Origin of the sequence: Pelorhabdus rhamnosifermentans (assembly GCF_018835585.1) — a bacterium.
GTDB classification, from domain to species: Bacteria; Bacillota; Negativicutes; order UMGS1260; family UMGS1260; genus Pelorhabdus; species Pelorhabdus rhamnosifermentans.
On sequence record NZ_JAHGVE010000019.1, the window covers coordinates 1 to 91,809 of the forward strand.

Below are 91,809 nucleotides of genomic sequence, written 5' to 3' on the forward strand. Positions count from 1 at the left end.
AAAAAGAACCGGGTACGCTTTTTTCGTACTCGGTTCTTTTGGGGATTCATACTCTATGCATTATCTTAATGACATTGCTCACACGAGGTCTTTTTTTGTTCCCAATTATTCCAACCTGAATATCATCGAATGTGATAAGTGGTAAGTAAGATGATTGACAGATATTATATAAATTGTTATATTCATCTTGTAATATTTTGTTGAATAAGGTCGAATAAAGGAGAAATGTAAAATGAAAGCAACTGGAATTGTTAGAAAAGTGGACGAGCTCGGCAGAGTGGTAATACCTAAGGAATTGCGCCGTACTTTGGAAATTAACGAGAGAGCTCCCTTAGAAGTATTCGTCGAAAATGATCATATCATTCTCCGTAAATATGAACCTGGCTGCACGTTTTGCGGAAGTACTGATGAGTTAACTAACTTCAGGGGAAAAAATGTTTGTAAAGAATGTCGTACAGCCATGAGTCAAAAAGTAGTCTGAAATAATGTTTTATAGGTTATGTTAGCCGCTCCTCCTTGGAGTGAACGTTTTTTGTTCACCTATCGTGACTTAGGCCAGGATAGGTGATTTTCAGCATATCATATATCGGAGGGAAATTATGCGCGTTAGCTGTGCCTGTGGGAACACAGAATTATTTTCAAATAAAATGGTGCATTTTGAAGTTGATTTAATTAGGATTTCTACAGACAGCAAAACATTGGTAATATCTGTGGTATGCAAGTTATGCGGCAATGAATCGGAAAGAATACTAATGGGAAATTGATGCGTAATACTTTATCGGACTGAAGTTACAAAAAAATACTTGAATGCATGAGTAAAGCCTTCACTTTAGTTAATGAGTGAAGGCTTATTTGTTAGTTTTGCCTATTATTTTAATCCGAAGTAAAGGAAGCACGGCTGTAAGAATTGGCGAGACACTACTTTTTACGTAATAGTAATGTTGCCTGGGTGTGTCGAAGGTCATGAAACAACTTATATAGTCTTCAGCTGTAAGAGGTATTGTAAAATGCCCAAGCTATTGACAGCGCTGCTGGAAAAGGACGCACAGCCATTAACCGGGCAGCTTTTTTCTTTTGGAACAATAGTTACGATAAATGAATAATATGTTAATAGATTATAATGAGGGAGCTGTTTGGATGGATCGTTACGGCAAATTGGATGAATTCGGTTATTATGTATTGCCAAGCAATATAAGCGGGAGTGTAAACATATCCCTTGAATCAGCGGTCACGGATTTAGCTTCTACTAAAATACACTCCGATAGAGATCATGCCGTATTATTAACTGCGACTGTTGGCTACCAGGCTGTAACCGATGGCACAGGATTAAGCAGGGTTAATGTATTATTTAAAATCTTGCGTGGCAGTACTGTGGTTTTCAGTGCTAATGATACTGCGGAAAGTACTTCCGATCAGAAGAAAGTTACTAGCTTTACTCATGTCGATACCGGCTTTACGGCATCAAGACATTACAAATATGTTCTTACTGCTGAGTTGCCGGATACTGGCAGTGCAGCGACTATTATTGGCCCGGTTACTTTGACCGCAACAGAAATTGAAATGTAGTGATAAGGCTAGCAAAGCTGCTAAGATGAGCTTTGCTGTAATATTGCTACGTTCGTTAATGGTAGTGAATAATACTATTTATATATTATGTGGTAAGGGAGAATGGCCTTCATATTTACGTTTTCAAGGCTTTGCAGTTTTTTTCTTGCAAGGCTTTTTTTTCTAATCCTTTCTTGCTGACCCTCTCATCTATTACATTCGATTGGTTCATCTATCATATTTTTGTGACATGTTGGTAATAGTCCGAGGCGCGTGAAGCTTGCTACTAAGTTGGCATGATACATGTTGTCTACTTCAGGTTGAAAGCGGATTTCTGGCGATATGCCACGGACGTACACGTTTACAATAAGGTTACATAAAATATAGTAGAGGAGGGATTGTTATGCAATGTCGTTGCCAAAATTGTGAACGATGGCGTCAGTTTCATGGCGGATTTGGTCACGGCGGATTTGGTCACGGTTTTGGCCATGGTTTTGGCCATGGTTTTGGCCACGGATTCGGTCACGGTTTTGGTGGTTTCGGCCCTGGCTTAGGATTAGGATTTTTAATAGGATTGGGCTATCCTGGTTACTATTACGATTATGATGATGATGACTACTAATTACTAAACAGATTGTTTGAATTACGACGAGGGCCTATCTCTTAGTCGATATGGCTGGAGATGGGCCTTTTTTGTTGGTGGGATTGGCGTCCGTTCTTCGGCAGATGATGCTGGAGAATGGGCCTTACTCATGTAGGGATTTTGTTGAGTTGTAATATCTTTGTAACATTTACATGTTACACTACAATACAAGAGTAAGTATTGGAGGAAAGCCTAGTGAAAAACATAATGAAGAAAATTATGATATACGCATTGATAGGTATAATGCAGGTTAGCGTTGGAACAGCTGTATTAGCTTCGCCACGGGATGCCGGTCAGGAGGACCAGGCGCCGCCACAAGATCAAGGTCAGCAGAATGATCAGGATAAACATGACCGAGATAGACATAGTCAGGAAAAGCACGATCAAGAAAGACACGATCAAGAAAAACATGATCAGGATAGGTATAATCAAGATAGACATGATCGGGAGCGCCAAGAAAATGAACGGCATGAACGGGAAATGCGGCGCCATGATCATGAAAGTGAACGGGAATGGCATGATCGTCAAGAAAGAGAAAATCAACGTCATGACAATACAATGCGAGAAATCGCAGCGGGTGTAATTGGCTACATACTTGGTTCGGCGAATAAATAAAGGTGAAATGCTTGGTTGATTGAAGAATATATATGACAAAGGAGGAGTGTCTTATGAAAAATATAATAAAGAAAATCATGATTTATTTAATGGTAGTTATGATGCAATTAGGTCTTGGTTCAATTGTAATCGAAGCCTCGTCGTTACACAATGAAGGCCTACAGCAGATTGTACAATTAGATGATGGGGACGATGCTGGTCAAGAACAACCCGGTTATCATAAACATAATCCACAGCCACAGCAACCACCACAGATGCGACCACAACCACGGCCAGATCAACAACCTCAGCCACAGCCAGAGCAGCCACAGCCACAACCCGAACCCAAATTCGAATAGTTTAGACTGAAGCTACTAGAAAATAGGATACTTTAATATTTAAAACCTTAATCGGTTTATTCCGGTTGGGTTTTTTTGTCCTTTCAAGCAGTTAGTGTTAATGGTGAGATCATGCTAGCTAATTCATTCCAACAAATAGTATGTACCAGTTTCCAAAAACTCTAACTAACTCTATTATTTTCACATACATATTAACGGGGTGGTTTTATGTCCGTTATAAACTTAGACTGGAATGTGGTAATAGAAATATTAATTGGAGTTTGAGATTGGCATTAAAAGCATTTAGAAAAATCATAATACGCTTTAGTTTTAAAAAATGAGCGAACCGATTTTCATGTTTGCGCTTTAAGGCGTTTCTATTTGATGATTTGATAAATTTGGTATCACGGAGTTATGGGTCTAAATAAACACGAGCTTAAAAAAGCTATGTTTAAAGTAACTGTTGAAAATTGATATTTCTTAGTTGGTAGAGTACAATAAGATTTACGAAGGATTACGGAACTTGTATGCAAAGTTAGGACGCTTAGTACTAAAAATGCACACATAAAAGGAGGAAAATTAGAATGTTTTTTGAAATTTTTCTTATTGGGATATTGGCAGGAATATCTCCGGGTCCTGATTTTTTTATTGTTATGAAAAATAGTCTGGAATATGGAAAGAAAATTGGGATTGCGTCTGCTATAGGTATAGGGACTGCAATGCTTATTCATGCTTCTTATACAATATTTGGACTTGCATTGGTTTTACAAAAATATATATATTTATTTAAAGCTATACAAATCTTGGGTGCTTGTTATTTGGGATACTTAGGAGTACAGGCAATTATAGGTACTTTTTCAAGCAAAAAAATGGACTTCGAATATTCAAAGAATATCCATACAACTAAAACCTCTCTACAAGGCTTTAAAAATGGATTTTTATGTAATATCTTAAATCCAAAGGCTTTTCTATTTTTTTTAAGTATATTCGCACAATTTATTACTCCAGACACTCCGAGTTGGGTAGAATGGATATATGGTTTGGAAGTTGTAGTAGCCGTTGGAGGTTGGTTTGTTATTCTGTCGATAATGATTTCATCCAACTTTTTTCGGCAAATCTATCAAAGCTGCCGCAAGTGGCTTGATCGATTTTTTGGAGGACTTCTACTATATTTTGCATACAAAATTACTAAATCGGTTTTTGACTAATTTGTATTTAGATTTTTATACTAAGAGAGATCCAGCAATATTTAGTTATGAGATTTGCTGATGCGGTGGTTGAGGACAGGATGGGCATTTTAGGAATTTATAAATAGGAATGGTTATATTAAACTCGGAAAACACTATGATAAGACCTAAAAGGAGGTGTTATTATGGCTGACAATCATTCAAAAGAAAATCCCATTGAAAGACATGATACGGCGGCTTGGCGCGGGCATATCGAAAGTACAAAACCTGAGTCAAAAGTTCCCGTTCCCAGCGAAGAGGCCGTAATGGAAGCTAAGGAATGGGTAGATACCAATTCTTTATCATAACCGCTTAAAATTTAAAGAGGGGCATCTCAGAACGTTTTGAGATGCCCCTCTAAATTTATTCAAACTGCATTTCTGCGAAACGCTTTAAGGCATAGTATTTTTCGTGAGCATGTTTTTCGGCAATTGTGAACATTTCCTCCGCGACTTCAGGGAAAATCGTCTTGAGTGAGGAGTAGCGAATTTCGCCCTTGAGAAAATCTTGGAAGGAGCCTGTTGGTTCTTTGGAATCCAGGATAAACGGATTTTTACCCTGTTCTTTAAGACGTGGGTCGTAGCGCCAGAGATGCCAGTATCCCGCATCGACTGCTTTTTTCATCTCATGCATGCTTGTGCCCATACCCGATTTAATCCCATGATTAACGCAAGAAGCATAGGCAATAATCAGGGAAGGTCCTTTGTAGCTTTCCGCTTCTGCAATTGCTTTGATCGTTTGATTCATATTGGCCCCCATCGCGATTTGGGCGACATAAACATAACCATAAGTTGTCGCGATGAGGCCAAGATCTTTTTTGCGAATTTTCTTCCCCGCAGCCGTGAATTTAGCAACGGCTGCAGTCTGGGTCGCTTTTGAAGCTTGGCCACCCGTGTTAGAGTAAACCTCTGTGTCCATAATGAAGATGTTTACATCTTCTCCACTGGCAATGACATGGTCCAGCCCATTATAACCGATATCATATGCAAAGCCGTCTCCGCCGAAAATCCAAACGGAGGGCTTAACTAGGTAATCTTTCCGTGCTATAATCTCGTGAATAATGGGATCAGCTGAGTTGACTTCCTTTTTCAGCTCTGTGAGCACCCGGGCCGAAGCCTGCTTTGAGCCTTCACCATCATTCATATTGTTGAGCCATTCCTGGAAAGCTTGTTTCACATTCTCATTGCTCGTATTTTTCAATCCTTGTTGCATCAGATTGGCAATTTTGGACCGGATTTGTTTAGATCCGATATACATGCCATAGCCAAATTCGGAGTTATCTTCGAAGAGGGGGTTCATCCAGGCCGGACCTTTTCCATCGGCATTCGCGGTATAAGGGATTGACGGGGAGCTGCCACCCCAGATGGAAGAACAACCGGTAGCGTTGGCGATCAACATACGGTCACCAAATAATTGTGTAAGAAGTTTAGCATAGGGAGTTTCTCCACAACCTGGGCAAGCTCCATTGAATTCAAGAAGTGGTCGGGAAAACTGGCTGCCAATGAGTGTTTTTACATCTATTAAATTCCGCTTTTCTGTAACATTCATCGCAAATTCCCAGTTTTCTGATTCCATCTCAATTTCATGATCTGCTGGCTTCATGACAAGAGCCTTACCTGGTGCCGGACAAATATCCGCACAGTTGCCACAGCCAGTACAATCAAGTGGAGAAGTTTGAATCCGGTAATGATAACCTTCAAGCTTTTTTCCATTCGGTTTCCTCGTCTTAAAGGTGTCGGGAGCTTTCCCAAGTTCATCATCGTTTAAAAGGAAGGGACGGATGGTCGCATGTGGGCAGACATAGGAGCATTGATTACATTGAATACATTTATCAATTTGCCATTCCGGAATATAGACTGCAATTCCCCGTTTTTCGTACTTTGTCGTGCCGAGCGGATGTGTTCCGTCCTCCATTCCTACAAAGGCACTAGTCGGCAAATCATCGCCATCGTGGCGAGCCATGGGACGTTGAATCCTTTTAATAAAGTCGGGCTCATCTTTCACTGGTATTGTTTCGTCTTCGCTGTAGGCCCAAGACGCAGTAACCTTTACTTGCTGCAATAACTTAATTCCTTGATCCACCGCTTTTTGATTCATTTCAACAATGTTAGAACCTTTCTTGCCGTATGTTTTTTGAATCGAATCCTTTAAATACTGGATGGCTTCCTCAACAGGTATGACTTTTGCCAGTTTAAAGAAAGCCGCTTGCATAACCATGTTAACGCGGCCACCGAGCCCGATCTCTTCGGCAATGGATATTGCATCGATGATATAAAAATTGATGTTGTTTTTAGCAATATAGCGTTTTAACGAGGCTGGAAGGTGGTCTTGTACTTCTTCGAGCTGCCAGGGACAGTTCAGGACAAACGTGCCATTCTTTTTTAGGCCTTTTAGAAGGTCATAATTATAAAGAAACGACCGATTGTGGCAAGCGATGTAGTCGGCATCAGACACAAAATAAGAGGATTTGATCGGTTTTTTACCAAAGCGTAAATGGGAAATTGTCGTACCGCCGGATTTCTTACTGTCATATTCAAAATACCCTTGAACATAGAGGTCAGTATTGTCACCGATAATTTTAATCGCACTTTTATTTGCGCCGACCGTTCCATCAGAACCGAGTCCCCAGAACTTACAACTAATCGTACCCTCAGGGGTAGTGTCTATTGTTTCTTTTATTGGTAAAGAAGTGTGGCTGACATCGTCGACAATCCCAATCGTGAATTGATCCCTGGGTTGATCCTGTTTCAGATTTTCATAAACTGCAAGGATTTGAGAAGGAGTAGTGTCTTTAGAGCCCAGACCATATCGTCCCCCAACGATAAACGGTTTTATAGTCTCATGATTAAAGATTTGCAGGATATCAAGGTAGAGCGGTTCACCCGTGGAGCCAGGTTCCTTTGTTCGGTCGAGGACAGCAATTTTTTTCACAGATTTAGGTAAAACCGCAAAAAAGTGTTTCTTGGAAAACGGACGATATAGGTGGACCTTAAGTAGTCCGATTTTTTCTCCTTTGGTCTGCAGATAATCAATTGTTTCTTCTACTGTATTACAGACCGAACCCATGGCTACGATGATATTTTCAGCTCCAGGGTCCCCGTAGTACTCAAATAGATGGTATTCTCGTCCACTAATCTTTTTAAATTCTTTAAGATAATTTTCTACAATATTAGGGATTGCCTCAACAAAAGGATTAGAAGCCTCACGTCCTTGAAAATAAACATCAGGATTCTGGGCACTTCCTCTTAAAACCGGATGTTCTGGATTTAGAGCCCGGTTTCGAAATTCTTGAATCGCATTATAATCAACAAGTTTGGCGATTTCATCATAGGGCGTTACTTCGATCTTCTGAACTTCGTGAGACGTCCTAAATCCGTCAAAGAAATGCAAGAACGGTACCCTGGATTTGATTGCGGAAAGATGCGTGATAAAACCGAGATCCATGGCTTCTTGGACATTATTTGAGCAGAACAAAGCAAAGCCTGTTTGACGACAGGCATTGATATCCTGATGATCTCCAAAAATCGAAAGTGCATGCGTTGCTAAGGCACGTGCGCTGACATGAAAGACGGCTGGTACCAAATTACCTGCCATTTTATACATCTCAGGAATCATCAGGAGCAGCCCTTGAGAAGCCGTATACGTTGTCGTGAGAGCTCCTGCCTGAAGTGAACCGTGTACCGCACCCGCAGCACCGGCTTCTGACTGCATTTCGACTACGCTAACACATTGGCCAAACAAGTTCTTCTTGCCATGAGCCGCCCATTCATCAACCCCCTCAGCCATTGGAGACGAAGGGGTAATCGGAAAAACGGTTGCAACCTCAGTCAGGGCGTAAGATGCCTCAGCCGCTGCCTGATTACCATCCATTGTTTTCATTATTTTTGGCACTAGATAACCACCTTTGCGTAAAAAATAGTTCTTGGCTTAGTATTCGAATTTTGCGGAACCTCATACATGAATTTGTCTTAGTTTCTTCGACTACTTGATAAATTATTTCCATGACGAATATTGTGACCTTACACGTTTTTTGTGTGATTAGTAAAAAATGACTCGTCAGTCACAATTTTGTCACATTTCCATGGTATTGTTTACATGAGGATATAAAAAAGTGAAATAAAACCGAATAAAAATATGGCAAAGGTGGAATGTCGTGTGAACAATATAATGAAAAAAATCATGATCTATTCCTTGGTAGGTATTATGCAAGTCGGTTTAGGAACAGCGGTTATTGAGGCATCACCTAGAGATCATGATGAACATTTTGAGGGTAATCGGGATCATCATTGGCAAGAGGAGCATGAGCGTCACGAACGTGAACGTCATGAAAGACACGAACGTGAACGTCATGAGAGATTCGAACGTGAACGCCATCATCGTGAGGAAGTAGAAAATCGTCGGCATGAAGAGGAAATGCATCGTCATTGGGGTGAGGGTTATTACGCGTGGATGGAACGTCAGCGCATCGAAAATGAACGCCACGATGAAGCAATGAGACGAATTGCACACGATATTTTGGATGTAGTTTTAGATCACTAAGAAAGCTTAGAAGCGTTACTGCTTTTCCCAGATAGTTAGAGGCGGACACAAAATAATGTGAATGCCTTTAATTACCTGGGAATTATTATATTATCAGTTTATTTAATGCTTCGCTCTTGACAAGCCCAAAAGAGAGAGTATCATTAATAATTGTCACAGATAGTATTTTTCTGTATTTATGTTAGGGCTTGTTTATTGTGATTGATATAGGGGCGGTGAAGCAGTAGTTGCGAAAATCAAATAAATTAGTGGGACTATCTATTGGCGTGATTTTGATTGTGGGAATGGCATTTATGCCATTGGCAAGGGTGTTGTTCCACAGTGAAATGACGACAAGCACAATTACTGCTGAGGCACCTCATTTGTCTTGGCATGACGGTATTTATGTTGGTTCGGCTGTTAACAAGCGCGGTGAGACGAATATACTGGAAGTTAAAATTGAAAATGGACGCTTTCAGCATATCAAAGCATTGAACGCAGAAGATACATCCATTGTTTTTACTAAGGTTTTTCGACAAATATCAAAGGAAATTATCGCTAAAAATTCACTTGATGTAGATACAGTGAGTGGTGCGACAATAAGCAGCCAGGGGATTTTAGCAGCTGTCAAAAATGCAGTGGAACAGGCGGAAAAACAGTCGGGATCTTAATAAATAATGAACCTGAGAAAACGTAGCTAGCAATTCGTTTTTTCAGGTTTATTATTTATTTGTATTTGTGTCATTTTACTATAGGATCTAGGCAATATCCCGTAAGGCACAAGGAAAATATAGAATTTCGTCGAATGAAAGCAAGCAAATAGATAATTGAAATATGAAGCGAAATGGAAGAGAACAAAAGGCATTTGACTACATGGGGGACTGCTAGCGTAAAATAATAGATATCAATTATACCGACTACCCACTAGAAGGGGATGAGTATGACTACTGAGCATATACAAGAAGATACTGCAGAAAAAGCGGATAATATTGATGGATCTTATGTAGTTACAAACGATGAATCTGCTGTATATATAACTGTTCATCCTCCGAAAGGTGAAGGCAGTTCTGTCAAAGAAAATGATATTATTGAGGCTCTGAAAAATTGTGGCGTTACAAATGTTGCTCGCCATATAATAATAGGTGAAATTAAAGAGCCATCAGGACAGCCAATTAAAGTTGCGGATTTTTCTAAAGCGCCAGAACCGAAAATTCAGGTTAGTGTGACCCGGGATCGTATGGAGGCTTCACTGCAGGTGGATTTACCACATGGGTGCCGTTCTATTAGTGTGGAAGAAATCATGGAGAAAATAAAAGCTAGCGGCGTTGTGTTTGGTATTAATGGGGAGGCTGCAGAAGAAGCGCATAAACATCATGGCTATCGTATAGCATGTGCTAAAGGCCAGCCGCAAATTAATGGTAAAGATGCTGCAATCAAATACTGTATAAACACTGAAAATAATGGTCGTCCTGCTGAACTTGAGAACGGCAGAGTGGATTATAAGGATTTGAATTTGTTTATTACAGTTCATGAAGGACAACTGTTGGCTGAAAAAATTCCGCCAACTGCCGGGATTAATGGAACGGATGTTTTAGGGCAACCGGTACTTGCTAAACCTGGAAAAGATAAGCTGATGCCGGCGGGCAAGAATGTGCAAGTAGTAGAGAATACCATAATTTCTAATATAACTGGCCAACTGTTAATTGCTAATAATAAAATTAATGTAATGCCTTCTATTGAGATAAATGGAGATGTAGATTTATCTACTGGGAATATAGAATTTGAGGGTAGTGTAACTGTGCGTGGGTCTGTCCAAGAAGGATTTTCTGTAAAAGCAGAAGGGAATGTGGAAGTGTGCGGAATCGTTAGTGGCTGTATTATTGAAGGAAAAAGTGTATTAATCAGGACTGGTATACAGGGTATGAATAAGGGATATGTTAAAGCCCAGGAAAACGTAGTCGCTAAATTCATTGAAAATGCCACTGTGATTGCGGGGGAAGACATTTTAGTTAATGATTCAGTTTTGAATTCACGCATTAGTGCGGCTAAACGGGTGATTGTTGAAGGGAAAAGAGGCTTAATTATCGGCGGGAAAATAATGGCTGGAGAGGAAATACGAGCTAAAATAATTGGGACACAGGCTAGTCGTACTGAATTAGAAGTGGGTGTAAATCCTATGCTAAGGGAAGAGTACCAAAATATCAGGCGGAATTTTAAAAAGGTTGAGGTGAGTTTAGATAAGGCTCAAAAGGCCTTAACTATTTTAAAGTCCATGGATCAAAGTTCGATGTCTCAGAATAAAAAAGAGATGTTATTAAGACTTACTAAGACACGGTTTCAGCTTATAGGTCAGAGTGAAAATATGCGTAAACGTATTGCTGAAATTGAACGAACTTTCGAAGAAATGAAATTCGGACGCATTAAAGTATCAGATGTCATGTTCGCGGGAGTTAATGTGGTGGTGGGGACACAGGTTAAATATATACGTAAGGCCTTAAAATCCGCATCATTATATGCGGAAGACGACGAAGTTAAAGTTGGTGCATATAATGATTAGTTTACGAAGTGTCATAGCATATGGCTCAATGCTTGATTTGGGCCGCACCAGGACATAAAGAAGCATTCTCGTAAGATGCATTCTTAATTCAATGATGTTGATGCTCAGCTATTTTGTTCAGTTGTAAAATGAACTTGAAGGAACGAAGTGTAATTTCTAAAGCTTTTATAAATTTCTAACCTGTGTTATAATAAATGGAAAATATTTACATAGGCAGGTGTGAGATATGGATGGATATTACAACGTGAGACAGGCAGCAGAGGCTATGAACGTAAGCATTAAAACCGTTAGAAACCGCATCAAAGCTGGAGAGTTACCTGCAACATGGGAAGATCGCGGCAAAGGCAGATCGCAGTGGTGGATACCTATAGCAGCTATTCAGGCTGCTGCTACTGCTGTGGACGCTGTGCCGTTCACTCGGCAACCGACATTAACTGCTGAATTAGGTCAACTTGTTCAATCTGCCGTTCAAACTGCCGTGAAAGATGTCGTAAAAGATGAAATTCAACAGTTACGGGCTGAGCTCGACAGCCATTTCCGCCGACAGGATGAAAGAATAAGAGAAGTCCTAGTGAAACCTCAACAAGCGAGAGGATTTTGGCATAAACTATTCAAGTAATTGTTAGGTCGCAAGGCAAAAAAAATACCTATTCGAAGCGAGAAAACTTCGGACAGGTTATTTTTTTATTATTTTCTATGAATATTATACCATAAATTGTAACTTATTTTAAGACTGAACATTGCAAGTCTTTGCTAGTATAATATTTTTATAATTAGTGAAAGAAGTGTGATTTAATGAAAATTGCAGTTATTAATGGCAGTCACCAAGGAAGAAATGGTAATACCAACATAATGGCTTCGGCATTCTTAAAAGGAGCACAGGAAGCAGGGGCGGAAACGGTAGAGGTTATTTTAGCGGAAAAAGAGGTTAAATATTGTACGGCGTGTAAGGCCTGTTGGTTTAAAACGTCCGGACAGTGCGTTATAAGGGATGATATGGCGGAAATTATATCTCTTATCAAAGATGCGGATGTTCGTGTTTTGGCGACGCCGCTTTATTTTGATAATATTTCCAGTATGCTAAAAACCTTTATAGACCGACTCATGGTAACAGCCAGTCCCTATTGGGGGAAAGATCAGCAGGGAGAATGCCGGCATTTAACAACGAAAGCCGCTCCGCAGTTAGTCATGATGGCGAATTGCGGTTATCCGGAGAGATCACACTTTCAGGTAATCTCCCATTGGGTTCAACGTCATGCACGTAATCTTAATGCCCAGGTAATCGGTGAAATCTATGCTTCCCAGGGTGCACTGTTGAGCGTTCGGGAACAGGAGGTAGGAATGGTTGTTGCTAACTATTTAAAGGCATTAGAAACAGCGGGTAGGGAAATTGCCAGCGATAGAAAACTATCGTCAGAAACAAAGGCATTGTTAGAACAAAAATTTATTCCGGATGAAGTGTATATACGGGAAGTCAAAAAGTATGTTGACAGTACTTTGGTAAGCGCACATTCAAAGAATATCAGTTAGCAAACGAAGGGCAATCGTATGGAGTACACTGGTTTGCGGTGGTCTATTTTGGCTAAATGAAAGTCATACTCTTTGATTTCTGATTTAAACCTGAAACTTACTAACAGTTTGCTGAAGATCTTGTGCCAACTTGGCAAGACTCTGACTGGATGACGCGATTTCCTCCATGGAGGCCGATTGTTCTTCTGTAGCAGCAGAAACAGTCTGCGTGTGTCCAACCGCCATTTTACTGTGCCCGTTGATTTCCTTCACTGATGCTACAATCTGCTGACTGCCACTGGCCATCTGCTGAATAGAAGCGGAAATCTCCTTTACTTGTTCGGACACTTGTGTTACCAGTGTTGCTATTTCTCCAAATGCGTGACCAGCCGTAGTAACAACCTCTGTTCCTATTTTAACTTCCTTCGTACCCTCACTCATGGCGACAACGGCTTTATCTGTATCCCCTTGAATCTCGCTGATTAATGCAGCAATTTGCTTAGCAGCATCTTGCGATTGTTCCGCAAGCTTACGGACTTCTTCGGCTACAACGGCAAAGCCTTTTCCTTGTTCACCAGCTCTTGCGGCTTCGATAGCCGCATTTAGTGCCAATAAGTTTGTCTGACCAGCAATACCGGAGATCGTGTCCACAATTTGGCCAATTTCTTTCGATCTCTCGCCCAACTTAGCAACGACTTGAGCGGAATTGTTTACAGTCTGCTCAATATGAGCCATTTGACTGACCGCCTTCTCTACAGAATTATCACCATTGATTGCTTTATTAGCGGCTTGAAATGAATTACTTGCTACCTGATTAGCACTAGCAGCTACTTGCTGGATACTAGCTGACATTTGTTCTACCACAGTAGATGTTTCATCTATTGCTTTTAATTGTTTTTCTGCGCCAATTGCTACCTCGGTAATGGTACCTGCAACTTGGTTAGCAGCTTGAGCGGACTGTTCGGAACTGGCAGTTAGTTCTTCCGAAGAAGCCGCTAACTGTTCCGATGATGTGGCTAGCTGCTTGATCAAACTTCCTAACTCACTAGTCATTACATTAACGGCTTTTCCTAATTGCCCAAGTTCATCTTCCGAATGGATATTTACTATAGTGCAAAGGTTTCCCTTGGCAATTTCTCTTACACTGTTGGAAAGTTCAATGATTGGACTTGATATTTTGCGACTGATGTACCAGGCTACCATTGCTGTCCCGATCAAAACTAATAATACAAGTCCACTTGTGAACAAAATATCCCTAATCATAGCATCATAGTATATCTGCTCCTGATTGACTACTAATTTATCAATGTCATCAACCCAATTCCCGGTGCCGATCACCCAGTTATAAGGTTTAAATAGTAAAGTATACGCTCTTTTTGGTGTCGCTTGTTGTTCGTTTGGCTTTGGAAACCAGTAGTCGGAGTAACCACCGCCATCCTTCATCCCGTTTTTAATAATTTCCTGAATGTAGAGGGTTCCGTTAGCATCTTTATCATTTATGCGGCTTTTTCCTTCTGTGTTTCTTCCTAGCAGAACAATATTAATGCCTTCGGCGGTGTCGGCCCAAAAGTAGCTGTCTTTGTCAAAACGAAGATCTCGCAGCAGATTGGCAGCTTGCGATTTTGCCTGTTCTTCCGTCAATAGAGATTGTTGCTGTTGTTTATAAATAACATTAACCATGTTAACAGCCGTCTCAGTTTCTAAACGAATATTTCGATCAAACTGTTCTTGAAGGACTTGGCGATATTCTTTAACAGCGACGTTTTTGTTATTAATTACGCTCCAAATATTATAACTTCCAAGAACGAGTGCCATAAAAGCGCACATACCAACCATGACAAGAATTAATTTATACTTTATTTGGTTCATTTGTCTTGCCCTCCTTCATATTTTTTCAAGATTCAAAATATTATTGATACACATCTTTATACAAATAGTTATAAAGATGCTCATAAACGTGCTTCTTGTGGTTTTATTCTTCCAGTAACCTATTTTTTTAAAATTCCACAAATACTTCACAATTTCCTCCATATTTTCGAAAATTGTCTAATTATTTGCAATATATGTAATATCGGTGTACTTATGTCCTCTGATAAAACACTAGGACAGTGCGACAGGCTATGGATGAGATATGCACTTTTATAAAAACATACATCGGCAAATAAATCACGCAATGGGGCGCAACGAAGAAGGCATAGGATTGATTTAATCTTAATGTTATGCTAGAATTAATCTACGATTTTAGGTTTGCAAATCATAATTTAATTATATACAAGTTTTCTAGGGTTCCGCAGTTGTAACTGGCAGGTCCGAGAGAAAACACACAGTTGACTGTGTACACGGAGGGATAAAAGCCTGGGAGATATTAATAATATCTCTCAGGCTTTTTTATTCTTTATTCTTGAGGAGGATAAGGGGATGGGTGGTTTCAGTTATAAGGATATTTATATTGAAGATGGAAGAAGGGGACTGGAAGTCGCAAAATAAGGTAGATACCCAAAAATCATTTGGTAATATGGACAGTCCATTGATCGAACTAGAACGCATGATAGAAAATAAAAAAGCAGAATTAATCTTTATTAACTCAAAGGGAGAAGCATTAATAAATAATAAAATTGGTGATATTATTGACTTTATCAAAGGAAAAAGCTTACCTGTAAGGTTGCTTTCTAATGGATATTTACTAGGTCAAGATAAATATATATAAATCGCTAATAAATGTGATGAGGTAGTTGGGGAAATAAAAGTAATAACAGAAGAAGATTTTCAAAAAATCCAAAGACCGATTAAAGGATATACGTTAGAAGAATATATTTCAAACATGGTTTCCTTTAACAAGCAATATAAAGGAACGTTTATATTGCTTGTTACTATCATTAAAGGCTATAACGATGATGACGAAGCAATTCAGAAGATAAAAAATATTATTAAGGAAATATTGCCAAGCAAGATAATTGTGGCAAGAATGGAAGATGAAAGATTTAAGAAAAAACTTGGTATAACTGATGAAAGATTTGAGGAAATTTCAAATAAGCATCCAATCTGAAGTCGCTTTTGGTGAAATAAAAGAAACTTTCCAGGGTCAGTTAATACAGTGGCAATTAAAATATTTTAGCCGAAAGCATGCTATTAGCGTTAGCACATAACGTGAATAAGCTGCATAACAAGATAGAGTACAGTCTGAGTGTTGCGGAAAAAATCTGCAAAAGTATATGGCAATGGAGATGAGATTGATAGCGACTAAACAAGTGATATTTGATCGGCTTAAAACGAAGGTGCTATTAGCGATAGCTTACGATTTTTGAAGGGGAGTAGCAACAATGCTTTGTACGCGAAAGAAAAAGTGGATAACGTACGGACTAAAGGAGGGATAGATGCTTTGTCGCAAAAACTTTTTGGCACAGGTATGGTAGCCCTATCAGCTGCCGGTTTTGCTACTTTGCCTATTTTCATGAAGTTCGCCTTCGATGCTGGCGCCAATTCCTTAACCATTCTGGGGTTTCGTTTTATCTTGGCGTCGTTTATTTTATGGTCAATTATTGTAATAAGCCAGCGCTCTTTTCACCTTCCGACGAAGCAAATTATTCAACTCTGCTTAATGGGCGCCATAGGGTATGGTACGATGTCGTTTTTGTATGCAATAACGGTAGAAATTTTGCCGGCATCATTAGCTGCCATGCTTCTATATGCCTATCCTGCTTTGGTAGCAGTGATGTCTTTTCTGATTGGTGACGAAATGATATCATGGAAAAGGGTTGTTGCCCTCCTTATTTGCTTTAGCGGACTGGCGCTTATATTAGGAATTACCATTTCGGAAGTTAAGATAATGGGTCTTATGACCGGCCTTGGCGCAGCGTTTGTATATTCCTGCTATATTGTCATTGGCAATCGGATACTAAAACACGTGGATTCGCTGGTTGCTACTACTTATGTATGTACTTCGGCGGGAATCATCTTTATCATAATCGGCATTTCCAGTGGCAGCCTGATTATAACACTGCCGTTATTCGGCTGGATGGCACTGTTGGGTATTGCTATTTTGGCAACGATCGTTGGCATACTTGGATTTTTTGTAGGTATTACACGTATCGGAGCAGCTAATGCTTCGATTATAAGTACCCTGGAACCAGTGGTTACCGTGGGGCTTTCTGTATTACTACTAGGTGATACGCTTTCGGCTTTACAGATAATAGGTGGAATCTTAATCATTGCCGGTGTTATTATCATCCAACTTTGGGGACATTCTCCCGATCCAGATCAAGCATAAAGGCTCGCTCAGCCGAGTGATGAGCAACTGCGCGGCGGGGAAAATAAAAAGGCCGCCTCATTCAGTGAAGGCGGCACAGTTTTACAACAAAGCCAGGAATAAGAATTTTCTCTTTTACCTCTGGAAGAATATGCTATAATAAGCGTAACAGGCTGCTCGGGGGACGGTTAGCCCCTTCCTTTCCAGGAAGGGGGTGGTAGGATGACTGTTTATGAAGCATTGACATTTGCTGTCGCATTTGCCACGCTCATGGTATTGGTCATGACCAAAAAGAAATAGCCGCCCCTGCTCAAGTGTGCGGCTATTTCTTAATAACGTAGCATTTGGGCTAACCGTTTTCCGGTTAGACAGCCTGTGGGGCTGGCGTGTTAGCGCACGTCAGTCTTTTCTTATATTATACTCATGGGATGGAAAATATGCAACTAGTCATGGAAAAATCATTTTTTCATAGTCAGTTGCTTGCTTTTATATTATATCCGGCAACTTGTATAAATATAAGATATTTTGTAATCTGCTGCAGTCCTCTTTAGTATACAAATGGATACTATACCACAAAAATGTGCGTACTAGTAAATGATGAAATTATATTTTATTATTATACTATACATTACATTTCGTAGAGGGAGAGGAAGATGTTTATGATTATTGAAAGCAGTGTGGCTGAAAAGGAAACGGTATTAGATGTCGCTAAAAAAATGTGTGTGGCTGCAAGAACGGCACCAAAGACAAGAGGAATTGACCGTATCGTAACAGCAATTTTGACAGAGCAGGATCTAGAAAAATTGGCTAATGGCATGGATAAGTTAGGACAGGAACGGGATGAGCAATTTTGCAAGCGCAACATGCGTGACGCCAACAGCGTGCGAAATTCGAATGCGGTCGTTTTAATTGGTACAAAAACCAAACCGCGTGGACTTTCTTTCTGTAGTTTTTGCGGTTTTGAGAATTGCGGTGAAACGCAAAAAAAAGGCGGGCACTGTGCATTTGATGATATTGATTTGGGAATTGCCGTTGGCAGCGCAGTTTCCATAGCAGCTGATCATCGGATTGATAACCGCGTCATGTTCTCCATCGGAAAAACAGCCATGGAAATGCAATTGTTGGGCGATGATGTAAATAAAATTTTAGGAATTCCTCTGTCGGTATCAGGAAAAAGTATCTATTTTGATTTAGGGGCTTTCCACCCAAGCACAACGTGAATTTAAAGTTCCCATCATTAAAAATAAAGAAAAAGGCCATTACAAAAATGAATGACATGATAGCTAAACAAGTATAAAAGTTAGAGCCAGCGCAATTGCACTGGCTCGTCTTAGCATTATTCCAAAAAACTGGGTAAATGCAAACTTAAGCATTATATTAGAATTTACTATAAATACCTTCTTCTCTTTTCCTTGTTGCGCCAGCACTTATGTAAGACCCTTCCACTACACTTTTATAGCCTTTCTTTGCTACTATATTCCTGATATAATCTGCATGTGGGCATCTAGTAGAATGATGGTTTTCGGTTACCATACAAGATGATAAATGAACGACTACTTCGTCTTTGGTAATGTTACTTTTCTTTGCAAGCTTTTTAGAGAAATGTTCTAATTTAGCGGCAACCCCTTTTCCGCAACATCCACCACAAGTAAATGAAATATATCTTACAGTATTATCATAATCCTTAAAAACGCCATCTTTATTATAGAATGCATTTGTACAAGCAAATCCACTGCACCTTTTATGTGCAATATCACATTGAATAATTACAACATATTTTGTACTCATATTTTTTCCTCCAATACGTAGTTTTTAAAAATTTATTTAAGCATAGCACAAAAGCGGTTCTGAAATAAGAACCGCTTTTAATAATTTCCATAGGGCCAATTATGCAATAGTGAATGCCCTTTTTCATCGAATCAATAAATTACTTTTTCAGTACTCATATTTTCTTTCTTAATATCGGTAGCTTTAAAATATATTTTGGTGTGTTGTAATTATGTTTTATATGTTTTCTATTCCGAAAACAGTACGAAGAACTTCATGGATTTCTTCCTCATTTTGCAGTCGCTTCTTTTGATCAATCTTGGCGTTCTTATAGACTTTAAGCTCATTGTCCACGAGGCCGATTTGGCTGTTTGCTGTAAAAATGGATATTTTGCGAAACTTATTATGCTCAGAATCGGGGTGTTTTTCGCAAAAAAAGGATGGCATCACATAATCCAAGTCAAGTTGCGGCTCTTCCGTAAAACCATAAATCTTTTTCCAGTCTTTACCCGATTCACGCATGCATAGAATCCAACCATAAAAATCGTCTCTAACTAGCTTATACTCGCTTATACCGTCGGACTGTACTTTCTTTTCAATAAAATAAAGTGGTGCACGATAAGATTCGCTACGAACACCAACGTCACAAATGAAAACCCCATCATTTGTTGCCACTTTCAATATACGATGACGACGCATCTGAACGCTATTGTAACCAATAATAAACCGTCCGAGATAATTGGTCACACGAAATCCAAGACTTTTAAGTAAATTGCTGTACAGCCCGTTTAATTCAAAACAATAGCCGCCTCGTTTACCCAAAATCATCTTATTAAATAATGCTTCTGAGTCCAAGGAAACAGGGATACCCTTCAGGACATCTAAATTTTCATAAGGGATATGGGTCAGGTGGGCAATTTGCAAATCTCGTAATGTCTGTTCGTTGAACGCTACCCAACTGCCGTACTGGATTCTTTCTAAATACTGTTCGATTTGTTTCTTTGTATAAATCATTCTTACACCTCTGGTACGTGGTTTATTTAAGAATAGCATAAAAGCGGTTCTGAAATAAGAACCGCTTTTGATAGTTTATATGAGGCCAATTGTTAAATTTTAAATTCTATTTTCAATCATTATTCCAAGCGTGATGCAATTCCTCTAAAACTAATTTTAAATCATGAGTTGGAATGATAGAAAATCCAAGTAAAATTTGCGAGTGTGGACAATCTATTGGATTCATATAGTGTTCTTTAGTAGAATAAACTCGGATACCAATATTTTCAGCACGCTTTATCAGATCATCCTGAGAAAGTGAGTTTTTTAACGTTAAAAGAATATGCTTACCGGCTCCTTCGCCGGATATGAAGGCAGTATTACCAAAAACTTCACGTAAGGCAGTTAGCAAAGCGTTTTGTCTTTTACGATAGAAGATACGCAGACGGTTTATGTGCTTTTCATAGTTGCCGCTTGCAATGAAATCTGCAAGCGCAATCTGATGCAAAGCGGAAACTTGTGAATTATAGCGATGATAGTAGCGACGGTATGTATCCATTAAGGAGTCCGGTAATACGATATATGCTACACGCATGGAAGGTGAAAGTGACTTTGAAAAGGTTCCGGTATAAATAGTTCTGCCATGAATATCTAATGATTGCAAAGAAGGAATTGGATTTGTGTCATAACGTAGTTCACTGTCATAATCATCTTCAATTAAATAGCTATTGGTATTAAATGCCCAATGAATTAGCTTGCGGCGTTTAGCTATGGGGAGAATTACGCCGGTTGGAAATTGATGCGACGGAGTTAAATATAAAAGGTGATCTGTATTTAAAATTTTTATTGGTTCAATAGAAACACCATCTTTTTCTACTGGAATCGGTGTTAATTGATAGTTATGATTCTGAAATACAATACGAACTCCGTCATATCCGGGATCTTCCATTGCGAAGCGCTTACTTGAATGTTCAAACATATTTGCTATGACTTCCATTGAATGTTGATGTCCACAAGTGATAATTACTTGTGATGCATTACAACGAACACCTCTTGAACGTTGTAAATAGGACGAGATATTTTGCCGTAAGGAAGCTTCGCCTTGTCGACTCGGATAGTGGATACAAGAATATGATTCCATTAGATTTAGAGCATAGTTGATACTTTTTCTCCATTGCTTATAAGGAAAAATAGAATTATCAGTGGCTCCATGTGCAAAATCATATCGTATGGAAACGGACTGTGACTGTGCTTTTTCCAAGGAATGGGCGCTGAAATCTACTTGATCAGAAACCGCAAATTCAATGGGGATCTTATTAACAGTAAATCCACTTCCAACCTTAGAGGTTACATATCCTTCTGCGATAAGTTGTTGATAGGCCCTATCAACAGTATTACGTCCAATCGATAATTCCGTAGCTAGCTTTCTCGTTGCAGGAAGTTTGTCTGCGAATTTAAGTGAGCCAGATAATATTTTTTGCCTCAAAATAGTATAAATTTGTTCATAAATGGGAGCTTTTGTATCTTTATCGATATATATGAGCACAAATGAATCTCCTTTTCTTTAAAATTGGCTCCTATAAAATATTATTATTCAAAATTATGGAGAAGCCGATTTTATTGTATCTTTATTTTATATAAGAAATCAATATAAATCTGACGGCTGTTGTCAACGCAAACAATTCACGCTAAATGAGGCATGGCATACTTCTTTACTTGGTTCTTGCTGGAAAATAAATGTGGAACGTGCCACCAGTGTGTAAGCGTCTGTCCTGTTCAGGCCATTAAAGGCAGGAATTCTGTTGAATACGAACTCCGCTCTGCAAGACTGGATGTAACGAAATGCATGAACTATTTTGCGGAACTTGACAGTCTTGGCAAGCTTCAAGTATGTGCTATGTGTGTTTATGCTTGCCCACGTGGAAAAATAAGTTAGTAATTCAATTTTAAGGTATCGGTAACTAACAGGTGCCACACTGAACACAAGCGGTTGTTTCAACCTTCGCCACATAGTCAGCGTGAGCGAGGAGGTCAGGAAGGTGATATTCTTTTCAGGAACTAGAGAGCAACCTCGAGTGCCGTTAAAAGCCGAGATTTTTTCCTACTAATACTACGTGAATATCGGTAAGTGGTGGACGCCTGCTAAGTATGGTCGTGATACGGCAGCTTCTCTGGGGACTGTTACAATCCACACACTCGCCGAGCTGCACACACGGATTAGGTGACTCAAATCTCTTGTTGTTCATCGGAGCGGCATACATCTTAATCCGCTTGTCGGCCTCTTCGAGGTCCCTAACTATTTTATTGGTCCCTGCAATGATTATGACCCTTTTCGGCCCGAACATCATTGCGGCCACTCGATTCCCGTTTCCGTCACGGTTCACAATTTCTCCTGTCAGTGTGATCGCATTTGCGCTTGTTAAAAATACGTCGCATGTAAGTTGCTTATAACGTCTCTCAGTCTTTTCCTCAAGCGATAGTCTTGGCTGATTATGATTAAATATCTCATGCCCACGCTCAGAGACCAACTCCCACAGACCCAATTCTATCGCCGTCTTGGAACCGCCCATTCCAATGGTCGCCCCATCCGGGATAAGCTGCAAAACATAGTCAACCGCTTCTTGCCGATTACCAAAGTAGTGAGCGCTAAAATTGTGCTTATTTAAAGCCTCAACCGCTCTCTGTCCGATAACATCATTGTGCCACATTGCTAAATCATTCATTATCTTAGTCTCCCCCTTAAATTTTTATTCGCGCCGCAATTTCATTTCTATGGGCCCGCTCGGGCAGGTCGTAACACATAATCCGTAGCCATAACATTTATTCTGATAAAACACCACCGTATCTCCGTTGTTTTCCTGGGCACCATTTCCGATGTTTCTTAGAGAAAACCGATAAGACCTTTCAGATGGAGGTCTTATCGGTTTTCTGTTTTTCTTACTGTTAATTAGATGTAGGCAATAGCTTCAATTTCGACAAGCGCATTGTGGTGCAAGGAAGTTGTGGGAACTACTGTTCTCGCCGGTTTGTAATCTCCAAAAAAATTGGAGTATACTTCGTTTATAATTGTCCAATAGATGATATCAGGGGTGAATACGGTGGTCTTAATTATTTTTAGTTTGTCACTACCGTGCTTTTCTAGAATGCTAACGATATTATTTAATACTTGTCGCGTCTGTACTTCGACGGCCTTGTTGGAAGGCAATTTACCATATGATGGGTCAACAGCGATTTGTCCAGATACGTATACAAGGCCGTTATGTACTATGGCTGGGGAATAATGGCCTATGGGCCTTGATGAAACTTACTCATTAGACATCTTCATATCACATTCCTAAACTGCTATATTATTTTAGTTACATGACGTTTTTGTAATGAAAGTCAGAAAGTTATAATTCAATTTGTGTTTTAAAGGCAATGACTGCTTTTCCACCAATTATAACTTGTACTGGCTCATCATTTTCTATTTTTACATTTACATAAACAATTCCATTGCGGCCAATTGCTTCTCCTTGGGCCCCTTTGAAAGAAAATAGAGCTCCGTCATGCTTGACTAATCCATAATTAACTAGATATGCCCCTAAAGGACCATTGGCATTTCCTGTTACGGGGTCTTCAGGAATTCCAATGGCTGGAGCAAACATTCTGCCATAAGTTAATACATCGCTGTTAGGTGCTGCAAAAGTAAAAACATAGTAACCATTACAGCCGATTTTTTTGCTTAATTCAATTAACATACTCATGTTAGGAGATATACTATTGAGCGTGGTGCGGGATTTAATTCCAATCATTACCTTTGAATGCCCTGTCGAAACAATTTGAATAGGACAACGTTCATCTAAGTCCTCTTCTGTTAGACCGAGACCTGATAATAGATTGTGGCAATCTTTATTAGACAGTGGATTGGAAAATTCGATTGTTCCTTGGGTCATCCAAATAGTATAATCTTCATTTTTTATGATATCTATAGGTAAAATACCAATACCTATTTTTTGCATGACTTGGCTAGATTTGAGTTGATTTTCGATAGCTCGTACGTAATGGGCGGCAATTGTGGCATGACCACAGGAAGGTACCTCTGTGGTTGGAGTAAAATATCTAAGTTTTACATCGTGGCTTGAATCATCGGGTGGCAAAATAAAGACGGTCTCAGAATTGTTTAGCTCACGCGCTATGCATTGCATATCATACTCGGATAACCCTTCTGCATTTGTGACTACTCCCGCAGGATTTCCTTTGAATTTATCGGATGTAAATGAATCTACTTGATAAACTCTATATGTGTTCATTACCTCGGCCTCCTAAACTATTTTTAGAATTATTATTATCATAGTAGTCCTAAATAGGATATAAGTAAAATTCAATATTCTAAATGAAAGTATTGAAAATAGTAATAGGAGGGGATAGAGAGCTTTGAATCGAATAACTGAAGCAAGAGTTCAGAGTAAGTTTTGAGGTGTATCATGGATATACGACATTTAATTACATTTCAGACGATTGCGCGATTGGCGAGTTTTACTAAAGCGAGTGAAGAACTAAGTTACTCTCAATCAACATTAACGATACATATTCAAGCAATTGAAAGAGAATTAAACGGTAAAGTATTTGAGAGAATTGGAAAAAATATCATAATAACTGAATTAGGTAAAGAGTTGCTATCTATAGCCGATGTCATATTAACAGCGCATAAAAAAATTGAAATGCTGAAAAAGGCAGAGTTTCTAAATGAAAGCGCAATAAAAATAGGTGCTCAGGAATCAGTGGCAGTCTACCGATTGCAATCAATAATAAATCGCTTTCAGCAAGACAACCCTCAAGTTAAAATAATTCAAGTTTTAGGACAAAAAGCTGAGCTTACCAGCAAGCTATTATCCTCGGAAATTGATGTAATGTGTGTTATGCAGCCGCAGCAAGAAAACGATAATTTGATAGCAATAGAATTGGCCAAAGAAAAGATGGGGATAGTAGGAACTTATTCTCAATTACAAATGTTAGATGATTTGGAGAACCAAAGTACTGTATTTATATATCCCAAAAGTGATTGTAGTTATCGTAAAACATTCGATAACTATTTAGGAAAATATTTGGGTAATAGACGGAATATAATTGAAGCCTTAAGCATAGAAGCCATAAAACAGAGCATAGTAATAAACTCAGGGATAAGTGTCTTGCCTTATAGTACAGTTGAAATCGAAGTTGCGTCGGGGAAAATGAGTTTTTTTGAACTTGATTTATCTAGAGATGATGAGGTTAGCACACAACTTGTTTATCATAAAAATAAGTGGTTTTTTCCACTGCTACGCGAGTTCACCGATTATTTAGTGCATGAGATGAGTATGAGTTAGGAAGACAGTTGGGGGGGCCTATGGTAGCCCCCACTAGATATAAAATGAACGGACTTCAGGTTGGTAACAGCGATGCTCCCTCAACCATGACGCCAAGTTTACCATAACCCATTACTTTGCGGATGGTGACAGCTTCGCTGGTACTACTCCAAAATTGAATAAAAAATGAACCTGAATGAACGAGATATTACCATTCGTTCTTCAGGTTCATTTTTATTTAAGTCGTCATCCGTTCGGCCCACTAAATAATCAAGAAAAACATCAAAATAGTCAGCTAGAGCGATCAAGCCAGCAATATTAGGTTCTCTGTCACCAGATTCGTAAAACCGCCAAGCGCGGGTAGATATGCCAAGTAAGTTGGCTAATTCTTGTTGGGATGTTTTAGTGGTTGTCTTAGTTCTTTTAATCGGTGAGGAAAATTCATTGAAAACACTCCGCATCAGAATTAGCGATGTACATTAGCAATGATCTTTAAAAATTTTCTTGAATTGAACTTTTGCCCATCCTCGCATCTCTGGGTTATTACTTTCTAACAAATGTTTTAAAACATCTGTCATTTCTTTTAAATCTTGGTCGGGTGTCGTTTCGGTTAATTTTTGGAGTTGAACTTCTTTGCCAAACACTAACCAATCTAAAGAAACATTATATACCAGACAGACATTAGCTAAAAATTCAATGCTTGGTTTAGCTCCATGTTCAATGTTATTCACATAACTTCGTGAACTGTCGATAGAATCTCCAAAAGTTGTTTGAGATAAAGTTCCTCTCACATGACGTATTCTTTTACCTATTTCTTCAAAATTGAAGTCCGTAAAGAACACCTCCCTAAACGCAATATAATGCGAAAACAAAAAAATGGCATTTATAAATTTCAATTTAAATACTAAATTAGATCTATGTGACATTTATAAATGACAAATAAACTATTGACTGACACTAATAAATGTCATATAATGAAATTGCACGTAGATAGTATTGTTCAAAAAGTCGTTCTGATACAACGATGTGTAAGGCGAGGTGAAGCGTAATACAAGGGGTAAGTGGTACATGCAGCATGCAGTGGTACATGCAATCCTTACAGATTGCAATGTACCGGGAATGAAGCATCCAAGCCGCCAAGCAAAGTTTTGCTTCATTAGATAAATATTACTTAAAATACACAATTTTATTATAACCTATCGAACTAGAGACGTAAATGTCTAATCATAACAGGAGAAGGGGAGCGGATGTTATGCGGTGAGGAACAAAAGGAGGAGCAATATGAATGACAAGAATCAACCGAAAATGACCAAGGTTCGTTGGGGAATCGCTTTTCTAATGTGGGCTGCCATATCGATCAATTATTTGGATCGTACCTGTATGTCGGCAGCCACACCCAGTATGATGAAAGAACTGGGACTGGGACCTACACAGATGGGAATTATCATGTCTTCTTTTTTCTGGAGTTATGCGGCTTTTCAAATTCCAGCCGGTTGGATTGCCGATAAGATCGGACAGCGTATGACTTTGGCAGGGTCTGTCCTGTGGTGGTCCGTGGCGACGGCTGTTACTGCGGCGGCGAAATCAGTAGGCGGATTAATCGGGGCCCGTATTTTTATGGGCATCGGGGAAGCAGGCGCGTATCCCTGCAATACGGGAATTGCCGCCAAGTGGTTTCCTGATCGCGAACGGGGCCGTGTGACTGCTTTATTTGATAGTGGCACGAAATTTGGTACTGCTTTTACCATGCCCATGGTTGCGTGGATGGTTGCTGTGTATGGGTGGCGTATTCCCTTTGTGGTATGTGGACTTGTGGGCCTTATTTGGGTTGTTGCCTGGTTAGCTTATTATAAGGACCCTGAAAAACATGCGTATGTGAATCAAGCCGAACTTGCTTATATTCGGGATGGACAAGTTAAAAAAGAAGGCATTGATACGATTCAGCCGATGAAATGGTATGAACTGTTAAAGTATCGCAATGTGGCTGCCATGTGTCTGGGATTTTTCTTATTTAATTATGCCATCTATTTTTTCATTACTTGGTTCCCTACTTATTTGGTGAAAGATCGGGGCATGCAGCTGATGACGATGGGATGGTTCGCTATGCTGCCTCCTTTATGCGGTATTTTAGCGCAATGGGCAGGCGGGATTTTTACGGACTATTTGTATGTAAAAACGGGTTCATTGACAATAGCCCGTAAAGTCAATATGGTCGGCGGTATGTTACTTGCAACGGTGATTGCTTTTGCCGGACTCGTAGAATCGGATATCTTAGCGATTGGTTTACTTTGTGTGTCTTATGGCGGATTAGCTTTTGCCGCTAGTGCGATTTGGTCGCTGCCCGGGGATGTGGCACCGCGGAATATGACTTCGGTGTTAGGTGGCATTCAAAATTGCGCTTCCAATTGTGGCGGCATTTTAGGTCCGATTGTTACGGGCTCAGGTTCCTTTATGCCTGCTTTGGTTCTATCCGGGATTTGCTGTCTGCTGGGCGCATTCGTGTACGGGTTCATGCTGAGAAAAATTGAGCCCATTGTAGTGAACGGGTGATTCAGAGTGAAGACACCGCTTTGGATAGGAATTGATATTGGTACTACCGGCGTAAGGGCTGTAGCCTATCAGCCAGACGGACAATCTCTTCAGGTTGCAGCGAAAGAGTACCCTTTGTATACACCTCAGGCTGGTTGGGCGGAACAAGATCCGGATGAAATCGTGAGTGCCATGGAAAGTGCGGTTTTAGAAGTGTCGAAGGGGTTATTGCAACGGGGTCAGAAACCAGACGGGATCGCGATTAGTTCGGTATTTCATAGTTTTTTGGCTTATGATCGGGCGGGGCATCCAGTGACGAAACTTATGACCTGGGCAGATAATCGCAGCCAGGAAATTGTCCGGGAAATAAAAAATAAGCAGTGCGAACTGGGTTCCTTCTATCGCCGGACGGGGTGTCCGTTTCATCCGATGTATCCGCTGACGAAGATTGCCTGGCTGCGAAAGGATCGGCCGGATGTATGGAAGAATGCCGCTTTGTTTGGTTCGATTAAAGACTATGTATTTCGGATTTGGACAGGTAAGTGGGTTGTAGACCGCTCCATTGCCAGTGGCTCGGGATTATACGATATATTTATGCTCTGCTGGAATCCAGAAATTTTACGGTTGTTGCAGATTTCCGAAACTCAATTGCCGGAAGTGGTACCGACGACGTATAGTCGCCCGCTGCAAGCGGATGCGGCGCAAAGGCTGGGATTACAGCCTGGGATTCCCATTGTTATTGGCGCAGGTGACGGGGTTCTGGTCAATGTCGGGATCGGGGCAGTTCGGCCAGGCCAAATGAGTGCTACCATCGGTACGAGCGGGGCTATTCGTATGCTGACGGATAAGCCGAGAACAGATGAGAAGGGACGTACTTGGTGTTATAACTTGACGGATAAAGTTTGGGTGTTAGGCGGAGCGATTAATAATGGTGGGATAGCCCTCCGTTGGATGCGGGATAAATTTAATGAGACGGAACAAAGAATTGCTGAAAAAATCGGTGTAGATGCCTATGAGCTGATGAATATCTATGCGGCAAAAGTACCGCCGGGTTGCAATGGTCTTATTCTGCTGCCTTTTTTTGCGGGAGAACGGGCCCCTTATTGGAATGCAGATGCCCGGGGAGTGCTCTTCGGATTGAACTTAAACCACAATAAAAGTCACTTGATTCGCGCAACGATGGAAGGAGTTTGCTATCGTATGAATAGTGTGCTCTGTGCTTTAAAAGAGGTAACAGGGACGCCTTCTGAGATCCGGATCAGCGGGAGTTTTATTAAGTCCAAATTATGGCCCCAAATTTTAGCGGATGTGTGTAATGAAGCGGTTAGTGTACCTCATATTCAGGAAGGGGCTGCTTTTGGTGCCGCTGTGTTAGGGTTTGTTGCTACAGGGGTGCTAAAGGATATTGCTGTGACTCATCAGTTAGTTACGGTGGAAAAAACCTATCAACCTCGTAGTGAAGCCGTAAAATGCTATGGGAAACTATATGAAATTTATCATCGCTTATATTGGAAGGTACAACAGGAATTTACGGATATTGCTGCTTTTCAGAATCAACAGTCTGTAAAATGATGATATTTTTGCAGGAGGGAAGACGATGGGAAAGGTTTTAATTACAGCTCGTTCTGTTGCTGCTTTTGAAGATGGGCCCGCATTATTGGAGTCGGCAGGACATGAAGTTATCCGGTGTGTGGGTAAAGGCGGCTGGTCGGAGGAAGAAATGATACGGCATATTAAAGGGATGGATGCCGCGATTATTGGGCTTGATCCGATTTCTGCTAAGGTTATTGAGGCGGGTCTTCCGTCCCTTAAGATCGTTGCACGCAATGGGGTGGGAGTGAACAACGTCGATGTCGATGCTGCCCGAAAAGCGGGGGTTGCTGTTACTTTGGCTTTAGGCGGAAACACTATTTCGGTGTGCGAATTGGTGTTTGGATTGATGATCTCTTTGGCACGCAGTATTCCCGCCCAGGCTTTTGCCGTGCGTCAGGGCAGATGGGAACGAATGTTGGGACATGAATTGTATGGAAAAGTGTTAGGTGTAATTGGAACAGGGAATATTGGCGGTGAGGTCATTAAACGGGCTCATTTCTTTGGAATGAAGATTGTGGCTTATGATCCAGTGCCGCGGCAGGAACTGTGTCAGGAGTATGGCGTTACCTATCTGAGACAAGAACAGGTGATTGGGCAGGCTGATTTTCTTACCTTGCACGTGCCTGCTGCAATGAGTACAAACCACATGATGAATAAAGAAGTCTTCGGGGCTATGAAGCCGACAGGTTTTCTGATTAATACAGCACGAGGAATTTTGGTTCAGGAAAATGATCTTTATGAAGCCTTGCAACATGGCATGATTGCAGGTTATGGGACAGATACGTTAACTCAAGAACCACCGCAATCCAATCATCCGCTGTTTTCTTTGGCGAATGTCATTGTGACGCCCCATTGCGGGGCGTATACCACCGAGGCAGCGATAGAGTGCAGTGTCATCGCCGCACAGGAAGTGATCCGGGTATTGTCCGGACAGGCGCCGCTATATGCGGTAAATAAGGCGGGAAAATAATCAAAGGGAGGGATTTTGATGTTAAAGAAAAGCTTTGTATTATCTAAATTAACAGATGTAGGTGTTGTGGCTGTTGTCAGAGCCAACGAAGCTTTACAAGCTAAAAAAATTGCGGAAGCCTGTATGTTAGGCGGTGTTTTTGCCATTGAGATCACCTTTACTGTACCTGGCGCAGCCAAGGTGATGGAGGAATTGCGGAACAGTTACGGACAGGAACAACTTCTGTTAGGAGCCGGTACGGTTCTGGATTCAGAAACGGCGCGTATTGCACTTCTGAACGGGGCTGATTTTGTTGTAACTCCTGCATTCAATAAGGAAGCCGTAAGATTATGCAATCGCTATGGTGTTCCCATTTTACCGGGGGCGATGTCGGTAAAAGAAGCCATCGAAGCTATGGAAGCAGGCGCTGATATCATCAAGGTTTTTCCGGGCGAGTTATTTGGTCCTAAGATCATTAAAGCCTTGAAAGGACCGCTTCCGCAGGGGAATTTTATGCCGACAGGGGGAGTAGATGTTTCCAATGTTCAGGAGTGGATCAAAGCAGGTGCTGTGGCCGTTGGGGTAGGCAGTGCCTTAACGGGTTCCGCTCTTTCCGGCGACTACATGGGAGTCACTACAAGGGCGAGGGAGCTTGTGAAAAATGTGAAACAGGCGCGGATGATGTAATTTAGTTATTAATAAAAATAAGCTGATCAAGATAACTTTGATCGGCTTATTTTTATTAACGATTTCTTTTTATTTACCGATTAATTGAACCAAATCTAGGCGTTACTAAAATTATACGAAATATAGACTGTAGTTTGCTAACGGTATGGTGAAAATCAAATACGCAGGAGAAGGATTACTGTTTCGTTTCACGAATGTTTTCACTGGAGAACTTTTAGTGGGTGGGCTATGTGTCTGTTTGCGGTGGAGGAAACTATGAAACGAAAAGACCGAATTTATGAGGAAATCCAAAAATTGTCCCGACAAATTACTAAAGAATCACTGCTCGGTGATTTGTCTATTGGGTATTCAGCCGAATTGATTAGTGCAAACTTAAATATCGCACGCAACACGGTTAGTCAGGAGTTAAATCTTCTGAATGTGGAAGGTAAGTTGATTAAGATTAAAAGCAGACCGGTTTTGTTTGTTGATAAAAGACAGGTGGAGACGTTGTTAAACCTATCAATCGACAAAGAATATTGGGAAATACGATCGATAGAAGTGCTTAGACAGAGATATTTAAATAACTATGCACCGTTAACGCAGGAAGAACGGCTCGATGATCCGTTTAAAAAATTAATCGGCTATGACCAAAGTTTAAAAGATGCTATCAATAAAGCAAAATCAGCCCTACTGTATCCGCCAAACGGCTTACATGTATTACTTAGCGGGGATTCAGGTGTTGGTAAAACATATTTTGCTGAGTTGATGCACAAATATTATGAATTATATCAATCAAAGGGCGGGATAATTCCGTTCGTATACTTTAACTGTTCCGAATATTACAATAATCCGGAATTGCTGACAGGACAATTATTCGGCTATACTAAGGGAGCTTTTACAGGAGCCGTTGCCGATAGAGAAGGACTGGTTCAGCAGGCGGATGGTGGTTTCTTATTTTTGGATGAGATCCACCGACTGCCAGCAGAAGGGCAAGAGAAGCTTTTTTCATTACTTGATAAAGGAACATTTCGTAAATTGGGTTCGTCCAATCAAGAACAAGCTGTGAATGTAAGGCTAATTGGTGCAACAACGTGCGATATTACCGCTACATTTTTAAAAACATTTCTGAGACGAATACCAGTGGTTATTAAGATCCCTTCCTTGGAGGAGCGGTCTTTTCAGGAACGGCTGGAGATGATATTAAAATTTCTGCAACAAGAAAGTATTAAAACGAAGCTGAATATCCATCTTACCGAGGACTTTGCCTATTATATGATGACGTATCACTTTGACGGTAATATTGGGGCATTAAAAAGTGAAATTCAATATAAATGTGCGCAAGCATTTTTGAATGTTATGACACAAGGATTTTCAGAGATTGTTTTAGATGACACTTTTGTGACAGAAACGGTCCGCTTTCGTGAACCCAAGGTAAAAGAAACGTTAGAGTTTGTATTTAAAAATAATAATTTTATCCTTATTACTGCGCAAAATAGCAATTTTGCGGTAAAAAAAGCCGATTTGAAAGAAATTGAAAAGGATGAGATTAATTTCTACGCATTATTGATGAAGGAATATCATGCTCTGAGGGATAAGAAAGTATCTCATGCTGAAAGTAAGTTACTGCTGGAGAATAAAATTTCGACATTGTTTCAGTATACGTATAATAAACTGGATGCCAGTAATATTCGCAAAGTGGAACAATTTATCGAAGAGCCTATGGTTGGGAAAATCAGCAAATTAATCCGAAAAATTGAGGAGATTGCCGAAAGAACGTTGGATGAAAGCACTAAAAATAATGTTTATTTGCATATGTATACCTTTTTAGCCTATATGAAAAAAGGGACTAACCCGCCTATTTATAATACGCCTCATATTATGGAGTTGTATCAGGAAGAATATGAAAAGGCGAAAGAAATCGGTCGGTATATGTCTGAAGTTTTAAATATACCCTGTCCCAAAAGTGAACTTATTTTTATGACTTTATTTTTAAATGCATTATGCAATAATCGTTCTGCGGCAACAGAAAATATGACTTATGGTATTGTCGTTATCGCTCATGGTGATACTACGGCTACCAGTATGGCGAATTTCGCTAATACTTTGTTTAAAACCAATATTGTACAAGCTATTGATATGCCGCTTGACCGATCTGTCAGCGATACTTTGGAGGAGTTAATTGAACTGGTAAAGCAGAAAAAGTACAAGGAACTTGTTATTCTGGTAGATATGGGTTCCTTGACGATTTTTGGTGAGATTATTGAAAAGCAATTGCGCATGGAGACTGTCGTAGTCAAAAATATTACAACTGGAATTTTATTGGAAGTTACAGGAAAATTCTTGCGGGATTTTACTACCTTTCAAGACATTAAGCGATATATTGCAGCGTTGTCTGACAAGCATGAAATATTCGTGGTGCCGCCTAGAGATTTGCTGAAGAAGAAATCGAAGATCCTCATTACTTCCTGTGTTACCGGAATTGGTACAGCAAATAAAATAAAAATATTAATTGAACAAACTTTTAAGGATTTGCTGCCAGCCGATTTAAGAATTGAATCCAAAGAATATCATCTAATTAACACGCAAGAAAAGTTACTGGATCAAGTTGGGGAAGATGAGGAAATTATTGGTGTCATCGGCACTTTTACAATTAATCTCTTGGATATTCCGTTTATATCTTTGGAAGAACTGTTTTCTGAAAATGGGATTAATCTACTTATCGATATTATTGGAATTCGGGATCAACTAAATAATCTGGAGAATCGAACAGAGAATATCACGAAAAATTTTGTTAGCTCCATTACGTTGCAAAGTATTGTTGATTATTTGACGATATTAAATCCCCAAAAAATACTGCAGGAAATGGAAGATGTATTAAATGAAATTTGTAAGAAAATGAAGCAGGAATTTTCCAAGCAAACCAGATTACGATTTTTGATTCATTGTTGTTGTATGGTTGAGCGAATTATTGTAGCGAAAAGTTCTTTAAAATATCAGCGGATAAAGTCGGATTCAGTCGACAATGATGTATTATCTGTAATAAAAGTGTCATTCGCCACCATTGAAAATCACTATGGAATTAAACTTTCTTATAGTGAGATTGCTTGTATTTATGAACTCTTGTTTAAGAAAACACCCTAGGGTGTTTTTTTGTTACACAATTTGGCACGAAGCTTGCTTATATTAAGGGTATACAGGAAAGAAGGTGTTGTATGAGAAACGAAAAAGCGGAAATTTTATTGTTAACTCATGGCGGATGGGGAGAGAAATTGATTGAAAGTGCCAAAATGATTTTGGGCAATACCGAACGTGTATCAGAGATTCCTTTACTTGCACAGGATACGTTGGACGAATACCGGGGAAAAGTCAGGAGTAAGGTAGCCGCAATGGCTGACCATTCCTTGTTGATCACGGATTTATTCGGCGGTACTACGTCAAATGTTGCAGCGCAGCTTAGTCAGGACTTCAATATCCATGTTGCAGCCGGCTTAAATGCCCCCATGTTGATTGAAGCGATTATGTCTCTGGATAAATTGGATAATCCCGAAACGTTAGCGGAAGTTATTTCTGCCGGACAACTGGGGTGCAAAGATGTTATTGCCACGATTCAGGCAGGGCGAGAGAATACTCAATAGACTAGAGGAGGGAAATATTTTGGCAACGATTGCATTATGTAGAGTGGATAGTCGTTTGATTCATGGACAGGTTGTAACCAAGTGGGTGAGCCAGACCGATGCCAATCATATTGTTGTGATGAGCGATATGTTGGCGAAAGATCCCTTTATGAAAAGTGTTTATATGATGGCCGCTCCGCCAGATATTCAAGTGGATTGTTATGGTATTGATGAGGGGTGTGAAGAGTGGCAGAATAGCGCGTTTGGGAAAGGCCGTGTTTTAGTATTGTTTGGCGATTTACCATCATTGCTCATTGCTTGGGAAAAGGGTTTTGAAATTAAAAAGGTGCAAGTGGGAGGCTTGGGCGGCGGTCCTAAGCGTAAAGTGGTATTTCAGAATATTACGTTAGATGATCCTGACGTTGAAATCTTAAAACAGTTGGCAGCGAAAGAGGTAGAAATCATTTTTCAAACTATACCTGAAGACAAACCACAATCTTTTACTCAAGTTCTTAGCAAATATAAATAAGCGGGGGGACTGACAATGAATTCCTTGGAAGTAGCTATTTGCATGGGGTTGTACTATTGGTTTTCTCGGCTTCGTTTGGGTTATACCTTTTCCAGTATGTTGCTGCAGCCAGTCTGTGTGGCGGTGTTTGTGGGGCTTTTGTTGGGGGATATGTCTAAAGCGATGATCATCGGGGCGGGCGTGCAGTTAGTATATCTGGGTGTCACCTCTACACCGGGGGGAAACGTTCCATCTGATCCGGCGTTAGCTTCATGCATTGCCATTCCAATTGCTCTAAAAACGGGTATGGACGCGAATCTGGCGGTTGCTCTAGCGGTGCCTTTTGGCGTGATTGGCATATTCGTTGATCAATTAAGACGCACCATTAACGCAGCCTGGGTGCATATGGCTGATCGATATGCCGAGAAAGGCAATTTGCGTGGAATTTATCTATGTGCTTTTTTCTATCCTGCCTTGGCCGGGCTTGTTATTCGTTTTCCAATCGTTTTCGCTACAACCTATTACGGTGATACGGTCGTTAATAAATTCCTATCTTTGATGCCTCTGTGGTTAACTCATTCATTTGAACTCATGGGGGGGATTTTGCCCGCATTAGGATTTGCTATTACGATTTTAGTTATTGGCAAGAAACAGTTGATCCCGTTTTTCATACTCGGCTTCTTTGCTGTGAAATTCTTGAATATCGGTGTTATGGCGGCTGCTATTTTTGGAACTTGTCTGGCTTTGTTGTATAGAGGTAATTCATCCAAAGACGGAGGCGCAAAGGCATGATGACTGAACAGAATCCCGTAGCAAAAGTTACGAAAAGAGATGTTACTAAAGTCTGGTTTATCTATTATTTGGGTGCTGAGTTGTCCAATTCTTACGAACGTCTGCAAAGTTTAATATTTTGTGCCAGCATGATTCCCGTTTTGAAAAAATTATATACGACAAAAGAAGCTTTGAGTGAGGCATTGCAGCGACATTTAAACTTTTTTAATACTGAGGGGATTGTCGGCAGCATTATCCACGGTATAACCATTGCCATGGAAGAACAGAAAGCGAAAGAAGAAGACGTTCCGGATGCGGCTATTACAGGTATTAAAACGGGGCTCATGGGACCGCTGGCTGGTATTGGCGATGCTGTTGTCTGGGGTGCTATTATGCCGCTGATTATTGCTGTTTTTCTTCCACTTGCCATGAATGGGAATCCCATGGGGGGGATTATGCCCTTGGTGGCTTATACCGGAGTTACTCTAGCTATTAGCTATATGCTTTGTCATAAAGGCTATACGTTGGGAAAGGAATCCATCATTGGGCTGCTGCAGGATGGGCGAATCAAGGAATTGATTACCGGTGCCAGTGTTTTGGGCTTATTTATGATGGGGGCGTTATCTGCAAGTTATATCAAAATTGCAACTCCATTAAAGATCAGTTTATTGGAGGGGAGTCCAATAGTGATTCAAGAAGTTTTGGATTCGATGGCACCGGGATTACTGCCTCTTCTGGCGGTATTTGGAATCTATGCGTATTTGAAACACAAAGGCCCTCGTTATAACCGGATCTTAGTGACTATTATTTTGATTAGTGTAGTCTGTTCTTTGCTCGGAATCTTATAATGGATTGTTCAAGCATCACATCTGTATAACAGGGAGAGGGAATACCGTGAATATTTATGAGTCTGTCGGGTTGCGTAAAGTCATTAATGCCAGTGGTAAGATGACGATATTAGGAGTGTCCACGTTGGCTGATGAAGTATCAACGGCTATATATCAGGCATCTAAAAATTATGTAGTTATGGAAGAATTGATGGTGCGGGCCGGAGAACTGATATCGAAATACACTGGGGCGGAAGGCAGTTGTGTGACTCTTGGAGCAGCTTCGGCTATCGCGATTGCAACGGCTGCTACTATTACGAAGGGCAAATTGACTCTTGTTGAGAAGATGCCCCATAGTCAAGGATTGAAAAATGAAATCATTTTACAAAAAGGTCATGCAGTGAACTTTGGGGCTTCTGTTATTCAGATGATTCAGCTGGGTGGCGGGCAGGTCGTTGAGGTAGGGCAAGCAAATCAGGTGTCTGTGGATCATATCAAAGAGAATATTAATGAAAATACAGCGGCACTTTTGTATGTAAAATCGCATCACGCCATCCAAAAAGGGATGGTTTCTCTTGGCAATATGATTCGTATTGCGCAAGAAAACAACTTACCGATTATTGTGGATGCTGCCGCAGAAGAAGACTTGAGAAAGTATGTCGCCATGGGAGCCGACATGGTCATCTATAGTGGTGCCAAGTCCATTGAAGGTCCAACTTCTGGTTTTATAACGGGGAAAGAGCGGTGGATTTGTGCATGTTCTCAGCAGTATAAGGGAATTGCCAGAGCTATGAAAGTCGGGAAAGAAAGCATGATCGGTCTGTTAAAAGCATTAGAGCTCTATGAAAAAAAAGATGTGAAAGTATTGGCGGAAAAACAGAAACAGATTGTAAACTATTTGCAAGCTGAAATGAATAAGCTGAACGGATTGAGCGCTGTCGTTGAGCAGGATGAAGCCGGGCGGGAAATTTATCGGTTAAAAGTGAAAGTGGATGAAAAGGTTCTGGGCATCAATGCGCTAGAATTTATCCATGCGTTGGAAAGTGGTAATCCCGCCGTTTATACTAGAAATTATTATGCCAATCTAGGCTATATCCACTTTGATCCCAGACCACTCCAGACCGGAGAGGAGAAAATAATTTTGGATCGCGTTGCGCAGATTAGTCGTTCCCCGAGATAGAGTGGTTTGATTAGAAACTTTTGTGGAAGAAGGAGGACTGTGTTATGTATCTGGATAGATTCAGTTTTTACCAAGATCGGGTTGCTGTAAATTTTCTGGCAAAAGATCCCGAAAATGCCAAGAACGTCGTAGATGCTATGGAAGGAAATGCTGTTATTGGCTTATTATCGAAAAATTTTGCTACAATGACTGAGGCAGTAGAAATGGCCAAAAAATACCTGAAAAAGATTCCCGTTTTGTCCATTGGTTTGGGGGCTGGCGATCCGAAGCAATGGTCTATTGTTGCAGACATAGCGGCCGAACTTGATCCGGGGCATGTAAATCAGGTATATACGGCGGCTGGTTACACGGTGGGATTGCTTAAAGGAAAAGGCTGCGATCATACTTTCGTCAATGCTTTGATCAGTCCCACCGGGACGATTGGCAAGGTCAAGATATCTACTGGTGCCGAAAGCAATAAAATGACAGAGGTTCTGGCCGATATTGATACCGCTGTGATGATGCTCAAGGAAGTAGGCGTTCAATCGATAAAATTTTTTAATATGGCAGGACTAAAACATATTGAAGAATTGAAAGCAGTGGCTGAATCATGCGTGAGAATGGGGATGCCAGTATTGGAGCCAACGGGAGGCATTGGTTTGGAAAACATTCGTGAAATAGTCAAAGTATGCATGGATGCAGGGTGTCCAAAGGTCATTCCGCATGTTTATAGCAGTGCCATTGATAAAAAAACCGGTCTCACAGAGATTCAGATAGTTCGGCAGATATATGAAGAGATTAAGAAAATATAATATCAATTTTTCTATCAAGATATTGAAATAAAATATACCCTATAGGCTGGACATAAAAAGATCCAACCTATAGGGTATATTTGTACAAGACGATGAATGTAGTTGTAGTTATTTTTGTCCGTAGTAGGCGTTTTTACCATGTTTTCTTAAATAATGTTTATCTAATAATGTCTGCTGCATACTGTCGAGTTCGGAATTGTTCAACAGCACTGCATGCCAAGCCATAAATGCCACTTCTTCAAGAACAACTGCATGATGTACAGCATCTGCGGCATTTTTACCCCAGGCGAATGGACCATGCGAATAGACAAGCACACCTGGAATATCCATCATATTTTTACCGACAAATGTTTCTGTGATAACTTTTCCCGTTTCTTTTTCGTATTCTCCGCTAATTTCTTCATCTGTCATCGCTCGTGTACATGGAATCGTACCATAAAAATCATCGGCGTGAGTTGTGCCAAGCGCCGGGATTCCCTTTCTCGCCTGCGCCCACGCTGTGGCATAACGGGAATGAGTGTGTACAATACCACCGATATCCGGGCATGCTTTATAAAGTTCAATATGCGTTGCCGTATCTGAAGAGGGATTCAGCTTTCCCTCGACAATATTTCCATTCAAATCAACAACAACCATCTGATCGGGCTGCATCTCCTGATAATCGACGCCGGAGGGTTTAATGACGATCAAATTACTTTCACGATCAATCGCGGATACATTGCCCCAGGTGAAGGTTACCAGTTTATAAGCAGGAAGCATCATATTGGCCCGATAGACTTCTTCTTTTAATTGTTCTAGCATTTTTTCCTCCCGATTCTATTTTAATTTCCATACAAGATCAGCAATCATTAAATCGTGTTTAAATTGATCTAGATCAATATTTTCTTTAATATGCACGAATTCAATACCCATCATATCTGCCCAGTCGCTGAGCTGTTCGGCTGTTACGGAAAAACTAATGACACTGTGATGGGCACCGCCAGCTGTAATCCATGCTTCAGCGGATGTCTCAAGGTTAGGAAGCGGTTTCCACATGACTCTGGCCACAGGCAGATTCGGCATTGGCATAATCGGTTTTACAGCCAACACATCATTGACAATCAAACGCATTCTTCCGCCCATATCGATCAGGGAGGCTGTAATCGCCTTACCTGATTTACCTTGGAATACAAGTCTTGCCGGCGCAGCTTTACCGCCAATACCCAACGGATGTACTTCGATCCGTGGTTTTTCGGCCGCAACGCTCGGACATACTTCAAGCATGTGTGCACCTAAAATTAGTCCTTCACCATGATCGGCAAAATGATAGGTGTAATCTTCCATAAGTGCCGTACCTTGATCTGCCCCCTGCGCCATTGCTTTCATCACATGCGTCAGTGCAGCTACTTTCCAGTCGCCTTCCGGACCAAAACCATAGCCTTGCGCGGTCAGATGCTGTGTTGCAAGTCCCGGCAATTGTTTCATTCCATACAAATCTTCAAATGTATTGACAAAAGCATCAAAGTTGCCTTCCAAGAGAAATTTTTTCATTCCAATTTCCATTTGAGCTTGATAGCGTACCGATTCAATATCGTTTGTATGCAGGATATATTGACTTTCATATTGTTCCATGAGTGCATCAATTTCTTGTTTCTTGACTGCTTCAATATAAGGAACCAAATCTCCAACAGGGTAAGTATTGACTGACCAGCCTAGTTTGATTTGTGCTTCGACTTTATCCCCTTCTGTGACAGCCACATCACGCATATTGTCGCCAAAACGGGCCACTTTCAGCGATTTACTTGCCAAAACTCCCACAGACGTACGCATCCATGCACCGATCTTTTTCTGTACCGATTCATCCGCCCAGTATCCGGCAACAATTTTACGATTTAAACGCATTCTTGTCCCAATAAATCCATGCTCGCGGTCGCCATGGGCAGACTGATTCAGATTCATGAAATCCATATCAATGGCTTCATTGGGAATCTCTCGATTAAATTGTGTGTGTAAATGTAAATAAGGTTTCTGCAGCTTACTTAATCCTCGAATCCACATTTTTGAGGGAGAAAATGTATGCATCCATGTGATCACTCCGACGCATTTTTTATCATAGTTTGCATCTTCCATAACCTGCTCAATCGTATCGGAAGTCGTCGCAACAACTTTAAAGAAAATTTTTGCTGGAATATGTTTAGATTCATTTAAACTTTCGGCTATGATAGCAGAGTGTTCCGCTACTTTTTTTAATGTTTCTTCACCATAGAGCTGTTGGCTGCCGGTAATAAACCAGAATTGGTAATTTTCTAACTGTTTCATCGTAACTCCCCCTTAAAATATCTCATTACTGAGTGCTTACTGTAATGATCTTCACTCTTGATCTTGTACAACTGCTTTTTTTATTTTCTTTAAATGTTTCATCACATCATTTGTACCACGGCCAAAATAATCATGTAGTGCATGATATTCCGCATAAAGTTGATTATAGACAGCTACATTTTTCGGATTGGGCAGGTAAACTTCCGAGCGCAATTTCCCCATTTTCTTTGTTGCATCAAATACACTATTATAACCACCCGCTTCTTTACCGGCAGCAACAGCACCAAAAATTGCTGCGCCAAGTGCAGGACCTTGAGTAGAACCGGCAATTTTGATGGGCAGATTAATGACATCAGCATAAATATGCATAGCTAAGGAATTCTTTTGAGAAATACCGCCTGATGCATAAAATTCATTGACTGGAACGCCGGATTGACGGAATGTTTCAATAATTTTTCGGGTACCGAATGCCGTTGCTTCAATCAATGCACGATACATTTCTTCCGGCTTTGTCTGTAAGGTCATACCCAACATCATTCCTGTTAAATCTACATCAACAAGCACGGAACGATTACCATTCCACCAGTCCAAGGCCAGCAAACCACTTTCACCTGCAGATAAACGCGCAGCTTTTTCTGTTAAAAACTGATGAATATCGATGGCCTTTTCGCGTGCTTCTTCCCAATAGCTTACAGGAAGGCATTCTTTTACAAACCATTCAAAATGATCACCCACGCAGGACTGTCCGGCTTCATAGCCAAAAAAGCCGGGTAATATCCCATCCTGTACAACACCACACATACCCGGAACCATCTTTTCTTCATTACTTAACAAAACATGGCAGGTAGAAGTGCCCATAATTGCCAGGATTTTTCCGCAGCCATCAATTTTTACTGCAGGAACGGTCACATGCGCATCGACATTACCTACTGCGACAGCTGTTCCTGGTTTTAATCCAGTCAATTTCGCCGCCTTTTCAGTAATCATCCCGGCTTTTTCACCAAGGGCTGTAACGGGACAACTCAATTTGTCGGCAATAACATTTTCCAAGCGAGGATCGAGAGCCTTAAAAAATTCTTTTGGCGGATAACCGTCTTTTTTATGCCACATGGCCTTATAACCTGCCGTACAAGAATTCCTTGTCTGTACCCCTGTCAGCTGCCATATGATCCAATCTGCCGCTTCAACAAAATAATCCATCGCTTCATATATTTCCGGTGCTTCATCAAGAATCTGCCATAATTTTGGTATTTCCCATTCGGAAGAAATCTTACCGCCGTAACGTTTCAGCCATTCTTCTTTACGCTGAAGGGCAATTTCATTCAATTGATTCGCTTTATCCTGTGCTGCATGATGTTTCCATAATTTAACATAGGCATGAGGGTTGGAACGAAATTCGTCAAGAAAACAAAGCGGCGTTCCATCCGCTTTGACTGGGAGAACGGTACATGCTGTAAAATCTGTTCCAATCCCGATGATGTCATTCGGCGAGATTCCTGTCTGGCGAATTAATTCCGGAATCGTATAGGAGAGAGCATCGAGATAATCCTGCGGATGTTGCAGGGCCCAATCCACGCCAAGCTTTGTGCCATCAGGCAATTCTTTATCCATTACAGCATGAGGATAATCAAAAATACAGCTAAGCAATTCTCTGCCACTTTCGACTTCGACTAATACGGCCCGACCTGAAAGTGATCCAAAATCCACACCGATTGTATACTTTGTCATAAAATAACCTCCCTTTTTATGTGAATAATTACAAGCGCCCGTTTAGAAGTCAATAATCATCTATTTGTTCACAATAACACAAAACTATTAATTATTATGTAGTACAACTTTAAAATATTCATCATACAACTTACTTTTCAATATAGCACTGTTTATAGAAAATTACAACTATTATTATCTGGCGATATTGTCATGCAGAATTCTTAAAATGCAACCGTAATATGATCTGGAGTCCATCAATTATTTCATGTTTAAGCATACTAGGAGGGACTATCTTTGGTTTATAAAGTTGCAATAAAAATTTTTATATGATAATGTGAGGAAAAAAAGTGGAGGAACAATACTGGATGAACAAGAAGACTGAGCCGAAGTATTTAAAAGTTGTACATGCCATAAAGAAGCAGATTGCTGATAATGCGCTTTGTATCGGTGATCGTTTGCAATCAGAAAATGAATTGAGCCATTTTTTTGGATTGAGCAGGCAAACAGTGCGGCAAGCGACGAGTATATTAGAGAGTGAAGGAATATTAGAAAGAAGACGCGGCAGCGGCACCTATGTTGCATCGGCAAGAATTGTTCCCCATGCTGCGACGATGAATATCGGCGTGATTACAACGTATCTTGATGATTATATTTTCCCAAGTGTGATTCAAGGAATCGACCGAATATTGACACAAAACGGTTATTCCATGCAGCTATCTATTACGTACAATAAAGTAGAAAACGAAACGAAAATTTTAGAGGCATTGCTTGAAAGGGGGGTAGATGGACTGATTATTGAACCAACGAAAAGCGGTTTGCCAAATTTGAATATGGACTTGTATAAACAAATAAAACGGCAGGGTATTCCCTGTGTCTTTATTCATGCCTGTTATCAGGAAATGTCTTTTCCCTATGTTGCAATGGATGATTTTATGTGTGGTAAGGCTGCAGCAGATTATTTAGTGCAGAAGAATCATTCTCAAATTGCAGCAGTGCTTAAATCAGATGATATGCAGGGACATTTGCGTTATGCAGGTTATGCCAGCGAATTAAAGAAGAACAAGTTGTTGCTGCGCGAAGAACGTATTGTGTGGTTTACGACAGAAGATTTGGATATAGAATTTGCTGAACATTTTGAGCAGCAGGTATTTAAACGTCTGGAAAACTGCACTGCAGTCGTTTGCTATAATGATCAGATAGCACTTAGAGTGATGAAAGTTCTTGTGAAAAACCATAAAAGAATACCGTTAGATGTTTCTGTAATCAGTTTCGATAATTCGAATTTGGCAACCATGGGACCCGTTGGATTGACGACCTTTTCTCATCCAAAAGAAGAATTGGGGAAGGTTGCAGCCGAGAATTTAATGAAATTAATCAAAAGTGAACCTTGTGATATAGCGGTTAAATTTAAGCCGGAACTTGTCGAAAGAGGTTCTGTGTGTAAAATTTAATTTTTAGAGGATAAATTTCGACTGGCATATCAGAAAGATGCAATAATTATCAATTTTCCGAAAAACGGTATTGAAAAATTATATTTTGAATAGTATACTTTAAATATAATTGTATGATAAATAAATTAAAGTTGTATGATCTATTAATGCGTAAAATAATGTACAACTGTATCACCGGAAGAAAAAGGGGGCGATAGTAAAAACGAATGCACAAATACAGGCAATCGAAGGGTAATCAAATTTACTTTTATTTTTCGTTAAAATAATGCAAATATTTTAAATTAAAAATTAAATAATGCTTAGTTTGAAATAACAGAAATGGATCTTTAATAGAAATTATGCCGATCTTCATGGAAAGCAAATGAAATGAAAAAATGGGTAGTGATTAAATTTTGAGGAGGAAAAGTAATGAGAAACCAATGGATCAAAAAGGCAGTAGTGTTATTAACGGTAGCTGCTGTAGGTTTTGGAGTAACTGGGTGTGGAGGACAAGCTTCTGATTCAACACAAGCAACTAAAGCGGTTCCGAATAAAACGATTGCGTTTATTCCGCCAACCATGGTAAGTGCGTTTTATGAACAAACGATCACTGGCGCAAAACAAAAAGCCAAAGAGCTTGGTTATGAAGTGAGCGTTACAGCCCCCCAAAAAGAAGATGATTATGAAGGCTTATTAAAAAATGTGGAAGATGCTATTACCAAAAAGGTTGCGGCCATTGCTATTTGTACGACAGATGATAAAACGATGGCCATTGCTGTGCAAAAAGCAAATGCAGCAAAAATTCCGGTAATTGTTTTCAATTCTCAGGATGAGGTGCAAGGAACAACGGTATATTCTTATGTAGGTTATAATCAGAAAAAGGCAGGAGAAAGCGTTGCTGAGTATCTTGGCACTAAATATAAAGATAGACAATGTAATGTAGCGATTCTTGAAGGCCTTCCAGGCGTATTTACTGCTAATAGAGGTGGTGGATTTGAAGAGGCTGCCAAAAATTACAGTAATATTAAAATTGTTGCAAAACAGGCGGCTAACTGGGAACGTGAAAAAGGCATGAATGCAGCAACAAATATGTATCAGGCTAATAATGTGATTAATGTATTCTATGGCTTAAGTGATGAAATGGCATTAGGAGCAGCACAAGCTGCAAAATCTTTGGGATTGAAAGACATTATTACGATTGGTATTGATGGTAATCCAAATACTTTGAGCGATATCAAAGCGGGTATCTGTACAGCCAGTGTATATACGAATCCTTTCAAAATCGGGGAGGAAACAATCGTAGATTGTGATAAAGCCATCAAAGGTGAAAAGCTGGAAAACATCATGCATGAAATCAAAACACTTATTGTAGATAAGGATAATGTTGACCAATATTTAAAATAAATGAATCAATCTTAGCGGACACGCCTTTTTCATAAGTTAGTTGGAAGGGCGTGTTTTGTGGTAAGGAGGAGAGTCTGTTGCCGGAAGTCGTTTTGCAGATGCAAGATATCAATAAGAGCTTTTCTGGTGTACAGGTGTTAAAAAATGCCGGAATTGAGGTAATAAAAGGGGAAGTGCAGATTTTACTTGGTGAAAATGGCGCTGGTAAGTCCACGTTAATGAAGATTCTTGCGGGTGCCTATTCGAAAGATTCGGGAGAAATTATTTGTAAAGGGAAAAAGGTAGCTATTCATTCACCAAAAGATGCAGAAGATTTAGGTATCGCCATTATTTATCAGGAGTTTAATTTGGTACCGTATCTATCGATTGCTGAAAATATGTTTCTGGGAAAAGAACCGATGACCAAGGTTCCAGGGAAAATAGATTTTGTGCAGATGTATGAAAAATCGCAGCAGATGTTGGATTATTTGGGGGTAGCTATCAGTCCGCGTACGATTATTGCCGATCTGGGCATCGCACAGCAACAGATGGTGGAAATTGCCAAAGCATTGTCTGTGCAGGCTGATATCATTATTATGGATGAACCAACGGCGGCACTTACAGAAAAAGAAATCAGCACGTTGTTTGAAATTATTCATAAGATCAAATCGGAAGGCGTTTCAATCATTTATATTTCACATCGTCTGGAAGAGTTTAGTATCATCGGAGATCGTGTTACGGTCATGCGGGATGGCGAAACAGTCGGCATGCGCAAGATGAGTGAAACAACGATTGATGAGTTGATTAAGCTGATGGTTGGTCGTGAAATTACCAATAAATTTCCCAAGATTGAAGTCGAAGCGGGAGACATTTTAATGGAAGCCAAACATCTAAGGAGAGCGGGTGTTTTTAACGACATCAACTTCCAACTGCGAAAAGGTGAGATTCTTGGCGTAGCGGGTCTTATGGGGGCAGGACGAACTGAAGTTATGAGGGCCATTTTTGGTATGGATCCACTGGATTCTGGTGAAATTTATATTGATGGTAAGAAGGCAGGCATAAAATCACCGGCAGATGCCATTCGAAATCAAATTGGTTTTGTTACGGAAAATAGGCGTGATGAGGGACTCGTTTTGCTTATGGATGTAAAGCAGAATATTACGCTCGGCACGCTTTCAAAATTTTTATCAAAGCCTTTTAAATTGGATTTAAATAAGGAAGTGGCTGAAGCCCTGTCCTTTATTGATAAGTTGAAAATTAAATGTGTTGGCTGTACGCAAAGAACAGGAACTTTATCTGGTGGTAATCAGCAAAAAACCGTTATCGCAAAATGGCTGATTTCAAAATCAAAAATTTTGATTATGGATGAACCGACACGAGGAATTGATGTGGGTGCGAAACTTGAAATTTATCAAATTATGAATGAATTAGTTAAAAATGGCGTGGGAATTATTATGATTTCTTCTGAATTACCTGAGATTCTGGGCATGAGTGATCGGATTCTTGTGATGTATCGTGGTGAGATTACGGGTGAATTGAATAGAAAAGAAGCAAATCAGGAAAAAATTATGCGTTATGCTACGGGAGGGGAACAATAATGCTGGAAAGCAAGTTGAAAAAAACGTGTAATTTGAATATCGGACACGGCCAATCGGAAAACAGGTTGAAGAATACGCTGGGGTTCAGTAAGGGTGAAATGATGGATCGGTTGGGTGTTCTGGCCGCACTGATTATTTTGGTTGTGGTTATGACGATTTTTGCACCGAATTTTGCGACGACAAGTAATATTTTCGGTATTTTGCAGCAAATTGCAGTAATTGGGATCATTTCCGTAGGGATGACATTTGTTATCTTACTTGGTGGTATCGACTTATCTGTTGGTTCTATCGTGGCTTTTACAGGATTAGTTATTGGACTTTGTATGAAGGCTGGTCTTGCAATTCCAGTTGCATTATTGGTTGGCATTGTGATTGGCGCGGTTATTGGCTGGCTCAATGGCTTCCTCATTTCAAAAATTAAGTTGCAGCCATTCGTTGCTACATTAGGTACGATGACGATGGTTAGAGGAATGGCTTATACGATTACTAATGGACAGCCTGTCTATCAGTTACCGACAGCATTTACGGATTTAGCAGGTTTTATCGGTCCTGTTCCTAAACCTGTTATCATTATGGCAATCGTTTTTGCATTTGGGGCTTATACACTGAAATATACAAGATTCGGCAGACATATGTTTGCTATTGGCGGTAATCGAGTTGCAAGTAAATTGTCCGGAATTAACGTCACGAAAAATGAAATTCTGGTCTATATTACATCCGGTATGTGTTGTGCTTTAGCAGCTATTTTATTAACAGCAAGAATGGGTTCGGCAGTTGCTACGGCGGCTGATGGTTATGAACTCGATGCGATAGCGGCGGTAGCTATTGGTGGAACAAGTATGCTGGGAGGAAAAGGTACCATTTTAGGCACGTTAATTGGTGCTTTAATCATTGGTGTCATTGCTAATGGCTTGAATTTACTTGATGTACAGCAGGGACCGCAGCGATTCGTTAAAGGTATTATCATTATTCTCGCTGTTGTTATCGAAGAAATCAGAAAGAAAAAAGAAGCATAAAATTTATAATGGAAGTATTTAACCAGCACAATCTAATGATTTTTTGTTATTTTTATAATCTGCCATTCCCAAGTAGCTAGAAGTAGGCATAAATGATGTAATGCCACTAGTTACCTGGGTTTTTCTATAAATGAAATCAATGAATATTGACTTTTGTTGTCGTGTATTTTTATATTGATAGCTTATTTATCGTGAGTGATATAATTAGTGAGGCAGCAAAAATAGCAGGGCTTAAAAAAAAAACATTGAATAACATATATATAAAGCTAATATTTAGGGTATTAAAATAAAAGGAGGTATGGATAGTGCTTGATAGAGATATAATCAATATACTCTATCAGATTTTTACTGGAGTTATTTTTAGAAGTTTTGGTATACAGTATTCTAACTTTAGTGATGGATGGGATGTATTACTTTTGTTTAAATTGGTGTGTATTTTATTTTAAAGGAGAAAACAAAATTGGATTATTTTGCAAATTTAAAGGTCAGTCAAAAGTTAAGTATACTTATTATTATTGCATTCTTTGCTATGGGAATTATCGGGTATACGGGGTATTATTATCTACAAATGTCTAGTGCTAATTTAACGACGATGTATCAGGAACGTTTGGTTCCTGTTAAGCTAGTGAATGAAACGGCTACGAATGTGCGAGGATTATTGGCGGCAACATTAGAATTGATGGTTTCTACAGATTTAAAGAAGAATCAGACCCTTCAAAAGAATATCGAAGATCGTTCGGCAAAAATTACTACGGCACTTGCCGATATTGAGAAAATGCCGATGAATACCCAGGGGAAGGATCTAGTGACTAAAGTTCAACTAGCCATGGAAAATCATCATAAGGCCATGGCGCAAGTGGTTCAATTGGGCATGAATGGTAAAAATGCCGAAGCTTATGCCTTGTATACGCAATCGGTAGAACCTTTAACAAATAATCTTACTTCTAGTTTACGTAATCTTATGGATTATTACACAACGATATCAGAACAAATGAATAAAGATAACCAAGCGGCACTACAAAGAGCAATGACACTCATGATTGGCATTTTAGTGATATCCCTGGCAATCTTGATTGTGAGTGGGATATATATTACCAAGCTTATTACGAGTCCTTTAAGAAATATGGTTTTCACGTGTGAAGAATTTGCCGCAGGCGATTTTAGGGATAAACCGCGAAAATTTGTGCGCAAAGATGAAATCGGGCAAGTAGCGAATGCATTGATAAATATGCGAGATAGTTTACGCAAATTGATGCGCCGCGTGAATGAATCAGCGGAACATTTGGCTGCTTCTTCGGAAGAACTTACGGCTAGTGCCGATCAGTCGGCCCAGGCTGTCAACCAAGTTGCTGGGTCAATTACGGATGTTGCCACGGGAGCTGAGAAACAACTGAATATATCAAATGAAACAGCTGCCGTTATGCAGCAACTGTTTACGAGCATTAAGCAGGTGGATGTTAGTACCGATCAAGCAGCCAAGCAATCTACGCAAGCCGTTCATAAGGCCAATGAAGGGAATCAATCGGTAAATCAAGCAGTCAATCAGATGGATTCCATAGAAAGGACAGTTACTAGCTCGGCGGCGGTAGTAGCCAAGTTGGGAGAACGTTCTAAGGAAATTGGCCAGATTGTTGATACGATCTCGGGTATTGCCGGGCAAACCAATTTACTGGCGTTAAATGCTGCGATTGAGGCTGCACGGGCAGGAGAACAGGGACGTGGTTTTGCTGTGGTTGCGGAAGAAGTACGTAAGCTTGCAGAACAATCACAAGATGCTGCTAAACAAATCGCCACCATGATTGGTGAAATTCAAGACGACACGGATAGAGCAGTAGCTGCTATGAATAATGGGACTCAAGAAGTTCAGTTAGGAGCGAAAGTAGTCACTGCTTCGGGAGAAGTCTTTCGCGAAATTGCAGCTTTGGTCAGTAAAGTATCGGAGCAAACCAAGGAAATATCTGTTGCTGTAGAAAATGTAACAACAGGCAGTCAGCAAATTGTTCAGTCGGTGAATCAGATTGATGAACTGAGCAAATTAAGCACAGAAAAGGCTCAGACAGTATCAGCTGCAACGGAAGAACAATCTGCATCAATAGAGGAAATTGCTTCTTCCAGTCAAGCGTTGGCCAAGCTTGCAATGAATCTCCGGGAAGCAGTCGGCAAATTCCAAATCTAGAAAAAACACTTAATGATTTATCTGTCATTATACAGAAAAATTAAGAAAATGCTCGGGGCTGGGCGTATGTGTTAGCCAAGAAAGACCGACCAAAGATATCTTTGATCGGTCTTTTTGCTAACGTTTTTATTTGGCAACATGTTTTTTCTTGGAATAATTTGCGATGAGTTGATTTAATTGGGATAAGTCAATGAAGGGTTTTTGAGCAACTTGTTGATTATTTTTTTTTGTCATCTGAATTCCTCCTAAAATAAATGGCAAGGCTCAATTGTCTATATGAACAATGTAGTTTGTCATTTTCTTAATAGCTTAATATCCTTGCAGCTAGATATTAACACTTAATTATTGAAAAGAAAATTAAACAGTTTTGCCTTAATATACGGATGTTTCAACGAATAGTCATTATTTAAAATAGTCAGGATAATAGCCGGATTGGCAAGTGGCTTTTAGACTATGAATTGTCGGATTTTTAAAAAGATAACTAAATTAGCAGGAATTTAGTAAAAAATAATGAATATAGTAATGTGTTAGTTTGGAATACAGGATACCAAGATGTTTGCGAAGGGAGTATTTATCGTGTAAAAAATAAAGGGATTTCACATCGTTGGTATACCGTATACATATGTTGCTTTATGTTTTGACGAAAACAAGTTACAAAAATTCGGGAGGAAAGTTATGTTGAATAAGAGTAATTACCGCTGGTTAATTTTGGGCGTTTGTATGCTCGTTTATTGTACAGCTGAACTTGTACGTTGGAATTACACAGGCATTTCTAAATATTTAGTTGTGGATTGGAATATTGGTAAGCCCGAATTGGGCATTTTAGGTTCAGTATTTTTTTATTCTTATGCTATCGGGCAGATTCCGTGGGGAACTGCGACGGATATTTTTGGCGGCAGGCGAGTGATTCCTATTGGTATTGGAACCGTAGCGCTTTGCATGGTTGGTTTTGCTTATAGTAATAGCTTTTATCAAGCAGTGGCTTGGCGTACTGTGATGGGCTTTATGGCTGCCGCAGCGTTTATTCCAAGTGCATCGTTGTTAAATAAATGGTTTAGCAAGCACGAACGTGGGTTTGTTATGCAAATGTTTTCAGGAGCAGGTGGCGGATTGGGTGAAGCTATGACCTTTTTACTTATGCCGGTTTTTGCTATTCTGCTGGCTCACGGGGGTACGTTTGCTGGATTGGGCGGCTGGCATGGTGCAACACTGGCTATGGCATGTATTGTGTTTATGATTGCGGTGATTGCAATTGTATTTCTTAGGTCTGATCCAAGTGATATCGGTCTGGTTTCGGTGCAAAAGCAAGAAGATGGTGCTCAAGAACAAGGGCAATCTTATTTTTCTGTAGCTAAAGCAGCTGTTACGAGTTTGGAATTCTGGAATTTTGCGATGGTATGGTCAGGATTTACTGTCGGTACGCGATTGGTTCCAGCCTGGCTGGTAATGTATGCAACGGATTTTTATTTGCAGAGTGGTGGGATGAGTAAAGAGGCTGCAATGATCGCCGGGGGAACAACGGCTACGATTTATGTGCTGGGGCGTGCAGTGGGGACGCCTGTTGTGGGGCTGATTTCAGATGTTGCTTTGAAACATGGGATTCATCGGAGTGTTGTTATTTGGATAGCCCAAGTTGCGATGATTTGTATGTATTTTTCTTATACTTTTCCCATTTTTTCACCGCTATTATTAAATATCTTAGCGTTTATTTCGGGCATATTAATTAATTTGTTTCCACTGATGAATGCCGTGGGTGCCGAGTTGTGGTCGATTCGTACTAGTGGCATGTTAATGGGAATGGTCAATACTTTTGGTCAGTTTATGGGTGCTGTTATGCTGACTCTTAGTGGGTTTATGGCTGCGCGATTTTCGATTGTCGGTGGTGCATTTTACACTGAATTTTTGGGGATCTGGTATTTAGGAATTATTTATAGTGTGATAGCCAGTTTGGCTGCTACGTATTTTGTTTATAAGAACTTTTTCAGCAAAAAACGGGTAACGGAAAATTCAATGAACTAAAATTTCTTTGAAGAGGGGTTATTGTTATGGGCCAATGTCAGGAAAATAATTTACAAGGGATTATTGATCTTCATATTCATACGACACCGGATATTCGTATGCGGCGTCTCGATGATATTGAGTTAGCGACGGAAGCCAAACGCGTTGGAGCTCGGGCCATCATGATTAAATCTCATTTAGTGCCAACAATGGATCGTGCTTGGATTGCTGAACGAATTGTTCCGGGAGTTCGAGTTTTTGGCGGTATTACACTAAATCCTCCTATGGGCGGATTAAATGTGGCTGCAGTGGATACGGCAATTGCCATGGGAGCAAAGTGTGTCTGGCTGCCAACCTCTTATTCGGCGCATGAACGCCGGTTGATAGGGGCTTCAGACGGAGTGGAAGTCGTTCGGGATGGGAAAGTTTTATCTGAGGCGATTGAAATTTTCAAGAAAATAGCTGCTGCTAATATTATATTAGGAACAGGACATTTAGCACCTCAGGAGATTTTTAGCGTAGTTGAAGCGGCAAAACAGCAAGGGGTACAAAAGATTGTTGTAAACCATCCTGAGTGGCGCACAGTGAATTTATCGATTGAAGATCAAAAGGCACTTGTTCCTTATGGCGTTTATTTCGAACGTTGTTATGCTCGTTCTATTGGGAGCGGGCGCTATGAATCCAACTTTGAGCGCAATGTAGCTGCTATTCAAGAAGTAGGCTATGATACAACGATTATTTCTACTGACGGTGGACAGATAGAAAATCCGTTATGGAGTGAGGCTCTAAGTTCATATATTCAATATCTGACTGATGCAGGTATTCCGTCAGAAGAGATAGATAAGATGACTAAGATTTATCCGGCACAACTTTTAGGGCTGGACATTTAAATGGATTTTTTTTATTCTGTATATTCAAGAGTGGATGATGGTTTTTAATAAATAAAATGAAGGCTTCCGATGTTCGGGAGCCTTCATTTTATTTATAGTACCTGTCCAATGCAGCAGATGATTTTCCGTCGTAAAGGCAGGATTACGTTCTTTGGAAGAAGAAATAAAAAATATATGCCAGGCTAAGATTTATTGTAAGTGATGCAGTAAGTGAGTATAGAGATTGAGTAGATATAGGAGTGAAATTGATGACGAAAGGAAAGAGAAGAATTCGCTATCTACGTGGTTGGATAATGACTCTTGGTGTTATGGGATTGTTAATAGCAGGTTGCGGGCAAAAAATTGAGCAGGTGCCGCCTGTTGTTGTGAAGACGATGAATGTCAGTCAAAATGCGGGGACACATTTGTCAACTTATGCTGGTGAAGTGCGTGGTCGCTATGAAAATAAGCTGGCTTTTCGTGTGGGTGGAAAGATTACCAATCGTTTCGTCGATGTGGGCACTGTTGTTCATCCCGGCGATGTATTAATGGAACTTGACTTGGAAGATTTAAAATTAGGCACGAATCGCCTAGATGCGCAACTTGCTGCGGCTCGTTCGGACCGTGAATTAGCTGCAATTAATTTAGCGCGCTATCAAGCGCTTCATAATCAAGGGGCAATTAGCCAATCAGAACTTGATCAAATGCAAAATACATATGAGGCAGCGAACCAAAAAGAACGGGATGCCCTGGCATCCTTAAGCCAAGGATCGAACCAACTTGATTACGGGAGTTTGCAAGCGGATCAGGAAGGTGTTATATCGGAAATTTCTGCCGAAGCGGGGCAAGTTGTTGCAGCCGGTCAGTCTGTGATGACACTTGTGCGTACAGGCGAATTGGAAGTAGAGATTTTTGTTCCTGAGCAACGTTTGGGGGAGATTACAAAAAATTCTCCTGTGACGGTAACTTTTTGGGCTTTGCCTGGCGTTCAAGTACCTGGTCAGGTCAGAGAGGTATCGCCTCAGGCGGATAAGACTACACGGACCTATCGTGTGCGGATCGGAATGAATCCGCCGCCATTCGTCAAATTAGGCATGTCGGCAACAATTCAGTTTAACAGATCTGAGGCTGCGCAAATCTCAGTGCCCCTTACAGCCATTTATCAGACAGACGACACGCCTTCTGTCTGGGTTGTAGAAGAGAACGTTGTACACCGTCGCACTGTGCAGCTCGGTAATTATGGTAATAATTCGGTTGTAGTATTGCAAGGTCTTGACGGTAACGAAACGATCGTTACGGCAGGAGTTCAGAAACTCGTCGAGGGACAGCAGGTTCGCCTTTGGGACGGTGGCTCGCAATGAAAAAATTTAATCTCACTGAGTACTGCTTAGGGCATCAGCAAGTCGTGTTCTTTTTTGTTTTGCTGTTTTTCATTGCCGGGACGTTCAGTTATTTTCAACTGGGGCGATCAGAAGACCCTGAATTTACTGTGAGACAAATGATTGTTCAAGTGGCTTGGCCCGGTGCAACCGCCAAGCAAGTGGAAGAACAAGTGACAGATAAAATCGAAAAAAAGTTACAGGAGACGCCGGGTCTTGATTATATTAATAGTTATTCACGACCGGGAGCCGCAGTTATTTTTGTTAATTTAAGCGAAGACATGAGAATACAGGATATCCGTCCTACCTGGCAGCGGGTGCGTAATCTCGTTCAGGATACGTGGAGTACGATGCCAGAGGGTGTGATTGGACCTTCGTTTAATGATACTTATGGTGATACATTTGGCTCGATTTATGCCGTTACAGCCGATGGCTTTAGTTTTGCTGAAATGAAGACTGAAGTGGATCGCATTCGCTTGAAACTGCTTGAAGTGCCTGATGTAGGCAAGGTAGAATTAGAGGGGAATCAGCCCGAAAAAATTTATATAGAATTTGAAAATAACAAGTTAGCCGCTCTTGGGATTGATCCTCAGCAAATTGTGGATACGTTAAGCAAGCAAAATGCTATGAATGCCGCGGGACGTGTCGAAACAACTTCTGATAATGTTTATATGCGTGTGACAGGTATTTTTCAAAATGTAGAAGACATCAAAAATATTGCCATTCGGGCCAATAATCGTCTGTTTCGTTTGGGGGATATAGCTGAAGTAAAGCGGGATTATGCCGATCCACCGGAACCGAAAATGTATTATAACGGGCAACCAGCCATCGGATTGGCTGTGTCTATGCAAGATGGCGGCAATATTTTAAATCTTGGTGATCATTTAAATCAAACAATCGAACGAATAACACAGGAATTGCCTTTGGGTATGGAAATTCATGCAGTATCAGATCAGCCGAAAGTGGTTCGGAGTTCGATTAATGAATTTGTTGAAACGCTGCTGCTTGCTATTATTATTGTTTTGGGTGTCAATTTTCTTAGTTTGGGCAAACGGGCAGGATTTGTTGTAGCGCTTAGTATTCCTCTTGTTATTTGCATTTCTTTTTTAGCTATGAAGCTTTTTAATATTAATCTTCATAAAGTTTCGCTCGGAGCGCTTATTATTGCCCTTGGACTGCTTGTGGATGATGCGATTATTTCGATTGAGATGATGGAATTAAAATTAGAAGAAGGTTGGACGAAGTTTCGAGCAGCGACCTATGCCTATACTGTCACCTCGAAACCGATGCTGACAGGAACATTGATTACAGCAGCGGGATTTTTACCTGTAGCTATTTCAACAGGCAAGGCGGCAGAATACACAGGAACGTTATTTTCTGTTGTTACTATTGCTTTACTTGCCTCTTGGGTAGTCTCTGTAACGGTTATTCCGCTATTTGGTTATCATATATTAAAAATTAAACCACTGACAGAATCAGATTCAAGTAAGAATCTACAAGAAAACTCAGAAGGAAAGTTTAAACAAATATTTCGCAAGGTGTTATATCATTGTCTTCATCACAATAAACTAGTGATTGTTGCAACACTGGCCGCTTTTATTGTGTCACTCGGAATTGGGCGTCTCGTTACTCAGGAGTTCTTTCCTACCTCGCTGCGACCGGAGCTAATTGTCGAGCTGACCTTGCCTGAAGGTTCTTCGTTTCAAGCAACGGATCAAGAGGCAGCTAAGCTTGCCGAGCTATTAAAGCAAGATCCAGCTGTCGTTAATTTTGCTTCTTATGTTGGTAAAGGATCGCCGCGTTTTGTTTTAACAATGGATATGCAGCTTAATGCCGATAATTTTGCTCAGCTCATTGTTTTGACGAAAAATGACCAAGAGCGCGATCGTTTGGCAGAACGGATTAATGGTACAATAAGTTCGGAGTTTCCCGAAGCAAGAATTCGGACGAGTGTGTTGTCAAATGGACCGCCAGCGGCGTATCCTGTCATGTTTCGTGTTTCTGGTGAAAATCCTGAAGTCGTGCGGAGCTTTGCCGAACAAGTACGGGGCATTGTTGCACAGTATCCGGCAGTGACGGAAACAAACCTCGATTGGTATGAAAAGAGTAAAGTGCTTCATCTGGATATTGATCAGGATAAGGCGCGGGCACTGGGGATAGATAGTCAAACGCTTGCTACAAGTTTGCAAACCAATCTTTCTGGACTTCCTGTTACGCAATATCAGGAAAAGGATAATTTAATTAATATAGTTCTTCGGACTGTTGGGCAGGATCGGCAGGATTTGTCGAGACTCAAAGACTTAAATATTCCGACGACGAATGGTCGTTATGTGCCGCTGGAACAGATAGCCAAGTTGAGTTATGAAGGGGAAAATGGTCTGATTTGGCGCCGGGGTCTTGAGCCGACGATTACGGTGCAAGCCGATGTTGCCAAAGGGATTCTTGGCAATGACGTAGTCAAGGATATTGATGTTCAGCTCAAAGATTTGCGGCAAGAACTTCCATTCGGTTATACGATTACACCTGGTGGGAGTGCTGAAGATAGTACGAAATCTATTGGTTCTTTGGCTAAGACTTTACCGATTATGGTTGCTGCGATTGTCATTTTATTGATGTTGCAACTGCAGCATATGGGGAAAATGGCTTTAGTACTGTTGACAGCCCCTCTTGGCATGATTGGTGTGAATTTGTTCCTGTTTATCTTTCATCGTCCCATGGGGTTTGTAGCTGAACTGGGGGTATTGGCTTTAGCCGGAATGATTATGCGTAATTCCGTTATTTTATTGGATCAAATTGATCAGCATCTGGCGCAAGGTGAAAAGCCTTGGGATGCTATTATTGATTCGACGATCTTGCGATTTCGTCCGATTATGTTAACCGCTTTGGCGGCGATTTTAGGTATGGTTCCCTTGGCAGTGAGTCCGTTTTGGGGTCCTATGGCTATTTCTATTATGGGCGGTTTATTTATTGCCACTGTTCTAACGCTTCTGTATTTACCTGCTCTTTATGCAGCTTGTTTTCGGATTCATCCCGACACGGAAAGCCGTATTAAACTCCCGCGTTTCAAGCAAGATGACTAAACAAAGTGCGAATCTTCTAAAATTATTTGACTTCTTTATTTATAAGTGGTATAAATAAGTTTAAAGTTGTTTATTTTATAAAACTTCATAGGATTGAAATAGGTGCCCTTTGCGGCTTAATAGGGAAGTCCGGTGCAATGCCGGCGCGGTCCCGCCACTGTAATGAGGAGTAAACCCAAGATTGACCACTGAAACGAATGTTTTGGGAAGGTTTGGGCGAGCTATGATCCAGAGTCAGGAGAACTGCCTATTTAACAGTCACCGCATTTACCCACGAGCGATGGGGAGGGGATTAGGTCAAAAATTTTGTTTGTCATTTGTTAGTTAGACCTTCTTGCGGTTGTCAAGAAGGTCTTTTTTATTCCTCTTGCTATACTAGGCTAGAAGATGTCTGTATGGAGGTGAAAAAGGATGTTGCAACTAACCAATTTGTCTAATTATTACTCGGATGGAGAATTTGTTCATCATAACGCGGAGTGTTTGCAGGCATTTTTAAATCATTATCATCTGGACGGCTTGGAGATGATATTTGTTGAACCATGGGATGAGCATATTTATAAAAAACAATGGATACAAGGCGTTCATTTGCGATTTTGGCCCTGTTGGCTGGATTTTTGGCGGGGGAATCGCCCGGCTTTGCTGCGGGAATTTGGCAGTGATGATCAAATTAGGGTCTGTTTTGGCGGTGTTACGCGTGACGCATGGCTGGACTTATATCGTCGGAATATTCGGCTGGCTGTTCGCGCGGGTGCAAAGTATCTTGTCTTTCATGTGAGTAATGCCCGTTCGCCGGAACTTTTTAGTTGGAAATTCAGTGCTTCTGATGGTGAGGTTATTGAAGCGGCCATTGAGATTATCAATGAAATTGCAGATGTCATACCTCCTGAAACGACCCTGTTATTTGAAAATCTGTGGTGGCCGGGTTTAACCTTGCGCAATCCCGAGTTGACCGAAAAGTTACTTACGGGGGTCAAACCACGGAATGTGGGGATTATGCTTGATACAGGCCATTTGATGAATACGAATCTTCATTTAGCGACAGAAACGCAAGGTGTTGATTACATTTTGCAGACATTACGTGAACTGGAACCTTATGACCGTTATGTGAAAGGCATTCATTTGCATCGATCTTTATCAAGTGTTTATGTAAGGAAAAGCAGGAATTTTCCGCTGAAAGACAAATATACCCCACAAGATGTCATGAGCCATGTGCTAAAAATTGATGAACATTTGCCCTTTACCACGCCGGAGGTTCGGCGTATCATTGAGTATGTACAGCCAGATTATTTAGTACATGAATTTGTGCAGGCGTCACTGAATGATTGGGTACAAAAAATTGTATGCCAACAACAGGCACTTCGGATGGGGACGGTGTATTCATGAAACGCGTCATGACATGGCAGTTGCTTTTGTTGTTCTGTTTATCTTTGTTCCTTGGCGGGTGCAATGGAAAACAGGCCCAAAAGGATCAGGAAGCGGCAGGTTATAAAATTACGGATAGTCAAGGCTATTCGATGACAATGTCCCAAAAGCCGCAGCGAATAGTTTCCGTTTCGCTTGCTTCTGATGAAATTCTGGTGGATCTAGTTGCTGCCGATCGAATCGAAGCACTCACTTATTTAGCTGATAATAGCGGTATATCGAATGTTACGGAACAGGCCAAACAGATTCCGCGCAGAATCAAAGATAATGCCGAATCAATCATTGCCTTGCAGCCTGATTTGGTATTTATGGCGGACTGGCAATCACCGGATTTGATTCAGACGATTCGAGATGCCGGTATTTCCGTATATGTCTATAAAGCACCTGGCACCATTGCTGAAGTGAAGCAAGTCATTGAAGCTATTTCTCAAGCGGTTGGTGAAGAGACCATGGGAAAGCAGCTAACACTTCAGATGGATGGGGAGCTAGATAAAATCACTCAAAAATTGCAAAATGCTCCAGCCGATAAACATAAAACAGTTTTAATGTACACTTTGATGGGCGGCACGGGCGGCGTGGGCAGTACTTTTGATGATATTTGTCGTTATGCCAGCGTAAAAAATGCCGCATCAAGTGTGGGGCTTGGCCGGAGCGATATCCTTTCTAAGGAACAAATTGTACAAGCCAATCCAGATATGTTTTTTATGCCAACTTGGGATTATACAGGGAAAACAGATATTCAGCAGTTTAAAGAGAATGTGCAGCAAGATCCCGCTTTGCAGACGGTTAAAGCGGTGCGTGAGCATCATCTTTTTACTGTACCTGATCGTCATTTAAACTGTACTTCACAGTATATTGTGGAAGGTGTCAAGGATATTGCCAGTGCGGCTTATCCGGATTGTTTTGAGTAATAGTCAAGAAGGACTGGAAGAAATGAAAAGAAAGTTCAATAAAACCGTGCTTTTTTTAGGGCTGAGTGCCCTTGTGATAGGAATGGTCTTGGTTTCATTAGCGCTAGGACAGGTTTCTGTTCCGCTTTCTGCAACACTAGCTGTTTTAGGACATGAACTGAGTATTCCCGGTTTTCATCAAGCTGGATTTACGCAGGAACAAGTCGCTGTGATTTGGCAGATTCGTCTTCCACGCGTTCTTGTCGGCCTACTGGTTGGGGCAGCACTGGGTGTATCAGGTGCTGTCATGCAAGGGGTGCTGAGTAATCCTCTGGCTGATCCTGGCATCATCGGTGTATCGAGTGGTGCGGCTTTTGGGGCTGTTATTGCTGTGGCATCAGGCATTTCAACGGCAGGTGTTTTTTATACTCCTTTGTTTGCTTTACTTGGTGCTTTGCTTGCTGTGGCGTTAGTGCTCTTTATGGCTATGCATCAAGGAAAAATACCGGTTATGGTCTTACTATTATCGGGTGTTGCCGTCAGTATGCTGCTTGGGGCGCTGACATCAGGTATTTTAACTTTTATGAATGAAGCCCGGTTGCGTGAGTTCTTATTTTGGACGGTTGGCGGCTTAGATTATCGGCGTTGGGAGCATGTTTATTTAGCTGCACCGCCTATTTTGGTTGGGATCACTTTATTATGTCTGTTAGCTAGGCATATTAATATTTTAGTACTGGGAGAAGAAGAAGCTCGCTCAGTAGGTGTTCCTGTCGCTGTTTTTCGGTTTATTTTTCTGTTTATTACGACGGTGACAACGGCAGCCGCCGTTTGTGTCAGCGGGACCATCGGTTTTGTTGGACTCGTAGTGCCTCATATGATGCGCCTCTTAATTGGTCCGGAACATCGGGTGTTATTACCTGCCTGTGCTTTAGCTGGCGGCTTTTTTTTGATTGCCTGTGATACAATTGGGCGTTTAGTTATTGCACCAACTGAAGTTCGCGTAGGGATTATGACGGCTCTACTAGGGGCTCCCTATTTTTTGTATTTATTGCGTAAGGCCTCGAACGGGGGGATCTTATCGTGAACAATAGCACTAGCGTTTTATCTGCACAGAATTTATCGATTTGTTTGGGGAATAAAAAGATTCTTGAGCATGTAAATTTTTCTGCCGGGCAAGGTGAATTTATCGGCATTATCGGGCCGAATGGAGCAGGAAAGAGCACTTTGCTCAAGGGTTTACGACGCTTGTTGCCTTTGGCAACGGGAACCGTTATTGTACTTGATGAGGTTCTTGAGCGTTTGAGTGATAGGAAATTGGCGAAAAGCGTTGCTTATATGCAGCAAGAGATTGATTTAGACTTTCAGTTTACGGCGTTAGAGGTTGTTTTAGCCGGCCGTTATCCCTATTTAAAATGGTGGGAGAATGAAAGTGATGAAGATGTTCAAATTGCTCGAAAATATATGGCTTTTACAGGTGTTGATTATTTAGCAGATAAGGTAGTACAGCACGTATCAGGCGGCGAAAGGCAGCGGATTTTATTAGCCAAGGTGCTTGCACAAGAAACCCCCCTTCTTTTTCTTGATGAGCCGACAGCGAGTTTGGATTTAGTCTATCAAGAGGAAATTTTTCGCTATTGTCAGGTCATGTGTCAAGAAGGGAAGACCGTTCTTATGGTTGCGCATGATCTTAAATTAGCGGCGAAATTTTGTACGCGTTTGATGCTTGTAGCCCAGGGGACGATTCTTGCTGATGATCAGCCGTCTGCTGTTATTACAAAAGAAAATCTCCAGCAGGCTTATGGCTTGCACTCGACTGTTTTTACTAATGAAGTGACAGGAAATTTAGATATTCATACTTATGCGGCTACAGGCGTATCGCGGCGGCAAGAAAAAGTTCATGTCATTGGTGGCGGTGGTTCCGCTGGTAATTTGGTTCGCCTGTTGCATGAAAAATCCTATTCCTTAAGCGGCGGTGTTTTTCAGTATGGTGACACCGATGCTCATGTAGCTCAGGCATTTGGTGTGGACTGTGTACTGGGGCAGCCTTTCTGTGTCAATGATGAAGCCTTTGGCAGGCAAAATCGTGAAAAAATAGCCCAAGCTGATTGGGTCGTTTTAAGCAACTTGTATTATGGCGCGCAAAATCTTGATAATTTGAAAGCGGCATTTAGCGCTAAAAAATTGATTGTTATCGAAGAGTCGCCGCTTGAGCAACGGGACTTTACAGGGGGTGAGGCTACTCGTTTGTATGGTGAGCTGGTGGCTTTGCCGCAAGTTACTGTTATGACATGGAAGCAGTTTATTCGACAACTGGAGAATGATCATAATGAGGAAATCTGAGGAGATACAGATGGCGGGTAACCCTTGGTGGAAAGCCTTTTTTTGTCTATAATGCTGCATGGCGTTTGTTAACAGGTATTATAGAAGCTAAAGAATGTTATGAAAAATTTTTTGACTTGCTTGTTGACACATGTTATATTTAGCATATAGTTTCTAACTTTCACAAAACTTCATATGATCGAAATAGGTGCCCTTTGAGGCTTAATAGGGAAGTCCGGTGTGATACCGGCGCGGTCCCGCCACTGTAATGGGAAGTAAACCCAATTTTTACCACTGAGATATCTTGTCTTGGGAAGGTTTGGGTGAGCAATGATCCAAAGTCAGGAGAACTGCCTATTTAACAATCACCGTATATACCCACGAGCGATGGGGAGGGGATTAGACTGGAATTTTTATTTTATAGATTTTTCTAGTCATCTAAACCTTCTTGAGTCGTTCAGGAAGGTTTTTCTTATTGCCAAACCTTCTCCTTGCCTTTTGACAAGGAGTTATTAGAGTATCGAAAAATTTAAATTCGTGAAAGGTAAGTGAATTCATATGAAAAAAGGGTTTTATTTGTTATGACGGCATTGATGTTTTCTACTCTTTTCGGTTTTTCAATATGACTACGACTTATGCCGATGAACAGCAGCAAGAGCCAGAATCTGAAAAAAAGGCTATTTTAGTCTGTAGTTTTGGAACAACTTTTGCTGATAGTCGTAAAGTGACCATTGAAGCCATTGAAAATCGAGTGCGTGCTGAATATCCGGATTGGGAAGTTCGCCGGGCATTTAGCGCTCATAAGGTGATTAAAGTTTTAAAGGAACGCGATGGAATTGATGTGGATACGCCTGAGCAGGCTATGCAAAAATTGGCTGATGAAGGTTATACCAAAGTGGCAATCATGTCTCTTGATGTTATTCCAGGATTCGAATATGACTATGACACACGTGTTTTCAATATGTGGAAAGACCAAGGCTCTTTTAAAAAGATGAGTTTAGCTTTGCCGCTTTTTTATTACATGGGACAGACAAATAAGCCTGATGACTTTATTCCGGCACTGAATGCCGTAAAGACAGAATTTCCCGGTCAACAGGGCGATGATGAGGCTATATTAATCATGGCGCATGGTACAGCTCACCCGGCAAATGCTTATTATACGGTTATGCAGGATCGCATTAATGAATTAGGCTGGAAAAATACCTGGATCTATACAGTCGAAGGAACACCTAATTTAGAAGAGATTATTGCACAAATGAAAGGGAAAAACATAAAAAAAGTCACTCTGTTTCCACTGATGATGGTTGCAGGGGACCATGCCAACAATGATATGGCTGGTGCCGATAAAGAATCGCATAAGAGCCAGTTACTTGCTGCGGGGTTCGAGGTGGATACGTATATCCACGGAATTGGTGAAAATGTAGCTGTTCAGGATCTTTATATGCAGCGGCTAAAAGATGCCATTGCCAATCATGGACAAGCCCGTAACACATAAAAAAATGGCTGACTAACAGGAAAATCAATATAAAGTGGAGGGGTAAATAAATATGTCAGGAATATTTTACGGAGTAGGAGTGGGACCCGGCGATCCCGAACTATTAACATTAAAAGCGATTCATACGATTCAGCAGGCCGATGTAGTCATTGCGCCGAAAACGGAGAAAAAAGAAAATAGTGTGGCACTTACCATTGCTACACCCTATTTAAAAGCAGGTGCAAAGGTTGTTAAGCTTGTTTTTCCCATGGTTTCTAATACGGAACAACTGACTGATGCATGGTTAGATAATAAAAATATTATTTTGGATTTGCTCCAGCAGGGGAAAAAGGTTGTTTTCTTAACGCTTGGTGATCCCATGTTTTACAGCACTTATATTTATGTTTTTCGTCTGCTTAAAGATGCAGGTTATCCCATAGAGACACTTCCTGGTATTACGGCATTTTGTGCCATTGGCAGCAAACTCGGCTATCCCATTGTAGAGGGAGACGATGTATTGAACGTTATTCCGGCAACAATGGCCGATGAAAAATTGGAGCAGGTCTTTGCCTCTGCTGATAATATTGTATTGATGAAGGTCTATAAAAACTTCCCTCAACTGCTAGAAAAACTTAAACGTCATGGCTTTGCGAAACAGGCGGTCATGATTAGTCGTTGCGGTCTTGATGACGAACAAGTGGTTTATAATTTATCTGATTTGGCACCTGATCATAAGCTCAATTATTTGTCGACAATTATTGCGCGGCGCGGCTAAGTAAAAATCAGAACTGTGTCATCGTTCTATGATGATAGAAGGATGTGAGTATTTTGAGTAAAAATAAACGGCTGCTCATGATGGTTGGCTGGCTTATCGTGGCTTTGTTATGTGCCGGTTGTTTGGCTGGTTCGTCGACTTCTGCGCCAGACACGGCGGGGCAAGCTTATTTGACTGTTAAGGATAGTACGGGCCGAACGGTTACATTGCCGAAGAAGCCGGAACGTCTTGTTGTTTTATCCCCCTCTTTTTTAGATTTGCTTTATGCCGTAGGTGGTCAGGCTGTGGGGCGGCCAAACACGAAAACAGAGGCTATTCCTGAGGCAGCAACTCAGTTGCCTGAAGTGGGTTTTGTCTATAATATCAATTTGGAGAAAGTCGTGTCCCTTCAGCCGGATTTAGTGATTGCCGTACAAGGCATGCATGACAGTTTAGTACCCGCACTAGAGAGCAATCATATTCCTGTGCTTGTTTTAAAGTATAAAACACTGGATGATACCATAGAAACCATTCGTTTGCTAGGAAATATTGCAGGTACTCAAGCCAAGGCGGAAAACATTATTACGGATATGCAGCAAAAAATTCGGGCCATTACGGATAAGATTCCTACAGATAAGCAACGCAAAGTCGCGATTTTATTTGCTACATCGAAAAGTGTGACAGTGCAGTTGGACCGGACCATTGCTGGCAGTATAGCACAAAAGTTGGGGCTAACGAATATTGCGTCAGGGACGGCGCCACTCAATGAAGACAGTGATAACGTACCCTATAGCCTGGAGAAGCTTGTGGAGTCTGATCCTGATGATGTTTTTGTGGTCACTATGGGGAGTGCTGCTGAAATTGAAAAGCGAATGAAAGCCGATGTGGAGAGTAACCCGGCTTGGGCGAGTTTGCGGGCCGTGAAAAATGGCAAGGTCAGTTTTTTGCCTTCTCAACTTTTTTTGTTGAATCCTGGTTTGAAAATGCCTGATGCTGTGGAATATATGGCTAAAATTAGTTATCCTGAGGTGTACGGAAGTGTCAAATAGCAAATCCCGTCTCGGCGTACTGGGTCTTATCGCTATTGCCGCTGTTTGTTCTATATTCTATAGTTTAATGAGCGGTGCTGTTCCTATTTCGTTTCATGATGTTACGCAGACGGTTTTGCAGCAGGGGCCGCCGAATCAAATCATTTGGAATATTCGTTTGCCACGGACACTGGTGGGGGCGCTTGTGGGAGTGAATCTGGCTTTATCAGGTGCTATCTTGCAGTCTATTATGAAAAGTCCTTTGGCTGATCCCCATATTATTGGCGTATCGTCAGGGGCGGGACTGGCGGGCATGCTTGTTTTGATTATTTTCCCCCATTGGGAGTATTTACTGACGCCTATTGCTTTTCTTGGAGCTTTGGCATCAACAAGTGTTATCTATATTTTAGCGTGGAAAGGCGGCATTCGGCCCGTTCGTATTATACTGGCCGGCGTCGCCGTTTCGGCGTTTTTGGGCGCAGGCATTGCGGGACTGTTAGTTTTTTTTAGTGATCGTGTGCATGGAGCGCTCATGTGGATGGTGGGCGGGCTTTCAGCGCGCAGTTGGCCGCATTTGTTTGCCATGTTGCCCTATTCGATTGGCGGAGGTTTGTTGGCCCTATGGAGTGCAAGAAAGCTCAACATTTTGGAGCTTGGCGATGATATAGCAACAGGATTGGGACTTTCGGTGGAACGGACGAGACTCGTTATGACAGCGGTTGCGGCGCTTTTGGCGGCAAGTGCTGTGAGTGTAGCAGGTCTCTTGGGCTTTGTTGGTTTAGTTGTACCTCATGCCGCGCGGTTGATGATTGGCTCTGATTACCGCTACGTGATTCCGGCTTCAGCCTTCTTGGGTATTGCCGTCGTTACTTGTAGTGATACATTTGCGCGGACGCTGTTTGCTCCAATTGAACTGCCTGTAGGCATTATTATGGCTTTTGCCGGGGCACCGTTTTTTCTTTATTTACTGCGAAAGGAGCCATAAGAAATGCTTGAAGCGGCTTGTTTATCTGTAAGCTTTGGCAAAAAGTTACTATTTAAGGACTTATCTCTAAAAATATCTGATGGAAGCATTTTGTCGATTATCGGTCCTAACGGGTCGGGCAAAAGCACACTTCTTAAGGTGTTATCGCGTAATATTCAGCCTGAACTTGGGGCTATTTTGCTTGATGGTAAGAAGCTTCAGTCTTATGGGATCGCACAGCTTGCCAAGTACATGGCCGTTTTGCCGCAATCACCGGCAGCTCCAGGCGATTTAACTGTTTATGACTTAGTTTCCTATGGTCGTTTTCCCCATCAAAGTTGGTGGAAAAATACGCATGATGAAGATAACCATTCTGTGGAGTGGGCGATAAACAAAACGAAATTGCGTCATTTGAGTGAACGATTGGTGAGTACCTTGTCTGGCGGTGAGCGGCAGCGGGTTTGGCTGGCAATGGCTCTGGCGCAAAAGCCCCGTGTCTTATTGCTTGATGAACCTACGACGTATCTGGATATTTCTCATCAGCTCGAAGTACTTGAGCTGATTGCGGAGCTAAATAAATCGGAAGGCATTACGGTGATTATGGTACTTCATGATATGAATCATGCTGCTCGCTATTCTGATAACATTGCGGTGCTCAATAAAGGCGGTTTATATGCTATGGGCGCGCCGCAAGAAGTGATGAATGAGACGATGCTGCGCGAAGTGTTTGGTGTTACAGCCGATATTTATCGCGATCAGGAGCAGCGGCCAGTATGTATCGCCCGTTGTTTGGCGACGCGGGAGGGACAAGAATGATTAAAATTGAAAATATAGTAAAAACGTATGGGACTCGTACAGCGATTAATCAAGTGAATCTATCGATTAAAGCCGGTGAAATGTTTGGGCTTCTGGGGCCAAATGGTGCAGGAAAAACGACGATGATTCGTGTTTTGACAATGCTCACATCCTTTGATTCGGGTACCATTACAGTTCATGGCCTTTCCTTGCCAACAGAGGGACAGAGTATTAAGGAATTGCTGGGAGTTGTGCCTCAGCATTTGAATTTAGATGCTGACTTGACAGCTTGGGAAAACTTGGAGCTTCATGGTCGTTTGCATCACATGCCTGCGCGGGAACGTCATGAGCGCATGGAAAAATTATTAGATTATGTGGAACTTAAGGATCGCAAGGATGATATGGTTCAAACTTTTTCAGGCGGCATGAAAAGGCGTTTGATGATTGCCAGGGCCTTACTGCATCGGCCTAAAATCCTGTTTTTAGATGAGCCGACAGTAGGTCTTGACCCACAGGTGCGACGCCGATTATGGGGTCTTATTTTGCGCTTAAACTATCAGGGACTGACCGTACTTCTTACGACGCATTATATTGAGGAGGCCGAGGCGCTATGTCAGCGTGTGGCCATTATGGAACAAGGGAAGCTTATTACGACGGCTGCACCTGCTGATTTGTGTCAAAAGGTAGGTCAATTTGCTGTAGAATGGACGGCATCGGATGGCATGAAGGTCCAGTTCTTTGATGATCGGTCGAGTGCTGCCGCCTATATTACGCAGCTCAATACGAATGCGACGTTGCGCAAGACGAATTTGGAGGATGTTTTCGTAGAACTGACAGGAAGGAAAGTGAGTGGCTCATGATGCGCGATATCATTACGGTATTTTGGCGTGACTGGTTGGTCTTGAATCGACGCCTTGGGCGCTTCATTCTTTCCAGAATGGTGTCACCCATCTTATATCTGGTCGCTTTTGGCTGGGGACTTGGCAGTCAAATTCAAGTGAGTCAGGGCAGTTATTTAGATTATATCGTGCCAGGCATTGTGGCGCTCAATTCCATGATGATAAGCTTTAATGCTGTTGGGACACCCGTTAATATGGCTCGGCTGTATCATAAGACACTGGAGGAATATCAAATTGCGCCCATCAGTGCGGCCTCTTTTGTATTCGGGAAAGTGTTGTCTGGCATACTAAGGGGGCTTATTTCTTCGCTTGTTATTATTCTACTGGCCTATGTGTTTGGCGCTACACTGACTGTGAGCCTTGGATTTTGGCTGGTACTGATTTTAAATTGTGCTTTATTCGCTGCCTTGGGCTTTGTTGCAGCCATGTTCATGAATTCTCACGAGGAAATGGCTAATTTTAATACATATGTGTTAACACCTATGTCTTTTTTGTGTGCTACGTTTTTTTCGGCGGATCGGCTGCCTCCTGTTATGCATGAGTTGGTGGGGTTATTACCTCTGACTCATGCCAGCCAGGCGCTCCGATTGGCTGGGGCGGGACATGCCCTGCCTTGGTTCTCTGTGGCTGTGTTGGTTTTCTATGTTTCTCTATTTCTCATCGTTAGTATTTGGCAAATGCGGCAGATTCGCAATTAATGTGCTGCTCTTTTTCGATAACCTGAGAATTTTTATTTGCAGGAGGTTTATATGTCTGACGAATTTAAGGATAAGGTTGTCTTGATTACGGGGGGGACATCAGGCATTGGTTTGGCAGCAGCAGAAATTTTTCTGAAAAGGGGTGCCTGTGTTGCGCTTGTAGGCCGCCGTTCGGATAAGGGGATGCAGGCTTTAGCTGACTTAGCGGAATATGGTAACAGGGTCTGGTATGTTGAAGGCAATGTGGCGAAATGCAAAGATTGCCAGTCCGTTATTCAGCAAGCGGTTGAGCATTTTGGGCGACTCGATGTGGTCGTGAATTCAGCCGGAAATTACTTGGAAAAGGCGATTGCCGATGTGACGGAAGAGGACTATGAACGGGTGATGGATACTAATATCAAGGGAACTTATTTTATTGCGAAATTTGCTGTGCCGGAACTGCGTAAAGCGGGAGCAGGAGCTATTATCAATGTATCTTCGGATGCCGGCACAAATGGGAATTTGCTTTGTTCCACTTACTGTGCTTCGAAGGGAGCTGTCAATACCTTTACGAAAGCTTTGGCTCTTGAGTTAGCGCCTTACTCAATTCGTGTCAATGCTGTCTGCCCGGGCGATATTCATACTCCGTTACTTGATGAGCAGCTAAAAGACTCAAGTAATGTTGAAAAAGATTTAAAAGAAATGGCAAGTATTTATCCATTAGGCCGTATTGGAAGGCCAGAGGAAGTGGCGAATGTTATCGCCTTTTTGGCATCAGACAAGGCCTCATTTATTACAGGGGCTTTGTGGGCTATTGATGGCGGTCTGACTGCTTGTTGAAAGGAAAAAGGTTCTTCTGCCTGAAGGCGAATGATTATCATAGCGGATAAAACAGGAGTGACTGATTCATGAGACAATCATGAGTAAGTCACTCCTGTTTTAAGCATTTTCTTTGTTAGTGAAACGCTCTGTTTTTCGAAATTGATAGAGTTCGAGAAGATTCGGTACGACATCTGATTTAAACTTGTAATCGGGTACAAGTTCTTGACATTTTGCTAAAGCCGCTTGAAAATCATAGTAAACTTCCCATTTGGCTTTGACCAACTGTTTGCCTGTTAGGCGTAACAAGTAGGCCGGATGGTACGTGGCAATAGCCGGGATATTATACTTTGTATTGAACCACTTGCCACGATCTTTTGTAATGCGTGCTCCCGGATTGTCTAAATATTTTAAGGCCACACTGCCGAGGGCGATGATAACTTTCGGCGCCACGAGAGCGAGCTCTGCATCGAGCCAGTTATTGGCACAAAAATTGGCTTCCTCAATGGTTGGCGTGCGATTCCCTTTTGGGCGGCATTTGATAATATTTGTTGTAAATACGTGATCACGCGTAATGTTTACGCTCATGAGTGCCTTATCGAGCAATTGTCCGGAAGGTCCAATAAGAGGAACACCGTATTCATCCTCAACGCCGCCAGGTCCTTCGCCGACGATGGTTAGAGGACTATCGGGACTGCCGTTATAAGAAGTGGGTCCATGATTACTATTATTATGTAAAGCACACTGAGTACACTGAAATAAATTGGATTCAAGATCATCCATGTCATGAAACATCTGTGTCACCTCATTGATGTATTTATTTTTTATTGTCGCATGATAGGAAAAATTTGTACAGCCTTCGAGTAAAATTTTATTGATAAAACTTTAGAGTTGAATAGGCCATCTAGCAAATAGGCTAGATGGTTTTTTCATGAACTTTATCCGTCATAGAAGATTGGCCTCTTTCATATATGTTAGTACTTTGAGTTTGCAAAGAGGGGTGCTCTATGAAATTATCGGTACTATTGGGGCTGATCTTAACGATCCTATTGCTTGGAACGCCGCAGCAAGTTCAAGCGGAGTCAGGTGCGCGAATCATTGTCAATTTACCATCTCGAACGGTAGATTATTATGAACAAGATCAATGGGTGCAGTCGTTCCCTGTAGCCATTGGCAGAGCCGCTACACCGACGCCGCTTGGCGACTACACTGTTCAGGAAAAAGAGGAGAATCCCATTTGGTATCCGCCGAATGAGTCTTATTCTGTTCCATCAGGACCAGAGAATCCGCTTGGTTATCGTTGGCTGGGCTTCTCAGGAAATTATGGCATTCATGGTACAAACGAACCTGATTCGATTGGCGAAGCGGTCTCAAATGGCTGTGTGCGTATGCAAGAGGCAGATGTGGAAAGACTATTTGGAGAGGTTGCTGAGGGTACTCCCGTTCAGGTAACATATGAAAGAATACGACTGCTTGTTGATAAAGAGGGTGTTGCTACACTTGGGATTTATCCTGACGTCTATGGCAAGCAGGACATTACGCTGAATGATGTGAGGAGCAAGTTGATTGAAAGGCATCTTTCGGCGTTTTTATCCGATGAGGATCTTACTCAGCTCTTGGGCAAGGCGCAGGGAAAGCAGGTTCCTTTTGCGAAGGTCCATCGTCTGGAAGTGAATCAGCGAATACTGCCTGATTATGCGGTTACTTTAGCGAATCAGTTACTTGTGCCTATAAAAGCATTTCAAGATTATGTGCCAATTGAATGTGAGGCGCTGCCTGCTGTCGCAATCGGTTCAGACTGGTACATTTCTTATGATTGTATTCCACAACTTCTTGGAGGAAAAAGCTTTCTTGATAGTGCCAAGAACTGTGTTCACATTGTATTGCCTGCTATCTATTTTAATGGCGTCTTGCTTAGTCAAAGGGTTACTGTCAATCACGGCGAGGCCGTCATAGCGCTTACGGAAATTGGACGCGCCTTGGGCCTTTCTGTTACGTATCATAACTGGGCGCAGATTGCAAAGGTCGGCTGGTATGGAGTACCTTATGTTCTCATTGATGGTGAACCGTACCTTAAAATCAGTCAGCTTAGGACTTCGCTTAATATTGGCAGTCAATTTGACGAGGCGAAACAGGTCTATAATCTTACTTATCCCGCAGTTCCTATCGATTATTCTTGCGATATTGGTGTTTTAGCAGATTTTACGGATAAATAAGCAGGATTTTTTTAGATGAATATGGAAAGTATATAATTCGAGATAATTGAGATTTTACGTTTTTCGTAGAGGTGAGAATGTGGATTTTGGTTTAGGGAAGATATTACCGGTACGCATTGAAGAAGAAATGAAAAGTTCCTATATTGATTATGCCATGAGTGTTATTGTCATGCGGGCCCTGCCTGATGTGCGGGACGGACTCAAACCGGTTCACAGGCGGATACTTTTTGCCATGCATGAAGCAGGCATGACTCCGAACAAAGCTTATAAAAAATCAGCCCGTATTGTTGGTGAAGTTTTGGGTAAATACCATCCCCATGGTGACACTTCTGTTTATGATGCCACAGTACGATTGGCGCAAGACTTTTCGACACGCTACTTGCTTGTTGACGGCCATGGTAACTTTGGTTCCGTTGACGGTGACTCTGCTGCAGCAATGCGGTATACAGAAGTTCGTATGTCTAGAATTGCCGAAAAAATGCTAGAAGATATTGAGAAAAATACGGTCGACTTTGCGCCGAATTATGATGAATCTTTGAAGGAACCAACTGTTTTGCCATCGAAAATCCCTAATTTATTAGTGAATGGTTCATCAGGGATTGCCGTGGGTATGGCGACGAATATTCCACCTCATAATTTAGGTGAAGTTATTGACGGACTTGTATTAATGATCGATAATCCAGCAGTGGATATTGAAGAATTGATGCGGGCCATTCCTGGACCTGATTTTCCTACGGCAGGACTGATCTTAGGTCGTGAAGGGATTCGCTCGGCTTATACTACAGGTCGTGGTAGCGTCAAGATGCGCGCCAAGGCGCGGGTGGAGAAGATGGCCAATGGCAAGCAACGTATTTTGGTTACGGAGCTGCCTTATCAGGTTAACAAAGCCCGGCTAATTGAAAACATCGCGAACCTTGTTCGTGATAAATCGATTGAAGGCATTACAGACTTGCGTGATGAAAGTGATCGCAGCGGTATGCGCGTTGTCATTGAGTTACGGCGCGATGTGAATTCCGATGTGATTTTAAACCAGCTTTACAAGCATACGCAAATGCAAGAGACGTTTGGTGTGAATATGCTGGCCCTTGTCAATGGACATCCACGCGTACTTAATTTACGGCAAGTGCTTGAGTATTATTTAGAACATCAAAAAGAGGTTATTACACGCAGGACACAGTTTGATTTGGCGAAAGCCAAGGCACGGGCTCACATCTTAGAAGGACTCAAGATTGCCTTGGACCATCTAGATGCGGTGATTAAGACTATTCGTGAGTCTCAGACGGTGGATATTGCTCGTAGCGCTTTGATGAATGGGTTCTCACTGAGCGAGAAACAAGCTCAGGCTATTCTGGAAATGCGCCTGCAGCGTTTAACGGGCTTGGAACGTGAAAAGATTGATCAAGAGTATCAGGATATTTTAGCAACGATTGCTTATTTGGAAAGTGTTCTTGCTGATGATGCCAAGCTATTTCAGATTATTCGGGAAGAATTGCTGAGTGTAAAACAACGTTTTGGTGATGAGCGGCGTACGGTTATTACAAGTGATGTGTCCAAAATGGATCTGGCCGATCTTATTGCAGAAGAAGATATTGTTATCACGCTGACGCATTATGGATACATTAAGCGTTTGCCTGTTGATACCTATCGCAATCAGAAACGTGGCGGTCGTGGTGTTACAGGTATGAATACGAAAGAAGAAGATTTCGTAGAGCATATTTTTGTATCCACAACGCATCATAATTTGCTGTTCTTTTCTTCGCGGGGACGGGTGTATCGGTTAAAGGGATATGAAATACCAGAAGCATCCAGACAGGCGAAGGGGACAGCGATTGTCAACCTGTTGCCAACAGAGCCGAAAGAAAAAATTACGGCTGTTATCCCTGTTCGGGAATTTTCAGCTAATAAATTTTTGTTTATGGCAACAAAAAAGGGCATCGTGAAGAAAACGGAGCTTACTGATTTCGATACGGCGCGTAAAGGCGGTCTCATTGCCATTAATCTTGATGAAGATGACGACCTGATCGAGGTTAAGCTGACAAATGGCGAGCAGAATATTATTATGGGTACCAAACATGGACAGGCTATTCATTTTTCTGAAAAAGATGTTCGCATGATGGGCCGGGCGGCACGCGGTGTGAAAGGTGTAGCGCTCACGCATCAGGATGAAGTTATTGGTATGGATTCGGCTCATAAAAATGGTGAGGTTCTTACCGTGACTGCTGAAGGTTATGGCAAACGGACGCCTATTGAAGACTACCGTTTGCAGACGCGGGGCGGTAAAGGAATTATCAATATAAAAGCGACAGATAAAACGGGTGAAGTCGTTGGCATTAAAGTGGTTCGTCCTGGACAGGAATTAATGCTCATTACGATTGACGGTGTTGTTATCCGAACGGATATTGATGAGATTTCTTTAATTAGTCGGAACACGCAGGGTGTTAAGCTTATGAAAACAGCCGAACATGATAAGGTTGTTGCGTTAGCTGCTGTAGAAAAGAAAGTAGATAGTGAGTAATTCGTACATTTAAATATTATAAAAGCAGGTTTTTGTTGAGCTTTCAACAAAAACCTGCTTTTTTTCTTGGCAATTCCTTATTTTTCACTCTTAGCAGTTATCTTGGTTAAATCCTGTTTTAATAAAGTTAATAAGACGGCTGTAACGACAGTACCGATAGCAATAGCTACGATATAAAGACCGACATTGCCGACGGCATTGGGGATGGGGAGAACAAAGATACCGCCATGAGGAGCACGTAAAGTACAGCCGAATATCATAGAGAGCGCCCCGGTTACAGCTGAACCAGCCATCAGCGAGGGAATGACGCGGAAAGGATCGGACGCAGCAAAGGGAATGGCTCCTTCTGTAATAAAAGAGATGCCGAGGACAGCAGCGGCTTTTCCTGCGTCTCTTTCATCAGGTGTAAATTTATTTTTTGCTAAAAAGGTTGCTAGGGCAATTCCAAGGGGGGGAGTCATTCCTGCTGCCATAACAGCAGCCATAGGTTCAAAAATGTTGCTTGCCAATAGCCCGACACTAAAGGTATATGCAGCTTTATTTACGGGACCGCCCATATCAAATGCCATCATTCCGCCGAGCAGTAAACCGAGTGCTACGGCATTCGTGGAAGACATGCCTTTTAAGGCTTCTGTCATGATATCCATAATCGCTTTCACGGGAGTTCCTACGATATAAATCATGAGTAGTCCTACTGCTGCGCTGGAAAAGAGTGGAATAATGAGAACGGGTTTTAAGCCTTCCAGTGTTTTTGGTAATTTGATATTATCTTTTAGCCATTTGGCAATATAACCGGCTAGAAATCCGGAAATAATACCACCTAAGAAGCTAGCGCCAATTTTAGTGGCGAGCATACCGCCAATTAAGCCAGGTGTCAGGCCGGGGCGATCGGCAATTGAAAAGGCGATAAATCCGGATAGAATGGGAACCATGAGGGCAAAGGCTGTACCACCGCCAATATCCATAAGAGCAGCAGCCAAGGTGCCTTGCTCTTTAAATGCTTCAATGCCAAATACGAAAGAGAGGGCAACAAGTAAACCACCTGCGACCACAAGGGGAAGCATATAAGATACACCTGTCATGAGATGTTTGTAAGGGCCTGTGCGTTCGGCGGATTTTTCCTGTTTCCTTTCACTTATCTGTGACAGGTAATCAGCAGGTTCTTTCATGGCAAGTGCCTTTTGAATGACTTCCTGGCCGTCTTTAATGGCTGCACCCACTGAGGTTTTCAAGCATTTTTTACCGGCAAAAGGCGTATCGTCAATACTTGTATCCGCTGCGATGATGACGGCATCTGCTTGCGCAATATCTTCGGCTGTGAGGGCATTTTCCACTCCCACAGAGCCTCTTGTTTCAACCTTCATGGCATGACCGAGTTCCTTTGCAGCTTTGGCTAGCGCTTCCGCTGCCATGTAGGTATGGGCAATTCCTGTTGGGCAAGAGGTGATTGCTACGAGTTTACTCATTTTGTTATTCCTCCTTTTATTTTGAGATATAAGGGGTCTTTTTTTTATGAAGAATTTTATTCCCTCGCTTGCAGGGCTGCTTGTATTTCTTCAGCACCATTGGCATTGCGCAGAGCTGCCAGGAAATCTTCATGCATGAGCATGCGGGCTAATCGTGACAGGGCCTGAAGATGAACATCTTCGCCATTTAACGGGGCGGCAATCAAAAAGAATAAATCGGCCTTTGTGCCATCTAAGGACTGAACGTCAAGTGCTTGGGTTACACGTGCAAAAGCCAATGCTGGTTTTAATACAGCGGCAGATTTGGCATGCGGAATGGCTACGCCAAATCCAACACCCGTTGTGCCGAGGGTTTCTCGTTTTGCCACATCACTCAAATAACCGGCTCGATCAAGAACGGCACCTGTTTTCTCAAAAGCTTGGGCTAAAACATCCCACACTTCTTCTTTTGTAGAAACGGTAATATCAAGCAAAATTCTGTCGGCTGTCAATAATTCCGTAATTTTCATGCTCTTTCCTCCCAGTTTTCAATCTGCACTAAGGGCAGAAGTTTTTCGATTTCTTGAAGCGATCCTGGTTGTGTTCCGGGCTTGGCAACGGTGGCAGCAGCTGCTGCCGTTGCCAGACGGGCTTTATCAGCTAAAGATAATTCTCTTGTATCTGCTACTGCTAACCCCGCGACCATGGCATCACCAGCTCCTACGGTTGAACCAATCTTGATCGCGGGGGCTTTGACCCTTAATCTTTCATCTCCTGCGGCAATTAACGCTCCTTGCTCCCCCAGGGATACGACAACAAGTTGAATACCTGATAAAAGCAATTGATTAATGGCTTGACTGAGTTCACGAGAATTCGTGAGGGAGCGGCCCATTATTTCGCTTAGTTCTGTAATATTTGGTTTTACGGCGTAAGGTGCAGCTTCTAAGGCGGTAGTCAGGGCCGGTCCGCTTGTGTCCAAAAAGACTTTACAGTGTTGCTCTTTTAGCAGAGTAATGAGCTGATAATAGCTGTCAGGGGGGGCATCAGGGGGGAGGCTTCCTGATAATATAAAAGAATCAGCTGTTTGAGCGAGTTTGCTAATTGTTTGTTTTAAGCGCAGCCAGTCATCAGCGGAAAAGGTTAGTCCAGGAAAATTTACTTCCGTAACAAGACCAGTTGTTTGATCAACTAATTTTGTATTTACCCGTGTACAGCCGGGGATTAAAACGAAATGGTTTTCAATATCCATTTTAGTAAAGGAGGAATTGAATTTGTCGGCATTGTCTTGACCTAAGAAGCCGGTTACGATGGCGGCTTCGCCGAGCGTCTTGATGACATGAGCTACATTGATGCCTTTACCAGCAGGATCTAGCCGTTCTTGAATGACGCGATTAACTTTGCCTAGGTCAAAGCTTGAAAACTGAAGGGTGCGATCAAGAGCGGGATTGAGGGTTACTGTAATAATTTTATTTTTCCTTGTTTGAACCATGGTTTGCTCCTTTCTGTAGAGGGATGGTTTCGGCTTGTTTTATTTTTACAATTGTTTTATATTGTTTGACGGTTTTTGTTTCTAAACCACAATCTGTTAATAACAGACTGATTTCTGAAAGGTCGCAAATGTGACAGAGACTTTTTTGTCCAAATTTCGTATGGTCAACAACTAAGATAACTTCTTGGCCTGAAAGCAGCATGTGGCGCTTTGTTTCGGCTTCCATCATATTGGGTGTTGTTACTCCTTGTTCAAGATCGATATTGTTTGCTGCCAAAAAAACTTTGTCAAAATGCAAATTTTTCAATGTTTGATTTGTCAGGTAACCAACAAGGGAACGCGTGGGTTTTCGAAGTGAGCCACCAAGCAGTATAACTTCGGTAATAGTATCATCAACAAATATCTGAGCAATATCCATACTATTTGTTGCGATAGTTACTTTTTTTCCTCTTAGCTGTCGGGCAATTTCCAATGTTGTTGTACCCGAGTCAAGCAGGATTGTTTCCCCTTGTTCAATGAGTGAGACCGCGGCTGTGGCGATTTGTTGTTTTTCAGCTAAGCAACACGTCGCTTTTTCCTGAAAACTTGGCTCATATTCACTATGGCCTAAAATAGCCCCACCGTGGGTTCGGTGCAGGCATCCGGCATCCTCCAGTTCTTGGAGATCACGTCGAATCGTTGATTCAGAAACGCCAAAGCGTTCCGTCAGTATGCCTACTTTTACAGGTTGGCCTGCTTTTATTAATTCTAAAATGCTTGCTTGGCGTTCTTCTGCAAACATGGGAACCCTCCTGCTGATTGTTTTTGAACGGATAAATGATCGAATGTGATTGAATATGATAGTTTATGATTATTATAATAGTATTCCAAATAAACTGTCAACATTTTTATTTAATAAAAAAACCGGAAGCGTCTAGTGGACACTTGCCTATTTTGGTGATTAGTATATTTTTGTCATAATTGTTTCGTCAAATCTTAAACTTTTAAACCGAACTTTAGACATTATATAATAAACATAAAGGGGTGATAGGCATTACACTTAATGAATTGTGCACGCAATTATTTATCTTCATTGCTAGTACGAACGAATTTATCAAAATTACGGCTTTAGCAGAACAATTTCGGACTACATCGCGGGTTATTCGCTACAATTTAGATAAGATCGATGAATTTTTGAGCTTTAATCATTTTCCAAAGCTTATTCGTAAACAGCATGTCGGTGTTCACTATGATGGAACGAAGGAAATCATTGATAGGGCTATGAAAAAACTTCAGCAACCCGAAATCTATCATTATCGCCTAGGTCCGGAAGAACGGGTAGATGTTTTGTTAGCTGTGTTACTTCAGCAGCAAGACTATATCACTATTGATTTTCTTGCGGATAAGTTGTTTGTGAGTCGCGGAACTGTTATTAAAGATTTAGGCCGCGTTCGCGCTTTCCTTATAGAAAATAAATTGTTTTTGCAATCTTCTACAAATCATGGCATTAAAGTAGTGGGTGAAGAGAAATATTTGCGCAGAGTTTCTATTGCCTTATTCATGAAAACCCTCGCGGTGAATGGCTCACTGCAAAACAATTCGTCAGATTCGTCGCAAGTGCACGCTGTTGTAAAATCAGAAATTATTCGTTTATTTCAAGATATTGACATACCCTTTATTGAGAAGTGTATTATCGACGGTGAAAAACAGTTAGAAACGACTTTTTCCGATGAAGCGTTCCAGGGTCTTGTGATTCATATTGCCATTGCGATTAAGCGCATCAGACTGGGCCGGGATATTATTATGTCGAATAAAGATTTAACGAGTTATGAGATTACCAAGGAATTTGCAACGGCTTCTTTTATTGCACGGCAGTTAGAAGAGCATTTTCATATTGAAGTGCCCTATGGGGAAATCGGTTATATTACCGTTCATCTGTTAGGAAGTAATGTCTATGCAGTTCATCATGAAAATAGTGAAAATTGGGCCATCCTTCAAGTACTGACGGGCAAGATATTGCGTGCTGTCAGTGAAAGGTTGCATGAGGATTGCTTGATACAGGATAAATCTTTATTTAATGGATTAATCGATCATTTAAGGCCGGCAATTTATCGGCTTAAAAATGATTTAAAAGTAAAAAATCCGATATTAAATGAGATAATGAATAATTATCATGCCTTATTTGAGATTGTGAAAGATAGCATGGTACCTGTCGAAAGTTATGTGGGGAAAGGTTTTAATGACGAGGAAATTGGCTATTTTACTCTGCATTTTGGTGCGGCGTTGCTTAGATTGAACGAGCAAAGTATGAGCGAGAAAAAAGTCCTCGTTGTTTGTAGTACTGGGCTTGGCACGGCACAATTACTTGCTTCTAGACTGCAACAAAAATTTAATGTCGAAATTGTCGATATTATTGCCTATCATCAAGTGCAGTCTGTTTTGCAGAATCATGACGTAGATTTGATTGTGACGACATTGTCCATGCCGTTTGAGTCCTTGCCTTTTGTTCAGGTGAGTCCGCTTCTTGGCGAAGCGGATATGGAAAAGTTGAAAAAGTACTTAACGCAGTACAACTTTCAACCCAAAGATATTTTTTCACAAGTTGTGCACCTTATTGAGCAAAATTGCCAAATAAATCATTATGATGAACTTGTCCAAGGTTTGACTAAAATTTTTAGAATGGAAAAGTTCAATATACAGAAGGAGGTTGTTCCGCCCTTGCTTAAGGATTTATTAATTGAAAGCACGATTCGTTTAAATGTCGAGGTAAAAGATTGGGAAGAGGCTATTCGTATAGGGGGAGAACTGCTTGAAGGTGGCGGATTTGTTGAGCATCGTTATATTGACGCCATGATCCGTACAGTAAAAGAAATGGGGCCCTATATTGTTATTGTGAAGGGGATCGCCATGCCTCATGCGCGACCTGAAGATGGGGCTAAAAAGATTGGTATGGCCCTTTTGACGTTAAAAAAACCGGTGGAATTTGGTAACAAAGAAAATGATCCAGTGAATGTCGTGATATTTTTATGTGCTATTGATAATGTGACTCACTTAAAGGCCCTTGCTGAACTGATGCAGTTATTGGATGATGAGGCGTTTAAGCAGCTTGCAGATCGAGCTGTAAATAAACAGGAAATTCTAAGGTATATCCAAAAAATGTAATGGGGGTAGTTATGTTGCATATTGTTACAGTATGTGGAAATGGGATTGGCAGTAGTATCATGCTTAAAATGAAAATCGAGGAACTTTGTGAAGAAAATGGCATTCGGGCCAATGTTGAGTCGACAGATTTTAACTCAGCCCAAGGAATGAAGTGTGATCTGATTGTTACGGTAAAAGAACTGGCTGCTCAATTTGAAGGGCGCAATGTTGCTGTTGTGAGAAGTTATATTAATAAGAAAAAAATTGCCGAGGATGTACTGGAGCTTATTCAGCAAAAGTATCAAGAAGAAAGCAAATAATAAAAGGGGGTATGAAGCTATGTCCATCTTTACCGTTATTCTGGAATTTTTAAGAGATGTATTAAAGCAACCTGCACTACTTATGGGAATTATGGCTTTTGTCGGTTTAATCGCTCTTAAAAGACCAGCTTATAAGGTTATGACCGGTACATTAAAACCAATCCTGGGTTATTTGATGTTAGGTGCGGGTGCCGATTTTATCGTTGCTAATCTTGATCCCTTGGGAAAGATGATTCAAAAGGGGTTTCATATTACCGGTGTCGTTCCTAATAATGAAGCCATTGTATCGGTAGCACAAAAGGTACTCGGTGTTGAGACGATGTCGATTTTGTTGGCCGGACTGGTGATTAATCTCCTGATTGCCCGCTTTACGAAGTATAAATATGTTTTTTTAACGGGCCATCACAGCTTTTTTATGGCTTGTTTACTTTCGGCTGTATTAGGTGCTTCAGGCATGAAAGGTGTAGAAATGATTTTGATTGGCGGCTTTATACTCGGGGCTTGGAGTGCGATTTCACCTGCTATTGGACAGAAATATACCTTGAAAGTTACGGATGGCGATGATATTGCTCTCGGACATTTTGGTAGTTTGGGTTATTATTTAGCCGCGTGGGTCGGGCATTTTGCTGGGAAACCGGAAGAAAGCACGGAAAAAATCGAAATTCCTGAGAAATGGGGTTTCTTACGTGATACCACGATTTCTACGGCTTTAACAATGATGATCTTTTATTTAATTGCGGCGTTTGCTGCGGGGCCTGCTTTTGTCGCTACCCTTTCAGGGGAAATGTCGCCTTTCTTGTTTGCCGTTATGGCGGCTCTTAAATTTGCCGTAGGTGTTACGGTTGTCTATGCTGGCGTTCGCATGATTTTAGGGGATTTGATTCCGGCATTTCAAGGCATTGCAACGAAAATCATACCAAATGCAGTTCCGGCTGTGGATTGCGCCGTCTTCTTTACCTATGCGCCGACAGCTGTTGTTGTTGGATTTATTAGCTCCTTTATTGGCGGCGTTATTGGTATGTTGATTTTAGGGGCCACAGGAGGTATCTTGATTATTCCTGGTCTTGTTCCTCACTTTTTCTGTGGTGCTACAGCCGGTATCTTTGGTAATGCTACAGGGGGAAAACGCGGTGCAGCTTTAGGGGCTTTTGTGAATGGTCTGGCCATTACTTTTCTGCCAGCCTGGTTATTGCCTGTACTGGGGCAATTGGGATTCCAAAATACTACCTTTGGTGATGCAGATTTTGGGGTACTGGGTATTTTACTCGGTCAAATTTCGAATGCCATTGGTATAGCAGGGATTTATGCTATTGTGGCTATTTTACTTGTCATATTGTTTGTTCCAAACTTTATTAAAACGAAATCAAATGCCTTAAATCATATTCAAGGTTAAGGTGCTTTACCAGAACAAGCAAAAAATGCAGCATAAATATTTTAGGGGGACGGACCAATGATGGGAATGAAAAATCTCAAAATTAAAATTTTTGCTGATGGAGCAAATCTTGAAGCCATGCTGGAAATTTATAGGAAAGATTATATTAAGGGTTTTACAACGAATCCTTCTTTAATGAAAAAAGCAGGCGTCAATAATTATGAAGTTTTTGCTAAAAGGGTCTTAGAATATATACGGGATGTTCCTGTATCCTTTGAGGTTTTTGCTGACGAGTTTGATTTGATGGAACGAGAAGCAAAAAAAATTGGCAGTTGGGGGAAAAATGTATATATTAAAATTCCTATTACCAACTCGCGCGGCGAATCGGCTATTCCTCTGATTAAAAAGTTATCGGCCCAAGGGTTTCAGTTAAATGTTACGGCCATTTTAACGGTGAAGCAGGTACAGGAAACCGTGGCGGCCTTTGCATTACATAGCCGCAATATTGTTTCTGTATTTGCAGGACGTATTGCTGATACAGGACGAGATCCCATTCCCTGTATGAAACAGGCTGCTGTTCTTTGTCATGCTAAGGCGGGGGTGGAATTGCTGTGGGCTAGCAGCCGGGAATTGTTAAACATTTTTCAGGCTGAAGAGTGTGGCTGCGATATTATTACGGTTGTCAATGATATTTTAAAGAAGTTACCTAAAGTGGGATTAGATTTGGAAGAACTCTCGCTTAATACGGTACAAATGTTTCACGAAGATGCTAAAATGCTTAAATATTCTATTCTGTAATGAGAATGTTTGTTCGTTTTTGATAGGGTAGTAGGTATTAGTGTGTCTGACAAAAAGATTAGGGGGCTGTGTTTTTTACACAGCCCCCTAATCTTTTTGTTGCTACGATTTATTCATAGATTTTCTTTACTTCAATTTTGTAAAATTTGAGTTTGCGATAGAGTGTACTTCGATCCATGTCTAACTGCTGAGCGGCATGTGTGATATTAGAATGGCACTCTATCAGTGCAGCCCTGATTCTCTGTTCTTCTGACAGGTCCGGGCTAGCGACGGCGACTGGCGGTTGTTCAGAGAGGTCTTCTTTGTCATCCCAGTATTTTTCGATTGTTTCAGCAGAAATCACCTTTTCTTGGGCGATGACAACGAGTCGTTCGATAAAAAACATGAGTTCTCTGACATTTCCTGGCCAAGAATATTGACTTAAGTATTTATAGGCCATTAAGGAAATTTCTCGCTCTTTATGATGTTTTTGTGTGTAATGGCTTAAAAAATGATGAGCAAGAAAGTCAATATCACCTGTTCTATTACGCAAGGGCGATATTTTTATTGTTAATACTTTTAGTCTGTAGAATAAATCTTGACGAAATTGTTCTTGCTTTACTAATTTTATTAAATTTTTATTGGTAGCTGCAATGATTCGTACGTCAATGGGGATATATTTATCATCGCCGAGACGCATGACTTGTTTTTCTTGTAGTACGCGGAGTAGACGGTTTTGACCATACTTGTCCATTTCTGAAATTTCATCAAGAAAAATTGTGCCTCTGTGAGCCATCTCAAATAGGCCGGGTTTGCCCTTTTTTCTCGCTCCTGTAAAGGCACCATCGACATAGCCAAATAATTCGCTTTCAAGCAAATTGGCTGGCAGTGCGGCGCAATTTACCGCTACAAAAGGGCCGCTTTTTCTAAGGCTGGCATTATGAATGCTTTGAGCAAATAGTTCCTTGCCTGTTCCGGATTCACCTGATATTAATACATTCGCATCTACTGCCGCGATTTCTTGAGCGGCGCGTTTTGTTTCAATAATTTGGTCCGAAATGCCGAGGATGTCTGAGAAATGATACTTTGCCATAAACTTTCTTGCTAATACTTCATTACGAATTTTTATTTCCATTTCTTGAATGCGTGTAATGTCTTGAAACGTAATTATAGCACCAATAATGGTTTCGTCCACAATAATGGGGGCAATATTTAGAGTGAGCCAGTGCCTGCCGTGCTGTATGACTTGACCAATCAATTCCTGTCCGTCTAATAAGCAATTATCGATGTTCACACCAGGCAAGATAGAATTTATTTTTTGTCCAAGATTTTTGGGGGCGGAACAATTTAACAAGCGTTCGGCAGCAGGATTTAATATTCTGATTATTTTTTGGCGATTGACACTAATAATGCCTTCTAAAGAATAGTCAATGAGGGCTTTGATTTCCTGGGTTTGCTGTTTTTCAATCTTCCGGGCTAAAGCAATTTTTCTGGCTTCTATAAAAGCGCTCCGTATGGAGAAGTCGCCAGAGTGGATCAAAAGCGTTTTAAAGCCTTTGGCTTTAGCTAAAGTAGCTGTTTTGATGCCTCCTACTACGACATCCGTGTCTGAGGGGGTTATGGTGGCTAGCTTCATTGGAATATCTTCTGTTTTTTCAAGGGAATGAATGGTTAATTCGATTCCCAAAATGTTCGATAGTATTTCAATATCGTAAATCATGTTACTAAAAGCCTGCATAGTCACTTTTGGATGAGGCAGTTTAGTAATTTTTTTTGCTTCATAAAAGACTTGCGCCAAGTCTTGTCCGGTAATCGTGATTTCAACAACAGGGATATTTACGTGTGATTCAATAATTAATTGAGCCGTTCCCCCTCTGGAAACAATAACATCAACATCGGTATTTTGCAGACTTCGGGCGAGGCGAATGGCTCGTTTGAGTCTGGCTAAATAAAAATCTACTTTATTTTCTAAACCGAGTTCATGGACAATTTTTTTCCCTTTTAGAAATAAATCTTTATCAGGTGAGATAAAAGCAATTTTAGACAAATTTGTTCACCTCGAACTTATTTTACTGACGAGATTGATTTACTTGTTTTTCATTATAGCAAAAATATGTAGATATATGTAGAAATTGCACTTTTCAACATTTCATATAAACCTCATTTGTAACAAAAAATCCAACAAATGTAGTATTTGTGATAAAAGATTTAAGAGAGTAATAACAAAAAAAGTAGCAAATTCAGTATTTTCTTAATTGGCACGTAAATTGCATTTAATAATAGGCGGAATAGTAAAAATAATTTTTAGGAAAGAAAAGCGAGGGGAAAAAATGTTTAAAAAATATCGACGAGTCATTCTTGTAATGTTATTTTTTGCTGCTTTTATCAATTATATTGATCGGGCTGCTTTATCTATTGCAGCACCCTATATCTCGAATGAGTTTCATTTAACTCCAGCCGATATGGGGTTCATCTTCAGTAGCTTCTTTGTTGGCTATGCTTTATTTAACTTTGTTGGTGGTTATCTGGCAGATATCTTTGGTCCTCGTAAGACATTTGGTATTGCCATGTCTTTTTGGTCTTTTTTTGGTGGTCTTACTGCTTTTTCGTTTAATTTTTCTTCGTTATATATTGTTCGTGTTTTATTTGGTTTAGGTGAAGGACCCATTGGGTCGGCAAATAATAAAACAATTAACAATTGGTTTCCTGCTTCAGAACGTGCGCGTGCTGTTGGAATTTCTACGGGTGGCATGTCATTAGGTGCTGCTTTGACAGGCCCTATTGTCGGTTTTATGGCTCTCCATTGGGGATGGAAGACTCCTTTTGTTGTCATTATGCTATTAGGGTTTGTTTGGACATTTTTTTGGCTAAAGTATGTATCTGATCGTCCACGTGATAATTCACATGTGTCTACTGCGGAACTACAGGAAATTGAGCAGGGCCAAGTGATAACATCGGAAGTTTCAACAAAAGCCTCATTAGGTTATTTCCTAAAACAGCCGACCATTTTAGCTACGGCGGCAGCTTTTTTCGCCAGCAATTATATTCTTTATTTTTTCCTGACTTGGTTTCCTAGTTATTTAGTTATGGCTCATGGACTGAGTATTAAAGATATGGCGCTTGTTTCTGCTATTCCTTGGCTTATTGGATTTATTGGGCAAGTGGGCGGTGGTTTTATATCGGATTTAGTTTACAAAAAGACAGGCAATCTCATGTTTTCCAGAAAAGTTGTTATTGTCGTATGCTTGCTTGGTTCAGCGCTCGGTGTAAGTCTGGGCGGTTTGGCTACTTCCACTGTCAGCGCCGTCCTGCTCATGTCGCTTACAATATTCTGTCAATACCTCACTACCTCGAACTATTGGGCTATTATTCAGGATACGGTACGTGGTGAAAATGTTGGCGGTGTGGGTGGCTTTGTTCATTTTCTGTCAAATTTGGCGGGCATTGTGGGTCCGGCGCTTACAGGTATACTTGTTCAATCAAGTGGCAGTTTTACCAGTGCCTTTTTGCTTGCAGGCGCATTAGCTGTTGTTGCAGCTCTGGCTGTGGCTTTTGCAGTCAAGCCGATTACTGATTAGATTTTATATATCTGGTAAACTTGATCAAAGTGCAACAGTTAGCTGAATTACACTATAATTGTTGCACTTTGTTGTTGTAATGTTTGTTTGTGGGTGTGTTAAACGTCTCGTATATTCAAGGTTTTACAATTGGCATAATTTTTGCAATAGTTTTGTATCGATAGTTGCGGATTTGCAACCTCTAATTTCATGAAGTTTTGTCAGACGAAAGTAAAAAAATGGAGGAAATAATTTTATGGAGATAAATCAACAAAATTCACGAAAAACCAATGTACGTTATTTTATATTAGCCATGATATTTATTGTGACTACTTTTAATTATGTTGACCGTGCCACATTATCTATAGCTGCGCCAATTATGAAAAATGAACTAGGTTTTGATGCGATAACGATGGGGCTAGCTTTTTCTGCTTTTGGCTGGGCATATACGGGTATGCAAATTCCAGGCGGTTGGATTTTAGATCGATATGGTGCGCGTGTCGTGTATGGGGTAGGGCTTTTGTTTTGGTCTATTTTTACCTTCTTTCAAGGATTTATCGGATATTTTTCATCTGCATTTATCATTTTATTTGCTTTGAGATTTTTAATGGGAGTAGCAGAATCGCCAGCCTTTCCAGCCAATAGCAGACTTACAGTCATGTGGTTTCCAACTCGTGAACGTGGTATGGCAACGGCTGTTTTTCAAACGGCACAATATTTTGCATTGGCAGTTTTTACACCCCTCATGACTTGGGTGATCCATACTTGGAGCTGGCATTATATTTTCTTTGGTGCTGGTGCAGTCGGCGTTATTTTAGCTTTGATCTGGCTGAAATTTATTCAAGATCCCAAGCATCATAAGGGAGTCAATCAGGCTGAACTTGATTATATTCAGGCTGGAGGCGGGTTGTCTAATATCGGTGATACGAAAACTAAAGTAAAATGGTGTCATATACGGACACTTATTACGAATCGCATGATACTTGGTGTATATATTGGACAATTTTGTCTGACTACAATTACTTGGTTTTTCTTGACCTGGTTTCCAACTTATCTTGTTGTAGCAAAAGGTATGACAATTTTGAAGGCGGGATTTGTTGCCTCGGTTCCTGCAATTGCTGGTTGTGCTGGAGGTATGCTAGGAGGAGTTTGGTCAGATTGGCTGATACGTCGGGGGAATAGTCTAACTGTTGCTCGTAAAACGCCAATTATTACGGGATTGTTATTTACGAGCAGCATTGTTATGGCAAATTATGTTTCTTCTGAAATATTTGTCATTGCGGTTATGTCGTTAGCATTTTTTTCAAAAGGGATAGGCAATTTAGGCTGGTGTGTTATTGGTGATACGTCGCCTAAAGAGATTATGGGAATAAGCGGTGGAATTTTTAATTTATGCGGGAATGTGGCGAGTATTATAACGCCACTTGCTATTGGTTATATTCTGGCGCGAACGGGATCGTTTGATGGGGCATTACTTTATGTAGGTATCATCGGATTTTTAGGAGCTATGTCTTATTTATTTATTGTCGGTGACATTAAAAGGGTGGAATTGACGGTCGAAACAGATAAATTGGATAGTTGAATAAACTGCTTGATAAGGTGTTACACAATAAATAGGTTAAGAGGGATAGAAAAATGGAAATAAAAAAAGGTGGAGTTGTATCAAAATTATTAGAAGATGTATATATTCCTAAGATGTTTCGGGCAAAACAGACATTTCTGCGACCGGTTATTACACCGCAAGAAATACCTGAAGTTGTTTTTAGAGAGTTATCTAAAGAAAAAATTTCTAATCAAATTAAGAGCGGCATGCATATCGCAATTACTGCAGGAAGCAGGGGCGTTGCAAATGTAGATATTATTACCAGGTCAATTGTAGATTTTGTCAAATCAAAGAATGCAAAGCCTTTTATTGTTCCAGCTATGGGCAGTCATGGTGGAGCAACGGCAGAAGGACAGACTGAAGTTTTAGCTGGATATAATATTACGGAAGAAACCATGGGATGCCCAATTAGGTCTTGCATGGATACCGTCATGTTAGGATATTCGGAATGCGGGAAGCCTGTTTATTTAGATAAACTAGCTTATGAATCAGATGGGATTATTGTATCTTGTCGTATAAAACCGCATAACGCATTTAGAGGTAAATATGAGAGCGGATCTTGTAAAATGATGGTCGTTGGATTGGGCAAACAAAGAGGCGCGGAAAGTGTGCACAGCGATGGTATGGGAAAAATTGCGGAGAATTTACCTGCGAATGCAAAAGTAATTCTTGAAAAAGCGCCTATTATATTATCCATTCCATGTCTGGAAAATGCCTATGATGAAACCTGTCGAATTGAAGCTATTCATAAAGATGACATTATGACTCGGGAACCGGAATTATTGAAACAAGCGTTCAAAAATATGCCCCAATTAATTGTTAGAGAAGGGGACGTACTCGTTGTAGATGAAATCGGCAAAAACTATAGTGGAAGTGGCGTAGACCCTAACATTACAGGTACATTTTCTACAGATTATGCCAAGGGTGGTGTAAGGGTTCAAAGAACATGTATGTTAGATGTTTCAGACTGTTCACATGGAAATGGTTTAGGGACTGGTTTATGTAATGCCATTACCAAACGATTATTTGATAAGTTGGATCCAGAGCAAATGTATCCCAATTGTATAACTAGTACGGTATTAAAGACAGCAGGAATACCAATTGTTGTAGCAACAGATAAAGAAGCAATTCAAATTTGTATACGAACATTAAATAATGTAGACAAAGAAAGGGCCAAAATTATTCGCATTTCTAACAGTCTCCACATTGGACAGATTATGTTATCTGAAGCTTATTATGAAGCGGTTATTCAAGGAAAGTACGAAGGCCTAGAAGCACAGGACGAACCACAATACATGGAATTTGATGTGGAAGGCAACTTGGTGACCCCGCTAATTAGAAAGTAGGGGATGTTATCGCTCTATCTAAAGCAATGGAGATAATGCAACAGTTGCTGAAAAAATACTACAAATGTTGCATGCTGCTGTTGTAGCACTGATTCTGCTTACTCTAAACCTCCCGTATATTCAAGGCTTAACGTTGGCATGAATTTTGCATTATTATATATTAATTGTGAAATCTGATTAATAAATCGATATGAAATTTCAGATCCAGGAAAGACGGAAAGGATGAAAAAATGGATACCATGGTCAGTCAAAAAGAAGAGCCTCTTTATATTAAAATACATTCAGCAGATAATGTTGCTATTGTTGTGAATGAGGGTGGACTGCCTCAAGGGACAGTATTTTCTTCTGGTCTTGAACTTAAGGAACATGTTCCCCAGGGACATAAGGTGGCGTTAACAGATTTAAAACAAGAGGAAGCCATTGTTCGTTACGGTGAAGTTATTGGGTATGCTGTTTGCCCCATTCAAAAGGGAAGTTGGATTGACGAGTCTCTAGTTAAGTTACCGATACCGCCCAATTTGGATGAATTAACGATTGCGAACAAAGTACCTGAAGTGCAAGCGCCACTTGAAGGTTATACTTTTGAAGGTTATCGTAATGAAAACGGTACCGCCGGAACTAAAAATATTCTTGGTATTATGACGAGCGTTCAATGTGTAGTGGGTGTACTTGATTACGCGGTAAAACGTATTGAAGAAGAAATTTTACCCAAATATCCAAATGTTGATGATGTGGTCGCATTGAAACATAATTATGGCTGCGGCGTGGCCATCAATGCGCCTGAGGCAGTCGTTCCCATTCGTACCATCCAGAATCTTGCCACTCATCCGAATTTCGGTGGCGAATTGCTTATTGTAGGTTTGGGTTGTGAGAAATTGCAGCCTGATAGAGTACTGCCTGGTGGCGATAAAAACAATATCATTGTACTTCAGGAGCAGCATGGATTTGAGCAAATGGTGAAAGCCATTATGGAAGCTGCAGAGGAACGTTTAATTCGGTTAAATCATCGTCAACGTGTGACTTGTCCGGCTTCTGATTTGGTTATTGGGTTGCAATGTGGCGGAAGTGACGCTTTTTCCGGTGTTACAGCCAATCCGGCTGTCGGTTATGCTGCGGATTTATTGGTCCGTGCCGGAGCTACTGTGATGTTTTCCGAAGTAACTGAAGTGCGTGATGCCATTCATCTATTGACGCCACGGGCAGTGAATGAAACAGTGGGGGGGGCTCTGATTCATGAAATGAAATGGTATGATCATTATTTGGATTTGGGTGATGCTGATCGTAGTGCCAATCCGGCACCTGGTAATAAAAAGGGTGGCTTAGCCAATGTAGTGGAAAAGTCACTCGGTTCGATTGCTAAATCAGGTTCCAGTGCGATTGTCGGAGTATTATCACCTGGTGAGAAGGTTATGAAAAAAGGTCTGATTTATGCAGCAACGCCAGCAAGTGATTTTGTTTGTGGAACGTCACAACTGGCATCAGGTATCCATTTACAAGTGTTTACAACAGGTCGTGGGACGCCATATGGACTTGCCATGGTGCCTGTGATGAAAGTGTCAACACGCAATTTTTTGAAGGAACAATGGCCGGACTTGATTGATGTCAATGCCGGAAGAATTGCGACAGGAGAGGCTACGATTGAAGAAGTTGGCTGGGAAATTTTCCGTATGATCTTAGATGTAGCGAGCGGTCAAAAAGAAACCTGGGCTGAGCATTGGAAATTGCATAATGATTTATGCCTGTTTAATCCGGCACCTGTAACCTGATGAGTCATGAAGTTTGGGATGAATATTAAATGATAATAGGGAGGAATTTAAGTGTTTGAAATCAAAGGAGTCGTGCCACCGCTGATTACGCCGATGGACGAAAATGAAAAGCTAGATACAAAAGCACTGCGCAATCTGATTGATTATGTTATTGAAGGCGGGGTTCACGGCGTTTTTGTACTGGGCAGTACAGGCGAATTCTATGGTCTTGATGTTGAAGAAAAAGTGAAGGCTGTAGAAGTGACGATGGAACAGGTCAATGGTCGGGTGCCTGTTTATGTGGGAGCCAGTGCCATTACAACCAAAGAATGTGTGAAGCTGGCCAAACTGGCTAAACAAAACAATGCGGCAGCCATTACGGTATTAACACCGATGTTTATTACACCGAATGAAAATGAACTTTATAAGCACTTCGTAACGATAGCTGAAGCCGTTGATATTCCTAATATCCTCTATAATAATCCCGACCGTACGGGCGTAAATATGTCGGCAGGGTTGGTTGAAAAATTAGCCGATGTGCCGAATATTGTGGGAGCGAAAGATACTAGCGGGGATATGACATTGACGTCCGAGTATATTCGCCGGACGCGCGATAAAGGGTTTAGTATTATGGC

At 41.1% G+C, this 91,809-nt stretch carries 80 protein-coding genes and 3 riboswitches; of the genes, 60 read left to right on the forward strand and 20 right to left on the reverse strand.

The annotated features are described in order from the left end of the window. Positions 1-232: 232 nt before the first annotated feature. The 4 genes from Ga0466249_RS18555 to Ga0466249_RS18570 all read left to right on the forward strand — a co-directional run bounded on the left by Ga0466249_RS18555 (position 233) and on the right by Ga0466249_RS18570 (position 2,803). Positions 233-481, forward strand: coding sequence for an AbrB/MazE/SpoVT family DNA-binding domain-containing protein (locus Ga0466249_RS18555; RefSeq protein ID WP_215830981.1), 249 nt, complete (start codon positions 233-235; stop codon positions 479-481). A 656-nt stretch (positions 482-1,137) separates the two neighbouring features. Then, complete coding sequence (locus Ga0466249_RS18560) at positions 1,138-1,566, forward strand: hypothetical protein (protein WP_215830982.1); 429 nt, start codon at positions 1,138-1,140, stop codon at positions 1,564-1,566. Positions 1,567-1,948: 382 nt separating this feature from the next. After that, the gene (locus Ga0466249_RS18565; protein WP_215830983.1) at positions 1,949-2,167 is read left to right on the forward strand and encodes a hypothetical protein; all 219 of its coding nucleotides are present in this window, start codon (positions 1,949-1,951) and stop codon (positions 2,165-2,167) included. Positions 2,168-2,383: 216 nt separating this feature from the next. Beyond that, entirely contained in the window at positions 2,384-2,803 is a 420-nt protein-coding gene (locus tag Ga0466249_RS18570) for a hypothetical protein (protein ID WP_215830984.1), read from the forward strand. A 96-nt stretch (positions 2,804-2,899) separates the two neighbouring features. Here the strand turns inward: Ga0466249_RS18570 and Ga0466249_RS18575 are convergent, their stop codons facing one another. Beyond that, positions 2,900-3,118, reverse strand: coding sequence for a hypothetical protein (locus tag Ga0466249_RS18575; protein WP_215830985.1), 219 nt, complete (start codon positions 3,116-3,118; stop codon positions 2,900-2,902). A 586-nt stretch (positions 3,119-3,704) separates the two neighbouring features. Between Ga0466249_RS18575 and Ga0466249_RS18580 the strand changes: the two genes are divergently transcribed. Continuing rightward, positions 3,705-4,328, forward strand: coding sequence for a LysE family translocator (locus Ga0466249_RS18580; RefSeq protein ID WP_215830986.1), 624 nt, complete (start codon positions 3,705-3,707; stop codon positions 4,326-4,328). Positions 4,329-4,492: 164 nt separating this feature from the next. Continuing rightward, positions 4,493-4,654: a CDIF630_02480 family spore surface protein gene (locus tag Ga0466249_RS18585; protein WP_215830987.1), complete on the forward strand. Its 162-nt coding sequence runs from the start codon at positions 4,493-4,495 to the stop codon at positions 4,652-4,654. A gap of 55 nt (positions 4,655-4,709) precedes the next feature. Here the strand turns inward: Ga0466249_RS18585 and nifJ are convergent, their stop codons facing one another. After that, on the reverse strand, positions 4,710-8,237 hold the full coding sequence (gene nifJ, locus Ga0466249_RS18590) for a pyruvate:ferredoxin (flavodoxin) oxidoreductase (protein WP_312889800.1): 3,528 nt from the start codon (positions 8,235-8,237) through the stop codon (positions 4,710-4,712). Positions 8,238-8,489: 252 nt separating this feature from the next. On the opposite strand from nifJ, the gene Ga0466249_RS18595 reads away from it, so the two are divergent. The 5 genes from Ga0466249_RS18595 (at position 8,490) to Ga0466249_RS18615 (ending at position 12,951) form a co-directional block, all read left to right on the forward strand. Next, positions 8,490-8,885, forward strand: a complete 396-nt coding sequence (locus tag Ga0466249_RS18595) for a hypothetical protein (protein ID WP_312889801.1) — start codon at positions 8,490-8,492, stop codon at positions 8,883-8,885. A gap of 227 nt (positions 8,886-9,112) precedes the next feature. Then, positions 9,113-9,535 carry an FMN-binding protein gene (locus tag Ga0466249_RS18600; RefSeq protein WP_215830988.1) on the forward strand — a complete coding sequence of 141 codons (423 nt, stop codon included), beginning with the start codon at positions 9,113-9,115 and terminating at the stop codon, positions 9,533-9,535. A 269-nt stretch (positions 9,536-9,804) separates the two neighbouring features. Continuing rightward, a complete protein-coding gene (locus Ga0466249_RS18605; protein ID WP_215830989.1) occupies positions 9,805-11,421 on the forward strand; it encodes a flagellar assembly protein A in 1,617 nt (538 codons plus the stop codon). A gap of 226 nt (positions 11,422-11,647) precedes the next feature. Next, entirely contained in the window at positions 11,648-12,040 is a 393-nt protein-coding gene (locus Ga0466249_RS18610; RefSeq protein WP_215830990.1) for a helix-turn-helix domain-containing protein, read from the forward strand. 176 nt (positions 12,041-12,216) lie between these two features. Beyond that, positions 12,217-12,951, forward strand: coding sequence for a flavodoxin family protein (locus tag Ga0466249_RS18615; protein WP_215830991.1), 735 nt, complete (start codon positions 12,217-12,219; stop codon positions 12,949-12,951). An 84-nt stretch (positions 12,952-13,035) separates the two neighbouring features. Here Ga0466249_RS18615 and Ga0466249_RS18620 read toward each other — a convergent pair whose 3' ends face one another. Next, a complete protein-coding gene (locus Ga0466249_RS18620) occupies positions 13,036-14,799 on the reverse strand; it encodes a methyl-accepting chemotaxis protein (RefSeq protein WP_215830992.1) in 1,764 nt (587 codons plus the stop codon). 400 nt (positions 14,800-15,199) lie between these two features. Continuing rightward, positions 15,200-15,294, forward strand: a riboswitch (guanidine-I (ykkC/yxkD leader). An 85-nt stretch (positions 15,295-15,379) separates the two neighbouring features. On the opposite strand from Ga0466249_RS18620, the gene Ga0466249_RS26710 reads away from it, so the two are divergent. From Ga0466249_RS26710 to Ga0466249_RS18635, 4 genes are all read left to right on the forward strand, one after another. After that, positions 15,380-15,637: a hypothetical protein gene (locus Ga0466249_RS26710; RefSeq protein WP_246588866.1), complete on the forward strand. Its 258-nt coding sequence runs from the start codon at positions 15,380-15,382 to the stop codon at positions 15,635-15,637. 153 nt (positions 15,638-15,790) lie between these two features. Beyond that, on the forward strand, positions 15,791-15,976 hold the full coding sequence (locus Ga0466249_RS26715; RefSeq protein WP_246588867.1) for a radical SAM protein: 186 nt from the start codon (positions 15,791-15,793) through the stop codon (positions 15,974-15,976). Between the two features lie 333 nt (positions 15,977-16,309). Further along, positions 16,310-17,197: a DMT family transporter gene (locus Ga0466249_RS18630; RefSeq protein ID WP_246588868.1), complete on the forward strand. Its 888-nt coding sequence runs from the start codon at positions 16,310-16,312 to the stop codon at positions 17,195-17,197. A 632-nt stretch (positions 17,198-17,829) separates the two neighbouring features. Continuing rightward, a complete protein-coding gene (locus Ga0466249_RS18635) occupies positions 17,830-18,396 on the forward strand; it encodes a ferredoxin domain-containing protein (RefSeq protein ID WP_215830993.1) in 567 nt (188 codons plus the stop codon). Between the two features lie 157 nt (positions 18,397-18,553). Here Ga0466249_RS18635 and Ga0466249_RS18640 read toward each other — a convergent pair whose 3' ends face one another. From Ga0466249_RS18640 to pdxR, 3 genes are all read right to left on the reverse strand, one after another. Beyond that, on the reverse strand, positions 18,554-18,964 hold the full coding sequence (locus Ga0466249_RS18640) for a CGGC domain-containing protein (RefSeq protein ID WP_215830994.1): 411 nt from the start codon (positions 18,962-18,964) through the stop codon (positions 18,554-18,556). Positions 18,965-19,180: 216 nt separating this feature from the next. After that, entirely contained in the window at positions 19,181-19,957 is a 777-nt protein-coding gene (locus Ga0466249_RS18645) for an arylamine N-acetyltransferase family protein (protein ID WP_215830995.1), read from the reverse strand. A gap of 112 nt (positions 19,958-20,069) precedes the next feature. Further along, a complete protein-coding gene (pdxR, locus tag Ga0466249_RS18650) occupies positions 20,070-21,482 on the reverse strand; it encodes a MocR-like pyridoxine biosynthesis transcription factor PdxR (RefSeq protein ID WP_215830996.1) in 1,413 nt (470 codons plus the stop codon). 153 nt (positions 21,483-21,635) lie between these two features. Between pdxR and Ga0466249_RS27835 the strand changes: the two genes are divergently transcribed. Beyond that, positions 21,636-21,872, forward strand: coding sequence for a 4Fe-4S double cluster binding domain-containing protein (locus Ga0466249_RS27835; RefSeq protein WP_215830997.1), 237 nt, complete (start codon positions 21,636-21,638; stop codon positions 21,870-21,872). A 145-nt stretch (positions 21,873-22,017) separates the two neighbouring features. On the opposite strand, the gene Ga0466249_RS18660 is transcribed toward Ga0466249_RS27835, so the two are convergent. The 3 genes from Ga0466249_RS18660 to Ga0466249_RS18670 all read right to left on the reverse strand — a co-directional run bounded on the left by Ga0466249_RS18660 (position 22,018) and on the right by Ga0466249_RS18670 (position 24,225). Next, positions 22,018-22,659: a lactate utilization protein gene (locus Ga0466249_RS18660; protein ID WP_215830998.1), complete on the reverse strand. Its 642-nt coding sequence runs from the start codon at positions 22,657-22,659 to the stop codon at positions 22,018-22,020. 224 nt (positions 22,660-22,883) lie between these two features. Next, complete coding sequence (locus Ga0466249_RS27840; RefSeq protein ID WP_215831052.1) at positions 22,884-23,225, reverse strand: RidA family protein; 342 nt, start codon at positions 23,223-23,225, stop codon at positions 22,884-22,886. 100 nt (positions 23,226-23,325) lie between these two features. Continuing rightward, entirely contained in the window at positions 23,326-24,225 is a 900-nt protein-coding gene (locus Ga0466249_RS18670) for a PhzF family isomerase (RefSeq protein WP_215830999.1), read from the reverse strand. A 174-nt stretch (positions 24,226-24,399) separates the two neighbouring features. On the opposite strand from Ga0466249_RS18670, the gene Ga0466249_RS18675 reads away from it, so the two are divergent. Further along, positions 24,400-25,281, forward strand: a complete 882-nt coding sequence (locus Ga0466249_RS18675) for a LysR family transcriptional regulator (RefSeq protein WP_215831000.1) — start codon at positions 24,400-24,402, stop codon at positions 25,279-25,281. 143 nt (positions 25,282-25,424) lie between these two features. Here Ga0466249_RS18675 and Ga0466249_RS18680 read toward each other — a convergent pair whose 3' ends face one another. Both Ga0466249_RS18680 and Ga0466249_RS18685 read right to left on the reverse strand, forming a co-directional pair. After that, positions 25,425-25,721: a helix-turn-helix domain-containing protein gene (locus tag Ga0466249_RS18680; protein ID WP_246588869.1), complete on the reverse strand. Its 297-nt coding sequence runs from the start codon at positions 25,719-25,721 to the stop codon at positions 25,425-25,427. A gap of 18 nt (positions 25,722-25,739) precedes the next feature. Further along, positions 25,740-26,051, reverse strand: coding sequence for a helix-turn-helix domain-containing protein (locus Ga0466249_RS18685; RefSeq protein WP_215831001.1), 312 nt, complete (start codon positions 26,049-26,051; stop codon positions 25,740-25,742). A gap of 490 nt (positions 26,052-26,541) precedes the next feature. Here Ga0466249_RS18685 and Ga0466249_RS18690 point away from each other — a divergent pair, with 490 nt between their 5' ends. The 11 genes from Ga0466249_RS18690 (at position 26,542) to dagF (ending at position 38,691) form a co-directional block, all read left to right on the forward strand. Further along, the gene (locus Ga0466249_RS18690; RefSeq protein WP_215831002.1) at positions 26,542-27,810 is read left to right on the forward strand and encodes an MFS transporter; all 1,269 of its coding nucleotides are present in this window, start codon (positions 26,542-26,544) and stop codon (positions 27,808-27,810) included. Between the two features lie 6 nt (positions 27,811-27,816). Continuing rightward, a complete protein-coding gene (locus Ga0466249_RS18695; RefSeq protein WP_215831003.1) occupies positions 27,817-29,361 on the forward strand; it encodes a gluconokinase in 1,545 nt (514 codons plus the stop codon). A gap of 25 nt (positions 29,362-29,386) precedes the next feature. After that, entirely contained in the window at positions 29,387-30,352 is a 966-nt protein-coding gene (locus Ga0466249_RS18700) for a phosphoglycerate dehydrogenase (RefSeq protein WP_215831004.1), read from the forward strand. Between the two features lie 18 nt (positions 30,353-30,370). Beyond that, positions 30,371-31,018 carry a bifunctional 2-keto-4-hydroxyglutarate aldolase/2-keto-3-deoxy-6-phosphogluconate aldolase gene (locus Ga0466249_RS18705; RefSeq protein WP_215831005.1) on the forward strand — a complete coding sequence of 216 codons (648 nt, stop codon included), beginning with the start codon at positions 30,371-30,373 and terminating at the stop codon, positions 31,016-31,018. A 255-nt stretch (positions 31,019-31,273) separates the two neighbouring features. Further along, on the forward strand, positions 31,274-34,141 hold the full coding sequence (gene dagR / locus Ga0466249_RS18710; RefSeq protein ID WP_215831006.1) for a transcriptional regulator DagR: 2,868 nt from the start codon (positions 31,274-31,276) through the stop codon (positions 34,139-34,141). A gap of 71 nt (positions 34,142-34,212) precedes the next feature. Further along, a complete protein-coding gene (locus Ga0466249_RS18715) occupies positions 34,213-34,635 on the forward strand; it encodes a PTS sugar transporter subunit IIA (RefSeq protein WP_215831007.1) in 423 nt (140 codons plus the stop codon). A gap of 19 nt (positions 34,636-34,654) precedes the next feature. Further along, positions 34,655-35,143, forward strand: a complete 489-nt coding sequence (locus Ga0466249_RS18720; RefSeq protein WP_215831008.1) for a PTS sugar transporter subunit IIB — start codon at positions 34,655-34,657, stop codon at positions 35,141-35,143. 15 nt (positions 35,144-35,158) lie between these two features. After that, complete coding sequence (locus Ga0466249_RS18725; protein WP_215831009.1) at positions 35,159-35,914, forward strand: PTS mannose/fructose/sorbose/N-acetylgalactosamine transporter subunit IIC; 756 nt, start codon at positions 35,159-35,161, stop codon at positions 35,912-35,914. Continuing rightward, a complete protein-coding gene (locus Ga0466249_RS18730; protein ID WP_215831010.1) occupies positions 35,911-36,741 on the forward strand; it encodes a PTS system mannose/fructose/sorbose family transporter subunit IID in 831 nt (276 codons plus the stop codon). Before Ga0466249_RS18725 ends, Ga0466249_RS18730 begins: the two co-directional genes overlap by 4 nt. 46 nt (positions 36,742-36,787) lie before the next feature. After that, positions 36,788-37,900: a DgaE family pyridoxal phosphate-dependent ammonia lyase gene (locus Ga0466249_RS18735; protein ID WP_215831011.1), complete on the forward strand. Its 1,113-nt coding sequence runs from the start codon at positions 36,788-36,790 to the stop codon at positions 37,898-37,900. A gap of 44 nt (positions 37,901-37,944) precedes the next feature. Next, positions 37,945-38,691: a 2-dehydro-3-deoxy-phosphogluconate aldolase gene (gene dagF / locus Ga0466249_RS18740; protein ID WP_215831012.1), complete on the forward strand. Its 747-nt coding sequence runs from the start codon at positions 37,945-37,947 to the stop codon at positions 38,689-38,691. A 108-nt stretch (positions 38,692-38,799) separates the two neighbouring features. On the opposite strand, the gene araD is transcribed toward dagF, so the two are convergent. Genes araD through araB form a run of 3 tightly spaced genes read right to left on the reverse strand, consistent with a single transcriptional unit; the run spans position 38,800 to position 42,717 of the window. Further along, positions 38,800-39,492 carry an L-ribulose-5-phosphate 4-epimerase gene (gene araD, locus Ga0466249_RS18745; RefSeq protein ID WP_215831013.1) on the reverse strand — a complete coding sequence of 231 codons (693 nt, stop codon included), beginning with the start codon at positions 39,490-39,492 and terminating at the stop codon, positions 38,800-38,802. Positions 39,493-39,507: 15 nt separating this feature from the next. After that, positions 39,508-40,989: an L-arabinose isomerase gene (gene araA / locus Ga0466249_RS18750; RefSeq protein WP_215831014.1), complete on the reverse strand. Its 1,482-nt coding sequence runs from the start codon at positions 40,987-40,989 to the stop codon at positions 39,508-39,510. A 51-nt stretch (positions 40,990-41,040) separates the two neighbouring features. Then, a complete protein-coding gene (araB, locus tag Ga0466249_RS18755; RefSeq protein WP_215831015.1) occupies positions 41,041-42,717 on the reverse strand; it encodes a ribulokinase in 1,677 nt (558 codons plus the stop codon). A gap of 347 nt (positions 42,718-43,064) precedes the next feature. On the opposite strand from araB, the gene Ga0466249_RS18760 reads away from it, so the two are divergent. The 21 genes from Ga0466249_RS18760 to Ga0466249_RS18860 all read left to right on the forward strand — a co-directional run bounded on the left by Ga0466249_RS18760 (position 43,065) and on the right by Ga0466249_RS18860 (position 69,690). Further along, positions 43,065-44,150 (forward strand): GntR family transcriptional regulator, encoded by a 1,086-nt coding sequence (locus tag Ga0466249_RS18760; protein WP_215831016.1) that lies wholly within the window; start codon positions 43,065-43,067, stop codon positions 44,148-44,150. A gap of 408 nt (positions 44,151-44,558) precedes the next feature. Continuing rightward, positions 44,559-45,533, forward strand: a complete 975-nt coding sequence (locus tag Ga0466249_RS18765) for a sugar ABC transporter substrate-binding protein (RefSeq protein ID WP_215831017.1) — start codon at positions 44,559-44,561, stop codon at positions 45,531-45,533. Positions 45,534-45,610: 77 nt separating this feature from the next. Then, the gene (locus Ga0466249_RS18770; protein ID WP_281422674.1) at positions 45,611-47,110 is read left to right on the forward strand and encodes a sugar ABC transporter ATP-binding protein; all 1,500 of its coding nucleotides are present in this window, start codon (positions 45,611-45,613) and stop codon (positions 47,108-47,110) included. Continuing rightward, the gene (locus tag Ga0466249_RS18775; RefSeq protein ID WP_215831018.1) at positions 47,110-48,126 is read left to right on the forward strand and encodes an ABC transporter permease; all 1,017 of its coding nucleotides are present in this window, start codon (positions 47,110-47,112) and stop codon (positions 48,124-48,126) included. The genes Ga0466249_RS18770 and Ga0466249_RS18775 overlap by 1 nt, the downstream gene beginning before the upstream one ends. A gap of 460 nt (positions 48,127-48,586) precedes the next feature. Beyond that, entirely contained in the window at positions 48,587-50,302 is a 1,716-nt protein-coding gene (locus tag Ga0466249_RS18780; RefSeq protein WP_215831019.1) for a methyl-accepting chemotaxis protein, read from the forward strand. A gap of 675 nt (positions 50,303-50,977) precedes the next feature. Then, positions 50,978-52,321 (forward strand): MFS transporter, encoded by a 1,344-nt coding sequence (locus Ga0466249_RS18785; protein WP_215831020.1) that lies wholly within the window; start codon positions 50,978-50,980, stop codon positions 52,319-52,321. A 26-nt stretch (positions 52,322-52,347) separates the two neighbouring features. Further along, positions 52,348-53,190, forward strand: coding sequence for a DUF6282 family protein (locus Ga0466249_RS18790; protein WP_215831021.1), 843 nt, complete (start codon positions 52,348-52,350; stop codon positions 53,188-53,190). Positions 53,191-53,438: 248 nt separating this feature from the next. After that, complete coding sequence (locus Ga0466249_RS18795) at positions 53,439-54,530, forward strand: efflux RND transporter periplasmic adaptor subunit (RefSeq protein ID WP_246588871.1); 1,092 nt, start codon at positions 53,439-53,441, stop codon at positions 54,528-54,530. Continuing rightward, positions 54,527-57,628 (forward strand): efflux RND transporter permease subunit, encoded by a 3,102-nt coding sequence (locus Ga0466249_RS18800; RefSeq protein WP_215831022.1) that lies wholly within the window; start codon positions 54,527-54,529, stop codon positions 57,626-57,628. Before Ga0466249_RS18795 ends, Ga0466249_RS18800 begins: the two co-directional genes overlap by 4 nt. 83 nt (positions 57,629-57,711) lie before the next feature. Then, positions 57,712-57,893, forward strand: a riboswitch (cobalamin riboswitch). Positions 57,894-58,039: 146 nt separating this feature from the next. Further along, positions 58,040-59,011, forward strand: coding sequence for a TIM barrel protein (locus Ga0466249_RS18805; RefSeq protein ID WP_215831023.1), 972 nt, complete (start codon positions 58,040-58,042; stop codon positions 59,009-59,011). Further along, positions 59,008-59,961: an ABC transporter substrate-binding protein gene (locus Ga0466249_RS18810; RefSeq protein ID WP_215831024.1), complete on the forward strand. Its 954-nt coding sequence runs from the start codon at positions 59,008-59,010 to the stop codon at positions 59,959-59,961. The genes Ga0466249_RS18805 and Ga0466249_RS18810 overlap by 4 nt, the downstream gene beginning before the upstream one ends. Positions 59,962-59,983: 22 nt before the next feature. Beyond that, a complete protein-coding gene (locus Ga0466249_RS18815) occupies positions 59,984-61,024 on the forward strand; it encodes a FecCD family ABC transporter permease (protein ID WP_215831055.1) in 1,041 nt (346 codons plus the stop codon). Continuing rightward, the gene (locus Ga0466249_RS18820) at positions 61,021-62,280 is read left to right on the forward strand and encodes an ABC transporter ATP-binding protein (protein ID WP_215831025.1); all 1,260 of its coding nucleotides are present in this window, start codon (positions 61,021-61,023) and stop codon (positions 62,278-62,280) included. The genes Ga0466249_RS18815 and Ga0466249_RS18820 overlap by 4 nt, the downstream gene beginning before the upstream one ends. Before the next feature lie 168 nt (positions 62,281-62,448). Continuing rightward, a riboswitch (cobalamin riboswitch) is annotated at positions 62,449-62,631 on the forward strand. A 250-nt stretch (positions 62,632-62,881) separates the two neighbouring features. Further along, positions 62,882-63,754, forward strand: a complete 873-nt coding sequence (locus tag Ga0466249_RS18825; RefSeq protein ID WP_215831026.1) for a sirohydrochlorin cobaltochelatase — start codon at positions 62,882-62,884, stop codon at positions 63,752-63,754. Positions 63,755-63,806: 52 nt separating this feature from the next. Further along, positions 63,807-64,508: a precorrin-2 C(20)-methyltransferase gene (cobI, locus tag Ga0466249_RS18830; RefSeq protein WP_215831027.1), complete on the forward strand. Its 702-nt coding sequence runs from the start codon at positions 63,807-63,809 to the stop codon at positions 64,506-64,508. Positions 64,509-64,552: 44 nt separating this feature from the next. Continuing rightward, positions 64,553-65,536, forward strand: coding sequence for an ABC transporter substrate-binding protein (locus Ga0466249_RS18835; protein ID WP_312889802.1), 984 nt, complete (start codon positions 64,553-64,555; stop codon positions 65,534-65,536). After that, positions 65,478-66,500 (forward strand): FecCD family ABC transporter permease, encoded by a 1,023-nt coding sequence (locus Ga0466249_RS18840; protein ID WP_215831029.1) that lies wholly within the window; start codon positions 65,478-65,480, stop codon positions 66,498-66,500. The genes Ga0466249_RS18835 and Ga0466249_RS18840 overlap by 59 nt, the downstream gene beginning before the upstream one ends. Positions 66,501-66,503: 3 nt before the next feature. Beyond that, positions 66,504-67,295 (forward strand): ABC transporter ATP-binding protein, encoded by a 792-nt coding sequence (locus tag Ga0466249_RS18845; protein ID WP_215831030.1) that lies wholly within the window; start codon positions 66,504-66,506, stop codon positions 67,293-67,295. Next, the gene (locus Ga0466249_RS18850) at positions 67,292-68,134 is read left to right on the forward strand and encodes an ABC transporter ATP-binding protein (RefSeq protein ID WP_215831031.1); all 843 of its coding nucleotides are present in this window, start codon (positions 67,292-67,294) and stop codon (positions 68,132-68,134) included. Before Ga0466249_RS18845 ends, Ga0466249_RS18850 begins: the two co-directional genes overlap by 4 nt. Further along, complete coding sequence (locus Ga0466249_RS18855; protein ID WP_215831032.1) at positions 68,131-68,871, forward strand: ABC transporter permease; 741 nt, start codon at positions 68,131-68,133, stop codon at positions 68,869-68,871. Before Ga0466249_RS18850 ends, Ga0466249_RS18855 begins: the two co-directional genes overlap by 4 nt. Before the next feature lie 51 nt (positions 68,872-68,922). Next, complete coding sequence (locus Ga0466249_RS18860) at positions 68,923-69,690, forward strand: SDR family NAD(P)-dependent oxidoreductase (RefSeq protein WP_215831033.1); 768 nt, start codon at positions 68,923-68,925, stop codon at positions 69,688-69,690. A gap of 99 nt (positions 69,691-69,789) precedes the next feature. Here Ga0466249_RS18860 and Ga0466249_RS18865 read toward each other — a convergent pair whose 3' ends face one another. Continuing rightward, a complete protein-coding gene (locus Ga0466249_RS18865) occupies positions 69,790-70,464 on the reverse strand; it encodes a uracil-DNA glycosylase (RefSeq protein WP_215831034.1) in 675 nt (224 codons plus the stop codon). A gap of 212 nt (positions 70,465-70,676) precedes the next feature. Here Ga0466249_RS18865 and Ga0466249_RS18870 point away from each other — a divergent pair, with 212 nt between their 5' ends. Together Ga0466249_RS18870 and gyrA are read left to right on the forward strand one after the other, a co-directional pair. Beyond that, entirely contained in the window at positions 70,677-71,885 is a 1,209-nt protein-coding gene (locus tag Ga0466249_RS18870; RefSeq protein WP_215831035.1) for a L,D-transpeptidase, read from the forward strand. Between the two features lie 79 nt (positions 71,886-71,964). Then, on the forward strand, positions 71,965-74,400 hold the full coding sequence (gene gyrA / locus Ga0466249_RS18875) for a DNA gyrase subunit A (RefSeq protein ID WP_215831036.1): 2,436 nt from the start codon (positions 71,965-71,967) through the stop codon (positions 74,398-74,400). Positions 74,401-74,477: 77 nt separating this feature from the next. Here gyrA and Ga0466249_RS18880 read toward each other — a convergent pair whose 3' ends face one another. Genes Ga0466249_RS18880 through Ga0466249_RS18895 form a run of 4 tightly spaced genes read right to left on the reverse strand, consistent with a single transcriptional unit; the run spans position 74,478 to position 78,115 of the window. Then, positions 74,478-75,866, reverse strand: coding sequence for a fructose-specific PTS transporter subunit EIIC (locus tag Ga0466249_RS18880; protein WP_215831037.1), 1,389 nt, complete (start codon positions 75,864-75,866; stop codon positions 74,478-74,480). 56 nt (positions 75,867-75,922) lie between these two features. After that, positions 75,923-76,375 (reverse strand): PTS sugar transporter subunit IIA, encoded by a 453-nt coding sequence (locus Ga0466249_RS18885; RefSeq protein ID WP_215831038.1) that lies wholly within the window; start codon positions 76,373-76,375, stop codon positions 75,923-75,925. Beyond that, a complete protein-coding gene (gene pfkB / locus Ga0466249_RS18890) occupies positions 76,372-77,334 on the reverse strand; it encodes a 1-phosphofructokinase (RefSeq protein ID WP_215831039.1) in 963 nt (320 codons plus the stop codon). The genes Ga0466249_RS18885 and pfkB overlap by 4 nt, the downstream gene beginning before the upstream one ends. Continuing rightward, positions 77,312-78,115 (reverse strand): DeoR/GlpR family DNA-binding transcription regulator, encoded by an 804-nt coding sequence (locus tag Ga0466249_RS18895; protein WP_215831040.1) that lies wholly within the window; start codon positions 78,113-78,115, stop codon positions 77,312-77,314. Before Ga0466249_RS18895 ends, pfkB begins: the two co-directional genes overlap by 23 nt. A gap of 242 nt (positions 78,116-78,357) precedes the next feature. Between Ga0466249_RS18895 and Ga0466249_RS18900 the strand changes: the two genes are divergently transcribed. Genes Ga0466249_RS18900 through Ga0466249_RS18915 form a run of 4 tightly spaced genes read left to right on the forward strand, consistent with a single transcriptional unit; the run spans position 78,358 to position 82,944 of the window. Further along, positions 78,358-80,475: a BglG family transcription antiterminator gene (locus tag Ga0466249_RS18900; RefSeq protein WP_312889803.1), complete on the forward strand. Its 2,118-nt coding sequence runs from the start codon at positions 78,358-78,360 to the stop codon at positions 80,473-80,475. 11 nt (positions 80,476-80,486) lie between these two features. Then, on the forward strand, positions 80,487-80,774 hold the full coding sequence (locus tag Ga0466249_RS18905) for a PTS sugar transporter subunit IIB (protein ID WP_215831041.1): 288 nt from the start codon (positions 80,487-80,489) through the stop codon (positions 80,772-80,774). A 19-nt stretch (positions 80,775-80,793) separates the two neighbouring features. Continuing rightward, positions 80,794-82,167, forward strand: coding sequence for a PTS ascorbate transporter subunit IIC (gene ulaA, locus Ga0466249_RS18910; protein ID WP_215831042.1), 1,374 nt, complete (start codon positions 80,794-80,796; stop codon positions 82,165-82,167). 57 nt (positions 82,168-82,224) lie between these two features. After that, the gene (locus Ga0466249_RS18915; protein ID WP_246588872.1) at positions 82,225-82,944 is read left to right on the forward strand and encodes a transaldolase; all 720 of its coding nucleotides are present in this window, start codon (positions 82,225-82,227) and stop codon (positions 82,942-82,944) included. 109 nt (positions 82,945-83,053) lie between these two features. On the opposite strand, the gene Ga0466249_RS18920 is transcribed toward Ga0466249_RS18915, so the two are convergent. Next, the gene (locus tag Ga0466249_RS18920) at positions 83,054-84,970 is read right to left on the reverse strand and encodes a sigma-54-dependent Fis family transcriptional regulator (protein ID WP_215831043.1); all 1,917 of its coding nucleotides are present in this window, start codon (positions 84,968-84,970) and stop codon (positions 83,054-83,056) included. Positions 84,971-85,253: 283 nt separating this feature from the next. Between Ga0466249_RS18920 and Ga0466249_RS18925 the strand changes: the two genes are divergently transcribed. From Ga0466249_RS18925 to Ga0466249_RS18945, 5 genes are all read left to right on the forward strand, one after another. Further along, the gene (locus Ga0466249_RS18925) at positions 85,254-86,501 is read left to right on the forward strand and encodes an MFS transporter (protein WP_215831044.1); all 1,248 of its coding nucleotides are present in this window, start codon (positions 85,254-85,256) and stop codon (positions 86,499-86,501) included. Positions 86,502-86,736: 235 nt separating this feature from the next. After that, entirely contained in the window at positions 86,737-88,062 is a 1,326-nt protein-coding gene (locus tag Ga0466249_RS18930) for an MFS transporter (RefSeq protein WP_215831045.1), read from the forward strand. A 53-nt stretch (positions 88,063-88,115) separates the two neighbouring features. Continuing rightward, entirely contained in the window at positions 88,116-89,429 is a 1,314-nt protein-coding gene (locus Ga0466249_RS18935; protein WP_215831046.1) for a nickel pincer cofactor-dependent isomerase, group 22, read from the forward strand. 230 nt (positions 89,430-89,659) lie between these two features. Further along, complete coding sequence (garD, locus tag Ga0466249_RS18940; RefSeq protein ID WP_215831047.1) at positions 89,660-91,195, forward strand: galactarate dehydratase; 1,536 nt, start codon at positions 89,660-89,662, stop codon at positions 91,193-91,195. Between the two features lie 51 nt (positions 91,196-91,246). Beyond that, the coding region (locus tag Ga0466249_RS18945; RefSeq protein ID WP_215831048.1) for a dihydrodipicolinate synthase family protein at positions 91,247-91,809 on the forward strand (563 nt) is incomplete at its 3' end.

Bases quoted from the DNA above. Each gene is read 5' to 3' on its own strand.
- Ga0466249_RS18555 (WP_215830981.1), top strand. From the start codon at position 233: ATGAAAGCAACTGGAATTGTTAGAAAAGTGGACGAGCTCGGCAGAGTG.
- Ga0466249_RS18560 (WP_215830982.1), top strand. From the start codon at position 1,138: ATGGATCGTTACGGCAAATTGGATGAATTCGGTTATTATGTATTGCCA.
- Ga0466249_RS18565 (WP_215830983.1), top strand. From the start codon at position 1,949: ATGCAATGTCGTTGCCAAAATTGTGAACGATGGCGTCAGTTTCATGGC.
- Ga0466249_RS18580 (WP_215830986.1), top strand. From the start codon at position 3,705: ATGTTTTTTGAAATTTTTCTTATTGGGATATTGGCAGGAATATCTCCG.
- Ga0466249_RS18585 (WP_215830987.1), top strand. From the start codon at position 4,493: ATGGCTGACAATCATTCAAAAGAAAATCCCATTGAAAGACATGATACG.
- Ga0466249_RS18605 (WP_215830989.1), top strand. From the start codon at position 9,805: ATGACTACTGAGCATATACAAGAAGATACTGCAGAAAAAGCGGATAAT.
- Ga0466249_RS18610 (WP_215830990.1), top strand. From the start codon at position 11,648: ATGGATGGATATTACAACGTGAGACAGGCAGCAGAGGCTATGAACGTA.
- Ga0466249_RS18615 (WP_215830991.1), top strand. From the start codon at position 12,217: ATGAAAATTGCAGTTATTAATGGCAGTCACCAAGGAAGAAATGGTAAT.
- Ga0466249_RS18620 (WP_215830992.1), bottom strand. From the start codon at position 14,799: ATGAACCAAATAAAGTATAAATTAATTCTTGTCATGGTTGGTATGTGC.
- Ga0466249_RS18635 (WP_215830993.1), top strand. From the start codon at position 17,830: ATGTTTATGATTATTGAAAGCAGTGTGGCTGAAAAGGAAACGGTATTA.
- Ga0466249_RS18640 (WP_215830994.1), bottom strand. From the start codon at position 18,964: ATGAGTACAAAATATGTTGTAATTATTCAATGTGATATTGCACATAAA.
- Ga0466249_RS18645 (WP_215830995.1), bottom strand. From the start codon at position 19,957: ATGATTTATACAAAGAAACAAATCGAACAGTATTTAGAAAGAATCCAG.
- Ga0466249_RS27835 (WP_215830997.1), top strand. From the start codon at position 21,636: ATGGCATACTTCTTTACTTGGTTCTTGCTGGAAAATAAATGTGGAACG.
- Ga0466249_RS18660 (WP_215830998.1), bottom strand. From the start codon at position 22,659: ATGAATGATTTAGCAATGTGGCACAATGATGTTATCGGACAGAGAGCG.
- Ga0466249_RS18670 (WP_215830999.1), bottom strand. From the start codon at position 24,225: ATGAACACATATAGAGTTTATCAAGTAGATTCATTTACATCCGATAAA.
- Ga0466249_RS18675 (WP_215831000.1), top strand. From the start codon at position 24,400: ATGGATATACGACATTTAATTACATTTCAGACGATTGCGCGATTGGCG.
- Ga0466249_RS18680 (WP_246588869.1), bottom strand. From the start codon at position 25,721: ATGCGGAGTGTTTTCAATGAATTTTCCTCACCGATTAAAAGAACTAAG.
- Ga0466249_RS18690 (WP_215831002.1), top strand. From the start codon at position 26,542: ATGAATGACAAGAATCAACCGAAAATGACCAAGGTTCGTTGGGGAATC.
- Ga0466249_RS18700 (WP_215831004.1), top strand. From the start codon at position 29,387: ATGGGAAAGGTTTTAATTACAGCTCGTTCTGTTGCTGCTTTTGAAGAT.
- Ga0466249_RS18705 (WP_215831005.1), top strand. From the start codon at position 30,371: ATGTTAAAGAAAAGCTTTGTATTATCTAAATTAACAGATGTAGGTGTT.
- dagR (WP_215831006.1), top strand. From the start codon at position 31,274: ATGAAACGAAAAGACCGAATTTATGAGGAAATCCAAAAATTGTCCCGA.
- Ga0466249_RS18715 (WP_215831007.1), top strand. From the start codon at position 34,213: ATGAGAAACGAAAAAGCGGAAATTTTATTGTTAACTCATGGCGGATGG.
- Ga0466249_RS18725 (WP_215831009.1), top strand. From the start codon at position 35,159: ATGAATTCCTTGGAAGTAGCTATTTGCATGGGGTTGTACTATTGGTTT.
- Ga0466249_RS18730 (WP_215831010.1), top strand. From the start codon at position 35,911: ATGATGACTGAACAGAATCCCGTAGCAAAAGTTACGAAAAGAGATGTT.
- dagF (WP_215831012.1), top strand. From the start codon at position 37,945: ATGTATCTGGATAGATTCAGTTTTTACCAAGATCGGGTTGCTGTAAAT.
- araD (WP_215831013.1), bottom strand. From the start codon at position 39,492: ATGCTAGAACAATTAAAAGAAGAAGTCTATCGGGCCAATATGATGCTT.
- araA (WP_215831014.1), bottom strand. From the start codon at position 40,989: ATGAAACAGTTAGAAAATTACCAATTCTGGTTTATTACCGGCAGCCAA.
- araB (WP_215831015.1), bottom strand. From the start codon at position 42,717: ATGACAAAGTATACAATCGGTGTGGATTTTGGATCACTTTCAGGTCGG.
- Ga0466249_RS18760 (WP_215831016.1), top strand. From the start codon at position 43,065: ATGAACAAGAAGACTGAGCCGAAGTATTTAAAAGTTGTACATGCCATA.
- Ga0466249_RS18765 (WP_215831017.1), top strand. From the start codon at position 44,559: ATGAGAAACCAATGGATCAAAAAGGCAGTAGTGTTATTAACGGTAGCT.
- Ga0466249_RS18775 (WP_215831018.1), top strand. From the start codon at position 47,110: ATGCTGGAAAGCAAGTTGAAAAAAACGTGTAATTTGAATATCGGACAC.
- Ga0466249_RS18785 (WP_215831020.1), top strand. From the start codon at position 50,978: ATGTTGAATAAGAGTAATTACCGCTGGTTAATTTTGGGCGTTTGTATG.
- Ga0466249_RS18790 (WP_215831021.1), top strand. From the start codon at position 52,348: ATGGGCCAATGTCAGGAAAATAATTTACAAGGGATTATTGATCTTCAT.
- Ga0466249_RS18795 (WP_246588871.1), top strand. From the start codon at position 53,439: ATGACGAAAGGAAAGAGAAGAATTCGCTATCTACGTGGTTGGATAATG.
- Ga0466249_RS18800 (WP_215831022.1), top strand. From the start codon at position 54,527: ATGAAAAAATTTAATCTCACTGAGTACTGCTTAGGGCATCAGCAAGTC.
- Ga0466249_RS18805 (WP_215831023.1), top strand. From the start codon at position 58,040: ATGTTGCAACTAACCAATTTGTCTAATTATTACTCGGATGGAGAATTT.
- Ga0466249_RS18810 (WP_215831024.1), top strand. From the start codon at position 59,008: ATGAAACGCGTCATGACATGGCAGTTGCTTTTGTTGTTCTGTTTATCT.
- Ga0466249_RS18815 (WP_215831055.1), top strand. From the start codon at position 59,984: ATGAAAAGAAAGTTCAATAAAACCGTGCTTTTTTTAGGGCTGAGTGCC.
- Ga0466249_RS18825 (WP_215831026.1), top strand. From the start codon at position 62,882: ATGACTACGACTTATGCCGATGAACAGCAGCAAGAGCCAGAATCTGAA.
- cobI (WP_215831027.1), top strand. From the start codon at position 63,807: ATGTCAGGAATATTTTACGGAGTAGGAGTGGGACCCGGCGATCCCGAA.
- Ga0466249_RS18840 (WP_215831029.1), top strand. From the start codon at position 65,478: ATGCTGTGGAATATATGGCTAAAATTAGTTATCCTGAGGTGTACGGAA.
- Ga0466249_RS18845 (WP_215831030.1), top strand. From the start codon at position 66,504: ATGCTTGAAGCGGCTTGTTTATCTGTAAGCTTTGGCAAAAAGTTACTA.
- Ga0466249_RS18850 (WP_215831031.1), top strand. From the start codon at position 67,292: ATGATTAAAATTGAAAATATAGTAAAAACGTATGGGACTCGTACAGCG.
- Ga0466249_RS18855 (WP_215831032.1), top strand. From the start codon at position 68,131: ATGATGCGCGATATCATTACGGTATTTTGGCGTGACTGGTTGGTCTTG.
- Ga0466249_RS18860 (WP_215831033.1), top strand. From the start codon at position 68,923: ATGTCTGACGAATTTAAGGATAAGGTTGTCTTGATTACGGGGGGGACA.
- Ga0466249_RS18865 (WP_215831034.1), bottom strand. From the start codon at position 70,464: ATGTTTCATGACATGGATGATCTTGAATCCAATTTATTTCAGTGTACT.
- Ga0466249_RS18870 (WP_215831035.1), top strand. From the start codon at position 70,677: ATGAAATTATCGGTACTATTGGGGCTGATCTTAACGATCCTATTGCTT.
- Ga0466249_RS18880 (WP_215831037.1), bottom strand. From the start codon at position 75,866: ATGAGTAAACTCGTAGCAATCACCTCTTGCCCAACAGGAATTGCCCAT.
- Ga0466249_RS18885 (WP_215831038.1), bottom strand. From the start codon at position 76,375: ATGAAAATTACGGAATTATTGACAGCCGACAGAATTTTGCTTGATATT.
- pfkB (WP_215831039.1), bottom strand. From the start codon at position 77,334: ATGGTTCAAACAAGGAAAAATAAAATTATTACAGTAACCCTCAATCCC.
- Ga0466249_RS18895 (WP_215831040.1), bottom strand. From the start codon at position 78,115: ATGTTTGCAGAAGAACGCCAAGCAAGCATTTTAGAATTAATAAAAGCA.
- Ga0466249_RS18905 (WP_215831041.1), top strand. From the start codon at position 80,487: ATGTTGCATATTGTTACAGTATGTGGAAATGGGATTGGCAGTAGTATC.
- ulaA (WP_215831042.1), top strand. From the start codon at position 80,794: ATGTCCATCTTTACCGTTATTCTGGAATTTTTAAGAGATGTATTAAAG.
- Ga0466249_RS18915 (WP_246588872.1), top strand. From the start codon at position 82,225: ATGATGGGAATGAAAAATCTCAAAATTAAAATTTTTGCTGATGGAGCA.
- Ga0466249_RS18925 (WP_215831044.1), top strand. From the start codon at position 85,254: ATGTTTAAAAAATATCGACGAGTCATTCTTGTAATGTTATTTTTTGCT.
- Ga0466249_RS18930 (WP_215831045.1), top strand. From the start codon at position 86,737: ATGGAGATAAATCAACAAAATTCACGAAAAACCAATGTACGTTATTTT.
- Ga0466249_RS18935 (WP_215831046.1), top strand. From the start codon at position 88,116: ATGGAAATAAAAAAAGGTGGAGTTGTATCAAAATTATTAGAAGATGTA.
- garD (WP_215831047.1), top strand. From the start codon at position 89,660: ATGGATACCATGGTCAGTCAAAAAGAAGAGCCTCTTTATATTAAAATA.